This is a genomic window from Ruegeria sp. BF6 (assembly GCF_056538665.1).
Window position 1 is genome coordinate 1 of record NZ_JBQFTN010000014.1, and the last position, 87,574, is coordinate 87,574.

80 protein-coding genes and 3 pseudogenes are annotated in these 87,574 nt (G+C 54.6%); 33 read left to right on the forward strand and 50 right to left on the reverse strand.

Features of this window, described 5'->3' with window-relative positions:
* The first annotated feature begins 195 nt into the window (after window positions 1–195).
* The 3 genes from ACR0IM_RS20080 to ACR0IM_RS20090 all read left to right on the forward strand — a co-directional run bounded on the left by ACR0IM_RS20080 (window position 196) and on the right by ACR0IM_RS20090 (window position 2,567).
* Window positions 196–1,035, forward strand: a complete 840-nt coding sequence (locus ACR0IM_RS20080; RefSeq protein WP_480683008.1) for a DUF1214 domain-containing protein — start codon at window positions 196–198, stop codon at window positions 1,033–1,035.
* Between the two features lie 28 nt (window positions 1,036–1,063).
* Complete coding sequence (locus ACR0IM_RS20085; protein WP_480683009.1) at window positions 1,064–1,297, forward strand: hypothetical protein; 234 nt, start codon at window positions 1,064–1,066, stop codon at window positions 1,295–1,297.
* Between the two features lie 91 nt (window positions 1,298–1,388).
* Window positions 1,389–2,567 carry a DUF1254 domain-containing protein gene (locus tag ACR0IM_RS20090; RefSeq protein WP_480683010.1) on the forward strand — a complete coding sequence of 393 codons (1,179 nt, stop codon included), beginning with the start codon at window positions 1,389–1,391 and terminating at the stop codon, window positions 2,565–2,567.
* Between the two features lie 458 nt (window positions 2,568–3,025).
* On the opposite strand, the gene ACR0IM_RS20095 is transcribed toward ACR0IM_RS20090, so the two are convergent.
* Window positions 3,026–3,316: a winged helix-turn-helix transcriptional regulator gene (locus tag ACR0IM_RS20095; protein WP_480642702.1), complete on the reverse strand. Its 291-nt coding sequence runs from the start codon at window positions 3,314–3,316 to the stop codon at window positions 3,026–3,028.
* On the opposite strand from ACR0IM_RS20095, the gene ACR0IM_RS20100 reads away from it, so the two are divergent.
* Together ACR0IM_RS20100 and ACR0IM_RS20105 are read left to right on the forward strand one after the other, a co-directional pair.
* On the forward strand, window positions 3,306–4,349 hold the full coding sequence (locus tag ACR0IM_RS20100) for a nuclear transport factor 2 family protein (protein WP_480683011.1): 1,044 nt from the start codon (window positions 3,306–3,308) through the stop codon (window positions 4,347–4,349). The two genes, ACR0IM_RS20095 and ACR0IM_RS20100, sit on opposite strands and share 11 nt — an antisense overlap.
* A 458-nt stretch (window positions 4,350–4,807) precedes the next feature.
* Complete coding sequence (locus ACR0IM_RS20105) at window positions 4,808–6,061, forward strand: Hint domain-containing protein (protein WP_480642704.1); 1,254 nt, start codon at window positions 4,808–4,810, stop codon at window positions 6,059–6,061.
* Between the two features lie 14 nt (window positions 6,062–6,075).
* Here ACR0IM_RS20105 and ACR0IM_RS20110 read toward each other — a convergent pair.
* From ACR0IM_RS20110 to ACR0IM_RS20130, 5 genes and pseudogenes are all read right to left on the reverse strand, one after another.
* Window positions 6,076–6,219: pseudogene (locus ACR0IM_RS20110) on the reverse strand (YjhX family toxin); the annotation flags it as partial.
* 770 nt (window positions 6,220–6,989) lie between these two features.
* A complete protein-coding gene (locus tag ACR0IM_RS20115; RefSeq protein ID WP_480683012.1) occupies window positions 6,990–7,967 on the reverse strand; it encodes a 2-dehydropantoate 2-reductase in 978 nt (325 codons plus the stop codon).
* A gap of 4 nt (window positions 7,968–7,971) precedes the next feature.
* The gene (locus ACR0IM_RS20120; protein WP_480683013.1) at window positions 7,972–9,507 is read right to left on the reverse strand and encodes an acyl--CoA ligase; all 1,536 of its coding nucleotides are present in this window, start codon (window positions 9,505–9,507) and stop codon (window positions 7,972–7,974) included.
* A 60-nt stretch (window positions 9,508–9,567) separates the two neighbouring features.
* Window positions 9,568–10,251, reverse strand: coding sequence for a fumarylacetoacetate hydrolase family protein (locus tag ACR0IM_RS20125; RefSeq protein WP_480596291.1), 684 nt, complete (start codon window positions 10,249–10,251; stop codon window positions 9,568–9,570).
* A 194-nt stretch (window positions 10,252–10,445) separates the two neighbouring features.
* The gene (locus tag ACR0IM_RS20130) at window positions 10,446–11,126 is read right to left on the reverse strand and encodes a FadR/GntR family transcriptional regulator (RefSeq protein WP_480683014.1); all 681 of its coding nucleotides are present in this window, start codon (window positions 11,124–11,126) and stop codon (window positions 10,446–10,448) included.
* A 141-nt stretch (window positions 11,127–11,267) separates the two neighbouring features.
* Here ACR0IM_RS20130 and ACR0IM_RS20135 point away from each other — a divergent pair, with 141 nt between their 5' ends.
* The 5 genes from ACR0IM_RS20135 (at window position 11,268) to ACR0IM_RS20155 (ending at window position 16,010) form a co-directional block, all read left to right on the forward strand.
* Window positions 11,268–12,182 (forward strand): fumarylacetoacetate hydrolase family protein, encoded by a 915-nt coding sequence (locus ACR0IM_RS20135; RefSeq protein WP_480683015.1) that lies wholly within the window; start codon window positions 11,268–11,270, stop codon window positions 12,180–12,182.
* Window positions 12,183–12,240: 58 nt separating this feature from the next.
* The gene (locus ACR0IM_RS20140; RefSeq protein ID WP_480642708.1) at window positions 12,241–13,269 is read left to right on the forward strand and encodes an ABC transporter substrate-binding protein; all 1,029 of its coding nucleotides are present in this window, start codon (window positions 12,241–12,243) and stop codon (window positions 13,267–13,269) included.
* Entirely contained in the window at window positions 13,266–14,075 is an 810-nt protein-coding gene (locus ACR0IM_RS20145; RefSeq protein WP_480683016.1) for an ABC transporter ATP-binding protein, read from the forward strand. Before ACR0IM_RS20140 ends, ACR0IM_RS20145 begins: the two co-directional genes overlap by 4 nt.
* 107 nt (window positions 14,076–14,182) lie before the next feature.
* Window positions 14,183–14,944, forward strand: a complete 762-nt coding sequence (locus tag ACR0IM_RS20150; RefSeq protein WP_480683060.1) for an ABC transporter permease — start codon at window positions 14,183–14,185, stop codon at window positions 14,942–14,944.
* Window positions 14,934–16,010: an Ldh family oxidoreductase gene (locus tag ACR0IM_RS20155; protein ID WP_480683017.1), complete on the forward strand. Its 1,077-nt coding sequence runs from the start codon at window positions 14,934–14,936 to the stop codon at window positions 16,008–16,010. The genes ACR0IM_RS20150 and ACR0IM_RS20155 overlap by 11 nt, the downstream gene beginning before the upstream one ends.
* A gap of 42 nt (window positions 16,011–16,052) precedes the next feature.
* On the opposite strand, the gene ACR0IM_RS20160 is transcribed toward ACR0IM_RS20155, so the two are convergent.
* Window positions 16,053–16,730 carry a GntR family transcriptional regulator gene (locus ACR0IM_RS20160; RefSeq protein WP_480683018.1) on the reverse strand — a complete coding sequence of 226 codons (678 nt, stop codon included), beginning with the start codon at window positions 16,728–16,730 and terminating at the stop codon, window positions 16,053–16,055.
* Between the two features lie 9 nt (window positions 16,731–16,739).
* Complete coding sequence (locus ACR0IM_RS20165) at window positions 16,740–19,559, reverse strand: FAD-binding and (Fe-S)-binding domain-containing protein (RefSeq protein WP_480683019.1); 2,820 nt, start codon at window positions 19,557–19,559, stop codon at window positions 16,740–16,742.
* A 191-nt stretch (window positions 19,560–19,750) separates the two neighbouring features.
* Between ACR0IM_RS20165 and ACR0IM_RS20170 the strand changes: the two genes are divergently transcribed.
* The gene (locus ACR0IM_RS20170) at window positions 19,751–20,914 is read left to right on the forward strand and encodes a pyridoxal-phosphate-dependent aminotransferase family protein (RefSeq protein WP_480683061.1); all 1,164 of its coding nucleotides are present in this window, start codon (window positions 19,751–19,753) and stop codon (window positions 20,912–20,914) included.
* Here the strand turns inward: ACR0IM_RS20170 and ACR0IM_RS20175 are convergent.
* Genes ACR0IM_RS20175 through ACR0IM_RS20220 form a run of 10 tightly spaced genes read right to left on the reverse strand, consistent with a single transcriptional unit; the run spans window position 20,901 to window position 29,112 of the window.
* A complete protein-coding gene (locus ACR0IM_RS20175) occupies window positions 20,901–22,019 on the reverse strand; it encodes a cytochrome-c peroxidase (protein WP_480683020.1) in 1,119 nt (372 codons plus the stop codon). The two genes, ACR0IM_RS20170 and ACR0IM_RS20175, sit on opposite strands and share 14 nt — an antisense overlap.
* An 8-nt stretch (window positions 22,020–22,027) precedes the next feature.
* Window positions 22,028–22,405 carry a hypothetical protein gene (locus ACR0IM_RS20180; protein WP_480683021.1) on the reverse strand — a complete coding sequence of 126 codons (378 nt, stop codon included), beginning with the start codon at window positions 22,403–22,405 and terminating at the stop codon, window positions 22,028–22,030.
* A complete protein-coding gene (locus ACR0IM_RS20185) occupies window positions 22,402–23,208 on the reverse strand; it encodes an amidohydrolase family protein (protein WP_480596259.1) in 807 nt (268 codons plus the stop codon). The genes ACR0IM_RS20180 and ACR0IM_RS20185 overlap by 4 nt, the downstream gene beginning before the upstream one ends.
* Window positions 23,209–23,229: 21 nt before the next feature.
* Window positions 23,230–24,096, reverse strand: a complete 867-nt coding sequence (locus tag ACR0IM_RS20190; RefSeq protein ID WP_480642717.1) for a dioxygenase family protein — start codon at window positions 24,094–24,096, stop codon at window positions 23,230–23,232.
* 10 nt (window positions 24,097–24,106) lie between these two features.
* The gene (locus ACR0IM_RS20195) at window positions 24,107–25,411 is read right to left on the reverse strand and encodes a TRAP transporter large permease (protein ID WP_480642718.1); all 1,305 of its coding nucleotides are present in this window, start codon (window positions 25,409–25,411) and stop codon (window positions 24,107–24,109) included.
* On the reverse strand, window positions 25,408–25,959 hold the full coding sequence (locus ACR0IM_RS20200; protein ID WP_480683022.1) for a TRAP transporter small permease subunit: 552 nt from the start codon (window positions 25,957–25,959) through the stop codon (window positions 25,408–25,410). The genes ACR0IM_RS20195 and ACR0IM_RS20200 overlap by 4 nt, the downstream gene beginning before the upstream one ends.
* A gap of 30 nt (window positions 25,960–25,989) precedes the next feature.
* Window positions 25,990–27,063, reverse strand: coding sequence for a C4-dicarboxylate TRAP transporter substrate-binding protein (locus tag ACR0IM_RS20205; protein WP_480683023.1), 1,074 nt, complete (start codon window positions 27,061–27,063; stop codon window positions 25,990–25,992).
* A 25-nt stretch (window positions 27,064–27,088) separates the two neighbouring features.
* Window positions 27,089–27,547 (reverse strand): OsmC family protein, encoded by a 459-nt coding sequence (locus tag ACR0IM_RS20210; protein ID WP_480683062.1) that lies wholly within the window; start codon window positions 27,545–27,547, stop codon window positions 27,089–27,091.
* Between the two features lie 18 nt (window positions 27,548–27,565).
* The gene (locus ACR0IM_RS20215; RefSeq protein WP_480683024.1) at window positions 27,566–28,231 is read right to left on the reverse strand and encodes a malonic semialdehyde reductase; all 666 of its coding nucleotides are present in this window, start codon (window positions 28,229–28,231) and stop codon (window positions 27,566–27,568) included.
* A complete protein-coding gene (locus tag ACR0IM_RS20220; protein ID WP_480683025.1) occupies window positions 28,228–29,112 on the reverse strand; it encodes a fumarylacetoacetate hydrolase family protein in 885 nt (294 codons plus the stop codon). The genes ACR0IM_RS20215 and ACR0IM_RS20220 overlap by 4 nt, the downstream gene beginning before the upstream one ends.
* An 84-nt stretch (window positions 29,113–29,196) precedes the next feature.
* Between ACR0IM_RS20220 and ACR0IM_RS20225 the strand changes: the two genes are divergently transcribed.
* The 6 genes and pseudogenes from ACR0IM_RS20225 to ACR0IM_RS20250 all read left to right on the forward strand — a co-directional run.
* Entirely contained in the window at window positions 29,197–29,583 is a 387-nt protein-coding gene (locus ACR0IM_RS20225) for a YciI family protein (RefSeq protein WP_480683026.1), read from the forward strand.
* Window positions 29,584–29,625: 42 nt separating this feature from the next.
* A complete protein-coding gene (locus ACR0IM_RS20230) occupies window positions 29,626–30,291 on the forward strand; it encodes a GntR family transcriptional regulator (protein WP_480683027.1) in 666 nt (221 codons plus the stop codon).
* Window position 30,292: 1 nt separating this feature from the next.
* Window positions 30,293–31,591: a malonyl-CoA decarboxylase gene (locus ACR0IM_RS20235; RefSeq protein ID WP_480683028.1), complete on the forward strand. Its 1,299-nt coding sequence runs from the start codon at window positions 30,293–30,295 to the stop codon at window positions 31,589–31,591.
* Entirely contained in the window at window positions 31,588–33,111 is a 1,524-nt protein-coding gene (locus tag ACR0IM_RS20240) for a malonate--CoA ligase (RefSeq protein WP_480683029.1), read from the forward strand. Before ACR0IM_RS20235 ends, ACR0IM_RS20240 begins: the two co-directional genes overlap by 4 nt.
* Window positions 33,112–33,200: 89 nt before the next feature.
* Window positions 33,201–34,088 carry a YghX family hydrolase gene (yghX, locus tag ACR0IM_RS20245; protein ID WP_480683030.1) on the forward strand — a complete coding sequence of 296 codons (888 nt, stop codon included), beginning with the start codon at window positions 33,201–33,203 and terminating at the stop codon, window positions 34,086–34,088.
* A gap of 369 nt (window positions 34,089–34,457) precedes the next feature.
* A pseudogene (locus tag ACR0IM_RS20250) lies at window positions 34,458–34,628 on the forward strand (IS5/IS1182 family transposase); the annotation flags it as partial.
* 358 nt (window positions 34,629–34,986) lie between these two features.
* Here ACR0IM_RS20250 and ACR0IM_RS20255 read toward each other — a convergent pair.
* Window positions 34,987–38,379 carry an ATP-binding protein gene (locus ACR0IM_RS20255; protein ID WP_480683031.1) on the reverse strand — a complete coding sequence of 1,131 codons (3,393 nt, stop codon included), beginning with the start codon at window positions 38,377–38,379 and terminating at the stop codon, window positions 34,987–34,989.
* A 123-nt stretch (window positions 38,380–38,502) separates the two neighbouring features.
* On the opposite strand from ACR0IM_RS20255, the gene ACR0IM_RS20260 reads away from it, so the two are divergent.
* The 3 genes and pseudogenes from ACR0IM_RS20260 to ACR0IM_RS20270 all read left to right on the forward strand — a co-directional run.
* Entirely contained in the window at window positions 38,503–38,874 is a 372-nt protein-coding gene (locus ACR0IM_RS20260) for a hypothetical protein (RefSeq protein WP_480683032.1), read from the forward strand.
* 465 nt (window positions 38,875–39,339) lie between these two features.
* The gene (locus ACR0IM_RS20265; RefSeq protein WP_480683033.1) at window positions 39,340–45,096 is read left to right on the forward strand and encodes an alkaline phosphatase D family protein; all 5,757 of its coding nucleotides are present in this window, start codon (window positions 39,340–39,342) and stop codon (window positions 45,094–45,096) included.
* A gap of 63 nt (window positions 45,097–45,159) precedes the next feature.
* A pseudogene (locus tag ACR0IM_RS20270) lies at window positions 45,160–45,363 on the forward strand (transposase); the annotation flags it as partial.
* Between the two features lie 844 nt (window positions 45,364–46,207).
* On the opposite strand, the gene ACR0IM_RS20275 reads toward ACR0IM_RS20270, so the two are convergent.
* Window positions 46,208–46,879 carry a GntR family transcriptional regulator gene (locus ACR0IM_RS20275; protein ID WP_480683034.1) on the reverse strand — a complete coding sequence of 224 codons (672 nt, stop codon included), beginning with the start codon at window positions 46,877–46,879 and terminating at the stop codon, window positions 46,208–46,210.
* Between the two features lie 118 nt (window positions 46,880–46,997).
* Between ACR0IM_RS20275 and ACR0IM_RS20280 the strand changes: the two genes are divergently transcribed.
* From ACR0IM_RS20280 to ACR0IM_RS20295, 4 genes are all read left to right on the forward strand, one after another.
* Entirely contained in the window at window positions 46,998–47,996 is a 999-nt protein-coding gene (locus tag ACR0IM_RS20280; protein WP_306203022.1) for a TRAP transporter substrate-binding protein, read from the forward strand.
* 78 nt (window positions 47,997–48,074) lie between these two features.
* Window positions 48,075–48,560: a TRAP transporter small permease gene (locus tag ACR0IM_RS20285; protein WP_480642735.1), complete on the forward strand. Its 486-nt coding sequence runs from the start codon at window positions 48,075–48,077 to the stop codon at window positions 48,558–48,560.
* A gap of 10 nt (window positions 48,561–48,570) precedes the next feature.
* Window positions 48,571–49,854 carry a TRAP transporter large permease gene (locus ACR0IM_RS20290; RefSeq protein ID WP_480642737.1) on the forward strand — a complete coding sequence of 428 codons (1,284 nt, stop codon included), beginning with the start codon at window positions 48,571–48,573 and terminating at the stop codon, window positions 49,852–49,854.
* A 45-nt stretch (window positions 49,855–49,899) separates the two neighbouring features.
* On the forward strand, window positions 49,900–51,045 hold the full coding sequence (locus tag ACR0IM_RS20295) for an alpha-hydroxy acid oxidase (protein WP_480683035.1): 1,146 nt from the start codon (window positions 49,900–49,902) through the stop codon (window positions 51,043–51,045).
* Window positions 51,046–51,069: 24 nt separating this feature from the next.
* Here ACR0IM_RS20295 and ACR0IM_RS20300 read toward each other — a convergent pair whose 3' ends face one another.
* The 13 genes from ACR0IM_RS20300 to ACR0IM_RS20360 all read right to left on the reverse strand — a co-directional run bounded on the left by ACR0IM_RS20300 (window position 51,070) and on the right by ACR0IM_RS20360 (window position 61,783).
* The gene (locus ACR0IM_RS20300; RefSeq protein ID WP_480683036.1) at window positions 51,070–51,483 is read right to left on the reverse strand and encodes a methylglyoxal synthase; all 414 of its coding nucleotides are present in this window, start codon (window positions 51,481–51,483) and stop codon (window positions 51,070–51,072) included.
* Complete coding sequence (locus ACR0IM_RS20305; protein ID WP_010437260.1) at window positions 51,464–51,982, reverse strand: 2,4'-dihydroxyacetophenone dioxygenase family protein; 519 nt, start codon at window positions 51,980–51,982, stop codon at window positions 51,464–51,466. The genes ACR0IM_RS20300 and ACR0IM_RS20305 overlap by 20 nt, the downstream gene beginning before the upstream one ends.
* A gap of 9 nt (window positions 51,983–51,991) precedes the next feature.
* Entirely contained in the window at window positions 51,992–52,693 is a 702-nt protein-coding gene (locus ACR0IM_RS20310; RefSeq protein ID WP_480683037.1) for an SDR family NAD(P)-dependent oxidoreductase, read from the reverse strand.
* On the reverse strand, window positions 52,690–53,316 hold the full coding sequence (locus tag ACR0IM_RS20315) for a 2-dehydro-3-deoxy-6-phosphogalactonate aldolase (RefSeq protein WP_480683038.1): 627 nt from the start codon (window positions 53,314–53,316) through the stop codon (window positions 52,690–52,692). The genes ACR0IM_RS20310 and ACR0IM_RS20315 overlap by 4 nt, the downstream gene beginning before the upstream one ends.
* Window positions 53,313–54,233 (reverse strand): 2-dehydro-3-deoxygalactonokinase, encoded by a 921-nt coding sequence (locus ACR0IM_RS20320; protein WP_480683040.1) that lies wholly within the window; start codon window positions 54,231–54,233, stop codon window positions 53,313–53,315. Before ACR0IM_RS20320 ends, ACR0IM_RS20315 begins: the two co-directional genes overlap by 4 nt.
* Complete coding sequence (locus ACR0IM_RS20325; RefSeq protein ID WP_170395860.1) at window positions 54,214–54,903, reverse strand: RraA family protein; 690 nt, start codon at window positions 54,901–54,903, stop codon at window positions 54,214–54,216. The genes ACR0IM_RS20320 and ACR0IM_RS20325 overlap by 20 nt, the downstream gene beginning before the upstream one ends.
* A 12-nt stretch (window positions 54,904–54,915) precedes the next feature.
* Window positions 54,916–55,947: a C-terminal binding protein gene (locus ACR0IM_RS20330; RefSeq protein WP_480683041.1), complete on the reverse strand. Its 1,032-nt coding sequence runs from the start codon at window positions 55,945–55,947 to the stop codon at window positions 54,916–54,918.
* Window positions 55,940–56,434 (reverse strand): lactoylglutathione lyase family protein, encoded by a 495-nt coding sequence (locus ACR0IM_RS20335; protein ID WP_108861949.1) that lies wholly within the window; start codon window positions 56,432–56,434, stop codon window positions 55,940–55,942. Before ACR0IM_RS20335 ends, ACR0IM_RS20330 begins: the two co-directional genes overlap by 8 nt.
* A gap of 22 nt (window positions 56,435–56,456) precedes the next feature.
* Entirely contained in the window at window positions 56,457–57,245 is a 789-nt protein-coding gene (locus ACR0IM_RS20340; protein WP_480683042.1) for an SDR family NAD(P)-dependent oxidoreductase, read from the reverse strand.
* Window position 57,246: 1 nt separating this feature from the next.
* Entirely contained in the window at window positions 57,247–58,248 is a 1,002-nt protein-coding gene (locus tag ACR0IM_RS20345) for an ABC transporter permease (protein WP_050606102.1), read from the reverse strand.
* Window positions 58,245–59,768 (reverse strand): sugar ABC transporter ATP-binding protein, encoded by a 1,524-nt coding sequence (locus ACR0IM_RS20350; RefSeq protein WP_480642748.1) that lies wholly within the window; start codon window positions 59,766–59,768, stop codon window positions 58,245–58,247. Before ACR0IM_RS20350 ends, ACR0IM_RS20345 begins: the two co-directional genes overlap by 4 nt.
* A gap of 84 nt (window positions 59,769–59,852) precedes the next feature.
* Complete coding sequence (locus tag ACR0IM_RS20355; protein ID WP_480562651.1) at window positions 59,853–60,887, reverse strand: sugar ABC transporter substrate-binding protein; 1,035 nt, start codon at window positions 60,885–60,887, stop codon at window positions 59,853–59,855.
* 26 nt (window positions 60,888–60,913) lie between these two features.
* Window positions 60,914–61,783: an SMP-30/gluconolactonase/LRE family protein gene (locus ACR0IM_RS20360; protein WP_480642749.1), complete on the reverse strand. Its 870-nt coding sequence runs from the start codon at window positions 61,781–61,783 to the stop codon at window positions 60,914–60,916.
* 105 nt (window positions 61,784–61,888) lie between these two features.
* Between ACR0IM_RS20360 and ACR0IM_RS20365 the strand changes: the two genes are divergently transcribed.
* The 6 genes from ACR0IM_RS20365 to ACR0IM_RS20390 all read left to right on the forward strand — a co-directional run bounded on the left by ACR0IM_RS20365 (window position 61,889) and on the right by ACR0IM_RS20390 (window position 68,054).
* Complete coding sequence (locus ACR0IM_RS20365) at window positions 61,889–62,560, forward strand: GntR family transcriptional regulator (protein ID WP_480642750.1); 672 nt, start codon at window positions 61,889–61,891, stop codon at window positions 62,558–62,560.
* 147 nt (window positions 62,561–62,707) lie between these two features.
* Window positions 62,708–64,261 (forward strand): sugar ABC transporter ATP-binding protein, encoded by a 1,554-nt coding sequence (locus ACR0IM_RS20370; protein WP_480683063.1) that lies wholly within the window; start codon window positions 62,708–62,710, stop codon window positions 64,259–64,261.
* Window positions 64,262–64,263: 2 nt separating this feature from the next.
* Window positions 64,264–65,250, forward strand: coding sequence for an ABC transporter permease (locus ACR0IM_RS20375; RefSeq protein ID WP_480683064.1), 987 nt, complete (start codon window positions 64,264–64,266; stop codon window positions 65,248–65,250).
* Window positions 65,251–65,306: 56 nt separating this feature from the next.
* Window positions 65,307–66,302 carry a substrate-binding domain-containing protein gene (locus ACR0IM_RS20380; protein WP_010437236.1) on the forward strand — a complete coding sequence of 332 codons (996 nt, stop codon included), beginning with the start codon at window positions 65,307–65,309 and terminating at the stop codon, window positions 66,300–66,302.
* A gap of 52 nt (window positions 66,303–66,354) precedes the next feature.
* Window positions 66,355–67,257: a hypothetical protein gene (locus ACR0IM_RS20385; RefSeq protein ID WP_480683043.1), complete on the forward strand. Its 903-nt coding sequence runs from the start codon at window positions 66,355–66,357 to the stop codon at window positions 67,255–67,257.
* The gene (locus ACR0IM_RS20390; protein WP_480642752.1) at window positions 67,245–68,054 is read left to right on the forward strand and encodes an NAD-dependent epimerase/dehydratase family protein; all 810 of its coding nucleotides are present in this window, start codon (window positions 67,245–67,247) and stop codon (window positions 68,052–68,054) included. Before ACR0IM_RS20385 ends, ACR0IM_RS20390 begins: the two co-directional genes overlap by 13 nt.
* Window positions 68,055–68,505: 451 nt before the next feature.
* Here ACR0IM_RS20390 and ACR0IM_RS20395 read toward each other — a convergent pair whose 3' ends face one another.
* The gene (locus ACR0IM_RS20395; RefSeq protein WP_480683044.1) at window positions 68,506–69,414 is read right to left on the reverse strand and encodes a LysR family transcriptional regulator; all 909 of its coding nucleotides are present in this window, start codon (window positions 69,412–69,414) and stop codon (window positions 68,506–68,508) included.
* Window positions 69,415–69,544: 130 nt separating this feature from the next.
* Here ACR0IM_RS20395 and ACR0IM_RS20400 point away from each other — a divergent pair, with 130 nt between their 5' ends.
* Both ACR0IM_RS20400 and ACR0IM_RS20405 read left to right on the forward strand, forming a co-directional pair.
* Complete coding sequence (locus tag ACR0IM_RS20400) at window positions 69,545–69,769, forward strand: DUF1127 domain-containing protein (protein ID WP_480683045.1); 225 nt, start codon at window positions 69,545–69,547, stop codon at window positions 69,767–69,769.
* A complete protein-coding gene (locus tag ACR0IM_RS20405; RefSeq protein ID WP_480683046.1) occupies window positions 69,759–69,986 on the forward strand; it encodes a DUF1127 domain-containing protein in 228 nt (75 codons plus the stop codon). Before ACR0IM_RS20400 ends, ACR0IM_RS20405 begins: the two co-directional genes overlap by 11 nt.
* Before the next feature lie 304 nt (window positions 69,987–70,290).
* On the opposite strand, the gene ACR0IM_RS20410 is transcribed toward ACR0IM_RS20405, so the two are convergent.
* From ACR0IM_RS20410 to ACR0IM_RS20475, 14 genes are all read right to left on the reverse strand, one after another.
* Complete coding sequence (locus ACR0IM_RS20410; RefSeq protein WP_480683047.1) at window positions 70,291–72,087, reverse strand: IlvD/Edd family dehydratase; 1,797 nt, start codon at window positions 72,085–72,087, stop codon at window positions 70,291–70,293.
* A 163-nt stretch (window positions 72,088–72,250) separates the two neighbouring features.
* Window positions 72,251–73,018, reverse strand: coding sequence for an HpcH/HpaI aldolase family protein (locus tag ACR0IM_RS20415; protein ID WP_010437308.1), 768 nt, complete (start codon window positions 73,016–73,018; stop codon window positions 72,251–72,253).
* Between the two features lie 49 nt (window positions 73,019–73,067).
* Window positions 73,068–73,868 (reverse strand): NAD-dependent epimerase/dehydratase family protein, encoded by an 801-nt coding sequence (locus tag ACR0IM_RS20420; protein ID WP_480683048.1) that lies wholly within the window; start codon window positions 73,866–73,868, stop codon window positions 73,068–73,070.
* A 30-nt stretch (window positions 73,869–73,898) separates the two neighbouring features.
* A complete protein-coding gene (locus ACR0IM_RS20425) occupies window positions 73,899–74,768 on the reverse strand; it encodes an amidohydrolase family protein (protein WP_480683049.1) in 870 nt (289 codons plus the stop codon).
* Entirely contained in the window at window positions 74,765–75,904 is a 1,140-nt protein-coding gene (locus tag ACR0IM_RS20430) for a mandelate racemase/muconate lactonizing enzyme family protein (RefSeq protein WP_480683050.1), read from the reverse strand. Before ACR0IM_RS20430 ends, ACR0IM_RS20425 begins: the two co-directional genes overlap by 4 nt.
* Window positions 75,901–76,554 (reverse strand): bifunctional 4-hydroxy-2-oxoglutarate aldolase/2-dehydro-3-deoxy-phosphogluconate aldolase, encoded by a 654-nt coding sequence (gene eda, locus ACR0IM_RS20435; RefSeq protein WP_480683051.1) that lies wholly within the window; start codon window positions 76,552–76,554, stop codon window positions 75,901–75,903. Before eda ends, ACR0IM_RS20430 begins: the two co-directional genes overlap by 4 nt.
* 322 nt (window positions 76,555–76,876) lie before the next feature.
* A complete protein-coding gene (locus ACR0IM_RS20440; protein ID WP_010437293.1) occupies window positions 76,877–77,620 on the reverse strand; it encodes a ribonuclease activity regulator RraA in 744 nt (247 codons plus the stop codon).
* A 16-nt stretch (window positions 77,621–77,636) separates the two neighbouring features.
* Complete coding sequence (locus ACR0IM_RS20445; protein ID WP_480683052.1) at window positions 77,637–78,560, reverse strand: sugar kinase; 924 nt, start codon at window positions 78,558–78,560, stop codon at window positions 77,637–77,639.
* Window positions 78,561–78,632: 72 nt separating this feature from the next.
* A complete protein-coding gene (locus ACR0IM_RS20450) occupies window positions 78,633–79,376 on the reverse strand; it encodes an SDR family NAD(P)-dependent oxidoreductase (protein WP_480683053.1) in 744 nt (247 codons plus the stop codon).
* 54 nt (window positions 79,377–79,430) lie between these two features.
* Window positions 79,431–80,303: an NAD(P)-dependent oxidoreductase gene (locus ACR0IM_RS20455; protein WP_480683054.1), complete on the reverse strand. Its 873-nt coding sequence runs from the start codon at window positions 80,301–80,303 to the stop codon at window positions 79,431–79,433.
* Window positions 80,304–80,313: 10 nt separating this feature from the next.
* On the reverse strand, window positions 80,314–80,748 hold the full coding sequence (locus ACR0IM_RS20460; RefSeq protein WP_170519537.1) for a GlcG/HbpS family heme-binding protein: 435 nt from the start codon (window positions 80,746–80,748) through the stop codon (window positions 80,314–80,316).
* A 19-nt stretch (window positions 80,749–80,767) separates the two neighbouring features.
* Window positions 80,768–82,054: a TRAP transporter large permease gene (locus tag ACR0IM_RS20465; RefSeq protein WP_010437285.1), complete on the reverse strand. Its 1,287-nt coding sequence runs from the start codon at window positions 82,052–82,054 to the stop codon at window positions 80,768–80,770.
* A gap of 2 nt (window positions 82,055–82,056) precedes the next feature.
* Window positions 82,057–82,590 (reverse strand): TRAP transporter small permease, encoded by a 534-nt coding sequence (locus ACR0IM_RS20470; RefSeq protein WP_480683055.1) that lies wholly within the window; start codon window positions 82,588–82,590, stop codon window positions 82,057–82,059.
* A gap of 76 nt (window positions 82,591–82,666) precedes the next feature.
* Window positions 82,667–83,641, reverse strand: coding sequence for a TRAP transporter substrate-binding protein (locus ACR0IM_RS20475; RefSeq protein WP_480683056.1), 975 nt, complete (start codon window positions 83,639–83,641; stop codon window positions 82,667–82,669).
* A 322-nt stretch (window positions 83,642–83,963) separates the two neighbouring features.
* Here ACR0IM_RS20475 and ACR0IM_RS20480 point away from each other — a divergent pair, with 322 nt between their 5' ends.
* A complete protein-coding gene (locus tag ACR0IM_RS20480; RefSeq protein WP_480683057.1) occupies window positions 83,964–84,632 on the forward strand; it encodes a GntR family transcriptional regulator in 669 nt (222 codons plus the stop codon).
* Between the two features lie 24 nt (window positions 84,633–84,656).
* Here ACR0IM_RS20480 and ACR0IM_RS20485 read toward each other — a convergent pair whose 3' ends face one another.
* Both ACR0IM_RS20485 and ACR0IM_RS20490 read right to left on the reverse strand, forming a co-directional pair.
* Entirely contained in the window at window positions 84,657–85,175 is a 519-nt protein-coding gene (locus tag ACR0IM_RS20485) for a redoxin domain-containing protein (protein WP_480683058.1), read from the reverse strand.
* 1,102 nt (window positions 85,176–86,277) lie between these two features.
* A complete protein-coding gene (locus tag ACR0IM_RS20490; protein WP_480683059.1) occupies window positions 86,278–87,096 on the reverse strand; it encodes a nucleotidyltransferase domain-containing protein in 819 nt (272 codons plus the stop codon).
* Window positions 87,097–87,574: the final 478 nt, after the last annotated feature.

The window sequence follows — 87,574 nt, forward strand, 5'->3', positions numbered from 1 at the left end:
CAAATCCGCCGCATAATCAGACCAATCAGATGGGCCACATCCTCTCTTAGATCAGAGCGCCATCTGTCCCAAAATCCCTGACGACGGACAGACACCGACACCTACCAATATGGTTTTTCGTTTCGTCCGGTCTTAAGCCCGGATGCCACAAACGAAGATGCGGCAGCTTATGCACAGCAACTCAAGATCTACTATTTGTCTGAGGCAGACCACCCTCCTCCGACGACCTACCTCGAAGCTTCTGAAGTTCCTTATGACTCGCTTCCCTACTACAACCACACGTTCTTTGAGGACATAAACGACTACATCCAGAACAACCCGATCCGTCCGCAAGACAAGATCATGGTTAACTTCCTTAAGGATCTGGGCATCGAAAAGGGCAAACCGTTCGAGCCTACCGAGCGCCAGACACAAGCGATGAATGAAGGCTTGGTCTTGGCCTATGCGGCCATGCAGCGCTATTTCGTCGAGCCGGGTTTGGCGACCGTCCCATTGTGGGTGGAAGAAAATGGTGATCTCAAAACCCAATGGCTTGTCTGGGACTTTGCAGAAGGTCAGGCCGAGGCCGGGTTCCCTTATGAAACCGACACTGAGGTTCTCGTGGATGATCGCGCTGGCGGCAGCTATTTCTGGATTACCTATCTGCCCAAAAACCTGGGCGGAGGAACATTCTATCTAACCGGCCTGCGCGACAGCAATGGCGAGATGTATGACCAAAACAGATCCTACAGGCTGAACGTGCCTGCGGACACGCCTGCAAAGGATTTTTGGTCTGTTATTGTCTATTCAACGGAAACCAAGAGCTTTATCCGCAATGTCGAGCGTGTCGGCCTTTCGTCGCGTGACACAGACACAATGCAGGTCAATGAAGACGGGTCATACGACATCTACTTTGGCCCTGAGGCGCCGGAGGGAATGGAAAGCAATTGGATTCCGACCCCCGAAAGCTATTTCCTGTTGTTCCGGCTTTATGGGCCAGAGGAAGGCTGGATAGAAAGCGGCTGGATTCTGCCGGACATGGAAATAATCGATTGAATGCGAATCTAGTCAGGGAGTGCTGAATATGGGACTGCGTTCCAAATTTGTATTAGCTACCGCAGTGGCCGTTACATGGGCAGGTGCAGCGTCCGCACAGGAGTTTGCGGCGGATGTTCCCGAGAATGTGCTGACCCCGGATTTAGTAGAAACCGAAACGCTAGGACGCTTGGAGTTTTTTGATGGTATGCCGTCACCCGATACCGTCGAGAAAGTTTTTTTACAATCTGGACTTGATGAGGGCAACCAGCGCGTTTCTTGACGGGATGAAAATCGCTTCGTTGCGAGCCATGTTCCAAGGCTATGAGGACGTGGGTGCAAAACCAAACGAGATCGTGATTACGGAATCCCTAATGGACGCACGATCCATCTGGCTAAACCCAAACACCACGACGATTTACATTGGGTCTAACGTCAGTATTTCGGAAGGCCCCGTTGTAATTGAGGTTCCTCCTGGGTTGCTTGGCCTTATTGATGATGCGGCTTTTGATTACGTTGCCGATATTGAGGCACTGGGTCCAGACAAGGGCAAAGGCGGTAAGTACCTATTGATGCACAAGGACGACGACACGCCAGTGCCCGAGGGGTATTTCGAACTGCGCACAAAAACACACGAGCATTGGTTGCTGCTGCGTCGATCACCCGGTGAGGACGGAGATATCGCAGGACCCGTTGCGGAAATAAAAGCCGGTCTGAACATTTACCCGTTGAGCGATGCGGGTAACCCTCGGCAGGAAATCTTCCACAGTGTTTCCGGTGTGAAATACAACACGGTACATGAGAACAACGCAGACTTCTTTGCAGAGATCCATGTCGCTCTCGAAAATAACCCAGAGGATGCATTTGCTCCTGAAATTCTCGGCACATTTGCATCGATTGGCTTGAAAAAAGGTAAGCCTTTTGCACCTGATGCGCGCATGCAGGGCATCATGAAAGAGGCTGCTGCAATTGCCAACGCGACAGCAAGGGCAATTACTTATGCGGCACGTGATCCCGGAGTGTTCTTCTATGAAGACCGGCAGTGGAATTCGCCGTTTCAGAGACAAAGCTATGAGTTTCTTGAAAACAGCGCGCGTATTCTCGATGACCGCACCTATTTCTTCTACATGGCGACAGGCATCACTCCGGCGATGACATCATCTCCTGTCGGCTCGGGTTCGGTCTATGCGATGACGGCGCGCGACGCCGACGGAGAATACCTGGATGGGTCAAAGACATATAAGGTCACCCTGCCAGCTCCGGTTCCTGCCAAAAACTTTTGGTCTTTCATGCTCTACAGTGGGCAGACCCGCTCCATCCTGGAGACAGATCAAAAATCTGGCGGCATCGATTCAAATCGCGAAGGCATAAAACAAAACGAGGATGGGAGTTTCACGATCTATGTCGGTCCTGAAGCTCCAGAAGGGTGGGAAAACAATTGGGCGCAAACCATGCCCGGCAAAAGCTTCAACGTGATGATGCGCCTCTACGGTCCGCTAGAACCATGGTTCGACAAATCGTGGCGTCCTAGTGACTTTGTTTTGGTAGAGTAGAACGCGAAACGACACATAGCTTAAGCGTTAAGAAGGTCAGCGTTGTTCGCAGTGCGGTTGTCGACGCCCAACGTCTGGAGCGGCAGATTTCGCAACCATTGCGTAACTTGCCGAGTCATGCCGAACCGCGCACATCGCTGAAACGGTTTTATGTAAAGCGATCTCTGGTTGAATGGTCAGATCTTCAGCGGATCCAACGCACCTTCACTCCAGTCCGCCAATAGCAGGCATTGATCTTGTATGCAGAGAACGTCAGTTTTGAGCCCATCTGGTGAGTTTGACTTTCTCGCTGCGCGCGTTCGCAGCACAGATTTTTCTGCACGCACTCAATACTAGGTGCCGCAGAGCGGTGGGAGAACCAGCCGTTCGTGCGTTCCGCAGCGAGGTTTTTCATCTGAAACTACAGGATGCGAACAAAGCTGCCATCCGAGGTTGTCAGTCTTGGGTCCGCTTTGAGGTTAACTTGCCTGTTCGCGGTCGAACTGCATGCGAAATTGTCTGACTTCGTCCATCTGTTCATGCGACCAGAAGACAAGCGGTTTTAGCATCTCGAGTAAGCTACGGCCCAGCGGCGTCAGTTCATAGGAAACAGCGACTGGTGGCCCGGGATGGACGGTGCGGGTCAAGTAACCGTCGCGCTGCAATCCTCGCAGGTTTTCGGTAAGCACACTTTGTGTGACATCTCCGATACAGCGTTTGAGGTCGCCAAAGCGTTTTGGCTCATCCTCCAGCGCGAGGATGATGATCATCCGCCATTTGCCCGTCACATTGGATAGCACGGAACGGATGGAGCAGTTGGAAGCTTCTGCTTTGTTGGCAACGCCTATTGGTAGCATATCAGGCTCTGGTATTGTTTCGAAACTGGGAGACACCATAGCCATGCATCGGCCTTTTCACAACTTCCTGATCTATATGGCAGTAGTGTTGAGCATACCAAGTCAGTTTAAAGTGCGTAATTGCAATGTAGTATGGTTTTGCTACCACGTATCAAGAGGATACGAATCAAAGGATAAAGCCATGTCTCCTAAAGAGCTTGTAATCGCACTCTTCACCGCAGCATTTGCCGATCACGATCCGGAAGCCGCGCGGCAATTCGTTACCCCGGATTACATCCAGCATAACCCACAAATTCCAACCGGAGCTGAGGGTTTGGTTGGCCTGATACCTTTGGTCGAGCAATCCGGAATGACAGGCACTACCCATAGGGTCATCGCCGAAGGCGATATGGTCGTATTGCACAGCACTTTTGAAAACGCCGATGCGTTTGGCGCACCTACCCTTGCCGCATTCGATGTGTTCCGGGTGGAGGACGGCAAAGTCGCCGAACATTGGGATAATTTTCAGCCTGTTCCAGAAACAACGGTGTCCGGCCGAGGTATGACCGATGGGCCAACCGAGATCATCGATCTCGACAAAACCCAAGAGAACAAGGCGTTGGTTCTTGGATTTGTGCGCGACGTCTTGGGTGGTGCCGCACCAGAGAAAGCCCCCGAGTATTCTGAGGTCTACATGCAGCACAATCCAATGCTTGCCGATGGGATTGATGGTCTGATGGAGGGCACCAAGGCCTGGGCTGAACAGGGCAACGTCATAACTAAATTTGAGCCACAGATCGTTGTGGCAGAAGGCAACTTTGTCTTTGTCGCCTCAGATGCGACAGTTAGCGAAAAACCCTGGGCTTTCTTTGACCTTTGGCGCGTCGAAGATGGAAAGATTGTTGAACATTGGGACGTTGTTTCACCCACCCCTGCTGAAATGGCGCACGGGAACGGCAAGTTCTAATAACCGGAGAGGAATGGCAGGCTAGCAATTTCTGGCCCGCCAGCCCAAAACTGACGTTCGAACAGAACGCAGCACCAAACACTTCGGGCTCATCTTCAGGTTTCGCCGCCATCTTCACGAGCACCGGCTCTTGAGGTTCCAATGACAGCATTCCTTGTGGGAAGCCGTAAGATCAAAGGTTTGGTTCGACATGTCGATTGCCGGTCCTGTACCGTCGAGACTGTTGACCCTGCTGCGACGGCATCCGGCGGCTCAGAGCCCAATCCTCTCAAATGCCGCATCACGCATTAACGTCGGCTTTTGTGACAACATTGGCGGTTTGCATGCCAATCTCGCGAGAGGCGGCAACATAGCGCCGAGTTGAGCAATGCGTTATTGTTCGGAAGCCAGCACGTGGGCTAGAATGCAACTTATACGATAGTGCATTTACGCCGACGAACCAAAAGACGGTACGCAACATGCCAGTTTTTATTGTTTTGACAGATGCAGATATTAGCGATGCTGCGTTTTGGGGAGCGTTGGATATCGGTCCCGACAGTACGATTGATGCTTCTGGACTGAGCAATTCGATCCAGGTCACGATGACCGGGAATTCCATCACATTCACAGATACCAATACAGGGATTGTCACTACATACAGCGATGTTGATCTGGCTGGTGGATCGTTCAGCCAATTCGTCGAATACACGGGTAACAACAACGACGACAATGTCAGCGGATCGGTCGGTCTGAACGCAGGCGGTTACAGCGGTGGGCGTGGAGACGATACCTTTACAGATAGCGGCACATTGGGTGGGACTATCAGTGGTGGCCTTGGCAATGATACTCTGCAGGGCGGCTCCGGCGACAACAACATCTTTGGCGATCAAGGCAATGATACTCTGCGCGGCGGTTCCGGGAATAATAACCTCAGCGGGGGAGCAGGCAGCGATACGCTTTTTGCTGAAGACGGTAGCGGGAATTTAGATGGCGGCACTGGTACAGATGTCATCTATGCAGGCCAGAACACCAGCTTTGTCGATGGAGGTAATGGAAACGACACGTTAATCCTACCGGCTGGATCAACCTTCACTCCATTTTCTCCCGGTTCGAATGGCGGTACCGCTACGTTGTCAGGCGGAGGTACTTTTACTTATGTCAACATCGAGACGGTTGAGATTGCCTGTTTCACCGAAGGGTCCTTGATTAGAACGCCCGACGGCGATCGTTTGATAGAAGACCTTAGAGTCGGTGATTTGGTCGACACACTCGACCATGGGTCACAGCCCATCCGTTGGATTAACAAGCGCACTGTGCCGGGCAGAGGTAAACATGCGCCTATCTGTTTTGCGCCCGGTGTGATCGGAAACCAGCGCGCGATCCGGGTCTCTCCACAGCATCGTGTTTTGTTATCGGGCTGGCGTTGCGAGCTTTTTCTGCATACGCCCGAAGCTTTGTGCGCGGCGAAGCATCTATGTGATGGCGACCGTATATTCGTCGCCCCGTGCGATGAGATCACTTATGTCCACTTTATGTTTGGCCAGCATGAGATCGTGTATTGCGAAAATGCGCATCTTGAGAGTTTCTATGCTGGCGAGCAGATCATGAAAGCCGACCAAGCCATTTATCAAGAGCTGATTGAGATATTCCCCGAACTCGCTGGTGACCAAAAGGTATCACTACCCGCACGCCCGTTCGTCAAGAAAGCTGAGGCAATGCTGCTGAATGGCTGACTGCTTGCATTCATGAGCAAGCAGCCAGCCAGAACATGCCCGTCGCGTGTGAAGCATGAAACGTCGCGCACTTTGCCGTTCGTCATGCGCTCAAAATGGATGGCTCCACCTTGCGCCAGAACGTGCAAAACACGCTGTTCGTGTTTTGAGATATTCAATGGATTGTCTCTTGGTCTTATGCCAGCCAAAGGGCATCCGGCATCTCGCACGGAAGTCTTTTGGTTCAGGTCGGTCCAATCAGGTGGACCTTAGCGGCGGGCCGCAATCGTAGACATAAAATCTCCATAACTCTGCATCCGTGCAGCGCGTGATGGGGAGATAGTGTGATGAGTGTCATAAGGCAAGCGGACATTGGAAAAACCAAATCGAACGGAAGCAAAGTCCGCGTCTGTCTGGTCGGAACAGGCCGCGGCGAAAGTACGGTCTCGGTTCAGGCCAATTTCAGGCCTCTGAATGGCAGCTTCGGTGGCACGCGCTGCGTCGCAACGAACGGCTCGCTGCGCATGCAGCTATCCGCGTTCGCCACGTGGCAGATCAGCAGAAACAGGCGCCTTCGGTGTCTGATCTGCAAATCAGCCTTGGTTTTCCAAAAAGGAAGTCAGGATCAATGAAATCAGTCTGGGTGCTGGATGAAGGAAGTGAAGCGAAAATGGCAAGGTTCTGTCGCGGGTGGCAGTACTATGCGCCGCCCTATAAATGAAATGTGGAACGTTACTGATATTTGACTCAATCGACTTCCAAAACCTCAACAAATCGGCAAATCGCGTCACTCCTTTCTGACCCAAACGGCAAGCATTTTTGACCCAAAACGAGCGGCAGCTTGTGGTCGAAGCCGCGGATAAACTCTCAATGTTGCGTTATGGCACTTTCGAACCAGTCTCAGTTATCCGCCTCAAGCCACGCACTTGTTGCAAGGCCCAAAGAAACTTTAGTAGAGACCAGCGACCTTTGCCCGGAGTTTGACCAGTGACGCTACGATGTCGATGGTGGGTGTTGAGACCCCTGTAAGTTGTCCCAGTTCTTGCACTGAAGTTACTAAGGCATCAATTTCCATCGGTCGGCACAACTCCAAATCCTGCCACATGGAGGTCTTGTGCGCACCGACGGCCGCTCCACCGTCGATCCGTTTTTCAACGTCTATCGGGAATTTTACACCAAGTTTCTCACCGATTTCCTGAGCCTCAAGCATCATCCCGCGAGCCACAGAGCGTGAGCCTTGGTCGGTACACAAGACATCAAGTGTTGAATGGGTGAGAGCGGAAATAGGATTGAACGACAAGTTGCCCCATAGTTTCAGCCAAATCTCGTCCCGAATTCTTGGTCTTACAGGCGCACGCAGACCGGCGGTGGACAGTGCAGCCGAAAGGTTGGCGGCACGGTCCGATTTAGAGCCATCGGGTTCGCCTAACGAAAACCTATTGCCTTCGACATGCTTGATCGATCCCGGAGCAATGACTTCTGCGGCTGGATAAACAACACATCCAAGCACCCGGTCCGGCCCGAAACCGTTCCATTGCGCGTCTCCCGGGTCTACAGATGACAATCTAGTTCCCTCGAAGGGGCCGCCCAGCTTGTGGAAATACCACCATGGTACCCCGTTCACTCCGCTCACTATTGTTGTTTCTGCCCCAATCAGCGGCTGCATCGAGCCCACAACTGCTGGAACGGAATGCGCTTTCAGTGTGATAAAGACATAGTCTTGTGGTCCGAGGTCGGCGGCATTGTCCGAGGCGCGTATTGGCACGTTGATCGGGTCCCGCCCATCCTCGTGGAGAGTCAGCCCTTTTTCTTGCATTGCAGCCAGATGTGGGCCACGCGCAATGACACTGACGTCGGCGTCAGCCTGCGCGAGCTTCGCGGCAACGTAACCTCCGATAGCTCCGGCACCAAAGATACAAACTTTCATGTGTCTAAGCCTTTGCCAGTCCCAATTTAGCGGCCATCCCGATCCTTTGTATCTTACCAGTCGCGCCTTTTGGTATCTCTTCGAGAATAACCACTGAAGTCGGCACCTTGAACTTTGCGAGCCGCGCGCCAACAAAATCCCGGACTTCCTGACCTGCAATCGCCGCTCCTTCTGAGAGCACCACCGCCGCCGCTATGTCTTCGCCCAGTTTTTCGTGGGGAACGGCAAAACAAACTGCCTGAGCAACGTCCGGATGGCTCAGAAGCACGGCGTCAACTTCAAGCGGGCTGATTTTTTCTCCGCCGCGATTGATAAGCTCCTTTAGGCGTCCGGTCAGTCGCAGATAATTCTCTTCGTCGAACGACCCCTGGTCGCCGGTGCGAAACCAGAGTTTTCCATCTGCTTCAAAGAAATTGTCTGCATTTGCCTGCGGGTTGCTCTCATACCCAGGCGTCACGTTCGGACCGCTGATAACGATTTCTCCGACATCACGCGAAGCGATCAATACATTTTCCGTTTCGTCTGCAATTCTGACTTCGGGACCCGCTGCTACTCCGACATATCCGGGCTTTTGCTTTTGTGGAGGAAGCGGGTTGCAACACATTTGATGCGTAGCCTCAGTCATACCGTAGGCTTCGATCACGGGCGCATCAAAAGTCGCAATCAACTCTTCCATTACCGGCGCGGGCAACGACGCGGAAGAAGACCGCAAGAAACGCAATCGAGATTCCTCAATAATCGATTGGTTTCGGGCGGCTCGGGCGAGAATAGCTTGGTGCATTGTCGGAACCGCTGTGTACCATGTCGGATCAACCTCAGCGACCTGCGAAAAAAAGCTGAGAGCGTTGAACCCAGGGGTGCAGCTAATTTGCGATCCAGCGCTTAATGAAGCGGCGACGGCCGCGATCAACCCATGGATATGAAACAGAGGCATAATGCTCAGACAACGATCGTCTGTCGTTAGCTTCAAAGACGAAGCAACGTTCCGCGCCGACGAATAAATATTGGCCTGCGTCAAAGGAACGACCTTGGGGCGAGACGTTGTTCCTGATGTGTGGAGTATCAGGGCAACGTCATCTTCGCCCGGCGCTGATGTATCAACCACTCCAATTGGGTCACAGGCCAAAACGGAAAACTGTCCGGCTGGACGAGAACTATCACTAGAAGCCCGCAAGACGACCACACCCAGTTCCGTCGCCGCTTGCACGGCTGGGCCATTTTCGTTTTCGCTTACAAGAAGGGCCTTTGCTTTCAGGTCTTTGAGATAGAAGACGTATTCTTCGAAAGTGTATGCAGGGTTTAAGGGCGCCGTCGTCGCCACTTGGGCGACGGATATGAATGCCGTCGCCATCTCTGGTCCGTTGGGTAACACAATTGCCACCCTGTCGCCGCGCCCTACTCCGATCTGATGCAGATCCTCTTTGACTTTCGCGCAATGCTCGCGCAAACCAAGATAGCTCAACCAAGACCGGCCAGGGGCGCCAATGGCATTTGCAGTGTCTGCGTGGTGTGCGATCAATTCAGCGACTAAATGGGGCATCTGTTATCCGTTTACAAAAGCGTCGGTTTCTTTCGCAAAGTAATGTTGTCGCAGCAGGTCCTAAGTCACGCGTACATTCAGGCTGCCCAGCTTGTCGACGGCCAAGACCATAACATCCCCTCGGTTGACGGGACCAACACCAGAAGGTGTCCCTGAAAGGATAACGTCACCGGCCGCAAGCTCGAAGTAGTCGCTCAGGTACGAGATCATCTCGGGGACTTTCCAAATCATCTGGTTCAAGTCGCCTTCTTGCCGAACTTCACCATTCACCGTCAGAGTAATCGGACCTCTGTCGAGATGCCCGACCTCTGATGCCTTGTGAATCGGTCCGCATGGCGCCGAGCGCTCAAACGCTTTCCCAATTTCCCACGGGCGACCCATTTTTTTCATCTGTCCTTGCAGGTCGCGACGGGTCATATCAAGTGAAAGGCCGTACCCAAAGACATGATCCAATGCATCGTCCACCGAGATATTCGTGCCGCCGGACTTGAGCGCAACAAGCATTTCTGCTTCGTGGTGCACGTCGGAACTGTGCGGAGGGTACGGGAATTCCCCTGAGGAATCCAAATTGTTGGGATTCTTCTGAAAGAAAAACGGGGGTTCCCGGTTCGGGTCGTGACCCATTTCAATCGCATGTGCCGCGTAGTTTCGCCCAATGCAATAGACACGACGAACCGGGAACGTGCCGCCCCCCGCTACGGGTATGACGTGCACCTGCGGCGCGGGAATGACATGGTCGGACATCGCTTTCCTCCTGAGCGTTTGACAGCTAAAGATCGGATTTTCAAACGGACAGACACCTTCCGATCAATGCCACGTCACACTCAATTGGACGTGGCCGCTTACCAAGTCATCGCCAAAATCTACGCTATTTTGCAAGAGCCACGGCTTCAATATGGCCCGACCATTTCCCAAATTGGTTGGACTTTGGCGCTACCTCAGTCGTCGGGCTGAATGCTCTTTGGCAGCACACGCGAATAAACCGATTTCAGGTGATCTACCATGGCGCTGGCCGCAAGCTCGCCATCACCCTTTGCTATGGCTGACACAATCACATCATGTTCACTAAAACTGGAATAATCTTCTGCGGGTTTCAAAGTCTCTCGTGGCTGCCCCCAAACAATTGATCTTCGAACCGAATTCAAAGTCTCGAAGAAGTATAGAAAGAGCTGGTTTCGTGTAGAGCGGGCTATGGCGTAGTGCAAATTGTTGTCCCACGCTTCGTAAGTGCGCCAATCTTCTGCCGTGCGACATTTGTCCGCGCAAAGCCTCATTTGCTCACGGTCCGAACGAGTGGAATGGAGCGCCGCCAGCCGGCTAAGCTGCGGTTCGATCGTAAATCGCACCGACACAACCTGTTCAGGTTTAATTTGATTGCCCAAATAGGTTACGTCGGTGAGGTTGAGAACCGGCCTGGAACCAACAAATGTTCCCCGCCCCACGTGACGCCAGATCAGCCCCTGGGCCTCAAGCTCTGCCAACGCTCTTCGCAACTGATTGCGGGTTGTCCCAAGTTTTGAACACAACTCACGTTCAGGTGGGAGCCTGTCGTTATGCCTGTATCCGGCATTGTTAATCAGGTCGCGTACACGGTGCGCGAGTTCGGTTGGTGCGCTCATATCTCCACCCAATTTGGTGATTGGTTGATTGATTGAAACGCCAAGTCGGAAAAAACTCAAGGCCAAGAAACAAGCAAACATCGAGTCGCCGGACAGATCCCGCGACCCGAGCTTTGCATCAGCACTAGGGAGGAGAGCCGAGTGCGATTAGCAACTGTTTCCGTAGAGGGCAACGCAGTTTGCGTGGCAATACTTGCCGATGGCAGCAGATTGGACGTTTTGCACGCAGCACAAATCCTTGGCATGGCGCTGGACGCCAGTACGATGCAGCAGTTGATTGCAGGCGGCGAAGTTACGCTTAAGATCTTAAATTCACTCGTTTCGTCAGCAGAATCAGGAGAACTGACAGACGCGTTGGTGCCCGCTGATGCACCATTTTTGGCTCCAATTCCTGCTCCGCGTAAGAACGTGTTTTGCGTTGGGCGCAACTACGCTGAACACATCGCCGAGGGTGATCGGGCGCAAAACCAGAAAGTTGGTGTAACCGAGCATCCGGTGTTCTTCACAAAACCGCCGACGTCCATTGTGGCACCAGAGGCCGAAATTTTGATTTTTCCAAAGGTTTCGCAGGCCATCGACTATGAAGTTGAACTGGCAATTGTGATCGGAAAACCGGGGCGCAACATAGCTAAGGCTGACGCATACGAGCATGTATTCGGCTATACTATCCTCAATGACATCACCGCTCGTGACATCCAACGCCGACATGGTGGGCAGTACTTCAAAGGCAAGGGTTTGGATGGGTCTTGCCCATTGGGTCCCTTAATAGTGACCGCCGACGCAGTAAGCGATCCACACGCATTATCAATTGGAATAACGATCAACGGTGAACAGCGCCAAAACGGAACGACGGCGGACATGATTTTCGACATTCCAACGCTGATCGCTTCCCTGTCGGAGGGCATGACCCTGGAACCTGGCGACGTTATCGCTACTGGCACGCCGTCGGGTGTCGGGTACGCGATGGACCCTCCACAGTTCCTGAAAGACGGGGACATCGTGGTTTGTGAAATTTCAGAAATCGGCACGCTCAGGAATACCGTGCGCGCCGTGTAAGTGGCTCCTGCATTGCTGAATATGCGGGACGCCAACCATGCAAGGGAGGAAGATTACAATGATGAACAGAAGGACTTTCACAGCGTCTTTGCTTTCGGCGGTACCGGTAGCGGGAGCATTGGGAACACAGGTTTTTGCGCAGGATTTGCGTAAAATTACTTTCGTGCAGCCAAGCCCTTCGGCAATCAATTCATTTCCGGTGTTTGTTGCCATTGGAGAAGGGTACTTCGCGGATGAAGGTTTGGATGTAACTGTCGAGGCGATTAACGGCTCGGGCGCCGTGCTTCAGGCATTATCCGCCGGGCAAGCGCATTTCGGTCGCCCAGGACCCGGCCCCTTGATTGCCGCACGGTCGCGCGACGTGGATGCCGTACACATCTACAACGTTGCCGCCCGCAGCAACTTTGGCATCGCCGTGCCGGAAGACTCTGACATTCAAAACGTCGAAGAACTGCGGGGCAAAGTCATCGGAACAGGTACCGCGGATGGCGCTGAAGTGGGCTTTGCACGAAACGTAATGACCGGGGCTGGCATGAAAGAGGGTGAAGACTTTACCTTCCTGACCGTCGGCGATGGCGGCCCAGCAACTGCGGCTTTCCTTAACGGCGAAATCGACGCTTATTCTGCTTCGACGGCTGACACGGCAATCCTGAACCAGCGCGGTATGGCGGTGCGTGACATCACGCCTGCGGAATTCGGGCGCTTCTTCGGAAACGGTATTGCAACTATGGCTGACACAATCGCCAATGACCGCGAATTGGTTGAGGCCTGGAGCCGCGCGTTCGCACGTGGACACGCTTTTGCGCTTGATGATGCCAACCGCGAAGCCGTGTTGAAGCACCTGGCGGACGGAAATCCGCAGGAAGGCGAGGACAAAGAGTTCCAGTCAGCGCTGTTCGATGCCGTGCGTTCAAAAACCATAGCAGCAGATCCAAGCAATGGTCTGGGATGGTATCCCGCCGAGGTTTGGCAAGAATGGCAAGATGCGCTGGTCGCAGGGGGCGAAATTCCAGGGCCACTTGATGACCTGAGCGCTGCGTGGACCAATGAGTTTGCTGCCATCGGCAACGAGGCCGCCAGCAAATGAACGCTGAAGTCACCCATGAGTTTTCCGGCGCGCCCCTGGGCACGCCGGTCTACGAGTTGACCCACGTAAGCAAGACCTATGCGCGCAATCTGGTTATCGCGCTCGAGGACATAAATCTGACGCTTCGGAAAGGAAGCTTCACATCTGTCATCGGGTCAAGCGGGTGCGGAAAGTCAACTCTGCTCAAGATCATGGCGGGCCTGATCCCGCCCACCAAGGGGCGTGTGATCCTTCAGGGGCAACCGGTCACTGGGACCCGCCGGGACATCGGTATGATGTTTCAGCAAGCGACGCTTTTCCCCTGGAAAACGGCCGTAGAAAACATCGTCTTGCCGATTGAAATCCGCGATGGAAAGGCGGCGGCCAAGCAAGCTATGGCCAAGGCGCAGGAACTTTTGGACATCGTGGGTTTGCAAGGGTTCGAAAACGTATATCCGAACGAATTGTCAGGCGGCATGGCACAGCGCGCTTCAATCTGCCGAATGCTGATCACAGAACCAGCCGTGCTTTTGATGGACGAACCATTCAGCGCTCTCGATGAATTGTCGCGCGATATGATGAACATGGAATTGCAGCGGATATGCCGGGAACAGGATGCGACTGCTTTTCTTGTAACGCACTCCATTCAGGAGGCCGTTATTTTGTCTGACGAAATCGTCGTTCTCAAACCGCGCCCAGGCAGGATTGCTGAAATCGTCGAGGTCGACCTGCCGCGCCCACGAACGCTCGATATGATGACTACACCAAAATTCGGCGCTATCGTAGACTACATTCGCAGCCTCCTGGATAAGGGAGAAGAAATGTGAGCGAAGTTCAGAATTACTCACCTTCCGTAAAAGACGCTGACACCGCAGAAGACACTGTATGGGAGCAGAAAGTTCACTTTATCGACTCGGTCCCCCGCTGGTTGGCGATGACCTTTGTCTTCGTGGTATTCGTCGGTACCTGGCAAATTGTGACCAGTTTTAAGCTGGTCTCTCCGATCATTTTACCGACGCCGATGGAAACCCTCAAAGATATGATCTTCGTGGGGCAAAACCTTTTGACCGGCGGCTACATGCTTGGTGCGCTGTGGATCACGATAAAGGAAGTCATCTACGGTTTTGCGCTGGCAATCGCGATCGGGTTTTCGCTGGGCGTTTTGGTTGGCGAAACGGCCTTTGGCGAGAAGGCCGTGATGCCCTATTTGGTATCTATCGATACGATGCCAAAAGTCGCGTTCGCACCGCTATTTGTGGCTTGGCTGGGGTTCGGCATTGAATCCAAGGTGGCACTTGCGGCCTTTATCGCAACCTTTCCAATCGTAGTTGGTACTGCGGCTGGGCTTCACGCCGCCGACGAAAACGCGCGCATGTTGTTCAAGACGATGGGTGCGAGCCGGATGCAGACATTGATCAAAATGAAGCTGCCGACCGGGTTGCCACAGATTTTCACCGGCCTCAAAATCGGAGCAGTCGGTGTTATGGCTGGCGCGATCACAGGAGAATTCCTGGGTGGCGGAAAGGGATTTGGTGAACTCATCCGTGTTGCAGCTTCGCAGCTCAACACTCCGCGCGTGTTCTCCTTGATCCTGTATCTAAGCCTCGTTGGTCTCGCTGTATTTGCGTCAGTGGTTTGGACACAGCGTAAGCTGGTGTTCTGGCACAAAGAGCAGGTTGGCAGAGATGACTTCTGAGCCTGTGAAAATAGACTGCCAGAGCTTGCGTGAATTTGTGGCAAGCGCGCTCGAAACGCAAGGTGTGCCAAAAGCCGATGCGGACAGGGTGGCCTCGCTGATGGTTGAGGCCGACATTTTCGGCTATGGCACTCACGGGGTTTTTCGCCTGCGCCAGTACCTTGCCCGATTAGCAGGTGGCGGGTGCAATCCCACGCCCAACGTCACTATTGAACATGAAACCGTCGCAACCGCGTTGATTGACGGCGATGACGGCCTTGGTCACCTGGCTATGGCGGCGGCACGTGATCTTGCAGTAAAAAAGGCAAAAGAGGTCGGCATCGGATGGGTTGGTGTTCGGCGCGGCAATCATGCAGGACCACTGGCACTTTATGTGCGCCCGCAAGCCGAGGCTGGGTTGCTTGGCATGGCCGCGGCGGTGGGCAGTGCAAACCACGTACCGCCCTATGGCGGAAGCGACTTGCTTCTTGGCACCAATCCCATTGCATTCTCTGCCCCTGCCGATGGCCCGGACCCGTTTGTGTTCGATATGGCGACGACCGTTGCCGCGATGGGTAAGATCAAAACCCTGTTGCAGCAAGGCGAACCTATGCCCGAAGGTTGGATGGTTGGGCGTGATGGCAATCCGTTAACGGACCCTGCCCGCAAATCAGAAGGGTTTCTTTTGCCGATCGGAGGTCCGAAGGGTTTCGGCCTTTCCGTGGCTATCGGGTTGATGGCCGGGGTGCTGAATGGCGCGGCATTCGGCTCTGACGTGGTCAATTTCACCTCGGATACAACTTCATCCACAAACACCGGCCAGTTCGTTATGGCGCTCAATCCGGCAGCCTTTGGGATGGGCAATGACTTTGCTTCTAAAGCAGCCCGCGTCTTCTCTGAAATGCGCGCATCCGCCCCCCTGCCCGGTCATGACCCGGTGCGCTTGCCCGGAGACGGCAAAACGGCTGCCGCAGAGGCCCGCCGCAAAGACGGTGTGAGGCTGAACCCCGCTCTTTGTCGAGACCTCAACAAACTTGCAGAGGACTGTGGGCTATCTCCTCTGTTTCCTAGTCTCAGCGCCGACTAGCAGCGCATCCGTGGAAAGCTGGTAGGCGCTTTTGACGAGAATTTAGCGAGGTGTCTCGTCCTCTGCCTCCAGCGCTTTCACAAGAGCAAAAAGTTTGTTCATCATGTGAAGCTTCATGGTTTTTCCAAGCCCATCTGCATCGCGGACTTTAAGCAACTCCATCATGGCTTCATGTTCATCAATTGCCTGCGCCCAGCGTTCGTCCGACAAGTTGGCCATAAAACGTGCACGGCGAACCCGCGCGGCTAAAAGCTTGTGGTGGTTTTCCAAAATGTCGTTTCGCGCGCTCTGAATAAGTGCCTGATGGATGTCCTGATTGGCTTTGAAATACGCCTGCCGATCACGCGCCTCGTACGCGCTCAGCATATCCTTGTGGCTACTTTCAATCCGTTGAAATTCTGCGGCGTCCATCTGCTGACAGGCCAGTTCACCCACAAGTTGCTCAAGCGCTGCAAGCACTGGAAACGTGTTCTCCAATTCCTCTCTCGTTACACTCGCAACGCGAGCACCACGATTGGCCTGAAGCACCACGAAACCTTCTGATGCAAGAACCTTTAAGGCTTCTCTCAGTGGTGTCCGTGAAACACCCAAGGAGTCACAAAGCTGCTTCTCGGGCACTTTTTCACCCGGCTTCAACACATCCTCTACAACAAGATTGCGCAAACGTTCGACCAGCTCTTCATGTAACGTCGTGCGCTTGATGCTGTCCGTCAGATTCATTACCACTTCCTATTCATCAAGTGCCATTTCCAACAGGCGCGCGACATGCACGGGCTGCCGCCGAGTGCCCTCAGTAATTTGGTGCCGGCACGATGTTCCATCCGCCACAATAATTGCATCTGCAGGCGCCTTTTCTAAAGCCGGAAACAGGTCGAGCTTTGCCATCTTGATCGAGACATCGATAGTGTCGGGCGCGTATCCAAATGCCCCGGCCATACCACAACAACTGCTTTCAATCATGTGAACCTGCGCCTCGGGAATACGCTTCAGAAGATCAAGCATCGGTGTGACGGCATCGTGCGCTTTCTGGTGGCAATGTCCATGTACGTATATTGGGTGCTTCAACGGTTTCAGGGGCAAGTTCGATTGGCCGGCCAAAAACTCCTCGAAGGTACACGTGGCTTGCGACAACAGTTCTGCATCCCGTCCCGGGCAAAGAGCCAAATATTCGTCACGAAAAGTGAGGATTGAGGACGGTTCAAGTCCGACCACCGGCACCCCTTGAGCGACTGCCTCTCGCGTCGCGTCGATCACGCGCTGCGCCTCATGACGCGCCTCTTCCACGCAACCCACAGCCAAAAGAGTGCGCCCGCAATCCAGCGGCCTTCCAGTTTGGTCATCCCGTGCTACGGCGACCCGCAGTCCTAGCGCACGCAGGACCCGGACCGCGGCGCGTAGATTGTCAGGCTCGAAATATCGGTTGAACACATCGACAAACAGAAGAACCTGCGGATCAGCGTCCTGTGCCTCGGCATCCCGGAACGGGTCTGAAGACCACACTGGCAAGTCACGTCGCGCCGAAATTCCAGTCGGTTTTTCCAGTAGTTTACGCAAAGGAACAATTTTATTACGGGTATTCAAAAGCCACGCAACTTTTGCCGCTTTAGGTGCATATCTGGGCAGATAAGCTATTAATTTATCTGCCAATATCAGCCCGCCTTTTTTGCGCTTCGCTGAAAGCACTTCGATCTTCATGCGGGCTATATCAACGCCAGTCGGGCATTCACGCGCGCAAGCCTTGCAAGACACGCAGTATTTCATCGTGTCCTGCATTGCGTCCGAGGTTAAACCGCCCGGCAACTGCCCGCTGATGGCAAAACGCAACGTGTTTGCCCGCCCACGTGTGGCATCACGTTCGTTTCGGGTCGCACGGAAGGAGGGACACATAACCCCGCCCTTGAGCTTGCGGCACGCACCGTTATTGTTGCACATCTCGACGGCGCCCTGGAATCCTCCTCCGGCACCCGGCCAAGCCGACCAGTCCAACGCCGCCTCAAATTCCGGAACTGAATAGTTCGGGCCGTAGCGGAATAGGCGGCGATCATCCATGGCAGGAGCGTGCACGATTTTGCCGGGGTTCATTAACCCATCGGGATCGAACCGGTCTTTAACCTCTTCAAACGCAGAAACGATGCGCGGGCCAAACATCTTGCCATGAAACTCTGATCGCACGATTCCATCGCCGTGTTCGCCTGAATGAGACCCCTTGTATCTCTTGACCAGATCAAAGGTTTCTTCGGCAATCGCTCTCATTGTCCGGACGTCCTTATCCTGCCGCATATTCAGCACAGGACGAACATGTAAACACCCGACTGAGGCATGCGCGTACCATGTCCCCTTTGTGCCGTGTCGGGCGAAAATTTTAGTCAGGCCAGCGGTGTAATCGGCGAGATCAGGCAACGGGACGGCGCAGTCTTCAACGAACGAGATCGGTTTACCCGCCTCTTTCATCGACATCATCACGTTCAACCCAGATTTTCTGTATTCCGCGATCGAGTTTTGCAGTTTGGTATCAGTAACTGATACAACTCCGCCCCAACGGTTTTCAATCCCGCTGAAATCAAACCCGAGATCTCCCATCAGTTGGGAAAGCTCAACCAGTTTTGCAGCATTGTCCTCAGCGCTACCCTCGGCGAATTCCACCAGCAGCAGGGCTTCGGGGTCGCCTTCAACAAACGCCTCAATCGTACTGCGGAACAGCGGGATTTCACGCCCCAATGCGATCATGGTGTCGTCGATCAACTCTACCGCCTGTGGTCTGAGCGTCACGAGGTGCTGCGTAGCCTCCATCGCAGCACGAAACGTCGGGAAATGACACACGCCGGTAACTTTTTCACCCGGCAATTGAGCCAGTTTCAGCTCCAGTTCTGTGAAATATGCCAGCGTACCTTCTGACCCCACCAGCAAATGGGACATGTTGACGTCGTTACCGACAAGCGCATCGATATTATATCCGCCCACACGACGCTGAACTTTAGGAAACCGGGCATCAATTTCCGAAGCCTCGCGACGCCCCAGAGCACGCATGTCTCCAACAAGATCCGCATATTCGCCAGGTGGCGCCATATCGGCGCTGAACCGTGCTTCCATGCCGTCGCTGAGGATTGCACTTATTGCACGGACATTGTCGCGCATGATCCCGTAGCGCAGGGATTTTCCGCCTGAAGAGTTGTTGGCGGCCATTCCTCCAAGCGTGCAGCGCGACGCGGTTGAGGGATCAACAGGAAACCACAGACCATGCGGTTTCAATGCTTGGTTCAGTTGATCCAGAACGACACCCGGCTGAACACGCGCGACACGGTTTTCAACGTCCACGTCCAGAATGCGATTCAAGTGCTTGGTGTTATCCAGGACAACGCTTTGATTGACCGTTTGCCCACATTGCGATGTGCCGCCGCCGCGCGGAAGAATGGAGCATCCTTCGTCACGCGCAACAGACAACACGACCCGCACGTCCTCTAAGTTTCGGGGAATGACCACGGCGTCCGGTATCATCTGATAGATCGAAGCGTCGGTCGAGTATCGTGCGCGCGATGCCGGGTCAGCCATCACCTCTCCCTGGACATCTGATAACAGTCGGCGGTGCAACGATCCATGTTCAAGCATCGGGTTCGCCTTCTCTTCCCAACTAGCCAATAAGAAGCCTCACTTCACCGTTGACTGAATAATGAATTCATAATTAAGTTTTGCCAATAGGTAATCATGCCACTTTCATGACACCAACAGAAGGATCAGTTCAGATGCGCCAGGCGGGCAGACATTTTTTGCAAATCCCAGGGCCAAGTGCCGTGCCGGAACGCGTCCTGAAGGCCATAAGCATGCAGACCATCGACCACCGTGGGCCAGATTTTGCAGAAGTAGGCCACAAGGCCCTCGCTGGGATGAAAACGATTTTCAAGACAAAACAGAACGTCTTTATTTACCCTTCATCCGGGACAGGCGCATGGGAAGCTGCGCTTGTGAACACAGTGTCGCCCGGCGAAAAAGTTCTTATGTACGAAACAGGACATTTCGCGTTCATGTGGAACAAATTGGCCAAAAAAATAGGATTGCAGCCCGAGCTGATTGAAGGGGATTGGCGTGGTGGTGCGGACCCCAATCAGATTGAAGACCACCTGCGAATGGACAATCAGCAAGAGATCAAGGCGGTCTGCGTTGTCCACAACGAAACGTCGACAGGGTCAGTCTCACCTATCGAGGACGTGCGCAGCGCTATGGACGCAGCAAAACACCCTGCCCTTCTTATGGTTGACTCAATCTCTGGCCTTGCATCGATCGATTTCAGGTTTGATGACTGGGGCGTAGATGTCTGCGTCTCAGGTTCGCAAAAGGGACTAATGCTACCACCCGGTCTGAGCTTCAATGCTGTAAGCGATCGTGCGTTGGAACATTCAAAATCCGTTACAACGCCACGCAGCTATTGGGATTGGCAGGATATGGTCGGGCCAAACCAGAAAGGGTTTTTCCCTTATACGCCCGGCACCAATCTTCTTTACGGATTAATTGAGGCCATCGAAATGTTGCATGAAGAAGGACTGGACAACGTATTCGCTCGGCATACCCGCCACGGAGCCGCGACACGGGCTGCCGTGCAAGCATGGGGTCTCGAGGTACTGTGCACTCGTCAAGGTCAGGAATCGGGCGTCCTGACCGCTGTTAAAGTCCCGGAAGGGCACTCTGCGGATGCCTTCCGCGCGACGGCGCTGGAACACAATAACATCTCACTTGGAAATGGCCTGTCGAAAGTGGCCGACAAAGTTTTCCGCATAGGTCACTTGGGGGATTTCAACGACCTGATGTTGATGGGCACACTGTCAGGCGTAGAAATGGGACTCGCCAAAAGCGGCGTGCCACACAATACAGGCGGTACCCAGGCTGCATTGGAGTATCTCAAGGCCGCGTAGCGCTGGACAAAGTCTCCAAAAACGCCACAAGGTCCGCGATCTCCTGTTCCGTCAATTTCAGTTCGGAAAGAACCGCCTCGCCATCGGTGTGAAGCCTTTCCGTGTCGATTTCGCTGTAGTGCCGGACCACGGCATCAAGATCATCCAGGCTGCCGTCATGCATGTAGGGGGCGGTTTCCGCCACGCCTCGCAGGCTGGGCGTACGAAAGACTCCAAAATCAGAATGGCTTCGTCGCACATTTCGGACCGCCCACGCGCCTTGCTTAACCGGATCGTCAGTCCAGTCTCCGTCCAATGTATAAGGGCTGGAGAGCAAAAAATTCAGTCCTCCGAACCGCCCTTCATCGACCTTTGTCTTGCTCAGAAAATACGGTACGCCAGCGTCGTGGAATTCGTTGTTGGAAAATCTCGGGCCGTTATGGCAGAACGCGCAATTCCCGCGCCCCAAGAAGAGCTGAAGGCCTCGCTGGGCAGCTTCGGGGTAGTTTGCAGCCTCTGCCAGATCGCTGCGCTCCAACGCGTCGCGAAAATCGTCAAATTGTGTCCGCTCGGTTACCAGCGTTTCCAGATAAGCTGATAGGGCTTTGGCAGTGTTTACCAACACCAGATCGGGGTTTTGGCCTTCAATTTCGCCAAAAATATCCTCAAAACCATTGACATAGGGACTTTCGGAAATGGCCCTCTTCAGGCTTTCCTTACTGTGCGCCATCTCTTGTTCTTCGATGATCGGATGCAAGCTGGCTGCCCAAAGATTATCGCTCTTTCCGCCCCACCCGTACCACCGCAGACCAGCCTGGTTCCGCAGCGATGGCGTATTCCGATCCAAAAGCACGCGACCGAACGCACGCGGATCGAGCGTGGTAAATGCCTGCTCGGGGTCGTGACAACTTGCACAGGCTAATGCACCGTCAATCGACAACACCGGATCATCGAAAAGCGCAGCGCCCAGCGCAATCGCTCGGGGATCGTTTGAAACCCTATTGCTTGGATCCGGCTGGATTAGTGGCGGCCACGGCCCGAAGGACAACGTTTGCTGGATCTCGTCTTCTGATAGTAAGACCTCAGCACGCACTACACTCGTCAGGGCCACGAACGCGACTGTCACCCACAGCTTCATTTCAACGCTAAGTCAGAAGTGTAGGATAACGTTTGCCCGTTATACTCGACGTCCACTTGCAGTTCCCACATTCCCGGCATGTGAAACAGCATATCATCGATACGGAACACGTCGTCGCCTATTGCAGTGACAACTGGAAGGTAGTTCATCCCGTGTTGGTGAGCAGGCATGACTGCATCGACACGCATTTCACTTACGGCAGTTTCACCGCACACCGTGAGGAGTATCGAAAACGGCTGGGCCAACGGGATTTCGTCGACAGCCACATGCACCGTAGGTGCGTTCTGAGTTTCTGTACTCATCCGTTGCCCCGTCGCCTCACAAGCGATGGCCGCGCCGGAAGATGCCAGAAACCAGACGAGCCAGCGGATCATTTTGATGCCAGCAAACGTTCTGCGTTGGCATAGGCAATGTTGTCTGCGATCTGATCTGGAAGCAATTCCAGCCATTCGCGTGAAAAATCTGCATGCGGGCCGACGTAATACCAGCGCTCCGGTGCAAACGTATCGGTACCGACCATAAACCGATCAGGATGTGCTTCGAACGCAGCTTGCCAATCCGGATCGACACGGCCCCGCGAGACCATATCGGAACGGAACGCCAGATCGGCCCAAAGCCGGGGATACGCGTTTAAAGCGTCGACCACCTTCCCCGGATCGTCAAAACCTGAGTGGGCCCATAACACCCGAGCCTCCGGCCAGGTTTCGAAAATCAGGTCTACCGCCTCGCGATCACCATGGTGGTGCAGAATTAGGTTCCGCTCTTTGGCCAGCGCGATCATGTGCTGGATGACTGGCGTCTTAATGTCATTTCCATAGGCGTGAAATTCGCCGATGGCTTCATAGTCATTCTTAGCCAGATTTGCTTCCAGATAGTCGATAACTGTTTCGTCGTGCATCCAGGTGTTGATCTCACCACGACGCCGATAAGGGCGAAGTGCCGGAACAACGATGTCCGGCGCTGCAGCCAAAAGCAGTTGCGTTCCGTTATCGTCCGAGCTGGAAACCAGGGCTTTCCGCACGCCTGCATCCCGCAGGATTTTGGCCACCTGTTCGGGCGGAACCAGTTTGACGGCATCATGGCTGTAGTGAATATGCGCATCGAAGATCGGCCGCTCTTCCGCGATGGCCTCACCGCAGAACAGCCATGCACCTAAAATGAAGGTATATCTTAGCATTTCAAACATCCTCCATAGCGTTCAGTCCCGAGCAAGCGTGACGTCGAAATTCACGTGCAGGTAAGGTTCAGTGATCTTACCTGAAAGTGCCATGTCATTGGGAAATTCTGAAGCGGGTCGTTCGACATACGTCATCACCAGATCGTCCCGAACGCCGAAGACCGTATCCTGATCCAGATAGGGATCGTCGTCCGGAAAAATCTCGGTCACGAGTGAGCGATAGCCGGGGGCTTTGACGATAAAGTGTAGGTGTGAGGGCCTCCACGGATGGCGACCGCAAGCGCGCAGAATATCGCCGACTGGCCCATCAGACGGCACAGTGTATTCAACAGGCTTAACTGTGGTGAACGCATATCTGCCGTCATCGCCAACTGTTATCAGCCCGTGGAAAGAAAAGGTGTCCTGTTCTTCATCCTGACTGGCGTAAAGGCCATTGGGGGCCGTTTGCCATATGTCGAGTTCTGCGCCGGCAATGGGATTGCCCTCTGTGTCCCGAATGACGCCTTCAGCAAGCAGAACCGGCCCGCTGTAATGTCGTTTCATATCCCCACCCATGGGCAGCGGAGGTGCGCCGGATACGTGAAACGGGCCCAACACCGACGAACTTGTTGCGCCTGGACTTGAATGCAGCATGTCCACCAAAGAAGACAGGCCCAGGACGTCCGACGCCAGCACAAACTCGTGGCGATCCTCGGTTTCCACAGCGGCACAACCCTCGAGAAACGCAATCCCAGCGCGCCATTCGTCATGCGTCAGGTTGGTTTCGCGCGCGAAGTCATGAAGATGCTTGACCAGGGACCCCATAATTTCACGCATCCGCGGATCGGTGTCTTTGGACAGGTATCCCATGAAGACGTCGGTGATATTGTCTTTGGTGACAGAGCGCATCTTGGCCTCCTTAAATCAGGGCAAGGCTGAGGATCGGGAACTCGATCAGAATGAACAGAACGATCAGCATCACGACAGCAAAGGGAAGTGCGCCCATGAACACATCCTTGAGCGATATGCGGTCGTCGTTGATCGTAGATTTGATGACAAAACACGATATGCCCAGAGGCGGGGTCAGAAGTCCGATTTCGGCTCCGACCACGGTGATAATCCCGAACCAGATCAGCGACATATCAAGGGCCTCGGCCATGGGCAGGAACAACGGGACGACGATCAGGATGATCGATGCTGTGTCGAGCAATGTTCCCAAGAAAAGCATCAGCAGAACATAGAGCAGCATAATCGACCAGAAAGACGCGGAATTCCCTGCAAGCAAATCCTGCAACTGGTTGGGCAGACCAGCGAGTCCCAGCATGCGGCTGTAGATTGACGCTGCAGTGATCAGGAACAGGATCGCCGCTGTGATATGGCCGGTCTCCAGCAACGCATCCCAGAAGGCTCTGGGCGTCATGGATTTGCGCGCAACGGCGATAACCAGCGCGACCAGTGCCCCGGCTGCCCCTGCCTCGACAGCGGTTAACCACCCCGTGTAAATGCCGCCGAGCACCACGGTGATGATGAACAATGTCGGCAGGGTTTTGGATGCGATCTCGCGCTTGGACATCCATTCGGTGTCTTCGACGACCCGGCCCCCAACGAATGATGGTGTGAAACGTCCCATGACCCAAATCGCGCCAACATAGGCGATTGCCAGCATGATGCCCGGTATAACTCCCGCAAGGAACATGTCCCCAACGGATTGTTCGGCGACAAACGAGTATATGATCAACATTGCCGAAGGCGGGATGATCATGCCCAGCACCGAAGACCCGGCCACCACGCCAACAGCAAAACGCGGATTGTAGGCCTGCGCCATCATCTGCGGGACCGAAACTTTGGTGAACACAGATGCCGACGCAATTGACGACCCTGTAACTGCGGCAAAGACGGCGTTGGCTCCGACGGTTGCCATTCCGATACCGCCTTTGACCTTGCGAAATCGCATGGTCATGACTTCGTAGATGTCCCTGCCCAACCCGGCCTTTGAAACGATGAGCCCCATGAAGGTAAACAACGGGATGGTTGCAAAGCTGTATTCCATCGCGCTGTCGCCGACCGCCACTTTCAACAGGTTCAGAGCCAGCGTGAAATTGTCCCGCATCAGCCAAATCGACACGAACGAGACCACGCCCAGTGCGACAGGAATGTAAACGCCTGCGTAAATCAGAAAGACGATGGCGATGACCGAGATCAGGCCAATCTCAATCGGCGTCATTCTGCGGCCTCGTCATGTTCAGGGGTGCGAATTAGATGCGGGCGGTCCTGCGCCGTGACAACCTTGAGCAGGAAGATCACGCAGGCAAGCGCAGTACCGCACGCGATGACCAGTTTGACCGGCCACCATGGCAGTGTGAAAAGACCCGGAACTCCGAAGTAGTCCTGCGTCTCCCACATGTGCAGGAATTCCGGAAAGGTTACATAGGCGATCAAGGCCATAAAGATCGCCGAGATGGCGTTTATGATGCGCCTGAGGTTCGCTGTCAGACCGGGGCGGCGGTGGTGCATCAGGTTCAGGAACCCGTCCGAACGTGTCAGCCGGTCCACCCTAACCACGTCGGCCAATTGCAGAAAAACAATCATCACGACCGAAAACTGCACCATTTCATACGTGCCTCGAAGCGGAGCCGAAAACAGCCCGCGCGCAACGACGTCGACATTCAGAATGACCACCAACGCAAGGACGACAAGCGTGCCCAAGGCGTTGGCAGTTATTGCAAGCGAATTGGCGACCCGCGACAGGACGGCAACTGCAGTCTTCAGCATGTCTGGCCCCTTTCTCGGGTCGCCGAACGATTATTCGGCCGTCCAGTCGCGCACACCAGTGAAACCGGCATCCTGAAGCTTGCCTAGATAAGCGGCCAGCATATCCGTGCCCTGCTCGCCGTTCTCATTCAGCGTTGCAGCCCATTCCTGCGCAACATTGGGCATCGCATTTGCCCACGCAGCGCGGTCTTCATCCGAGATTTCAATGATCGATCCGCCAGCTTCTACAAAGGCATCTCGTGACGCAGCGGCTCGGTCCATCGCAATGCCTGCCACGTGGTCACGGTAGTCGATAGCCACGGCCTGGAGTACGTCTTTGACCTCATCGGGCAGATTTGCCCAGTAATCGGCGTTGACGGTGACTGTCTTTGTATTCACCGCGCCAAGGTCTGCCTTCAACATGTATGGGGCCACTTCTACGATCTTGAACGTCTTGGAAGCTTCCGGCCAAATCATCACGCAATCGACAAGGCCGGTCTGAACCATGTTGTAGAAATCAGTAAGGCCTCCGCGAACGCCCGCCGCGTCCTTGATACCCTCGAGATAGCGCAGGTTCAGGCCGGCACCCGCGATTTTGCGTCCTTCAAGGTCTGCAACTTTCTCGACCGGCTCTGAGCAGAACATCTGATATGTGTCGAGCACAACACCCGTCGCCAGATAGACCTGATTTTGCGCAGCGAACTCATTCTGCATTGCCGGGTATTCTCGCGCGATCTCATCCACGGCTTTGGCCACCGCGCGGGCATCCGACGCGACGAATGGTGTCGAGCCTGAGATCCCCTGACTGGGCAGCTTGGATGAATGGAAGATGGTTGTGACGATGCCAATGTCCCCCAAACCCAGTTGTACACCTTCAAGAACACCTTTGGGTTTTACGATCGAACCGCCATAGTTCTCCTGCCAGTTCATCTTGTAGTTACCGGACTCAGCCAGCCGCTTGTCCACTTCTGGAATGAAGAAGTTGGTGAATTCCTTCACCCACAACGCACGGTCGGGGTAGCCATCAATCACGACCGCGGAAATGGTTTCTTCTGCGGCAACGGGCAGCGCCATAACGCTAGCTAAAGCGGCGCCCATTAGGCTGCGTTTGGTCCAGTTTTTCATTTCTCTCCTCCCAGAAAGTCGGGTCTTATTTATTTTTTGTTTTGACCCAGTTGACGGTCAGGTCCGTGCCTGCCGCTTCAAACAGTCTTGCGATGGCGCAATACTTGGCTGTCTCCACGCCCACGCGTGTCAGTTCCTGCTGACTGGCGGGCGTATCGCACTTCACAGTGAGTTCGATTTCGGGAAACGGAACATCGATCTCCTCTTCCATCAGGACACCGCGCCGATCCAGCCTGCATTTCGTGTCGATTGTCACCGTGCCGAGATCTACTCCCAACCGGTGTGCGTTCTTGTGTCCGATGACGTTGGTACAGGCGATCAGGGCCGCCATTACGGTTTCGGTTGGAGAAGGGCCTAGATATGTTCCACCTCGTTCGACGGGCTCGTCGACAATCACATCAAGATCGCGAATTGCAATCTCAGCGCGCGTGTGTGTCGGGCACTGGGCTGTCGTGCGGTACGTCACGACAGGTTTTTCTTTCATAGCCACTGCGCCCCCTCCTCATGCATATGAGCAAACCTTTTCGAATGGGAAACGCGGCAGCTTGTGGAACAAACCGGTTTCGTCCGCATAGCCCAGATTGCAAAGAAAGTTCGACTTGAGCGTCGTGCCAGCGAAGAATTCCTCGTCGACGATCCGGTTCGAAAAGCCTGACATGGCGCCAACGTCCAACCCGACAGCCCGGGCCGCGATCATGAAGTAAGCGCCCTGAAGCGTTCCATTGCGAAACGCAGTGTCGGCCACGTAGTCGGGATTGTTTTCGAACAATGGCCGGCGATCTTCGTGCGGGAAAAGAAAGGGCAGTTCCTTCCAGAACTCCATATCGTAGGCAATGATGGCCGTGACTGGCGCGTCCCTCATCTTTGGAACGTTCTTTGGTTTCAAAGACCTGGCAAGTCGTTCTTTGCCTTCGGCACTTTTCACGAAAACAAAACGGGCAGGCAGCGTGTTCATGCTGGTCGCGCCGTTGATCGTGATGTCGTAGATCTCTTCAAGCAACGCGTCGGAAACCGGTGCGTCGGTCCATGCGTAGTGAGACCTGGACTCGCGCAGGATCAAGGCGATTGCGTCATCCGACAGACGAGGAATGCGCGCACGCAGATCACGATGATCTTGCTGCGCTTTGGCGCGAAGTGCCTCCAGTTCTGCCCCGGTCGGTGCGCTCATTCTGCGGCCACCTTCGATCTGGTATCTTTTTCGTCAACGATCGGGCTGGCACATATGCCAATACATTCGATCTCAACCTCGACGGTTTCACCCGGCTTCAACCAGCGAGGTTCGGGTTTTTTGGCATGGCCCACGCCCGGCGGTGTTCCCAATGCAATCAGATCGCCCGGTTCGAGGGTCATGAACTCTGAAATTGTTGCAATCACCTGGCGGACGCCCCAGATCATGTTGGTGGTATTTGAACTTTGTAGGACTTCATCGCCAACGCGGCTTTCGATTTTCAGGCCCGTAGCGCCCTCGGGCAACTCATCCGGGGTAACCGTGAAAGGACCAATTGCTCCGGTGTCGTCAAAGTTCTTGCCCGGCGTCCACTGAACCGTCTTGCGCTGATAGTCCCGCACCGACCCATCGTTGAAAACAGTATAACCAAACACATGGTCCAGCGCATCTTCTTCCGAGATATGACGACCGCGCTTCCCAACGATCAGCATCAGTTCCGCTTCGTAGTCGAAATGCTCGGAAGCCGCCGGTCGCACCATGGGTTTTCCAGCCGCCATGATTGAGTTCTTTCCACGCATGAACAGCGTAGGGTAATCGGGGATATCGTATCCACCTTCTTTGATGTGGTCGGTATAGTTCAATCCCATGCAAATAATCGTGCCGGGGTCGGCCACTGGCAAAGCCGGGGTGATAGTCGAGACTGGCACAGACACCGCTGCCGAGATTTTATCGGCGAGTGAGTCGCTCAAACCCGGATTGGCAATCAGTCCCATCAGATCTGTGCCAACGCCAGAGTCTAAAGACGTTAAATTTACTGCATTTTCGCCACTTACGGCAAAAACCGCAGTGCCTTCCGAAGTCTCTCCCACCAGGTATTTCATTTTCACCATCCATGTCAGTTCGCTTGATTTTTGCCGACTATTTTGCAATATGTCAAATAATATCGATATTTTTGGAGAGCGCTAATGGTTGCTTGGACGGACTACAAATCAGAAGCAAAGAACCGTGGCGCATTGGCTTTGGAGCTTTATGTTGCTCACAGCACACCAGCCAAAGCGCCCGAAGATGTGAAGGCTTCACTGCCCGGTCACCTGACATATCAGGCGCAACTTGAACGTTCGGGTCATCTGGCTTTTGCCGGGCCAATGTCGGATGAAACCGGTGAGTACATGCAGGGAATGGGCCTGATCATCTACCGCGCCGACAGCCTTGAGGCCGCTCGAAAGCTGGCCGAGGACGATCCGATGCATAAGAGCGGGGCGCGCAGTTTTGTGCTTCGGCGCTGGATGATCAACGAAGGCTCTCTGAACCTCTCAGTCGGCCTATCGACCGGAACAAGCGCCCTCAGTTAAAAGCACTTCAAAGATTGCGCATTCAAAGAGGAAAAGTCGGATATGGACGTCATGCTTGATACCGAGGGCAAAGAGAAATCGGCCACTCATGGTGCGTATCGAAGGCTGCGCGATATGATCCTCACAGGCGAGTTGCCTCCCGGGCAGAAGCTTAAGATCGAACAACTCCGTGGTCTTCTGGACACCGGCGCAAGCCCGGTTCGCGAAGCGCTTAGCCTACTGACCTCTGACATGCTGGTCGAACGGATCGATCAGCGCGGATTTCGAGCAGCGCCAGTCAGCAAAGCCAACTTCGAGGAAATACTATTGCTGCGATGCAACCTCGAGGAAACAGCGCTCCGCGCTTCCATCTCCAATGCAGACGGAGCTTGGGAGGACAGGCTTGTCTTGCGTCATCACCATATGAAAAAGGCCGGTCAAAAAGGTGCACCTGACTTCGAAGACGCCCACAAAGCGTTTCATATGGCCTTGTTGGAAAATGCAAAACTGCCGTTGCTGCTACGGTATTGCTCGCAGCTTTACGACCTCAACATTCGCTACCGGTATCTGGCAGCGGGAGGGCCAAGTTACAAAAAGCGCGATATCGCTGCCGAACACCAGCAAATTCTAGATGCCGCACTCGACCACGACGCGGACAGCGCAACCCGGCATTTGCTCAACCACTACCGCAGAACGGGTGAGTACCTGAGCAGTCAGATGGAGTCCTGAAATGCAGCGGAACTGGTTTCTGGGCGATCTGCTGAATCAGCTTTTCGACCGTCCCGGCAAAAGGCGCGGCAACGATGACAACCGATCAATTGTAGAGCTTTGTGAGGCCTTGTTATCCACCGAAGGCGAAGTATCGGGTTTCACCCTCGCCTCCACAATTCTTGATCGCTACCAAACCTTGAAAGACCCCGAGAAATTGGAGTTTTTCGCCTATTTGAATGACCAACTTGAGCTGGACGCGGATCAGCTTGCCGAAGTGGCAAGCCTCTATGCCAAGGGCCGAAGTGTCGATTTATATCAAAAGCTTAGTGACGTTGCGGAACCCAGACGGCAAGAGTTGTTGCGCCGATTGAACCAACCTTCCGGCGCGACACAAGAACTCGTATCAATGCGCGTTGACCTGTTGCGCTTTCTCAAATCCAACCCCGAGCTCAAACGAACAGATATTGATTTCATCCATTTGTTGCGGAGCTGGTTCAATCGGGGCTTTCTTGTCCTCAAGCAAATCAGTTGGGATACCCCAGCCCGCGTTCTGGACAAGATCGTTACCTATGAGGCAGTCCATCAGATCAACGATCTGGACGATCTGCGACGCAGGCTCTATCCGCCGGATCGTCGTTGCTTTGCGTTCTTCCATCCTTCGATGCCGGATGAACCGCTGATTTTTGTCGAAGTTGCTCTGACGGCTGAAGTTCCAGACGCAATTGATGCGCTATTGTCCGAAGGTCGGGAACCGATCCAAGCCGAACAAGCAAAAGTCGCGGCGTTCTATTCCATTTCAAATTGCCAGAAGGGTTTAATGGGTATCAGCTTTGGAAACCTGTTGATCAAACAGGTTGTGACCGAGCTGTCGCGAGAGCTTCAGGGGATTGATACCTTTGTGACCTTGTCGCCAATACCAGGGCTTAACCGTTGGTTGGCGGGCGAGACAGAACACCCCGAGCACGGCCACGCCGCCGAGGCCGTGCTTGAGGCAACAACCTCGCCACAAGATTTGCGCGCGATGGCCGCCCGATACCTGTTGTTCGCCAAGCGCGAGGATGGGATGCCGCTGGATCCCGTGGCCCGCTTCCACCTTGGCAATGGTGCCGAGTTGCACGAGCTGCACGCCGAAGCCGATTTATCGCCAAACGGACGATCACAATCCGGCGGTGCGATGGTCAACTACCTTTATGATTTGAACAAAACAGAACGTCATCACGAAGAATTCGCAACACACGCGACAATAGAAGCCTCGCGTTCAGTTCGCGCGGCATCAACCGCCGCACTTGCTGCCAAGCCAAGGGAACATACAGAGTGACAAATACCCTCTACGATAGTTTGTTTGCTCACCATGAAGGAAACGAGGCTCCGTTCCTGCAACTCGATGATGGCCAAGTGGTGTCCTACCACGCGTTTTTGAAGCGTGCGGCGCAGATCGCGCATGTTTTGCATATCAACGGAGTTTCCCCCGGCGATCGCATCGTTGTGCAAGCCCCCAAGTTGGCCGATACGATTGCGCTCTACGCCGCTTCGGTTCAGGCAGGTGCAGTCTACCTGCCGCTTAACACTGCTTACACATTGCCAGAGCTGGAGTATTTCATCTCTGATGCCCAACCTGCGATGGTCGTCTGCGACGGCAAAGACGAGGCTGAAATCGGAAAACTGGCGACCCGATCTGGCGCCAAGCTGCTGACCCTCGGCGGCGATACTCCGAGCCTGAGCCTTGAGGCAGACGCGCAGCCCGCCATATTCGAAACCGTGGATCGCGCACCGGACGACCTTGCGGCGTTGCTGTATACGTCAGGCACCACAGGCCGCTCAAAGGGCGCAATGCTGAGCCATCAAAACCTGCTATCCAACGCCCATGCTCTCGTTGATCTGTGGGGGATTACAAACGACGATCGCTTGATTCACGCACTGCCGATCTTTCATACGCACGGTCTGTTCGTGGCGATGAACACATCACTCCTTGCCGGTTCCGAAGTTCGGCTGATGGAAAAATTCGACGTTGGCTTGATCTTGGAGGAATTGCCGCGCTCGACCCTTCTGATGGGTGTACCCACTTTCTACACCAGATTGCTAGCGGATGAAGGTTTCACCAAAGAGGTCACGGGGAACATGCGTCTGTTTATTTCCGGTTCAGCCCCATTGCTGGCCGAAACACACGGGGCGTTCGAAACGCGGACCGGACACCGTATCCTTGAGCGCTACGGCATGACCGAAACGAACATGAACACCTCTAATCCTTGCAGTGGTGAGCGTCGCGCGGGAACTGTTGGCATGGCGCTACCCGGCACCGAGGTGATCGTGACCAACCCTGAAACCGGAGAGCCATTGGCCCAAGGCGAGGTTGGAATGATCGAAGTTCGCGGCCCCAACGTGTTCAAAGGCTATTGGCAGATGCCCGAGAAAACCGCCGAAGAACTGCGAGAGAACGGGTTTTTCATCACCGGGGACTTGGGCCAGTACAGTGAGGATAGCTATCTGTCGATAGTGGGCAGGTCAAAAGACCTTATCATTACTGGTGGTTACAACGTCTATCCCAAAGAAATTGAAGACATCCTGAACGACATCGACGGTGTTCTGGAATCGGCGGTTTTCGGCGTCCCCGACAACGACTTCGGTGAAGCAATCATCGCCGCTCTGGTCGCAGAGCCAGGCGAAAAACTTGACACGGATCGGATTGCGGGGACCATCAGGGACAAGCTGTCGCGCTTTAAGCATCCGCGCCGCTACGAACTTGTCCCGGAATTGCCACGAAACACTATGGGAAAAGTTCAAAAGAACGTGCTGCGCGAACGGTACGCGAACAAGGAACTGTCACCGGCGGTATCTTAGGAAGCCCATCCAGACGCTCAATTAAATCAAGACCTTCAGATCGGATACTACCCACCCTTCAGACTGCCAAACTCATTAGGAGATCCACAATGACTCGCATGACGGCAAAAGACTTCGACCAGGAACTTCTGGACCTGTATGACTTTTACGCGCACGGCAAGATCACCAAGCGCCAATTCCTGGATCGCGCCGGCAAGTTCGCGGTCGGCGGCGTGACAGCGGTCGCGCTGCTGAACATGCTCAGCCCGAACTACGCGATGGCTCAGCAAGTGTCGTTCAACGATCCCGATATCCACGCGGACTACATCACCTACCCTTCACCGAATGGAACCGGTGATGTTCGCGGCTACCTTGTCCGACCCGCCGGCGTTGAAGAGCCCCTGCCCGCGGTATTGGTAATCCACGAAAACCGCGGCCTTAACCCCTACATCGAAGATGTGGCGCGCCGATTGGCGAAGGCCGGGTTTATGGCACTGGCCCCCGACGGTCTGACGTCAGTGGGAGGATACCCAGGCAACGACGCGGATGGGCGCGAGCTGCAAAAGACAGTGGACCAAGTCGAATTGATGAACGATTTCTTCAATGGATTTGAATACCTATTGAAACGAGATGATTGCACTGGAAAGGTCGGCGCTGTTGGTTTCTGCTACGGCGGCGGTGTGGTCAGCGCAATTGCCGTGGCCTATCCCGAACTGGCCGCTGGTGTCCCATTCTACGGGCGCCAGCCAGCGGCCGAGGATGTGGCCAAAATTCAGGCGCCGTTGCTTGTTCAAATGGGAGAGCTTGACGAACGCATCAACGCGGGCTGGCCAGATTTTGAGGCCGCCCTGCAGGCCAACGACAAGGTATACGAGGCCTATATCTACGAAAACGCCAACCACGGTTTTCATAATGACAGCACGCCACGCTATGACGAGGAGATGGCAAACCTGGCCTGGGACCGCACAATTGAATGGTTCAAAACCTATCTGGAGTAATTGGGGCGTGCTGCGAAGCCATTCTTGCGTTGATATCGCTTTGCCAACACCCACAATGCTCCGAGAATAATTCCCGGGAACGCCGCTCGTTCGCCGCGAAATGATGGTGTCGGTAATGATCTTCTCTCAAAAGCGCTTGCCGTACTGAACGTGAAGCTATCGTTCAGTAATAGAAGCCCCCGCACTGGCCTACAACCGCGCGAATTTCCGCCCAGCAAAAAGCATCGAGCTGTTGGCGGCTCAAACTGTCAGGCGGTTGTTTGCCGCGCCTTATGCGCTTGTCCAAACCGACGAACAGAACTATGAAAACCAGAAACGCAGACTCTCGCTACGAACGAGGGAGCCTCGGGGGGCAGGTCATAGTATATCGGCTACCACCGCCGAAGCCGTGTCGAGACCAAGATGCATTGTATGAAACTTCTAGGACAGAGTCTCATGGCGAGGGACTTCGACCGACAGGTTGCCGAAATCCAGGTACGCGTCGCCGTCCTGAACCGCTACACCGCTCTCGGCGTACCCGTCACAGAACCCCTCGGATAAGTTCGTCCAGGAAAAGGGGACCTGCGGCCAGAACCTGAGTTGTGCAACAAAGCCACCCAATCACAAAACGCAACTAAGACAACAATGAGAGCCGACATGTTGCGGGATTTCGATTGTTAAGGGATTGCCAAAAATTTAGGCGCATCAGAGTCAAGTCAAGTATTGGTTTTTATTGTGTTTTTCACGCATCGCCACTTTCTTAAGTGTGGAGCATCACTGACGCTTTGACTCAATCAGCAGCCGAAACCTCAACAAATCCATGAATCACGTCATTCAATTCTGACCCATACATCAAGCACTACTAGCCCAGCATGCAGGGTGGTCTGCACGGCATCAGCGCCCCGTATCAGAATTCCTGTCAATCGTTCTGCCACCGCCTGATTTCCGCAGCGATCAAAGCCGAGTCCTTGCGCAACTCATGCGTATCTGCCCACTGCTTTGCCTGCGCCCATTCGGCCATGGCAAGGTTGTATTTTCCATCCAGCCTGTGACTTGTGCCCCGCCACATACCAAGCTGCGCTTTTCCGACAGAAAAGGCTTTGCTGTAGTCTTCCATTTTGGACAGAGCGCTTTTTTCCAGACTGTTCCAGTCTTCGTACCGATCGGAAAACCCCGTTTCGCGCCCGCGCAGAAGCACTTCCAGCACGCTGGAAATACCGACAATTACACTGTGAGATGACGGTCGGCGCATCTTGTCCAGCAGTTTCAGGGTCGCAGCGGCGGCATCAAAACCTTCCGATTGGTTCCCGATGCGCGTAAGCGCCAGCGCCAGGGCGCCTACGGCAGAAATCTGGGCCGCCAAATCAACAGAGCCAGACATGCCGGACGTGGTTAAGCGCAAAATATCCACAGCTTCGCGCGGCCTCTCGATATGCAGAAGGCAAAGGGCCTTGCACCTCAGTGCCCAAACTTCCTGCTGGATATTGCCGGCATTCTGGGCCCTCAGCAGCAACAGATATGCGGTTTCTTCCAAGGCGCTCAGATTGCCTCGATAATATTGCGACCAGAAACGAATTCCCTGTGCGTTACACCATCGCAACTGATCCCCTGATTTCACGGCAAGAGCCTGCGCCATCTCAAGCCGTTCGTCGACCTTATCCCATTCGCAGAAACCTAGCCGCCAAAGGGCATCCAAGGTACATACGTGTGCATGCAAAGACGGATCGTCCAGCTTAATCGCTACTTGTTCCGCACGATTCATCAGCCTGGCATTCAGGGTCCGCCAACCCATCATGCCCAGACCAGCGGCGAGTTGGCAGTTGGACAACACGGTTTCTACCGAAATTCCCGTATTCTCTGACCGGTTAACAGCGCCCAGAAGGTTGCACATTCCCTGGACGAAGCGCAGTTCGAAATAATCTACCGTTGCGGCCTGGTTCAGACAGCGCGCTATTTCGCCATCCCAATCCGACTTTTTTGATGTCACAACATAATTGCGGGACAGCGGCAAGTATTGACGCGCAACTATGCGAAAACCTCGTTCAACGAGGCAAAAGACAGTCGAGATCTTGGTATTCGGTATTTTTTCCCCGGCCGCATCCAGTGCTTGCCGGATCGCTTTGCCCTGGGCCTGAATATCTCCGCGACCATAATGTGCTTCCGCAAGTTGTCGGCGCCAACGAACCAATCTCAATTGGTCATTTTGCCTCCGGCCGCGTCGATGCGGTTTGTGTTCCAGACAAATTGAAATGAAGGATTCAACCTCGCGATAGGCTCCGGTACGCAGCGCATTTGTGGCGGCGATATCTGCATATTTGACCGCATGATCTGCAAGCCCGGCCGCTTCAAAATGCTGGACCAAGGCGGGAAGGTTTCGACCTTCGGCATCGGGATGTTCGGCTTCAAGCAAAAGGGCAAGGGATCTATGCAGCGCTCGTCTGCGTTCACTTGGAATCGATTGGTAGACGACATCTCGGATTTGATCATGACGGAACTCGAACCCTCTGTTCTTCCTTCGGCGTATTAACTGAGCGTCCGTCAGGTGATTGATGATATCGGTTGGTTCAAATCCCAGCAGAGCTTCGAGCGGCTTGATTGCGAAAGAGCGCCCAACTACGGAAGCGGCCTCCAGAGCGCTTCGCGATCTCTGATCCAATCGATCAACCCGTTCACGAATGACCTTCTCGACTCCTTCGAAGAAGGCGAGATCGGTCAATGGCAGGATTGATTGCCAACACCCGTCGCGGATCGAAATCAGTCCCTGGTTCTTCAGCGTGAGCGTGATTTCTTCCACAAAAAGCGGATTGCCACCTGCCAGCTCCGCAATTCTCTGGGCGACATCGTCATGCGGAGGGACATCATCCAAGATTCGATCCATCAGTCTTTTGACCGAGACATCGTCAAGCTCTCTGACCTGGAGCGGGCGAAAATACCAGGCAAGATCATTTTCTTCCGAACCAAGCCCCGCATCGATTCTTTCCGCGCGCTTGTATAAAGAGTCGAGCTGCTTCGGCATTTCGCCAACGCGGACACACAGAACAACCAAAATTGAGTCTAGTGACCCAAAAATCCACTCCAGCAGCCGCCATGAAGCGGAATCGAGCCACTGGCTGTCTTCCAGAACCAGGGTGAAGGGACGGGGAACCAAGACGTTGATGACTTCGCCGACAAGGCGCATCGCCGCGTCGACTCTGTTAGCCCCTTTCAGATGAAGCGTACTTGCAGTTTCAGGCTGTTCGGCGGCCAGGAGATCACCCAACAGAGGCAAACGGTCAGCAAGATCAGAGGCATCGGGAATGCGGTCGCGGATGGCGTTGTAAACCTCAAGTCCCGAATTGTCGTCATCCATCTTCAGAAGACCGGCCAACACCCTGCGCCACACGAGCATCGACGTGCGCCGATCATCCCGTTCGGCATGTGCAACAACGACTTCACCTGTTTCAATGCTCAAGTTGCGCGCGAACGCATTGATCAGCGTGGTTTTTCCAATGCCGGGTTCCCCAAGTACCGCGACCAGTCTCTTCGCTCCGGACTTGACCTCTTCATGAGCTTTCAAAAGCCAGGTCAACTCGTCCGCTCGCCCGATCAATCCGGTTTGACTGCGACTGGTAACTTGACGTTCAACCGGACGAAATACGGGAACAAGTTGCCCCAAACCGGCCAGTTGCAGCGCCTCGCTTTCCTGGAAGTTGAATTGATCCCGCGTCACTCTCTGAGTTTGGGAATCGCAATGGACACCATCCAGCGCCTTGTTCATCAGACGCGCCGCGCGGTTGACCGGCTGGCCAAAGAGGATGGGTTCCAAATGACGGGTATTGCCAACGATCTGGTGCAGAACATCGCCTGTTGCCACGCCGATTGATGCCTTCAGTTCCAATCGGTGCGCGGCGTTTTCGATTGCAATTGCGAAATCCAGCGCCCGTTGGGGATCATCGCGATGAAAGGACCCGGTTTCTCCAAAAGCCGCAAGACAGGTCAGCCCATCCTTATCCATTATGAAGTCAGCCGTCGGACCGTCCCGATGATTGAGTTCGGACTGAATTTCGAGGCACAGCGTCTGCAGGGTTGGAAACACGTCCAAAATATCGGACGAGCGCAGATAGACGCGGATGAATACCACGGTCATGGGACGAATTTCGGCCAGCGCTCTGAACGCACTCAGCGCATTTTCCAGCCCCGCCGCGTCCTGAGGTGCATTTTCCCGAAGTCGTTCCAGCAGATGGCATATCCTTGGGGGAAGGAATCCCTTTACCCATTCTTCGGACGGACCGCTGGCTTTCTCTGCCGCGGTTGTTGCGGCGGCGTCTTGCACAACGCTGTCATTATTCGTCAGAGCGGCGTTTGCTTCGGCGGAGAGTTGTACCTGACGCGCGCCCGCGCGCCCAAGCGCGTCCGATGCCTGTGAACAGGCATTGCCGCCCGCGAGGAGCTGCCAGTGGGGGTCACCGCTCAGGGCCGCAATCCAGATATCTCCGCAGCCCAGACCTGCGTGAAACTCGGGCTGAACCGAGCTGTCATCGGTGTCGGTTCCGGCCCGCGGATTTCGACAAATGACCTCGGCGCATGCGGCGGCATCACGCACCGCCCGCGTCGGATTGCCGGGCGTGTTCAGCCAAAAGGCCAGAATGGAGTCGCCGGTAAAGCGATAGACATCACCGCCGCGGGACACGATCTGTTCCACGCACAGGCTGTAAGGCTGGTCCAGCGTTTTCGGGATTTGCTCCATCCCGGACTGGCCGCGATGGGACAGGCTTTCGACCAGCGCCGTGTACCGCGACACATCAATCAGCAATGCCGCACCGGATAACCTGACGAAACTGGGTCTTGCCCCATCGGCGCCATGAAGCTGTCGCAGAAGATGTAGTGGCAGTAAACCGCCAAGTGATTGCAATGAAACGTCCAAATCCGATCTCCGTGAGGTCGGGACACTGTTCAAACGCCAAACTGACCGGACAGTGCGCAGGCGACGCAACCTCTGATCCGGCTCGTTTGGGCACTCGCCTTATCGAGGATTGTCGCACATTTTCCTCTAAAAACGAAAAGCGGGATTTACGGGCGGGTCTTCCCGTTTAACCCGCCATCCCGCCGGACCTTGGGAAATTCACGCCAGGATATGCTAGAGTGACAATATTGAAGTGCCCTGGGGGGATGGCACGCATAATTGAACGTCGTCCGCCACATTCAGCCCCGGTGGTTCACCGATGGCGCGTTCCACGGCCCGGAGCGCCTATCGAATGGTTTCCCCGTATTCGGGCCGGCTGGACCATTTGCCATGACTGATTTCGACTCTGTCTCACGCACCGCCTGGATTTCGCAAGGATTTGAAAGGCTGGTTGATCGTGTTCGCTCCAATCCCACCGACGTGCATTTCGATGTGCTGATCATCGGTAGCGGCTATGGCGGGGCCATGGCCGCGGCGGTTCTGGCCGGGCGCACGATTGGGACTGACACCGCAAAGGTTGCGGTTCTGGAACGCGGGAACGAATATCTGCCTGGCGCGTTTCCGACCGGGCTGGGTGAGCTGGCCAAACACGTTCGGCGGGACGGGAACCGGCAGGGGCTGTTCGACTTACGGCTCGGCCCCGAGGTCAACACGGTCGTCGCCAACGGCGTTGGCGGCGGGTCCCTGATCAATGCCGGCGTCATGGAGACGCCGAAGCCAGGCGTTTTCCAGAATGACTGGCCTGCGGAAGTGTCCGACCTCACGACGTTGGAACCTTTCTATACCAGAGCCATGAAAAAGCTGGGCGCGCATGTGGACGGAGTGCCGAACAAAATCGACAACCACCCCGACGGAGTACCGCTCAAACACCAGGCGTTGGAAGATATCGCCCCGCATGCGACGTTCAGGTCGGCGGCAATAACCGTTGCCATGAAAGACCGCGTCAATTGCGCCGGCGTCAGGCTGAATAAATGCCTGCAATGCGGGGATTGTGCGACGGGATGCAATTTCGGAGCCAAGGAATCGCTGGATCTGAGCTTGTTGGCGACTGCCCATCAGGCTGGCGCGGAAATATTCAGCGGCGCTACCGTGCTCTTCGTGTCGAAGGACGACACCAGTTGGGTGGTCAACACGGTTTACACCGACAAGAGCCTGCGGCTCAGGGATGGTGCGGTCGTGAAGATCCGGGCCGACAAGGTCATACTTGCGGCGGGGACGTTGGGATCGAACGAAATTCTCGAACGCTCCGGCGAAGGCGGGTTGGCTGTTTCAGCCAAAAATATTGGGCAGGGATGCTCGACCAACGGCGACATGCTGGCGGTGGATTTTGCGACCGATACGGTTGTGAACAATGTAGCCGATGAAAGCGTGCAACCGTCTCAGCGCGCTATTGGTCCGACGATCACCGGCATCATCGATCTGCGGGATGCCAAGGGCATTCTGATCGAAGAAATTTCGGTCCCCGCGTCGTTGCGCCTTGCATTCAATGAGGTGTTCGGTTCTGTCAATGCCCTTCAGGGGTTGCAAGACATTGACAGGTCGATCCATTCCGATGGATTTCCGACCGACGATGGGTACGCGGTGCCGCCGCCACACATCAAGAAAACCGCCGCGTTTGCCATTATGGGCGACGACGGGGCGCAGGGTTCGATTGAATTCAAGGTCGAATGGAATGACACCGAGGTCGATGGCACCGCCGTCATGAGATGGCCGACCGATGCCGAACCAGAGATTTTTGAGAAGGAGATAACCGAATTATCCAAATTGACCACCGACACGGGAGGGCGGTTGATCGCAAATCCTGCCTGGCGGCCCTTGTCCAAGGATATGGATTTTCTGGTCGGGGACCAGACAGGCCCAGTTACAACCGTGCATCCACTGGGCGGTCTGAACATGGCCGACAGCGGGACACATGGGGTGGTCAACCATCTCGGGCAGGTCTTCAGGTCTGAAACCTCGAACAGCGTTTACGATGATCTTGTCGTTCTGGATGGTTCGATCGTGCCCACCGCGTTGGGGACAAACCCGGCACTGACAATTGCCGCACTGGCCCTGCGCGCGGCCGAGGAACTGGCGGTGCAATGGTCGTTAGGGGCCAAACCTGACGTCGCGGCCGATACACAGCCTTTCGAGCGGCCGGTCTTTCGCGAGACCGACAGGGCGGCTGCACCGCAGCCGACCGAAGTCGAGGTGATCGAACGTCTTTCCGGACCTGTGGAGTTGACCCCTGACGGAGGATCACCAGATCAGTACATTGCCGAGCTGACGTTGCGGTTTAAGCCCAAACCGGTTCAGGACTTGAATCCGGGGGCTCAGGGGGATTGCACGCTTGTTCTTTCCGAGGACGAACTGGACCCGCTGACCCGAAGCGAAATCCGGATATTCCGGAAGGATGACTGGGAACCACTCAGCAAGACATGGAGCCCTCCTATGTGGCGCGAGCGGGAGCTTGACGCCATAGCGATCCTTCGCGCGCCACTGACCGGCCACCTCAAAGTTCTGGAGCGCGAAAGCAGCTGGCCCACGGGGCGGATCTGGAGGGCGGGCAAGGCATGGTTGCTGAACCGGGGTTTGCGGGACATCTACCAGGCGACCTTCGAAGATCACACAGGCGGGTCCGGACCGGGGCTTCTTAGCCGGATCAAATCCGGGATCGCCATCGCCAGCAAGGCCGGTGAAGTCAGGAAACTGGTTTACAGATTAAAGATTGGTCCCGCAGTTTCGGGGTCCGAAATTCAACTTGGCGGAAATCGCATTCGAGGTGTCAAACGGTTCACATACAACCGTCGCGGCAACCCGTGGCGGCAATTGATGGACGTGACGCTGGAAGACTTCCCGGGGCTCAACAGACGCGGACCGCGTGTCCTAAATCTGGATATGGTATATCTTGCGCGGATCGGCGTTCCGCTGTTCCGGATTACAAAGCAGTCGGATGCCATGACCGCGATTTCGGACATTACCGGATTTGTCGGCTATTTCTTACGTCTGCTGCTTGGCATTCATATCTGGAGTTTCCGGGCTCCGGATACGAATGATGACAGCAAGGTGATCGACTTCGCGCCGCCGGATCAACTCAGGCTGTCAGATGGTACAACCGTGAACGCTGACGTGTTTTGTGACGGTGGCCAAATTGGGGCCGAAGTGCCGGATCTCGACAAATCGCTTGGCCCAATCGAGGGGAAGGTTCGGATCACCCGCTACCCCAACCCAAATGCCACAAGGCCGCCGGTGGTCATGTTCCACGGCTACAGCGCCGGCGGCACCACATTTGCACATCACGCGGTCAATCCGAACTTTGCCAGCCACCTGTGGGAAAGCGGGCGGGAGGTTCTGATCGCTGATCTTCGCACCAGCCCGTATTTTCGCGAAACAACGGCGACCGTACCCTGGAGTTTCGACCAGATCGCCGCGAATGACGTTCATTATGTGATCAACAAGGCGATCGAGGTCACCGAGGCGCAGCAGGTCGATGTGGTGGCGCATTGTATGGGGACGGTCGTGTGCAGTATGGCGATCCTGGGCTCGGCATCGGACCCGCCCGGCCCAGATGATCTGTTCACAAAGGTCCGGCGCGTGGCGTTCACGCAGGTTGGACCCCTTGTGGTGTTTTCCCCGATCAATATTCTGCGTGGCTATATCATGAAATATTTGGTCGGGCTACTACCTGACAACTACCAGTTTCGCCCTGACCCCCGGTCCCTGGCGGACGACATACTGGACCGAGTGCTGGCAACGTTGCCATACCCCGTCGATGAGTTCGATATCGAAAACCCCGTGATACCCTGGAAACGCACGCCCTGGACCAGAACGCGGCACCGGATGGATGCGCTGTACGGGCGCGACTTCAACGCAGCCAAGATGGACCCCGGAGTCCTGGAGTTTATAGACGAACATTTCGGAGCGTTGAGCATTCGGACTGTCAGTTCCACCCTGCACTATGCCCGAAATGATATGATGACGGATTTTCGGGGCCGGAACAAATGGGTTTCGCGGGAAAATTTCGACACAACTTGGAGTGATATTCCGACCTTCAGCGTGCATGGTGGCGAAAACGGGCTGTCTGATCCCGTTACCGTCGACAGAATGAAAAAAATTCTGCATGACGCCGGGATTCAATATCTTATGCCGGAGATCGTCGAGCACGCAGGGCACCAGGACGCTCTGATCGGCGCGGACAGGTTGACCACATTTGAACATATCCGCACGTTCCTGGACCTGGACCTGCCGCCCCATAAGGGTAAACGCAACACCGATAAAGTGGTCCATCCCCCCTGGATCGGGCCGGTCATGACACTTGAGACTCCTGAGGCCGCCACGACGCCGGGTTATATTGCGCGGATCGGCGCAGCGCCATCGCATAGAAAACCTGAAAGCATTGTGTTGTTGCGGGTTCAAGTAACAGATGACCGGATACTGCGACCTGACACGCAAACCGATGATTGGGACGAAGACTATCTGCTGTTGTCGATGGTTGTGTACCCTGAACAGGAATTCGCGAAGGACGGCTGGGCCGTTTTCGAGGTTCCCAAGCAGGAATTCATGCCGGGGTTCAATTCTGAAAAACCGGGCAACGCCACATTGGTGTTGATCGCATATGACGAGGCCGATGTATTGGCGCCGGCTGCGGGCCGCCAATATTACTTTGTTCAACGAGACGACAATCGCCAGGATCACGTGTTCAAGTTCGGCCGTGACGGTAAGCCTACGCGCGCAGCACCGGAGGAATTCGATCTCGAACGGTTCGTAAACACCCGCAAGGCGGTTTCAAGGTCGCTGCTCCGAGGGGCCAGTTTGACAAGACCCACGGACGAGACTTACAGGTCGGGTCTCACCCTGCGTGGTCGACGGGATGTGAACAGGGTTGCAGTTGATCCGAGGTCTGATACCGGCATGCGGGACGTGACGGTATCAGAATTGGAGTTCGCGTCCAACCAGGCAGTTGCAGATGCGGTGTTCGATCAGCTTCAGGATCAGGACGATATCATACTGGATGGTGTCATTCCCGATTGGAAATTGCCCGACGGTAATGAGCAAACGCGCTTTATGTTCGGATCGTGTCAGTATCCGGCAGGGTTGCTGGACAAGCCAGTGACCTACAATTCCTACGGGACGCTGGCCGAACGGCTGGCCAACTCTGCCACGCCGCCGCGCTTCTGTTTTCTGGTCGGAGATCAGGTTTATGTCGATGCGACCGCCGGTCTGTTTGATCCGCGGGACATCAACGACCGCTACCGGACCCCGTACGAGAATTGGTTAAGAGCCCCGACGGTGCGCGAGGCGCTTCGGTCGGTACCATCCTATATGTTGCTGGACGACCATGAAATCGTGGACAATTGGGAACCCAGGACCGGAGTGAATGACAAGAAATCGGATTGGTTCAAGGAAGCAATGTGCGCATACAAAAAATACCAACACGGATTGCATTGGAACCGTCAAGACTTCGAACACGGCAACGCACGCTTCTTCCTGCTGAATACCCGAACCGACAGAACGCGGCGGGCTGTGGGTGACCTTGCGAACGCGGAACTTGCCGATAGGTCGGCGATGACAAATCTCAAAGGCTGGATGGACCAGGGCAACGGTGTAAAATTCATTGTGACGCCATCGATGTTTCTGCCACGACATCGTCGCGCTATTCAGCGGGACACCCGGCTGCACCCCGACAACCTCAGCGCCATTCACTCGGATGGATGGGACGGGTATCTTGCTTCAATGCGTGAAGTCTTGGACCATATCGCAAAAAATCAGATCAAACATATCGTGTTTCTGTCCGGGGACGAACATCGCGCCTGTCTGGCCACCGGCGATATCTTCAACGCACAAAATCAGCAGGTCGCGCGTTTTGCATCTGTTCACACATCCGCGCTGTGGGCACCGTTTCCTTTCGCGAATTCCCTGGAGGAGGACACTGCCGATCAGGAAACGTTCACATTCGATTTGGCAGGTGATCAGTTCTCCTGCGTTGTGAAAACTGAAAGGCCGGTGGCCGGTGACGGTCCGACATTCGTCTCCGTGCGTTCATCGGGCAATGACTGGTTTGTCGATTGCGAATTCTCGGACGGATTGACAAGGACAATAGCCTTTTAGGTTCAGGACCCATTGATTTCCGATTGGTTGTGAGCTTCACGATTCAAGAAACGAGCGGTGAACATGTCTGATCTATTCTGGTTGAACGACGCGCAAATGGCGCGGCCTGCACCTTTCTTTCCAAAGTCCCATGGCAAGCCTCGTGTTGGCGATAAGCGCGTGCTGAGTGGAATTATCTTCATCAATCGCAGTGGCTTACGGTGGCGCGACGCGCCCAAAGGATACGGACCGCGCAAGACGTTGTACAATTGTTGGAAGCAATGGAGCGGTATTAGTGCCGCAGATTTGCGACACGCCTAAGTCTTCATCGACCAACGCGTCAGGCCATGTTGAGAACGCCCATTCTTCGTACACCATTAGACTTTGCAAAGTCCGCATTCTGCGCGCAGCAGTCATCTGCAGTGCTTGGCACTGCAAACGCGGCGAAGGTCTGTCTGGTGGCCACTATTACTTTTTGAAGTTTGACAGATGGATTCAATCGCAAATAGCGGCAAGCCCTCTTCCCCATCACCTTCCTTTCGTGGGCCAGCGGGATTTGGACAAGCCAAACGCCCCTGGCCGTCAGGGTGAGGGCGCGGCCCTCCCCCTCTGGCAACCTTTTTAGACAGGGCCGTGTCCTCGGTTTTGCCTGCGGGCCGCACCACCCCTGTCGAATAGCGTTGCCTCGCCCCCTCCCGCGTTCGCCACGTGGCAGATTAGCTGGAACAGGCAGCTTCGCTGTCTGACCTACAAATCAGCTCTGATTTTCCGAAAGGGAAGTCAGAACAAACCAAACTGCCTGCGGGAGCATAAAATGGGGGCGGCGTGTTAGTTGATTACGCAAAGGTCAAATTCAACTGATGTCCAACTTTGGGGGTGGCTTCTGATGTCGAACGTTCACCTAGTTTCTGGTCCAACTATGACGTTTGGGTCAGGTTCGTGTGACGTTCAACAGGAATGTCGGGCGACACATAGTTTTGCCATTTGGCGACATCTAAGTAATTGATTTTATGCAAACTTGGTTTTCTGAAGCGCGCAAACTTTGCCATTTGCGACTCAAAGGCTTTCCATCAAATCAGAATGGTCAAAATGCTGCCACTAGTCTTCAGTGCTACTTCTGTAACTGAGCCTCCTATGTTTGATTGACACCAACCAAATCAGAATAAGAACGCTCACCGCGAGTGATTTGACGTTTGAGGGTGTTCGTTGCTGCTTTTACTTTACCCTCGCCCAATAGCGATGTGATCGCTTGATGTTCCTTGAAAGATTTCTTCGTTCGATTGGAACGCTTGGACAGATGTGTCCGCATAGTTTGGACGATATCACTGACTTTTTGATATCCATCCCGCAGGTAACTGTTTCCGCAGGACCTGAAAAACGCGCCGTGAAACTCGGCGTCAAGTTCCAAGTACTGCTCGAATTCATCCGCTTCCTGCGCTTCCGACATCTTCGAAACAATTGTAGACAGCTCATTGATCAGAACCGAAGGGTTCTTTTCAAGCGCCTGCTCCAAAGCTGCAGATTCTAGGATGAGCCGATACTGGCAAAGCTGCACCACGTCCTCTTGAGAAAGAGAGAATACAAAGGCTCCGCGATGAGGAAAGATCTGAACGAGCCCCTGAAGATTCAAAGCTGATAGAGCTTCGCGAATCGGAGTTTTGCTGATGCCCATGGCATTTGACAGCTTCACTTCCGGCAACGATTCACCCAATTGAAACGTGCCATTGATAATGCCTTTTCGTATGTGCTCTTCAGCAGTTTTACTCAACGAATCCGGGCGCTTAATCTGCAAAATCTCGGTCATTTTCACTTCGTCCTATTTCGTCTCTTTAACACAATAGCACATGTAAGCTTGATTTCTATATTATATCTGATATCTCAGATAATAGATCGAAAATTTACTAAATCCGTGGGAGGATACCTTGTTCAAGAAATCAACATTGGCGCTTGGCGTCGTCATGTCAGCCGGGCTTGCTTTTGCAGCATCCGCTGAAACAGTCATTAAGGTTGGGCATGGCGCAGCAGAAGCGTTTCATATGCATCGCGCGCTACTGAAATTTGAAGAACTGGTCGAAGCTGGCTCGAATGGTGAGATCGACGTACAGATATTCCCTTCGTCGCAGATGGGCCCTGATCGCGAGATGATCGAAGGTGTTCAAACCGGCGTTCTGGAAATGGCCATTCCTCCTTCTTCTTTCTTCGCGGGCTGGGACCCGGCATTTGCAGTAATTGAACTGCCTTACATGTATTCCTCCAAAGACATCGCCTTTGATGTTCTTGATGGCGATGCTGGTGATGACATGCTTGCACGGGTCGAAAACCAGGGATTGGTCGGTCTTGGCTGGCTTGAATTGGGTGTACGCAATGTGACCAACAATGTCCGTCCGGTTGCAACCCCGGCAGATCTCGAGGGTGTCAAGCTGCGCACCATGAAGGTTCCGGCGCACGTGGCGACTTTCGAAACGCTCGGGGCCAACCCGACGCCAATGAACTTTGGTGAGGTCTATTCTGCTCTCCAGCAAGGCGTGATCGACGGCCAGGAAAACCCCCTGGCGATCATTACCTCACAGCGTTTCTACGAGGTGCAGAAATACCTTTCGACCACGGGCCATGTCTTTGCGGTCTATATGCCCGTCATCTCCAAACCGTTCTTTGACTCGCTGTCCGCAGAGCATCAGCAACTGGTACGGGACTCGATGGCCGCCGCACGTGACTATCAGGCGGAACTGGTCGCAAACGAAGATGCGGAACAGTTGGAACAGATCCGTGCTGCCGGAGTCGAGGTTCTGGAACTGACTGCAGAGCAGCGACAGGCCTTTGCCGACAAAACCGAAAGCGTCCGCCTGCAGTATCGCGACGAGGTTGGCGCCGAAGCCTATGACGACTGGGTAGCAGCGGTTTCCGCAGCGAGCGGAAGCTGACCCTCGGACTACTCAGCCAATACGGGCACCCGTGCCATGAGGGTTCGGGTGCCCCTTTCGTTCAAGGGGAGGTGAACGGTGTCGGTTATCAAATGGATCGATATGAATGCCGAAAAGGTCTTAGCCAGTGCACTTTTGGCCGCGATTGTCTTGTTGATCTTTGGCAATGTGTTCATGCGCTACATTCTGAATGCCTCTCTTTCATGGGGCGAAGAGCTAACGCTTTGGCTGTTTGTATGGTTTGTCTGGCTTGGCGTCAGCTATGCATTCCACACAGGCGATCATGTGCGTATCACGGTCCTGCGTGATGTCCTAAGCGAGCGCGCAAGGCTTTACGCGGATATTGTGATCGCGCTTCTTGTCCTTGGATTTCTGATCGTTCTGACAGTTGAATGCATCAAGCTTATCCGACAGCCTTTTGTGGCCAGTCAGACCTCAGTCGTTTTGGGACTACCGATCCCGATCCTTTATGCTTCGGCGCCGATTGGCGCGGGCCTGTCCGCGATCCGCGTCACTCAACATCTGATCCGAACCCTGCGTCTGATCGCAGGGACCAAGGCGTGAGGAACCCGGCATGCTTGCAACAACGCTTTTTCTGACGCTCTTTGCCCTGTTGCTCTTCAGCGTGCCTATTGGCATCTGTCTGGGCTTGGCCACTATGATTGTGATGGTCTTTGTGGATGGCACGCCACCCATGGTTCTTCTGGCACGGTCGGTGGTAACTGGCGCGGACTCGTTTCCTCTAATTGCCGTCCCTCTGTTCATATTGGCAGGCGACCTGATGCAGCACGGCGGAATGTCTCGTCGATTGGTTGGGTTCGCTAACGCACTGATCGGGCATATCCGCGGTGGGCTTGCTTATGTGAACGTACTCGCCTGCGTGTTCTTTGCCGCCATATCCGGTTCGTCTCCTGCGACCGTAGCCGCCATCGGATCGAACATGATCCCCGAGATGGAAAAGGTCGGCTATACGCGCAAATTCAGCGGCGCATTGACGGCATCCTCGGGAATGATCGGTGTAATGATCCCGCCAAGTATTCCCTTCATCATCTATGGTGTTACTGCCGAGGTTTCGATCGGCAAACTGTTTCTTGCAGGCGTTGTTCCTGGCATCCTTTTTGCCCTCATGTTCATGTTGGTCGCTCGTGTTCTGCTGCGAAAGGACGAGGTTGTTCACCAATCGACGACTACGTTCTCAGGTCCGGGCGTCTGGCAGAGCTTCCGGTCTTCCATCTGGGCGCTTCTAGTACCCGTGATTATTCTTGGGGGCATCTATAGCGGCATCTTTACCCCAACCGAAGCCGGTGCCGTGGCCGTGGTTTATGCCGCTTTCATCGGCATCTTCGTTTATGGAGACATCACCCTCAAGGACCTGCCAGAGGTTTTGGCGGGCAGTGCAAAGACCAGCGGGACCATTCTGATATTGGTGATCATGGCGACCGCCTTTGGCAGGTTGATCACGCTCGCAAGAATCCCGACAGAACTCGCAACAACAATCACCAGCCTATCCGACAATCCGATCATCATTTTGTTGTTGATCAATTTGCTTTTGCTGGTGATCGGAATGTTCATGGAGACGATTTCGTCGATCATCATCATGACGCCGATCCTGCTGCCGGTTGCAACCGCGCTGGGTGTCGATCCGATTGTTTTTGGTGTCATCTTGACGGTCAACCTGGCCATTGGGTTTTGCACACCACCTTTGGGAGTGAACCTGTTCGTGGCCAGCAGCATTTCGAAGGTTTCCATCGAAAGCCTCAGCCGGGCGATCCTGCCATTCTTTGTCGGCATGCTGATCTTGTTGATGTTCATCACCTATGTGCCCGCAATTTCCTTGGCCTTGCCATCCCTTTGGTGACCGACTGAGGAGCTTCAACCGTTAGACAACGAACAGAGGACCCGGATGGATCTGGACCTATCCCACCCGTCGATAGAAGACCTTCGGAAAACCGCACAAAAGCGCATTCCGAAGTTTGCCTTCGAATACCTCGACAGCGCGACCGGCCGAGAGCTGGGATTGAAGGTCAACCGGGACGCACTTGATGCCATCGGGTTCATGCCGCGTGTACTATGCGGCCGAACAAAGGCCGACCTGCAGACTACATTGATGGGTCAAACTTACGATCTGCCATTCGGGATAGCACCGGTAGGCATGTCCGGCCTGATGTGGGCAGGAGCAGAGCGGATGCTTGCAAAGGCAGCGGTTGCTCACAACATTCCGTTTTCGCTGTCGAGCGTTGCGGTTGCTTCACCGGAAGATGTGGCACCTTACATTGGCAAAAACGGATGGTTTCAGCATTACCCGGTAAAGTCCGGCGATTTGCGCCGCGCGATGCTGCCGAGGATAAAGGCAGCGGGATTTCATACGCTGATTATCACGGTGGACGTTCCAGAAGAGAGCCGGCGCGAACGACAGCGCCGTGCCAATCTGACGGTGCCTCCAAAAGCTGACCTGCGCACGCTGACTGAAATGGCATCACGACCCGCCTGGTGCCTTGCACATCTGCGCGAGGGCATCATGCCACGTATGCGGTTCTTTGACGATTACGTCCCGACCCGCGGGCGAGAAAGCTTTACCCATGCAGGCGCTCTGATCCGTGGGATTCCAGATTGGGACTACCTGCGCGAACTGCGGCGGGAATGGGAGGGTCACCTGATCGTCAAGGGTGTCCTGCGGCCGGAGGACGCGCAAAAAATGGTGGCCGAAGGCGTGGATTGCATCTGGGTTTCAAACCACTCCGGGCGTCAATTCGAAGCCGGGCCCGCCGTGATTGACCAACTCCCGAACATCCGCGAGGCGGTCGGAACAAATGTGCCACTGATCTATGACTCTGGCGTTGCCTGGGGATTGGACGTCATGCGTGCCTTGGCGAAAGGTGCAGATTTCGTCATGGTCGGACGCGCCTTTCAATATGCCGTTGCAGCGTTCGGAGCACGAGGGATCGACCATCTCGTTCACATCTTGAAAGCTGACATTGAGGCCAATATGAGCCAGCTTGGCAGCGAAAACCTCGGCAGTCTGACAGAGCACCTTCTGAGTACCAGCTGATCGGCAATTTCGGCGTGCGGCGTATCAGACAGGTGTGTTGTCATCCCCGTCAATCAGCCCCTTCACGATCAGATCCGCAGTTGAGCGCGAACAAGCCATTGGCAGATCATATACCGTGGCAAGACGGGTCAGAGCTTTAACATCAACGTCGTGTGGCATGGGCGACAGAGGGTCGACGAAGAAAATCAATGCATCCAGTTTCTCTTCGCAGATCATAGCGCCGATCTGTTGGTCGCCTCCGAGTGGTCCGCTTTTCAGGCAGGTCACATCCAGTTCTGGATAGGCTTGCTTAATGCGACTACCGGTAGTCCCAGTCGAAAAGATTTGTACTCTGGACAGGCGGGCCAATTGCAGACCCACCCATTCAACGATTTCGTCCTTTCGCGCATCATGCGCTACAAGCGCGAAACGCGGCGCATCACCGGATGAATTGTTCAACGTAATCTTCTCCAAGACCGACTTCCCCGAAATGTTTTCGGCACAGATCAATCTTGGTAAAGACATCTTCGTAGCCAGTGACCTTGCCCCACGGATCAACATAGCACATCACGCCATTGACCTGGAAATAGGTGACCATCTCTTCAACATCGTCAGGAACGACCAAAGTATGAGTCTCACCCGGCGGCTCAAAGACATATCCCCCCTCTTCCGCAACCCAATCATGTTCCAGATAATGCCAGCGCCCTTTCAGGACAAAACCGTGGACTGGCTGTGGATGGCGGTGCCGCGAAAGAACACCAGCTTTGCGCACTTTGAGAAGGTTCATCCAATAACCTTGCGAGCGGTTCAAGCAGAGCGGTCGGAACCAGACGTTCTCTGCCTGCGGAACCCATAGCCTGTCGTCCTCACTCATGGCGTTCGGGATCACGATCTCGTCTTGCGCATCCTTGGGAAACGGCAACTGATATGGCATTCGGGCGGTGTCATCGTCATTCATTGATTTTCCTCACATAGCGAGATAGCCGCCATCGACCGGATAGATCGATCCGGTCACAAAGCTGGCGTTTTCACTCAAAAGCCATTGCACAAGCGCACCGACTTCTTCGGGTTTCCCCCAGCGTTTCATTGGCGTACGCGCCATGATCCCCGCTGTTCGTTCAGGGTCTTCCCGAAGGCCCTGGGTCATCTCTGTCTCGATCCAACCCGGCGCGATAGCATTGACCCGGATGCCGTCTTCGGCCCAGCGACCTGCCAGCGCCTTCGTCAACTGTGCCACGCCACCCTTGGAAGCAGAATAGGCAGGCACCAAAGGTCCACCAAAGGTGCTGAGCATAGAGGCTGTATTGACGATAGCCCCACGCGTTTCCGCCAATAATGGATGCGCGGCAAGACAGCAGCGCATAGTCCCGGTCAGATTCACATCGAGTACCTTGGCAAAGACATCGATGTCGTATTCATGGCCACGCAGAAGAATACCTGCGCAGTTCACCAAGGCATCTAGACCCGTGAGTTCGCCGAATACATCATTGATGGATATCTGGTCTGTGACATCCAAGAGCCGCACCTTTATCCCGTCCTGAGGCTCGAATGCATCCAATTCGGATTGGGAGGCGGATGCGGCAATGACGGACCAACCTGCGTCAGCCAACGACCGTGCAACACCCGCACCAATCCCTCGCGTACCGCCCGTAACAAGGGCCTGTTTCATCCAAGTTCCTCCAATACACTGGTGAAGGAGCGCGCGCGCCTGCCAATATCATCCAATGTATAGTTCGGTTTGAACAGCGCGGAACCCAGCCCATATCCATCTGCACCCGCGGCATGATACGACGCCATCGTATTCGGCGTTATGCCCCCTACCGCAGCGACGACTGCGTCTGCAGGCAATACGGCGCGCATTGCTGCGATGGCAGCGGGTGGCACCATTTCCGCCGGAAAAAATTTCAGGACCGATGCTCCAATATCCAACGCCGTAAAGGCCTCGGATGGGGTCATGACGCCTGGACACCAATAGAGATCCCGCGCGACAGCCGCGCGCCCGACGTCCGGGTTCATATTGGGCGACACGATGATCCGCCCGCCTGCATCAGCAACTGCCGCGACCTGATCCACAGTCAACACTGTGCCAGCGCCGACGATGGTTTGAGCGCCATGTTTCACGGCGATCTGCCCTATCGATTCCAGCGGGTCCGGTGAGTTGAGTGGCACTTCGATTATCCGAAACCCGGCATCGAAGAGTACATCAGACACCGGGCGCGCATTTTCTGGTGCTAGCCCCCGCAAAATCGCAATCAGCGGGTTCTCGGCAAGAGCTGCGGTGAGGTCATTCATCCAACCAACCCCGCAGCGCGAGCAATCAGAAAATGCCCTTTCGCAACGATATCATCTGGCGCGCGACGGCTGTCGAAACCAGCAGTTCGAAGCGCTAATTCGTATCGGTCGGACAAGTCGCTGCGTCCAACAACAGTGATCGTGCCGACGTCTTTTATTTCGCCGGTTGCCGCAGCAACCTCGGTCCCGATCAACAAGCCCGACAAGTAGTCGGCCGTAGCAACCTTTGGGATTTTGCCCATAAGAGGAAGCGTCCGGACATGAAACAGGTTGTGCAGCAGGTTCGACTCACCACTGAGGCCTGCCTTGACGCCCATCACGAATGCGTCTTCGCTGAAGGCGTCCTCCTTCATCAAAGAGCCAAGGATCGTGTGTTCTTTCAGCGCCGAAAAGATCTCACCTGTCATGTAGGTCGAAAAATCCACGATCTTCCCGTCATCAACCTGAACCCATTTGCTGTGCGTTCCCGGCATCACGAACATGCCTTCGCTCAAGCCTAGCGAAGATGCCCCGATGATTTGGGTCTCCTCGCCGCGCATCACGTCGGGTCCTCCGGCATGTTCTGTCGAAGCACCTGTCACAAAATGAATACGCGCTCCGTTGGCCGCTTTGTGCGGGACCAACGCTCGCGCAAGACCGCCAGCACCCAGCGGCATTTCGGCATATTGCGTTTCTACCCAGCCATTGCGGCTGGTGATCATGCCAGATGCCAGGATCGGCAGGTCAGCCTTGGCGACCCAAGGGCCGATGAGACGATCAAGAACCGCCTCAAAGGTTTGTCCTGCAACCTGCATGATACCTTCAGGCGACGAGACTCCATCGATCACCTCGCCCTCCGCACCAATTAGAAATGCACGAAACGATGAAGTGCCCCAATCTACGCCGATCAGCGCTGGTTCAGATGCGACCGAATTCATTTAGCAGATCCTCAACGGTTTTGCCTTGGGCCACCCATTTACGGGTTTCCTCCTCACGGTCAGCTTGCTCTTGAGCAAGGCGCACGGTTTCTTCGGCAATTTCCTGTGGAACCACGACGACGCCCATAAGATCAGCTACAATGAAATCTCCGGGGTTTACCACGACGCCCCCACAGGCGATTGGCACATTGATCGAAAGTTCTTCTTTACGTTCCGAGAACATCGTGTGCGTTCCGCGCGGCGTGATCGCGCGCGTCCAGATTGGCCAGTTAATGTCTTCCAACTCATCTGTGTCACGCCCAGTGCCATCTACGATCATACCCCGAATGCCACGGTTCTTGGCTAGGCCACCCATTAAACCGCCGCAGACTGACGTTTGACGATCACCACCCGCGTCCACAACGATCACATCCCCGGGTTGTCCCATTTCAAGCGCTCGCAATGGGTCGACCAGATCACCTTTTGAAAGCTGGACCGTCACGGCCTGGCCTGTCACCTTGGCGCGGAAAGCGGGCTTGATGGCGCTGTCCATCACGCCTGTTCGGTACTGCACATCCGCAAAAATGGCAGCAGCAGAGTAAGCCTCCAACACCTTGTCGAATTTTCTGAGAAGTTCCGGGTTTCTTTCAAAATCATTAAAAACCCTAAGGTCCGTGCTGACGTCTGGCATTCTTGTCTCCTGTTATGCGGTAGATACGGCCAATGCGTCGGCATTGACTGTGTAGTCGGGGTTTTGTCCTGTCAGGACCTTGGCCACTTGCGTAGCCGCGGTAACCCGCGCTGCGTGTATCGATTCCTCGGAATAGTAGGCGGCATGTGGTGTTACGAGGACGTTGGGCAGTGTGAACAACGGGTTGTCATCAGGCGTCCAGTTGGCGCGCTTTGCCGGCTCTTCTTCGGGGTCGTCGAGCCCTGCAGCGGCCAAATGGCCTTCGGTCAGCGCCCGGAACAGGGCTTTGTTGTCGACCGTTGGTCCGCGTCCAGTGTTCACGAGTATCGCACCGGGTTTCATGACCGAGAATTCGGCATCCGACAAAAAGTGATGCGTGTTCGGCGTCATCGGCGCCTGCATAAGGATATAGTCGGACCTTGCCAGCAATTCGGGCTTGCTCACCAGCTCGACCCCAATCTTCGCGGCGACTTCTCTTGGCAAATACGGGTCGTAAGCGATGACCGTAACTCCGAAAGATTGCGCCCGCGCAACGATGGCTTGCCCGATTTTACCCAGCGAAACGACACCCATCGTCCGCCCGCGCAACCGATAGACCGGCTGCCCGCTTTGCCATTGCCAGACCCCTGCGTGAGTGGCCCGATCATAGTCAGGCAACTTGCGCGCCAGGGTCAGCCAAAGGGCAATCGCGTGATCGGCGACTTCCTCAGTGCAATAGTTTTGCACGTTGGTAACGAGGATGCCTTTTTCCGTTGCCGTACCAACATCCACGATATCTACGCCTACGCCATAACGCGCGATGACCTCGCAGTTCCGCATCCGCGTAATCGTTTCTTTTCCGATCCGTGCATATTGGTTCATCATCGCTGCGCAATGCGGCGCGACATCGAACAGGTCTTCCTGGCGCTTGGCCTGAAGCGCAATCACCTCGGCTCCTGCGGCTTCCAGGATTTCCGTCTCAACGGCAACATCACCAAAGTCGTAATCGGTTATCACGACCTTGGGTTTGTCCGTTCTGGGGGGAAAGGCGGCGCGATCAGTCATAGGCACCCGCCGAATAGGTCAATTCGTACGAGTGGCTATAGAGCTCGAAAATGTTGCCAAACGGGTCTTCCATATAGACCATGCGATAAGGCTTTTCGCCTGGGTAATACTTGCGCACTTGGCTCATGCGCTGGCGCCCGCCCAGGTCTTCGATAACCTTGATGCGGCCTTCCAGATCCTCGTCCTGTACGCAGAAATGAAACAAGCCACGCCGCCAATATTCAAACGGTCGTTCTTCTTCGACGGTCTTCGGGAACTCAAACAATTCGATGCCAACACCGTCGCCCATTGACAAGTGCGCGATACGGAAGCTTCCCCAACCTTCCCCAAACACATCGTCGCACATCTGACCGATGGCGCTTTCGTCATGCAGGATTTCAGTTGGTTCCATCAGCACGTACAGGCCGAATGCCTTGGAATAAAACTCCACGGCTTTTTCCAGGTCGGGAACTGTGATGCCGATGTGAGAGAAAGTGAGAGCGGCCATAGCAGGCTCCTCCAGTTAGAAGTTAAAGAATATTGCGAACGATGCCGCCTTCGATCCGATGCGCAGAACCATTGGAGGCTGTGCTTGCTGAGATCGTGACGATCATGCGGGCGACTTCGTCTGGTTGGACAAAGCGCTGTATGAGCGATGTGGGCTCATCTGATTTGAAGTAATTGTCGACGATGGCGTCGAGCGGCTCACCCTTTTGATCGGCGAGACCGTCAAAATAGGCTTCGACACCTTCGGTCCAGGTCGGACCAGGCAGGATCGAGTTAACCCGGACTTTTGTCCCCTTTGTCAATTCTGCCATGCCACGTGTCAGACCTAACATGGCAGTTTTAGTGACAGAATAATGCACCATCTGAGGTAGTGGTTTCACTGCCGCTTCGCTGGCCATGTTGATGATGGATCCCTTACCCCGGTCAAGCATGTCAGGCAGGAAAACTCGGCTCATCCGAACGGCGGACAGGACATTGATGTTGAAGTAATGCATCCAGTCGTCATCCGTGAGATCCTCGAACGGCTTAACCGAAAAGATGCCGACGTTATTCACCAGAACATCCACCGCACCCCGCGCTCGAGCAAACTCCGCCAGAGTTTCCGCATCAGAGGTCTTGGTTAAGTCGGCCGCAATGCCTTCAACCTCGCCCAGAGATGACAGGTCGTCGACGCAGTCGGACACTTCCGCCTCGGTCAGGCCATGCACGATGACCCGCGCGCCTTCTTCCAGATAGACCCGGGCAGTGGCTTTGCCGATGCCAGAACCTGAACCAGTCACCAGGACCAGTTTATTTTTTAGCCCCAGATCCATCTCAGGCCTCCTTCTTAACGTTAGATGACTGCTGCGATGAAGGGCGGCCGAACATTCGACCCATCAAGCCCGAAATTTCCGCGCGCCACATGTCTATGCCAACGGCCAACAGAATGATCAGGCCCAACACGATGTTCTGAACCGAAGATGGCGCAGCGTTTAGGTTCAAACCATTCTGGACGATAACGATTGTCATCGCCCCCATCAGCGTGGCGAGGATGTTGCCGCGTCCGCCTGCAAGGCTGGCTCCGCCGACAACAGCAGCGGCAATGGCCTGCAATTCCAGCGTCTGGCCATAGTTGGGCGAACCAGAGTTGAGGCGCGCTGACATCAGGATCGCACCAACCGCAGTCATAAAACCCGCGATGACAAATGTCGTCGTCTGAACTTTACGTACGTTAATACCCGTCAGAACGGCAGCGGCTGGGTTACCACCCACGGCATAGATCTCACGGCCGAGTTTCGTGAAGTTCATAGTGAACGCGGCAAGGACGTAAAAGAACACGAGGTAGAAGAAAGGCATCGGAACGCCGAACAGCTTGCCGTAAAAGATTGGCTCCAGCGCCGGATCCAGCGAGAAGATCGGAGACCCATTGTTGAAGGTCAGCGCAAGGCCCCTGAAGGCAATCAACGCCGCCAATGTTGTGATGAAAGACGGGATACGCCCGTAGGCTGTTATCAGCCCAATGAACAGACCAAGCAATCCGCCCATGAGAAGAATGAGTGGCAACGCCAGAACCAGTGGAATGCCAACAAATTTCAACATCTGCGCAAGGATCATGGTCAGCAAAGCCACCATAGACCCGGAACTCAGATCGATGCCCGCAGCGAAGATCACGATAGTAGACCCGATTGCGATCAAGGCCACGATACTTACCTGTAGGGACAGGTTTGAAAGGTTACCCGGGTTCAGGAAGCGTTCCGTCGTAAGTGCCACGATCAGTGCGACGATCACCATTGCTGCAAATGGTCCGATCAACTGGGTGTCAAAGATCCGCTTCATGCGAAAGCCTCCTTAGGCTTGGATTGAGGAGTGTCGGCGGACGCGCGCACAAGGTCGTCATGAGTAAGGTCGGATGCATCGACCGTGCGCACTATCGTTCCGTGCTGCACGACGGCAATCCGATCGCTCATCGCAAGCAACTCATCATGGTCTGAACTGATCAGAATGATCGATTTTCCCACCCGCGTGAGCCTGTTAATCAGCTTGTAAACAGCGATCTTAGCGCCGATATCGATCCCTTGCGTCGGTTCATCAAGGATCAGGATGTTAGAGGCTGAGAACAGCCAACGTGCAATCACGATCTTCTGCTGATTACCACCAGACAAGAAGTTGACCGTCTTTTCCTCGGCCTGGGTCGAGATTTCCAGATCGCGGATCAGGTCATGGGTGGCTTGCTCTTCCGCCTTGAGATTCAAGACACCGAACCGGCTTAGCCCGCCAAGGGACGCTGCGGTGACGTTCCCGCTTGCGCGGAAATTGAAGAACAACCCGTCAAACTTTCGGTTCTCTGGAACAAGAGCCAAACCCGCACGGATCGCATCAATTTCCCGGCGAAAGCGAACCGGTTTGCCGTTCAGTGATATCTGCCCGGCGGTTAGCTCGTCTGTCCCGAATAGGGCGCGGGCAATCTCTGTGCGGCCACTGCCCAATACGCCACCCAAGCCCAGAACTTCACCCCGGTGCAACGAAAACGATACATCTTTCACGCCCGAATTGGTGGCCAGACCCGCCGCTTCTAGCACGATATCCTTGGTCGCGTTCTGCTCCTTGGGATAATGCTCACCAATGTCCTCACCGACCATGGCGCTGACTATCTCAGAGACGTTGATCTTGGTCTCGCCACTTGCTCGCACAACGCAGCCGTTGCGCAAGATCGTCACTTCATCAACGATCCGTTCAACCTCATCCAGCCTGTGCGACACATAAAGAATAGCGGTGCCGCGCTCACGCATATTGCGCAGTAACTGGTGCAGGCGCTCAATTTCATCTTCACCCAATGCCGCCGTCGGCTCATCCAGGATGATCATGCGGGCGTCCATCGCGACGGCTTTCGCGATCTCGACCAGTTGTTGCTCGCCTACTGATAGCGAGCCGGTGATGGTTTCGGGTAAAACATCGACATCCATTTCCGCCAAGACCCGAGCGGCCTCGTCGTGGACCTTGGCCCAGTCGATCACACCAAAGCGGGACCGAGGCATATTGCCAAGGAAGATGTTTTCGCCAACCGACAAGGTGGGCACGATCGAGAATTCCTGAAAAACTGTTGCGACACCCAATTCACGTGCCGCCTGCGGGTCGCTGATCGTGACCGGCTTGCCATTGTGCAGGATTTGACCGCTATCGGGTTGCTGCACGCCGGACAGTGTCTTGATCATGGTCGACTTGCCACAGCCATTTTCTCCCAGTAGCCCATGAATGGAACCGGGCATAAGCCGGATGCAAACCTTGTCATTCGCCAAAACCCCGGGATAGGCCTTGGTGATATCGACAAACTCCCAAAGTGGCGTTGCGGGTGTCATTGCGATTGCCTCGATAAAAGCGAAACTCGGTTGAGTTGCACCCCGGCAGCACGCGCACGCGCCACCGGGAAGCGGGGAGAAAGCTCAGTACTCTTTGGACGGCTGCGGGAAGAGCTTTTCTGGCTCTTGCAGCACGCTGATCGCACCGTCTTTGTCTTCAATTGATGTGGGCGTTTCGATCCAGCCGCCGGGATAGGACCCGTTGAGTGCATCGATGGTTGCGTGCATGGCCGCCTTACCCATCAAGAAAGGTGAGGTGTTGACGGTTGCCGTGATGTTGCCAGCCGCGATTTCTTCAAGGCCGGACGTGTCGCCATCATTGCCCAAAAGGACGATGTCACTGCGGCCAAGCGCTTTCGCCGCAAAAGATGCCCCGATGATCATGTAGTCGTTCGCCGCAAAGATCATGTCGAGATCGGGGTTCGACTGCAGGATATCCATGCCAGCTGTGTTGCCGCCTTCAACGTTCCATTTACCGTCAATAGACACCACAACGTCGAAGTTTTCGTTGCCCTCGATACCGTCGAGGAAGCCGCCCACCCGCTCGGTCGAGTGATAGCCAGGCTGCCCTTCGATGATGCCGACTTTCAACGGTTGATCACCATAAGTCTCAATGGCCCAATCAGCGATAGCATGTGTACCGTTGCGCTGAGAGTACCCGACAACGCCATGAATTGGTGTCGGGAAGTTCGGGATGTCCGAGTTGATCATCAGAACTGCCATGCCCTTGTCGACGGCCTGCTTAAGCAGTGGTGCGGCTGCAAATTCATCGTGTGTACCAAAGATGATCGCATCCACATCCTGCGTCAGCACATCCTGGATCATACCCATTTGGCCGTTGATGTCCGCGCCGGACTGGGGCGCAAGCATAAAGACTTCGACCCCGGCCTCAGCAGCAACCGCTTTGATGCCTTCACCGATGGCGATGTAGTAGTTGAACTCGGTCGCGGGCGGCATATACGCGATCCGGAACGTTTCGTTCTTGGGTTCAATCGCATCGATTGGCGCCTGTGCCCCGTCCTCAAGTGGAACCGGTGCCGGGTAGTTTTCCGCCAGAGCGACCGTTGCCAGCGTGGCGAACCCCGCGGCAAGCGTCGTGGTCATGAGCGTTTTCAACATTGTTTTCTCCTCCAGAAATTCGTTGGTTATCCGTTGAATGGCGCGTCGATCACGCCACGAACGCCGGGTTTCACAGCAAAGAGGCCGCCGGATTCCGGTTCTTTTGTTAAAGCTGCTCCGTCACTCATCAGCCTTGAGGTCGTGATGAAGAGCGTATCGAGATCAGGGCCACCGAAAGCGCAACAGGTAGGCTTCCAGACCGGCACCTCGATCACGCGATCTATCGTGCCGTCGGGTGCGACGCGAATAACGCGATGGCCTTCCCATTCGGCGTTCCAAACACCGCCTTCGGCATCGACGCAGGACCCATCGGGCAAGCCAGGTTCATCCTTGAAAGAAACGTGCTGCCGACGGTTCGAAACGGCTCCACTGTCAGCATCGTAGTCGAACGCCACGATTTCGCGATCCGGGGTATCGGCAAAGAACATCGTGGCACCGTCCGGCGTGAAGCAAGTCGAATTGGCGCAAGACACCTCTTCTATGATCGTTTGTACGCTCAAATCCGTATCGACACAGATGACTGACGAATCGGCCTTACCTGAAACTTCGTTCATGCCTCCAACAATCAGTCGCCCCTGGCGATCGGTTCGCCCATCGTTCAGCCGTGTCTCCGGGTTGTTCGGCTCAAATCGCGTCACGAGGGTTTCCTCGCTCTTGGGTGAATCGAACAAGACAACTCGATCCGCATAAGCAACGATCAGACCGCCAGACGCGCGCGGCGCAAAGCAACACACGCGCTCCGGCATCTCATGAGATGCGGTTTCTGAGGTTGCAGGATCAAATGACCAAAGCGCACAGCCTTCAATGTCGGTCCACCAGACAAGACCATCGGCGGGATTCCAGAAAATCCCTTCCCCGTGCTGGTTCTTGCAATCGACGACCAACTCTACGTGCACTTTTGATCTCCTCAGCACTTTCTGATATCTGATATACCAGCTTGCCTAATCTGGTGTATCAGATATCTTACATCTGGCAACACCTTTTTTTGGAGATATCCTCAGATGGCGCTTGAGAGACCCAAGTCTTTGCGTGAACTCGCACTGGAACATTTGCGGAATAGTATTATCGATGGCTCCCTGAAAATGGGTCAGGTTTTGTCGGAGCGAAAAATCTCCGAAGAGCTGGGCGTATCGAAATCGCCAGTCCGCGAAGCACTCGCTCAATTACGTGACGAAGGGTTAGTCAGTATCGAGCCTCAAAAAGGTGCACGCGTGTTTTCGCTGTCTGAGCCGGAAGTGACTCAGATCTGCGATTTCAGACAGGCTATCGAAACTGCCGCCTTTGAACTTGCGTTGTTGCGGAACCCGGAAGGTCTTGCCGACGACATGCAGCGTGTCGTGAAGGACATGGAGAAGGAACGCAGGCGAGGTAATGAAAAGGGCTACCTTTCACTGGATACCGCATTTCATCAGTTGATTTTTGAACATGCCGGTAACGATTATCTGACGGCCAGCTATACACGCTACATCGGTAAGATTGCCGCATTGCGAACCCATTTGGCGAAGCTGCCACAGCATACTGAGCTCTCCTTCGACGAGCATTCGAAAATCGCTATTGCCGTTCGCGAAGGCGACATGGCCAAAATCAAATCTCTTCTCACAGCGCATATTGACCGCACCAGACAAGCCTACAAGAGCGCCGCCATCGTCCTCGAAGGAGCGACCGCATCCTAGCAGAAACGTAGCTTCGTTGTGACGGGGGCGGGCCAAATCGGCGCCGCCCCTTCCTTTTGGGCACCTCACGGTCTTTTCTTTTTCAGTTGACATCTGAGATATCAGATGCCAATCAAAAGGCAGGAGGAGACTTGTATGACGCCAATAATGAAGCCTGACTCACCGGGGCCACAGCCACTGATCCAGCTGGATCGGGTTGGCAAAAGCTTCGGGACGAACATTGTGTTGGACGGTGTCGACTTTGAATTGAGGCCCGGCGAAGTTCACGCGCTTTGTGGTGAAAACGGCGCCGGAAAATCCACCTGTCTCGGCCTGTTTTATGGGCTTCACCAACCTTCAGCTGGGCGTATCCTGTGCGACGGCAAGGAACAGCGGGTCGAAAGCCCGTCGCATGCGCAATCCCTGGGCATCGGCTGTGTTTTCCAAGAGCTCAGCCTCGCTGGCGCGCTCTCTGTTGCGGAAAACATCTACGCGGGCCGCGTACCCACCCGGTTCGGCGTAGTTGATTGGCCCGAACTGCGCCGCCGAGCGGAGGCGTTGCTGGCGGAATTCGGTCTGGATATCGACGTCTCAACACCCGTGGAAAACTTGCCGATCAGCTCCCGCCAGATTGTTGAAATCGCCAAGGCTCTGTCGTTGAATTCCCGCGTCCTTTTGCTGGATGAACCGACATCGGCATTGGCACCCGACGAAGTAGACGCATTATTCGAAGTCCTAAAGTCCCTGACAAAAAAAGGGATTGGCATCGTCTATGTCAGCCACCATATGGCCGAGATTTTCCAGATCTCGGATCGCATTACTGTTTTGCGAGATGGGCGCCACATCAGCACTTTACCGGTTTCGGAAACTTCTCAGGAACAAGTCGTTGCCGAGATGATCGGCGGCGCTCACCCCGGTGATGTCACGCGGTCAGGTAAGGTTAACGGCGAAGAGGTTTTGCATGTCCAAGAATTAACCCATCCAGGTGAATTCGAAGACATTTCTTTCTCCATTAAAGCCGGAGAGATTGTAGGGATGGCAGGGTTGATGGGCGCTCGCCGCAGCGAGATTGTTCGATCGATTGTCGGGCTGATGCATGGCGATACCGGGGAGATCAGACTTCACGGCAAGCCTGTTAACTTTGCGTCCTTGCGGCAGGCGATGCGTGCTGGGGTCGGGTTTGTTCCCGAAGAACGCAAGACTGAAGGCCTCTTTCTGGAACAATCACTCAGCGACAACCTGATCGCGGCCAGTCTTTCCGATCATGCGTCTGCTGGGTTCATGCTTTCGGGCTCGATCAAAGCAGCCAGCCAAACAGCCATTGACGCCTTCAGTGTCAAAACCAGCGGGATTAACGAACTTGTTGGTGATCTCTCAGGGGGTAATCAGCAAAAGATTATGTTGGCCAAGTGGCTCAAACGCGCGCCAGCTCTTCTGATCATTGAGGAGCCCACAAAAGGGGTCGATGTCGGAGCCAAATTCCAAATCCACACGGAACTATTGCGTCGAGCAGCCGAGGGAATGGCCATCCTCGTCGTGTCATCCGATTTTCCCGAACTTGTCTCTCTCTCGACCCGCATCCTTGTCGTCCACGACGGTCGCCTAATGGGAGACATCGCAGCAGCTGAGGCAACCGAAACCACGCTTCTTCAAATGGCCGCTGGAAATTTCGTTCCAATTGTGGACGCACCCCAAACCAATCAATCAGGAGTCGCGACGTGACCATGACCGCTCAAGCCAACTTGCCCATGAAGCGTCCGCTGCTGCGCCGTGTCCTACAAGCCTTTGTCGACATTCGTGAGCTGACGCTGATCGTCCTGATCGCCGCCATCATCATCGTGATGTCCAACGCTAACCCCTACTTCCTCAGCTTCTCGAACTTTCGAGCCGTGGCCGTGGGCATGGCCCCCACCGCGATCATCGTGATCGGCATGGCGATCTTACTTGCATCCGGCGGGTTCGATCTTTCCGTCGGGTCGGTTATGGCATTGTCTTCTACCGTCGTAGCCATGCTGCTTTTGACTGGCATGCCAATTCCGCTTGCTGTGGCATGCGGATTGGTGCTGGGTGGAATTGTCGGTGTAGTGAACGGTTTGCTGGTGACCGGCCTCGGGATCAATCCGCTTATCGCGACCCTCGGCACGATGTCGATCGCGCGAGGCATCGCTCTTGTCCTGACCGAAGGTTTTTCTGTCTCAAGCCTGCCAGCATCATTTGCCTGGATCGGTAAGGCTGACGTAGGCGGCTTTCCGGTCATCGTCTTGTTCACCATTCTGCTCGTCGTCCTGTTCGACCTGGCCGTCCGCCATACACGCTTTTTCCGTCAGGTCTACTTCATCGGCGCCAATGAAAAGGCCGCGATGTTGTCAGGCATCCATGTCACACGCGTGCGTATCATTCTGTACGCACTGACCGGTATTCTGGCTGCTTTGGCCGGAGTTTTGCTGGCCTCGCGCCTGATGAGCGGTACGCCCACAGCAGGCAACGGCATCGAACTTCAGGTTCTGGCCGCGGCAGTCATCGGTGGCGCATCCCTACGCGGCGGCGAAGGTACTATTCTTGGTGCTTTCCTCGGCGTCGTTTTCGTCGCGTTGATCAACAACACCATGACGATGCTGGCCGTATCGATCTACTGGCAGATGATCGTCATCGGCGGTGTGCTCGTTACAGCGGTCGCCTTGGACATGCTGATCCGAAGCAAACGGGGCTAATCCCGAAGCTTTCCAAAACTCAACAACAACCAAAGATCCAAAACAGGGAGACTACGATGACTGAATTGAATGTGAATCGGCGCAGGCTGCTGACAGCGGGCACCACCGCTGGACTGGCCGCAGCGTTCGGACTGCCCATGCTGTCCAAAGAAGCCATGGCACAAGCGGCCGGCAAGGAGTATGTGTTCCTGTCCATCGTAACGCAGGTGCCGTTCTGGGTGGACTATCGCAATGCGATGGAAGACCTTGAAGAATTGATGGGCATCAAGGCCACATTCACGGGCCCGTTGGATTTCGACACGGCCGCACAAGCACGCCAATTGGATGAACTGATCGCAAGACGTCCCGCAGGCATCCTTATCTTCCCCGGTGATCCGGCCACTCTGGCCCCCGGCGTCGAACGTGCGGTCGAGGCGGGCATTCCGGTCACATGTTGTATTGGCGATATTCCCGACAGTCCCCGGTCCACATTCCTTGGTATCAACGGCGTTCAGGCAGGACGTGTCGGCGGCGAAATGCTGGCGCAAGCGATTGGCGGGAAAGGCAAAGTTATCCTCGGCACTTTCCCTGCCCCTTCCACATTGGAGCGTGTCGAAGGGTACAAACAGATCTTTGCCGAGAAATACCCGGATATCGAAGTGGTCGACGTCGTCAACGACAAGGCCGACCCGTCCTATGCGCCGACAGCCTACCTTCAGGCAATTCAGGCGAACCCGGATATTGTTGGAATTGGCGGCACGGACGGCGACAGCGGCAAAGGCGCTGCAATTGCCGTCAACGAGGCGGGACGCAAGGACATCAAGATCGTCGCGATGGACCGAAATGATGATATGCTTCCCTATATCGAGGACGGCACAATTCACGGCGCGGTGGCTCAGAAATCCTATCTGGAGATCTTCCTCGCCTTCCACATGATGCATTGGCAGAATACTGATGCGCTGAAGGTCTTGCCCGATTGGAAGGCGGCTGGCATCAATCCTCTACCCGAGCGCGTTGAAACCGGGGTTATGCCGATTACTGCCGAGAACGTCGTCCAGTTCAAGCACACCTAAGGGATTGTCCCGGCGCATTCGATCGCGCCGGGAAACCGATAGGAGGGGGTACATGTCGGACAGATGGAGCGTTCTTCACCTGCAGCAAAACGATCTGCAGCTGGCACTCCTGCCCGGCATCGGGGGCCGCTTATGGGATATAAACTTCCAAGGTCGCTCCCTCTTATTTCAAAACGCAGATCTCATCGGATTGGATGTCGATGACATACGGCTTGCTGATCTGCCCACACGCTCTCCACAATTTGGTTTTCCGCTCTGGGGCGGCGAGAAGACTTGGATCGCCCCAGATACTTCCTGGGTAAACGGCGCTCCGTTTCCTGTGTTGGACAGCCGCTCTTACCAGATCACTTCGAGAAGCAGCACTCGCATCGACATGTCCAGCGCAGTATGCCCGACCTCGCACTTGTCAGTGTCGCGCCGCATCACGCTGACCTCGGCGGAAAGCTGGGAAATAGAACACATCGTGGTCAACCATGGGACCTCCTCGCGCCTGACCGGCATTTGGTCAGTCATGATGCTTAACACCCCCACCAAGGTCGGTGTCGAATTGGAAGACCCTGCGTTTTATCCTGTTTTTGGCTCTTCCGAAGGGATGATAGCTACGCACGGCAAAGGCATTGTCGTGGATTGCAACAGACAGCAGGAATTCAAGGTCGGGCTACCGAACCCAAACGGACGTACAGTGGCGCGGTGCGGCGCTGATGGCCTTCTGCTGATGTGTTCAGTACCAGAACCTCAACAGGGCGATCAATTTGCACACGACTATCCGATTGAGGTCTTTAATTCGGGCGATTACGCCTATTGCGAAGCGGAGTGGCACTCCCCGGCTCGCAATCTCGCACCGAATGAAACGCTGAATTTTCGGCAGACGTTCCGCGTCTTGGCGGAGGAAGATGCATCTCAAATGCCATTGGGACTCGCAAACAACAAGGAGTTCCTGTCATGCATGTCCTGATTACAGGCGCTGGTGGGCATCTCGGCCGCAAACTTTTTGACGCGCTAGAAAGCGACCCCGACTACACCGTTTCTGGCATCGACATTCGCCCCGTTGATCATCCCGACATTCACACCGCAGACCTGTCCGACGACAGCAGTTGGGTCAGCTTGCTTAAGGGCGTGGACGTTATCGTGCATCTAGCTGGTGACCGAGAGCCCTCCGCCACCTGGGCCTCCGCGATCAAACACAATATGGATGCAACGCTTTCTCTCTATCACCATGCGGCAGCCATGGGCGTCAGCCGAGTGGTTCTTGCCAGCTCCAACTGGGTTCACGGCGACAAAAGGTTCACGCATGAGGTGCTCAACAGCACGACACCACCAGGGCCAGTAAACGCCTACGGCATGTCAAAGCTATTCTGTGAACGGACAGGGGCATATTTCGCTGAGCATCACGGACTGTCGGTCATCTGCTTGCGCATCGGCTGGACACAATGGACTCACGACAACCAACCCGGCACACACATGGCGATGGGCCGGTGGGGTCAGGAAATGTGGTTGAGTGATCGGGACTTTCTAAGCGGAATGCGCGCCGCAATAGATGCCAAGGACATTTCCTTCGCAGCCCTGAACCTAATGTCTGATAACCCAGGCATGCGTTGGGATATCACCGAAACACGACAAGCGATTGGCTATTCTCCAGAGGATGGAAGCCCCGCGAAAACAACATTGGGCGTTGTCTTAAGATCGACGCTGAAACGGCTGTTTGCAGTCCGGCTCCCCAGCTATTTCACGACACGTTTTCCAGATTGGTAGAGTACAAGGCCCGGGTATTGTTGTCGCGTCGCGCAATCACACAAATCTCAGCGCCGTGTGAGCTGCCAACGCGAAGCGACCGGCCCATGCCTAGTTGGGTACAATAGGAAATTGGGTCAATGTTGTGACGGAAAGGTCAAACATCTCTGGCGTTTTATATGAAATGTGGAACGTCACTGATATTTGACTCAATCGACAGCCAAAACCTGAACAAATCGGTCGATCACGTCATTCAATTCTGACCCAAACGTCAAGCATTTCTGACCCAACTATTACGGCATCCTTCGATGGACGATGCCGACAAGAACGATGAAAGGCATAATTTACTAACGTTACGCCTACAAACCAGTGCCAGTTATTGGATTGATATTCCCGACATAATGTTTCCGATTTTTCAGGCGCTTGAGGTGAAACTATTTTGGAAACTATCGATTGCTTCCAACGGCTATTATTAAGTCATCTGGTCGTCATCGGCATTGCGAAACCGTCGCGCCAGATAATCTACGAACGCTCGAGTTTTCGGCGCTAAATTGCGCCTTTCGGCAAACACCACGACAATATCTGTGCTGGGCGGTGCGTATTCCGGCATGACATGGACGAGTTCGCCGGATTTGAACTTCCGGTTTGCCATGTAGCTGGGTAGTCGCGCGATACCAATGCCAGCCAGCGCTGCTCGAAAAACGACATCAGTGCTATTCCCCTCAAAACTGCCCGTTGCTTCAAACTCATCGCCTGCCTTAGGTTCGATGCTGCTCCAAGAATTCCTTTGGCTTCTTCCTGCAACCCTGAGGCAATTGTGGTCGAGCAAATCGGCAAAATTCGACGGTGTTCCAAACCGCTCAATGTATTCAGGTGAAGCACAAAGCACTCTGCGGCTCTGCATGATGCGCCTGACGACTGTATCTGGGCTTTTGCGTTGTTCAGCAAAGCAGATCGCCACGTCAAACCCTTCACTGCGAAGATCAATCTCCCGGTCGGTTAAATCCAACGATATTTGAACTTCAGGATTATCCTCCATGAATTCAGGCAAGGCGGGGATCAGCTGTGACTTACCAAAGGCAACCGTGGATGCGACTCTGAGCACTCCGCGCGGGACACCATCAAAGCTAAGGATCATCGCCTCGGCTTCTTTGAATTTGTCAGCCATCGCTTTGCATTTTTCGTAGAATGCTTGGCCTTCCAGTGTTGGAGAGATACCCGTTCTGGTGCGATTCAGAAGACGGTAATGAACCTGATCTTCAAGCAACCCGATCTGCTTGCTCACAGCCGACGGGGTTTGCCCCATTGATCGTGCAGCCGCAGATATGCTTCCTTGCTCGACAACTGTCGCAAAGATTAACATTTGCGCAGAAATATCCATGTCATGACCCTTGCTGTTCCAATCTGGCATGGGGCCTATGCCAGATTGCCAAATTGTGAGCGCTACCAAACAGACGTATCTCTGCATTGCAGCATAAATACTGCATTGCAGCAACGGACGAGGCAATATCATGGCAATTACACGATCAAACAGCGCGCTGGATGTCGTTTTCGAAGCTGGCCGCACGTTCTTTCACCAAAATCTGGACACGATGCGAAAGGCACAGGCCAAACGCAGGGTTTATCGCGCAACGTATTATGAGCTCTCGGTGCTATCTGACCGCGACCTAACAGATCTGGGCATTCCGCGCAGTAGCATCAAAAGACTTGCTATGGAGGCTGCATATGGCTGCTAACACCCAAACGGCTAGTACAGATCGTAGTCACGCCATCGCCCTATCAATCAGCTTCCTGGCGAGGATCGGAGCCACGGCAAATGCTGCCTTGAAGGCGCTTCAAACGGCCAGGATGCTCTCCACACTTTCGAATATGAACGACCATCAGCTCGCTCAGATTGGAATCTCGCGATCCGATATCCCGGAATATGCCGCAAAATTGATGGCTGACGAATAGAGAAGCAGACCCTCAGAACAAAAGATTGAACGGAATTTGCTGGTCCTCGCTCCTCCCAGAGTAAGCCAGCAAGAGCGGCGGCGAAAAAGCCAACAGGGAGCGCCAACGCAAAGGGCCAGCATTTTCACCTCCTCCCGAAAATGCTGGCCCAAACCAACCTGCCAAGCAGGAGCCGCAAAAAGTGAGAGGTAGAAGAGACATCATAATAGTCGGGATTACCGTCACCATCGAGATGAAGATGTGAAGCTGGATTGCGTATGTGACGCCGCAAACGATCTGGCTGCGTGCCCACAATATGTTGAATTCAGTGGTTGTCTCGAGGCAGTGACTTGCGCGCGATGTCGAGATAGGCGTCAGCATTGCGTAGGTTCATGCCCTTGTCAAAGGGTTGCACCAGATCACGGAAATACTGTTGCCAAGGAGATTGGCTTTCGGGCACGGGATATCCACCGTTATGGATTAACTGTTCCTTGCGCCGCTCAAGTTCCGCATCGGAAATCAGATTGTTGACTGTGCAGGTGTTAAGGTCAACGCGGATCCGATCCCCTGTTTGCAGAACTGCTAGGCCACCATTGTCGGAGGCCTCTGGTGCAGCGTTAAGGATTGATGGCGAGCCAGAAGTGCCAGATTGGCGCCCATCACCTATGGAGGGTAATTCCTGAACGCCTTGCTTCAAGAGATAAGATGGCGCTCGCATATTCACGACTTCTGCTCCACCGGGATACCCTTTGGGGCCGGTTCCGCGCATAACGAGAATGCAACGGGTATCGATATCCTGAGAAGGGTCGTCAATGCGCTTGTGAAAATCTTCGGGTCCATCAAAAACAACTGCACGACCCTCAAACGCGTTGGGATCATCGGGATTGGAAAGATAGGCATTTGCAAATTCTGACCCGATAACACTGGTTTTCATCAACGCGCTGTCAAATAGATTGCCCTTTAGGTTAATGAACCCTGCCTTATCTTTCAGCGGGGCATCAACAGATTTAATGACGTTGGAATTTGTGCTGCGCTGGCGCGTGCAGTTGTTGGCTATGCTATGCCCGTTGACAGTTTTGGCCTCTGCATGAGGTAGGCGACCAGCTGCAATCAATTCTGCGATCACGGCAGGTACACCGCCAGCGCGGTGGTAATCTTCGCCGAGATATTCGCCTGCGGGCTGTAGATTGACCAAAAGGGGCACATTATGCCCCAAAACCTGCCAGTCATCATTGTCAAGTGGCACACCTAGATGGCGCGCAATAGAATTTAGGTGAATGGGCGCATTGGTGGATCCGCCAATGGCGGAGTTAACGACGATAGCATTCTCAAAGGCCGCGCGCGTCATGATGTCAGACGGGCGCAGGTCCTCCCACACCATTTCAATGATGCGTTGTCCGGTCTCATAGCTGATCTGACCGCGTTCGCGGTACGGGGCCGGAATGGCCGCCGCGCCTGGCAGCTGCATACCGAGTGCTTCGGCCAAGCTGTTCATGGTGGTGGCGGTTCCCATAGTGTTGCAGTACCCCACCGAGGGAGCAGATGCGGCGGCGGCTTCCATGAATTCATCAGCGGAGATTTCCCCAGCAGCAAGGCGTTCGCGAGCTTTCCAAATCACAGTGCCAGACCCTGCACGCTTCCCCTCGTACCAACCATTGAGCATCGGCCCAACGGACAGAGCGATGGCTGGAATGTTGACCGTTGAAGCCGCCATCAGAAGAGCCGGTGTGGTCTTGTCACAGCCAATCATCAACACCACACCATCAATCGGGTAGCCGTACAGCGATTCAACCAAACTCAGATATGCCAGATTACGGTCGAGCATGGCGGTGGGTCGTTTGCCAGTTTCCTGAATGGGATGAACCGGCACTTCGATGGCTGTGCCTCCTGCTGCGATGATTCCGTCGCGCACCCGTTTGGCGAGCTCCAGATGGTGGCGATTGCAAGGGCTTAGGTCGCTGCCCGTCTGTGCAATTGCGATGATAGGTTTACCGGATTGCAGTTCTTCGCGCGTGAGCCCGTAGTTGAGATAACGTTCCAAATAGAGCGCGGTCATTTCCGGATCGCTCGGATTGGCGAACCATTGACGTGATCTGAGGTTCTCGGGCTTAATACGCGACATGCGTGCCTCCTAAGTCTTGGTCGTGTGTCGGTTAGATCTTTCGACTTTTGAACATACCAAACAGCGCAAAGGCGGATTCTGATATTGGAGCCGCGCACAGTAGCGGAAACTTGTCTGGCTCCACGTTTTTGAAACGCGCTTCCCAAAGTTCACCGCCAACAGACTATGACAGTCCACCACGCACCTGGGCCAAAGCGTCTTTCGAAGCAGCAGCCATCAAACGGGCATCCGACGCGATTGTGACGAACTGGAACCCCATTTCGATGCGCTTCAAAGCGTATTCCGGTGTTCCGTTATGGCAGCCAGCGAACTTCCCATACTCTTTTGCCTTGGCGGCTATCAGTTCAATGGCCTCGGCCACGGGGGGCTCGACCTCATCGAATGCCGGGCGGCAACCTAAAGCCAGGGAAAGATCGGAAGGTCCGATGTACACGGCGTCGAGCCCTGGAACCGACAGTATGTCTTCAAGGTTGTCGAGACCTTGCAGAGTCTCGATCATCGCAAAGACGACGATCGTGTCATTGGCATGCTGCGGGTAGTCTGAACCTCCGTACAAGAGGCCTCGGGTCGGCCCAAGACTCCTTGTTCCGTTGGGCGGGTAGTGTGTCCACGCCACAAGGTTCTCGGCATCTTCACGGTTATTGATCATTGGGCAAATAACGCCGTAAGCCCCGGCATCGAGCACCTTCATCAAAATACCGGGCTCGAGCCACGGCACGCGCGTAACTGGGACGGTATCCGTTGTCGAAATCGCAGTGAACATCTCGACCGCCTTCTGGTAGTCGATTACGCCATGTTGAATATCAACAGTAAGTGTGTCCCATCCTTGATGCGCCATGGTTTCGGCCGAGAAACCGCTTGGGATCGCCAGCCATCCATTGACTACAGGCCGTCCTGCGGCCCAATGCTCTCTAATTTTGTTTGGTCGCATCGGTTTACCTTTTCAGAGTGTCTACACATATGGCCTGATCGTATTGGTTCTATTCCTCAAGAATGCCCTGACCACAAAATTCCCCGCCCTGATAAACTGCGGATACGTCATCGATTGCAGGTTGGGTGCATTCGGCATCGATACGGGCGCGAAACGCCTCAGAGTTGTCTTTTGGCTTCCATCCCAAAAAGCCTGTCTCTCGATTGTCCCACCAGGATGCGTCGTTGTTCGAGGCACCGTAGATAATCGGACATCCCAAACGCGGAATTGTGAAAACACTCTCGATAAGAGATTTCAGATCATCGTAACTCAACCACGTTGCAAGCATGCGATGGTTCTTTGGTTCCGGAAAGGATGAACCGATGCGGACCAATGCTGTCTCGATCCCAAACTTCTCAAAATAGAGCCTTGCGAGAGCTTCTCCGAAGACTTTTGACACGCCATACAGACCATCGGGCCTTACCTGTGCATTGGCATCAAGCCGCGTTGTCTGTTTGTGAAAGCCAATTGCGTGGTTTGAACTGGCAAAAAATATCCTCGGCGTAACAGACGATTTACGGGCCGCTTCATAGAGATTGAATACACCGTCGATATTGGATTGTTTTATAGTTTCCCAGGGTGCTTCGATCGATTGTCCCCCCATGTGAACAATCCCGTCACACCCTTCGACCATGGCCTCAACCGCACCTTTGTCGGCCAAGTCACAATACACAATTTCTTCATTTTCTCCGGCAGGGCCCACATCTTCCCGCGCTCCAAGGCGAATGGTAGTGGCGAGGCCCTGCAAGCGAGATCGACAAACCGACCCTAGGTTGCCGTCCGCGCCCGTTATCAAAAGTTTGTTTAGCATTTTGAATATCTCACTTTTTGCAGGCGGCGATCACGTCGCTACAGATTGGAAACCGTAGAGTTCTTCGGCGTTTTCTACGAGAGCGAGGTGGCGCGCGCGGTCGTCTGGAAACCAGCTCAGAACAGTGTCGAGCAATGCGGCGTCGTTAGGGTAGTCCGAGGTTTTTGTCGCCGAATTGTGAGGAAAATTCGTCCCCCACACAATGCGCTCGGGGGCATGGGCTGCCATGATCCTCGAAACTTTAGCTACGTCCGAATAATGCGGTTCGCCTTCGATGGAGGACTCATAACAACCAGCAAACTTGAACCAGCATCTGCCACCGTCGACAAGGCGTTTGAGCATTCCGACTTCATCGCCATCAGGCGCAAGACCCCTTAAGAATTTGCCATGGTGGTCCAACACCCATCTGGACCGTAGTTTTGAGAGCCTCTCAACATGGTCCGAAATATCCGAGCCATCGAACTGAATCGCAATCATCCAGCCCGCGGCGAAAGCACGGGCATCAACCTCTTCGAGCTGGTTGAGACCAACCGCGCCCCCTGGCAGATCCACGATACGCGTCCCAACGGCCCCTACATCCTTGAGCATTTCAAGCTCTGCATCAGAGGTTTCACCGTCTATGGCGGCCACGCCGCGTGCTACCTTCCCGGTTTCGTTGAGCGCTGCCATCAAATTCGCATTGTTGGTCTGATGCGCATTTCCTTGCGTGATGACAAACCTGTCGATGCCAAGCCAGCCCATGAGTTGTCGGTACTCTGGTAACCCAGGAAGGCCCTCTGGCAGATCAGGACCTTCTGGCCGTGCTGGAAACCCGGAAAGATAGACGTGAACGTGTGTATCAATGGCGCCTGCAGGCAGCTTGATCTCAGGGGCACGGCCAGAGAAGCTGCGTTCGATCATTCAGGGTCTCCCATGGCGAACTCTGCCAATGCGTCACGATTTATCTCAATACCCAGACCCGGTTTGTTCGGAATTGCGATCACACCGTTTTCATGTTCGATCGGGTGGGTGATTATCGCCTGCCTGAATGGGTTGTGCGTCCGATCAAACTCAAAAATCGGTTCGATTGGATAGCGCCGTGGTGGGTCCGGTAGCAGGGCCGAAACAAACTGAAGGCTCGCAGCGATTTGCACTGCTGTTCCCCAAACATGCGGAACAACACGTACGCCATGAAGAGCCGCCATATCAACGACCCGGCGCATCTCCGAAAAACCGCCAGTGCCACACAAGTCTGGCTGGGCGATATCGATACATCCTGTTTCCAGGGGTTCGCGGAACGCGAACCTGCCATGCCAAGTTTCGCCACCAGCAACCGGAATAGGTTGACCGGCGCGTACGCGACGGTACGCGTCAAGTTGTTCCGGAATGACTGGTTCCTCGAACCAATCGATATCGAACTCTGCCGCACGGTTGCCCAGAGTGATCGCTTCTTGGGCCGAGTACCCGTGATTTGCGTCGATCATCAGACGAGTATGCGTTCCGATCGCTTCACGCACCGCCTGGATGACTGCAAGATCTTCTTCCACCCCAAAGCCAATCTTGATTTTAACTGCGTGGAACCCTGCAGCGACATGGGCTGCGCATTCCTCGGCATTGTCCGAAATACGATCGACCCCGTCGCGCCGAAATGACCCGGTCGCATATGCCTTTACTGTGTCCCGAACACGTCCCCCGAGAAGCACCGAAACCGGAACGCCAAAGTGGTGACCCTTGATATCCCACAAAGCGACATCAATTCCTGAAAGTGCGGTCATTGTGAGACCGCGCTGCCCTTGGTCTCGTAGGAGATTATACAGGCCTTGCCAGAGAACTTCCGTATCCAGCGGATTGCGTCCAATTAAATTGGGCGCATAGGCCTTTACGATCGCAGCGTTTGGCTGCGCTGGCCCCAAGCACTCGCCCCAGCCCGTTGTTCCGTCGTCACAGATAATCTCGACCAAAACATGTTGGCGTCGCGTGAAACGAGTTGCTGCGCTCTCGAAGGCGGTCTCAAGCTTGTAGTCAAGAAGATGTGTATGAACCTCGGAAATCTTCATTTACACACCTCCAACTGGGCTGCGTCCCGAGCCAGAGTTTCGATACCCGCCCAATCACCCACGGCGATAAGATCTTTGGGCGCCACCCAACTGCCTCCAGCACAAACCACGTTCTTCTGCGACAGATATGAGCCTGCATTCGCCGCGCTGACCCCACCCGTAGGGCAGAAGGAAACCTGCGGCAAAGGCCCGCCAATAGCCTTGAGTGCCGATACCCCGCCCGAGGCCTCGGCTGGAAAGAACTTGAGCATATCATAGCCTCGCGCCAAAAGACGCATCGCCTCAGACGCAGTCGCGGCCCCGGGCAGGAGCGTCAATCCTTCGGCTTCACAAGCCGCAAGAATTTCATCGGTTGCACCCGGAGAGACACCGAAGGTAGCGCCGGCCTCTTTGGCGGCCTTAACATCTTCGGGGGTTATCAGTGTGCCAGCCCCCACATGTCCACCCGGGACGCCGCTCATGACCCGAACGACCTCGAGAGCGGCAGGGGTGCGCAACGTGACCTCCAGCGCGGGCAAACCGCCTGCGATTAGTGCCTCGGCCAATGGTCGGGCTGTTGCGACATCATCAACCACCAAAACCGGTACAATTGGCGCGAGCGAACAGATTTCTCGGGCCCGTAAACTCGCTGCCTTTGGAGAAACAGTCATCTGGACAAATTATCCTTTAGGTGGGTGCATCGTGTAACCGATCCGACTGTGAAGCGGTACGAGTTGCACAGCGCGTTTTCTAAGCCAGACGAGACAGTTAAAATTTTGGCGGCGGTCGCCGAGTTGTCAAGCAAGCCGGATTCCGTAAATTCAAACGCTGCAACAGCTGTCTCTCTCGGCGACCCGAATTCTTTGTTAATCCGTTTCTGCCCCAGTTCATTGCAGTAATTTAAGCCCAACGCGACGATCCTCTTAGCGGGTGAAACCTGAGGGGAATTGAATTTGTCCCTGTTTTGGACAATGCGTGGCTGCGATTCAGACATCAGTCAGAGAGCCGTGCGCGCCAGACCTCAAATCGTTCAAGAACGTCTGGGTCGGTTGCAGGATAAAGCCCGATTACGGGGGTGTTTTTTCGCACCTCTTCCAGAACGAAGCGTTCGAACAGCTCCATTGGGCCTGCCTCGATCGCAATGTCATCGGCAAGGTGACGAGGGATAATCATGACACCATCGCTGTCACCCAGAACGATGTCACCGGGATAGACCGCCACGCCGCCACACCCAATTGGCAAACCGATATCAACTGCATGATGTTTCGTAAGGTTGGTCGGGGCAGACGGTTTTGCAGCAAAGACTGGCATCTCAAGTGCTGCGGCACCGTCGGCGTCGCGAATGCCACCATCCGTGACAACGCCCGCTGCTCCGCGCATTTCCAGTCGCGTTAAAAGGATCGAACCTGCCGAGGCCGCCGTGGCGTCCTGCCGACAATCCATTACCAATACAGCGCGTTCAGGACATGTTTCCACGGCCACGCGCTGCGGGTGATCTGGCTCACGAAACGCCTCGATCGGATCGGTGTCTGGCCGTGCAGGAATGTAGCGCAGTGTAAAAGCCGGGCCCACAAGGGTGGGCTTGCCCTTGCCCAATGGGGCAACGCCTTGAACATAGGCGTTTTGATAACCGCGTTTGTAAAGCAGCGTTGCCACGGTTGCCGTGCTGACCTTTGACAAGCGATCAAGCGTATCCAGATGCAGTTTGATCGTTTCGGCAGGCTGAGGGTTCGGCATGGGCTGGATCCTTCTGCTAGGGCTGTAGGCAACTGGCGAGCAGGCTTTGGTTGATCGGAACAAGTGCACCTTTGCCTTGCACGACATGCCCTGCCAGTTTGCAGGCCAGCGCTATGCTGTCAGGCAAGGGTGTGTCCGTTGCCAGCCCCGCCAGAATGCCAGCGTTGAAACTGTCGCCTGCAGCAGTCGTATCCACAACCGAGGCCAGAGGCGGAACATGGACTGAGCCCTCTGCGCCGCCGGTACGATACAGGACCGTTTCTGCGCCATTCTTGACAACGATCGTTTCCGCGCCCGCCCTTGCATAGCGCTGCAAAGTGGCCGCGGGTTCCTGGTCGCTGAACCAACGTGCCTCGTCCTCGAACGATGGCAAAGCGATATCACTAACTGCGGCGGCCTGCATGATGTTCTCGGTCATCTCAGAGGGACTGTCCCAAAGATGCGGGCGCAGATTGGGGTCGAAGGCAATCCGTTTTCCGGCGCGCCGCGCTGACTGAGCAACGTCGAGCAAGGCGGCGCGCCCTTCAGGGTTCAAGATTGCCAGAGTGATGCCCGAGAAATAGATGAGATCTGATTGCGTCATGGCGCGGGCAAGTGCTTGCTTGTCTTGGGCCAACAGGCGTGCGGCCGACTGGCCGCGCCAATAGGTAAAACTGCGTTCCCCGTTGTTTAGCGTGATAAGATACAACCCCACTGAACGGTTTGGCACGATCCGCACCTGCTGGGTGTTGACCCCGCTTTCGCGCATCGCATCCAGCATACGGGACGAGATGGCATCGTCTCCGACGGCGGTAAAATAGGACAAGGGCGTTTCGGGTGTGAGTTGGGCCAGATACCAAGCTGTATTGAACGTGTCTCCGGCGAACCCCATTTGATACGTGCTTGGCGCGTCAGTTGGGGCCATTTCGGCCATGCATTCACCTATCGCGAGAATTCGCATAATCCGGTTTCCAGTACTTCGAAGTTTGACAAACGGTAGCGTTCGACAATTAGGTAACCTGTTCTGCAGTGGTCACGAGAACAGCATCCCACCATTGATATCGACATTGGTCCCGGTCAGATAAGCCGAGTCCTCGCTTGCCAGAAATGCCACGAGGTTCGCAACGTCCTGAGACTGGCCTTGCCGCTTGAGCGGCGCAGCGGCTTCTAGCCCCCGACGGCCTGCATCGGGAGTATGGATGTTATGGAAATCCGTGTCGATCATGCCTGGGCAGATTGCGTTGACACGGATATCAGGACCCAGTTCTTTTGCAAGACTACGGGTGAGCGTCATGACCCCGCCTTTTGACGTTGCATAAGCCGACGCACCCGGGCCACCACCGTCGCGACCCGCCTGACTGGCGATGTTTACAATGGCCCCGGATTTCATATGCAGCAGTGCCGCTTTGACCATAAGAAACGTGCTGGTCAGGTTGAGATCCATGACAGCCTGCCAATGCTCAAGCGACATCTCGGCGATTTTCTTGCGCGCGATCAAACCTCCGGCATTGTTCACCAGAATGTCCAGGCTGCCATAGGTATCGACCGTCTTGGCGATCAACGCATCGACCTCTTCGGGTTTGTTCAGGTCGCCTTGCATTGCAAACGCCTGTCCACCGATCTTTTTGATCTCGGCTACGGTTTCCTCGGCGCCGGCACTACTGGCGAAGTAGTTCACCGCGACATTCACCCCTTCGGCGGCGAGTTTGACAGCGCAGGCGCGCCCGATATCGCGGCCACCACCCGTGACAATTGCGGTCTTTCCCTGAAGTCTCATGGTTGCTCTTTCCCGTTCAATTGGTGCTGCTATGCGTGACTGATGGATCTGACGCTAAAGCTTGGCAAAATAGTCGAAGATTTCCGGCACGTTGCCGTCGCCCAGGCCTGCGTCCGCGGCTGCCTGAAGGTTGTTCGCGGTTCCTTCAGCGATCTCGGCACGAGTGCCCACGTCCTCGGCCAGCTTCAGGAAGTATCCAAGATCCTTGTTGGCGTTGTTAATCGAAAACCCCAAATCGCTGACACCATCCACCGCGTAGTTCTTACAAAACTGCATAAAGGGGGAATTGGACGGTCCAGCTGACATGATGTCAAAAAGCTGCTGTTTGTTAACCCCTGAGCGTTCAGCCACGGCAAAGGCTTGGCTCATGGTGCAAGCTGTCGTCATGCCCATATAATTATTGATGAGCTTGGTCACATGGCCCGCACCCAGTTCGCCGAGGTGAAAGACATTTTCCCCCAGTACATCCAGGACAGGTTTCACCTTCTCAAAGGTGGCTATATCGCCTGCTGCCATGATGTTCAGCAAACCATCCTTGGCGTGCGCGGGTGTGCGTCCCAGCGGCGCATCAATCATACCAGCACCTTTTGCGGCCAAGTCTGCGCCGATTTTGCGTGTGGACGCTGGGATCGAAGTGCCAAAGTCAATGACCACAGCACTATCTTTGATGCCTGCCAGGATGCCGTCATCTCCGTAGATCAGGCTTTCGACGACATCCGATGTTGTTACACAAAGCATCACGATATCGCTGTTTTCAGCAAGCTCTCGTGGCGTTTTAACCTCTAAAGCACCGCGGTTGACTGTGGCTGCGACGGCTTCCTTGTTCCGACCCATAACAACCAGATCAAAACTGTTGTTTTGCAGGCACTCTGCCATGTTACCGCCCATAAGACCGAGGCCGATGAAACCGATGACGGGTTTTGTCATATCTGACTCCTTAAACTCTTTCCAATTGGGCTTCGCAGAGCGCCGTGACCCCTGCCTGCGCAACTTCGAGATCCTGAGCTGGCGAGCCCGAGCTGACACCGATCCCGCCAACCACCTGTCCGTCGACGGTCACGGGAAGGCCACCTGCAACGGTCACCATTCGTCCGCCGAGCGTTGAGGAAATTCCGTGTGCGGCCATGCCAGGCTGATTTGCTTCACCAAGAGCATCGGTTCCTTTTTGGATACCGGTTGCAGTGAAACTCTTGTCGATAGCCAAAATGATGCTGGTAATCTTGCCACCATCCATCCGCTCAAACGCGATGAGGTTGCCGCTTTCGTCTGTAACGGCAATACACATCGGTACACCGATTTCCTGCGCCTTGGCTCGCGCTCCTGCGATCAACTTGCCCGCGTCATCGATGTCCAGGCGTCTTATTGTCAGCATAGCCTCATTCTCCTTTGATTTAGGGACCAATGATCAAGTTCGGCAGTGTCAGCGATATTGCCGGTACAAAAGTGATCAGCATGAGCGCGGCAAAGATGGCGAGGTAGAAAGGCCAAATCGTTTTGACCGCTTTCTCCATCGGTAGTTTTCCAACAGCACACCCTACAAAGAGACAGGTCCCGACAGGTGGTGTGCAAAGACCAAGACCGAGGTTCACCAAAAGGATCATGCCGAACTGTAGCGGGTCGATGCCCAGCATGTTCATCACCGGCAGGAAAATCGGTGTGCAGATCAGGATCAACGCGGCCATGTCCATGATCATCCCCAAGAGCAACAGCACAGCGTTGATCATCAACAAGATTAGGATCGGGTTTTCTGTGATACCCAACAGGAATTCGACTGTTTTTGTCGGCACCCGGTTGAACGTCAGCATATAGGCAAAGGCACCGGCGCAGGCGATCAGGATCATCACCATAGACGTTGTGCGCACCGAAGAGATAACGGCGGTTTTGAAGTTTTCCCAGGACAGGCTGCGATAGACAATAAGCGTCACCACAAAGGCATACATTGCCCCGAACGCGCCGGATTCCGTGACCGTAAAGACGCCTGACAAGACCCCTCCAACAATGATCACGGCCGTCAACAAGCCAGGGATCGATCCAACAAAGGCGATGGCCAGTGCGGTCCAACCCGGAAACTGTTCGGCCTGATAGCCGCGCTTGACCGCCACGACATAGGCGGCAATCGCAAGGCAGCAACACATAAGGACACCGGGCACAACTCCGGCCAGGAACAGTTTTGAGATTGAAACTGCACCGCCTGTTGCAAGGGCAAAGATGATCATGTTGTGGCTGGGCGGGATGATGATCCCGGCAATTGATGATGTCACTGTGACGTTCACCGCATAATCGGCATCATAGCCTTTATCTTTCATCACCGGGATCAGGATCGACCCAAGCGCCGAGATATCGGCAATTGCCGATCCGGAAATGCCTCCAAACAACATGGACGAGAAGACATTGACGATACCAAGCCCACCGCGCACAGCGCCTACGGCGGCCTGCGCAAACCGAACCAACCGGATCGCGATTCCACCGTGAAACATCAGCTCGCCCGCAAAGATGAAAAACGGGATCGCCATTAGGGAAAAGACGTTGATCCCAGACACGATACGCTGGAACCCAACAAACATCGGCAATCCTTCAAACCAAAAGGAAGCCAATGCAGCGATACCAAGGGCGTATGCTACTGGCGCACCGATGATGACACATAGGGCAAAAACCCCCAACAGAATCATGAGTCCCATGACTATCCCTGATCTATGTTGTCTTGGCGTTCGTCTCGGCCCAGAAACAGGCGGATCAGATGGCCAGTGGAAAAAAGGAACACCAACGCGCCGCTGATTGTCAGTGGCAAGGAGCGCAAGCCCTCTGACCATTGGATGAGCGGGATCAAGGTGTTCCATTTGAATATTGTCAGCTCGATCCCGTACCAAAACATCATGCCACCGAAACCAGCCATCAGGACATCAGTGAGCACGACGAAGACCGTTCGCACAGTGGGTGGGACTAAATTGCGGAACACGACAACAGAGAGGTGCGTGTGATTGTGCACACCCGCAGCCGCTCCGAGAAACGCGATGACCATAACCAAAAGCAGTGAAACCTGCTCAACCCAAGTGGGCGTGTTGTTCAGAACGTAGCGACCGAACACCAGCCAAGCAAAGATCGCAGTCATAACGACAATGGCGATCCCAGACAGCAACATGCAAACTCGTGCGAGCAGATCAAGAATCCTGTCCATGTTGCGCATGGCGGCAGGGGCGGTATCGGGCTCTTGCATTGGATTTCCTCTGAGACAAAACGCCCGGCATCCAATTGGCGGAGCCGGGCGCTCAAAGTTGAACTGTTAAGACAACTTATTCAGTGGCTTGCGCCATTTCTACCAACGCTTTCATGTCTGGATTTGCAGCCAAGTAGTCTGCATAAACCGAATCCATTGCAGACTGGAATGGGCCTTTGTCGGCGATTTCATTGACGGTGATGCCGGCCGCTTCAACATCTTTACGCGCTTGTTCAGAACCAATTGCCCAAAGCTCACGCTGGACCAATGCGGCTTCTTCTGCTGCACCGCGCACAGCGGCTTGCAATTCAGGAGACAGCGCATAGAATTTGGCCGTGTTCACGCAGATGCACTCGGGGATAATCAGGTGTTCGGACAAAGAATAATTTGTGGTCACTTCATAGTGACCGACATTCTTGAACGACGGGAAGTTGTTCTCCGCACCATCAACAACGCCGGTTTTCAGCGCTTGCTGAACTTCGGAGAATGCCATTGGAGACGGGTTACCGCCCATAGCTGAAATCATAGATGTATAAAGATCGTTGTTCATCACACGGATTTTCAGACCTTCGACATCTGCGGGCGTGTTGATCGGCTTTTGGCTGTAGAAAGAACGCGCACCGGCATCAAACCATGCCAGTGGCAGAACGCCTGCTTCACCCATCGCAGCTGAAACAACCTCACCGGCGTCGCCGTCCAGCACGCGGAACATGTGCGGCACATCTTTGAAGATGAAAGGAAGCGATACAAGGTTAGCTTCTTTCACCATTGGGCCAATAGGACCGAGGTTGAAGTTACCGACCTCGATTGCGCCGATACGAACCTGTTCTAGGGCATCCGGTTGGGAACCAAGAACACCACCGTGGAACACATCGACGGTAACTTCGCCGTCTGTAGCGGCGTCAACCAGTTCGGCAAACTTGTCCATTGCAGCCGTGTTGGGATGGCCGTCGTTGTGGATATTCCAGGCTCGCCAGTTTTCGGCTGAAGCTGACGTTGCAATGAATGCCACAGCGGTCGCAGTTGCAAAGAACGATTTCGTGAAAGTCATGGGTTCTCCTCCCCGGTTATTTTTGGACAGGATTTGGCTTTCATGGAATTTCAGAGACCGTAAGCCACGTAGCTTTCGATTTCCCCCAAGAACCAGAATCGCTGCTGCCCTTAAAGGGACACTAGTATCCAAGTTATGTCAACCGTAGGCTTTTAGTATGTCAGATTGCTTGACAGTCGAAAGCGCAGGGCATTTGATAGGTGACAGGCCTACATTGGTTCACTCAAGCAAAACAAAATAGAATATTCTATTTGTTTCAATGCCATAACCGTGGATCTGTAATTTGAAACGTGACTAAGACAGAGGGCGCAAGCAACATACCGTGGAAGAAATTGTCAGACGAACCACAACCGATGCGGTCTATGAAGCGCTACACGACGAGATCGTTTCGCTTGAAATTCTTCCCGGTACAAAGCTATCCGAAACAGAGGTAGCCAGCCGATTCGGCGTATCACGCCAACCTGTTCGCAACGCATTCACAAGACTCGGCAACGAAGATCTGCTCTTAATACGACCACAAAAGGCGACCGTAGTTCGAGGATTTTCTATGGAGCGTGTGGCTCTCGCGCGATTGGTTCGAATGGCGGTGGAGCTAGAGATCGTCCATCGAGCAATGGAAGTTTGGGATGCAACACGTGAAACAAAACTTGAAGAAAATCTCGCCTTACAAGAGCAGGCGATCAGTGACGGTGATCTATCAGCGTTTCACTCGCTGGACTATGATTTTCACAAACTGATCTACGTGCTCAGCGGCAATCCGATGGCATTTGATGTAATGCTAGAATCCAAGCAAAAGGTTGACCGGCTTTGTATGCTCAGTCTTGAAAAGGGCAGTGCCGCAGACGCCATCCTCGCCGATCACCGAGAGATTGCAGAGGCCATGGCGGCAGGAGACCATGACCAAGCGCAAGCCGCTGTCAGAAAACATCTGTCCCGCCTCGACGAAACCATCGACTTCATTCACAAGACGCACCCAGGCTACTTTGAGTAACCGAGGCCATGCGATCTAGTCGTCTCAGGCCGTTCCTCGTTCCGGACGATCATTATCAATATTGAATTTCATGCCGTCCAAAAGCTCTTCCAAATCGGGACGTGCAGCAGGGCCGTTAGAGATATCGGCCAGCATCAGCGTCCCATTCGGACGGATGGCAAACGCGCCAGGTTCGGCGAACAGACCCGTCGTTTCTGCATCAGATAGAGGCGATGACACGTAAAGACCAAGCGCGCGCATTTGCGCTTCAGTCATTCCATAGCAAAGATCAAAATCCCAGCCGAATTCTGCTTTGTCTGCCGCAGCTTTTTCTTTGGTGTCGGCAGAGACAACGATAACGTCCATAACGTCAGCCCATGCTGACAGCGCCACATTCAACTTGTTCAAGAAGCGCTTGCAGCGAGGACAATGCTTGCCTCGATAAACAAACAACATGGTCCAGCGGTCTTTTTGTTGACCGATCGTAACCTTATCATCAGACCCCAGCCTTAAAAAACTCAGTTGCTCGATTTGCGCGCCGACATTTGGTTTGGCTGAGGTCATGAGTCGTTCCTTTCTACTACAAACAAGGCTTTGCGCGGATACCGTTGGCTTAGTTCATGTCACGTCAAGGCAATGATTGAAACCAAGATCGCGATATCATTGGGTGCTTGAAAGGCACGCTCGATCTAAGTTTGCTGTTAGTTAACGAGGAAACACCGATACCTACCCGCCGTCACTCTACGGCCCTCATTGCAGGCGGACGTCTAATGCCGCAACAGGTGTGAGCGCATCCAGCGTATCTGCATCGAATTCAACGCGACATGATCGCATTTGGCTCCAAGAAACCTTCACAATCGAGACAAGAACGATCAAACGACCAGCCTCGTGAAATCCACCACGTCACCGACAGCGCTTTACTTTAAACGCGAAGAACTGCTGCGTATTCACTACCTGCAACCGCAAAAGTCCGCTTAGGCTGCATTGCGGTCTTCGTCGACCCGGATCTCGAATGGCAGGTTTTGCGACCACCGCATGAATTGCAGCGTCCTACCGAAACGCAAACTTCACTGAACGGGTGTTATGTGAAGCGATCTCTGGTTGAGTGGTCCGTCCGTCCACAGCCTACCGGCCCAATCACCTAACACCACATTGAGCGGCTTTTTCCCGCCCCATTGATCTTGTTCGCCCAGTCCGATATTCAGGCCGGCTGCGTTTTCGGCCGTCTATCCGAGCCCAGCCCAAAACCAACGAGCCAACCGATGGAGGGTGCCATGTAGTTCAGAAACTGCATGAAAGGCCAATGACATGGCCCATTACAAACGCAAACGTCCCCGAACCGTGCTTGGGAACGGGTACTCACGCCTAGGTCTGAGCCGTCGTCTCGGAAAAGACCCGGATGATGTCCGGTGGCTTGGCAATTGGCCACGCTATCACGACATCACCTGTCACACGCGTCCAACGAGACGCAAATCCAAGGCTCTTGCGTTCGGCATCCTGAAAGGCGCTGATCCTGACGACCTAGTCTGGCCCGATGGGCGCAAGCCCCACCACTATTATTGGTGAGTATGTGCGGCGGAAGCATTCCATAACTCCGCCGCGCACTTTGGCTCAGGTGGCCGTTGAGACGGCCGAAGCAGTCTGGCCCGTTGCGGCCATCGGTAGATCACGAACCAAGTCCTGCTTCTTTTCTCACGATGTGCCGCAGCAAGTTATTGCCCTCGGTCATGAGGTCGTGGCGATCTTCGTTCTTTTTCACTACGGATGCCCACGCCATTTGATCGTGTATGAATTCATCAATGACCGCTATGCGCTGTCCACGACCCATTTCCTTGGTTTTGCTTTTTAAAGTCAAAAGCCTGTCAATGTGCCCTACTAGGTTGGGAGACAGGTCCTGATCTTTCATGAGATCATGCAGGTTCATGGGCGGTGGCGTGTCGGGTATCTGCCGGATCCACGAGATCGCCAAAGCGGGTCTCAGGATGTAGAAATACGTTTTGAAGCTCACATCCTGGCTCTCACCAACATGCTTGTCCCACTGTTTCTGTGCCAGGTTGCGATAATGGTGCAGACAGGATTCGCCGAAGGTCGTCTTGGCTGCGAAGGCAATCAGCCGTTCACATATCGCATCATTCCATCTGTACCTGATAGGACTGGATAACCATTCCAACATCACGGGGTTAGGTTTGATCAACAAACCAAGCGCTTTGCGAATATCCCACCCGTTAATGTCCCAATCGCCCTCGATCGGCAGTTCGATAACATCGCGACCGGGCTCAATACTCAGATACCAGTCTGGCCGATGTACGTAGATGAAGCGTACATCGTAATCACTGTCGGGAGACGGGAAACCCCATGCACGGCTACCGCTTTCAATGGCGAACAGCACCCGGACATCATGATCCGCTTCTAAAGCGGTAAGCTTAGATTGGATGACCTGCTCGATCTCAGGCGAAACGCTGGACGCGAAAGGTAGACGGTTCATGGTGTTTCTCGCAGTGTCAAGACGGCCATCTGGAACGGTAAATCATAGTTTTTGTAAAGGAGACCTAGGCGCGGCGATTGGGAGAGCGGCGAACCTGTCGGAACCAATCATGCTGAGCTAAACGCCCGGCAGGTTTCCCCAAAGTCTGTGCATGTGCCTCGGTTCAGAGGCGCGCGCAGACTGCTTTTGGTCAAACGCCTCACCATATTAAACCGCGAACATCACTGGACCGGTGTTATGTGAAGTTATTTCTGGCTGTATCATTGCCCATCTAGGTCCTCTTCACGCGAGTGTCCCAATTCATAAACACCCTGCTTCTTCATTCGGCGTACAAAAGCAAGGTAGTCAATCACCCTGTCGACCTCATCCATGTCTCCAGTAGCATAAGTGTCCGTCGTCAGGGATTTTGGGACAGATGGCGCTCTGATCTAAGAGAGGATGTGGCCCATCTGATTGGTCTGATTATGCGGCGGATTTG

Bases quoted from the DNA above. Each gene is read 5' to 3' on its own strand.
- ACR0IM_RS20305 (WP_010437260.1), bottom strand. From the start codon at position 51,982: ATGAATGACGATGACACCGCCCGAATGCCATATCAGTTGCCGTTTCCC.
- ACR0IM_RS20295 (WP_480683035.1), top strand. From the start codon at position 49,900: ATGGATCTGGACCTATCCCACCCGTCGATAGAAGACCTTCGGAAAACC.
- ACR0IM_RS20235 (WP_480683028.1), top strand. From the start codon at position 30,293: ATGCAGCGGAACTGGTTTCTGGGCGATCTGCTGAATCAGCTTTTCGAC.
- ACR0IM_RS20220 (WP_480683025.1), bottom strand. From the start codon at position 29,112: ATGAAATACCTGGTGGGAGAGACTTCGGAAGGCACTGCGGTTTTTGCC.
- ACR0IM_RS20185 (WP_480596259.1), bottom strand. From the start codon at position 23,208: ATGCTAAGATATACCTTCATTTTAGGTGCATGGCTGTTCTGCGGTGAG.
- ACR0IM_RS20200 (WP_480683022.1), bottom strand. From the start codon at position 25,959: ATGCTGAAGACTGCAGTTGCCGTCCTGTCGCGGGTCGCCAATTCGCTT.
- ACR0IM_RS20380 (WP_010437236.1), top strand. From the start codon at position 65,307: ATGACTGAATTGAATGTGAATCGGCGCAGGCTGCTGACAGCGGGCACC.
- ACR0IM_RS20385 (WP_480683043.1), top strand. From the start codon at position 66,355: ATGTCGGACAGATGGAGCGTTCTTCACCTGCAGCAAAACGATCTGCAG.
- ACR0IM_RS20190 (WP_480642717.1), bottom strand. From the start codon at position 24,096: ATGCGCTCTGTCACCAAAGACAATATCACCGACGTCTTCATGGGATAC.
- ACR0IM_RS20390 (WP_480642752.1), top strand. From the start codon at position 67,245: ATGCATGTCCTGATTACAGGCGCTGGTGGGCATCTCGGCCGCAAACTT.
- ACR0IM_RS20345 (WP_050606102.1), bottom strand. From the start codon at position 58,248: ATGAAGCGGATCTTTGACACCCAGTTGATCGGACCATTTGCAGCAATG.
- ACR0IM_RS20170 (WP_480683061.1), top strand. From the start codon at position 19,751: ATGCGCCAGGCGGGCAGACATTTTTTGCAAATCCCAGGGCCAAGTGCC.
- ACR0IM_RS20470 (WP_480683055.1), bottom strand. From the start codon at position 82,590: ATGCAAGAGCCCGATACCGCCCCTGCCGCCATGCGCAACATGGACAGG.
- ACR0IM_RS20455 (WP_480683054.1), bottom strand. From the start codon at position 80,303: ATGACAAAACCCGTCATCGGTTTCATCGGCCTCGGTCTTATGGGCGGT.
- ACR0IM_RS20310 (WP_480683037.1), bottom strand. From the start codon at position 52,693: ATGAAACAGGCCCTTGTTACGGGCGGTACGCGAGGGATTGGTGCGGGT.
- ACR0IM_RS20440 (WP_010437293.1), bottom strand. From the start codon at position 77,620: ATGCCGAACCCTCAGCCTGCCGAAACGATCAAACTGCATCTGGATACG.
- ACR0IM_RS20420 (WP_480683048.1), bottom strand. From the start codon at position 73,868: ATGCTAAACAAACTTTTGATAACGGGCGCGGACGGCAACCTAGGGTCG.
- ACR0IM_RS20210 (WP_480683062.1), bottom strand. From the start codon at position 27,547: ATGAAAGAAAAACCTGTCGTGACGTACCGCACGACAGCCCAGTGCCCG.
- ACR0IM_RS20450 (WP_480683053.1), bottom strand. From the start codon at position 79,376: ATGAGACTTCAGGGAAAGACCGCAATTGTCACGGGTGGTGGCCGCGAT.
- ACR0IM_RS20150 (WP_480683060.1), top strand. From the start codon at position 14,183: ATGACCTTTGTCTTCGTGGTATTCGTCGGTACCTGGCAAATTGTGACC.
- eda (WP_480683051.1), bottom strand. From the start codon at position 76,554: ATGACTGTTTCTCCAAAGGCAGCGAGTTTACGGGCCCGAGAAATCTGT.
- ACR0IM_RS20425 (WP_480683049.1), bottom strand. From the start codon at position 74,768: ATGATCGAACGCAGCTTCTCTGGCCGTGCCCCTGAGATCAAGCTGCCT.
- ACR0IM_RS20340 (WP_480683042.1), bottom strand. From the start codon at position 57,245: ATGGATCTGGGGCTAAAAAATAAACTGGTCCTGGTGACTGGTTCAGGT.
- ACR0IM_RS20160 (WP_480683018.1), bottom strand. From the start codon at position 16,730: ATGAATCTGACGGACAGCATCAAGCGCACGACGTTACATGAAGAGCTG.
- ACR0IM_RS20095 (WP_480642702.1), bottom strand. From the start codon at position 3,316: ATGATCATCATCCTCGCGCTGGAGGATGAGCCAAAACGCTTTGGCGAC.
- ACR0IM_RS20120 (WP_480683013.1), bottom strand. From the start codon at position 9,507: ATGCCCCATTTAGTCGCTGAATTGATCGCACACCACGCAGACACTGCA.
- ACR0IM_RS20225 (WP_480683026.1), top strand. From the start codon at position 29,197: ATGGTTGCTTGGACGGACTACAAATCAGAAGCAAAGAACCGTGGCGCA.
- ACR0IM_RS20370 (WP_480683063.1), top strand. From the start codon at position 62,708: ATGAAGCCTGACTCACCGGGGCCACAGCCACTGATCCAGCTGGATCGG.
- ACR0IM_RS20215 (WP_480683024.1), bottom strand. From the start codon at position 28,231: ATGAGCGCACCGACCGGGGCAGAACTGGAGGCACTTCGCGCCAAAGCG.
- ACR0IM_RS20100 (WP_480683011.1), top strand. From the start codon at position 3,306: ATGATGATCATCCGCCATTTGCCCGTCACATTGGATAGCACGGAACGG.
- ACR0IM_RS20125 (WP_480596291.1), bottom strand. From the start codon at position 10,251: ATGTCCGACCATGTCATTCCCGCGCCGCAGGTGCACGTCATACCCGTA.
- ACR0IM_RS20290 (WP_480642737.1), top strand. From the start codon at position 48,571: ATGCTTGCAACAACGCTTTTTCTGACGCTCTTTGCCCTGTTGCTCTTC.
- ACR0IM_RS20105 (WP_480642704.1), top strand. From the start codon at position 4,808: ATGCCAGTTTTTATTGTTTTGACAGATGCAGATATTAGCGATGCTGCG.
- ACR0IM_RS20445 (WP_480683052.1), bottom strand. From the start codon at position 78,560: ATGCGAATTCTCGCGATAGGTGAATGCATGGCCGAAATGGCCCCAACT.
- ACR0IM_RS20430 (WP_480683050.1), bottom strand. From the start codon at position 75,904: ATGAAGATTTCCGAGGTTCATACACATCTTCTTGACTACAAGCTTGAG.
- ACR0IM_RS20145 (WP_480683016.1), top strand. From the start codon at position 13,266: ATGAACGCTGAAGTCACCCATGAGTTTTCCGGCGCGCCCCTGGGCACG.
- ACR0IM_RS20485 (WP_480683058.1), bottom strand. From the start codon at position 85,175: ATGACCTCAGCCAAACCAAATGTCGGCGCGCAAATCGAGCAACTGAGT.
- ACR0IM_RS20475 (WP_480683056.1), bottom strand. From the start codon at position 83,641: ATGACTTTCACGAAATCGTTCTTTGCAACTGCGACCGCTGTGGCATTC.
- ACR0IM_RS20490 (WP_480683059.1), bottom strand. From the start codon at position 87,096: ATGAACCGTCTACCTTTCGCGTCCAGCGTTTCGCCTGAGATCGAGCAG.
- ACR0IM_RS20090 (WP_480683010.1), top strand. From the start codon at position 1,389: ATGGACGCACGATCCATCTGGCTAAACCCAAACACCACGACGATTTAC.
- ACR0IM_RS20315 (WP_480683038.1), bottom strand. From the start codon at position 53,316: ATGAATGACCTCACCGCAGCTCTTGCCGAGAACCCGCTGATTGCGATT.
- ACR0IM_RS20400 (WP_480683045.1), top strand. From the start codon at position 69,545: ATGGCAATTACACGATCAAACAGCGCGCTGGATGTCGTTTTCGAAGCT.
- ACR0IM_RS20195 (WP_480642718.1), bottom strand. From the start codon at position 25,411: ATGACGCCGATTGAGATTGGCCTGATCTCGGTCATCGCCATCGTCTTT.
- ACR0IM_RS20355 (WP_480562651.1), bottom strand. From the start codon at position 60,887: ATGTTGAAAACGCTCATGACCACGACGCTTGCCGCGGGGTTCGCCACG.
- ACR0IM_RS20325 (WP_170395860.1), bottom strand. From the start codon at position 54,903: ATGCCAGACGTCAGCACGGACCTTAGGGTTTTTAATGATTTTGAAAGA.
- ACR0IM_RS20395 (WP_480683044.1), bottom strand. From the start codon at position 69,414: ATGGATATTTCTGCGCAAATGTTAATCTTTGCGACAGTTGTCGAGCAA.
- ACR0IM_RS20275 (WP_480683034.1), bottom strand. From the start codon at position 46,879: ATGACCGAGATTTTGCAGATTAAGCGCCCGGATTCGTTGAGTAAAACT.
- ACR0IM_RS20330 (WP_480683041.1), bottom strand. From the start codon at position 55,947: ATGACTGATCGCGCCGCCTTTCCCCCCAGAACGGACAAACCCAAGGTC.
- ACR0IM_RS20155 (WP_480683017.1), top strand. From the start codon at position 14,934: ATGACTTCTGAGCCTGTGAAAATAGACTGCCAGAGCTTGCGTGAATTT.
- ACR0IM_RS20365 (WP_480642750.1), top strand. From the start codon at position 61,889: ATGGCGCTTGAGAGACCCAAGTCTTTGCGTGAACTCGCACTGGAACAT.
- ACR0IM_RS20415 (WP_010437308.1), bottom strand. From the start codon at position 73,018: ATGCGACCAAACAAAATTAGAGAGCATTGGGCCGCAGGACGGCCTGTA.
- ACR0IM_RS20165 (WP_480683019.1), bottom strand. From the start codon at position 19,559: ATGGCTGACCCGGCATCGCGCGCACGATACTCGACCGACGCTTCGATC.
- ACR0IM_RS20460 (WP_170519537.1), bottom strand. From the start codon at position 80,748: ATGCTGACAATAAGACGCCTGGACATCGATGACGCGGGCAAGTTGATC.
- ACR0IM_RS20230 (WP_480683027.1), top strand. From the start codon at position 29,626: ATGGACGTCATGCTTGATACCGAGGGCAAAGAGAAATCGGCCACTCAT.
- ACR0IM_RS20465 (WP_010437285.1), bottom strand. From the start codon at position 82,054: ATGGGACTCATGATTCTGTTGGGGGTTTTTGCCCTATGTGTCATCATC.
- ACR0IM_RS20375 (WP_480683064.1), top strand. From the start codon at position 64,264: ATGACCGCTCAAGCCAACTTGCCCATGAAGCGTCCGCTGCTGCGCCGT.
- ACR0IM_RS20405 (WP_480683046.1), top strand. From the start codon at position 69,759: ATGGCTGCTAACACCCAAACGGCTAGTACAGATCGTAGTCACGCCATC.
- ACR0IM_RS20265 (WP_480683033.1), top strand. From the start codon at position 39,340: ATGACTGATTTCGACTCTGTCTCACGCACCGCCTGGATTTCGCAAGGA.
- ACR0IM_RS20320 (WP_480683040.1), bottom strand. From the start codon at position 54,233: ATGAATTCGGTCGCATCTGAACCAGCGCTGATCGGCGTAGATTGGGGC.
- ACR0IM_RS20130 (WP_480683014.1), bottom strand. From the start codon at position 11,126: ATGAGCGCACCAACCGAACTCGCGCACCGTGTACGCGACCTGATTAAC.
- ACR0IM_RS20140 (WP_480642708.1), top strand. From the start codon at position 12,241: ATGATGAACAGAAGGACTTTCACAGCGTCTTTGCTTTCGGCGGTACCG.
- ACR0IM_RS20410 (WP_480683047.1), bottom strand. From the start codon at position 72,087: ATGTCGCGTATTAAGCCCGAGAACCTCAGATCACGTCAATGGTTCGCC.
- yghX (WP_480683030.1), top strand. From the start codon at position 33,201: ATGACTCGCATGACGGCAAAAGACTTCGACCAGGAACTTCTGGACCTG.
- ACR0IM_RS20335 (WP_108861949.1), bottom strand. From the start codon at position 56,434: ATGGCCGCTCTCACTTTCTCTCACATCGGCATCACAGTTCCCGACCTG.
- ACR0IM_RS20085 (WP_480683009.1), top strand. From the start codon at position 1,064: ATGGGACTGCGTTCCAAATTTGTATTAGCTACCGCAGTGGCCGTTACA.
- ACR0IM_RS20350 (WP_480642748.1), bottom strand. From the start codon at position 59,768: ATGACACCCGCAACGCCACTTTGGGAGTTTGTCGATATCACCAAGGCC.
- ACR0IM_RS20205 (WP_480683023.1), bottom strand. From the start codon at position 27,063: ATGAAAAACTGGACCAAACGCAGCCTAATGGGCGCCGCTTTAGCTAGC.
- ACR0IM_RS20115 (WP_480683012.1), bottom strand. From the start codon at position 7,967: ATGAAAGTTTGTATCTTTGGTGCCGGAGCTATCGGAGGTTACGTTGCC.
- ACR0IM_RS20180 (WP_480683021.1), bottom strand. From the start codon at position 22,405: ATGATCCGCTGGCTCGTCTGGTTTCTGGCATCTTCCGGCGCGGCCATC.